Consider the following 110,730-nt stretch of genomic DNA (forward strand, 5'->3'; position numbering starts at 1 on the left):
GAACGCCGCGAAACGTCTGAAACCGAGTAGAATCAATGTCATGCGCCTTGTCCAGAAATTTAAACCGGACAGCAGTGGCACAAGGCCGAGGATGACGGAGGTGAAGGTGCGCGCCGCCGCTGTCTCCGCTCGCACATTCCCTAAAATTCTCCCCATTCTCCTAACCCGCCCTCAACCCCGTCGCATCGCAGGAGTACCCCGTTAAGCCGGCCTTAACGCCCCCGCCGCTGAATGATGGCGTGAAAAACCGGCGGCGTTGATGTCGAATTTGCGGAAGAAATATTATTTGGTCCTCACCAAGTCCCAGGAGCGGCTGGCGATGCTTGGCGGCGTGCTGCTGCTCGCGCCGATCCTGGCGCTGACCGGCCTATGGATCAACAATGCGCTGACGCTCTCGCGGCTGAGCCAGGCCATGGAGGCGCGGGCGGACGTCTGGAAGGAGGACGCCGCAGCCATCGACCGGCAGGTGACGCCGGCGAGCCTCAAGGACCCGATCAAGCGCAACGCCTATCGACTGGTCAACGGTCATGGCGAATTGCTGCCAGAGCGCCGGGTGATCGTCACGGTGCAGGTTCCCATCGGGTTGAAGAAGACCGGCGCCGACCGGCCCGGCGATCTGGCGACGCTCGCCGATGACGCCGCAGCGCGGACCCAGGAAATGGCGGAGCGAGAATGCACGCTGATGATCGGACCGCTTGCCGCCGAATGCCTTCCGGTGGCGGCCACCGGCAGACGCATCAGCGCCAACGCCTTCGAATATCAGCTGCAGCTCGCCTTTCGCGAGGCGCAGCCTTTCGGCGCGCGCGATCGTGACGGCCGCTACGATTTCACGCTGACGCGCTCCACGCCCGGCTCGGAATATATGCGCAAGCGCTTCTATTTTGCGGAAGCCGACCGGCAGCGACAAAAGATCTATGCGGCTGCGGCTGATGCCTGCAAGGAGATCCGCAAGCGCCAGGGCAATTGCAGCATCACGGCGCTGTCGGTCGCCTCGAAACTCGATCCCGGCACGCCGATGACGCGGCTCGCGGCGTCGGCGGCCTATGCGAGCCTGGTCCCGACCATGAAGTTGGCGGAAAGCAGCGCGCCCTGAGGCGTCATAGACCGTATTTCATTACCGCCCATTGCAGGAGCATGATCGTCTTGCCGTCGGCGATCTTGCCCGTTGCGATCATCTCGAACGCGTCCTTCAGGGGCACTTCGAGGATTTCGATATCCTCACCCTCTTCTTCCAATCCGCCGCCCTCGCCCTGCCTCTTGGTCACATCGATCTCGGCGGCGAAGAAGGAGACGCGTTCGGTGAGCGTGCCCGGCGACATATAGGCGTCATAGAGATAATCGGCGCGGTCGATGCGATAACCGGTTTCCTCCATCGCCTCGCGGATGATGGCGCTCAAGGGATCGTCGCCGTCGAGCAGGCCGGCGGGCGTTTCGATCAGCCAGCCGTCATCGCCGTTCAGAACCGGCGGCACGCGCAATTGACGGACCAGGATCACGCTCTTTCGGGCGGGATCGTAAAGCAGGATGGTGGCCGCATTGCCGTGATCGTGGATCTCGCGGCTCAGCGTCTGGCGTCCGCCTTTCAGCGTTTCATGCTCGACTGTGAGCCGTTGCAGATGCACGAAGCGCTTGTAGAGCGTCTCCGACGTGAGAATATCGACCTTGCGGGAAGGCTTAGCGTCCATGTCGTCTGCCCTTGTCCATCACGATCCTCCCTGAGCCCCGGTGACATGAAATAGGCTCAAGGAAAAGATCTTATTTTCTCAACCAGACCCGGTTGTCATGCAGGCCGACGCCGCCGAAGGGGGCGACATTGTCGGCGCCGGTGAGCACATTAATGCCCTCGCCGTCGAGATGCGCCTTGTTGGGCCAGAGACCCTCGACGATCAGCACGCCCGGCTTGGTGGTCTCGGTCACCCGCGCATGGATGCGGATCGAGCCTCTGTCATTGCCGATCGTGACGATGTCGCCGGCCTGGATGTCCAGCGCCAGGGCGTCTGATGGCGCAATCATCACTTCCGGACGGCCTTCCTTCTCCCGTGACGTGCGGGTTTCGGTGAAGCTCGAATTGAGGAAGTTGCGGGCCGGCGGCGTGGCGAGGCGGAAAGGATGGGCGTCATCCGCCTCCTCGACGACGGGACAATAATCGGGAAATTCCGGCAGCCGGTCATAGGGGCCGAGCAGGCCGATGGAATCAGGCGGCCGCACCGAACCCTGCTGCCCCACCCAATCCGGGCGAAAGCGGAACTTGCCGTCGGCATGGGCGAAGCCGTCGAGATAATGGGCGGTGCGGAATTCCGGCTGGCGGTCGAACCAGCGGTCATTGAGCAGGTCGTCATAGCTCGGCAGGCCGGGAACCGAGAGGATGCGCTCGATATGCGCGCGTTCGCTCATGCCGAAACCCGGCTGGTCGGCGACGCCGAGGCGCTTGGCCAGTTCCTCGATGACGAAGAGATTGGTGCGGACATCTTCCGGGGGCTCGACCAGTTTCGGCCCGAGCATGATGTGGCTCTGGCCGCCGCCGCGATAGATGTCGTCATGCTCGACGAACATGGTCGCCGGCAGCACGATATCGGCGATCTCGGCGGTCTCGGTCATGAATTGCTCATGCACGGCGACGAACAGGTCCTCACGGGCGAAACCCTGCCGCACCAGCCGCTGTTCCGGCATGACATTGGCCGGATTGGTGTTCTGGATCAGCATGGCCGTGACGGGCGGGCCGTTGCGCAAAGCGCGGGCGTCGCCGGTCAGGATGCGGCCGAGTTCGGACTGGTCGAGTTCACGGATCGAGGGATCGACCAGCGACCGCCCGGTCAGCAGCCGGTTGTCCATGCCGAAGATATGCGAATTGCTGTGGAAGGCGCCGCCGCCTTCATATTGCCAGGAGCCGAGTACGCTCGCCACAGACAGCGCCGCATGCATCGACACCGCGCCATTGCGCGAGCGGGTGAAACCGTAGCCGAGGCGGAAATAGCTCTTCTTCGTCTCGCCCACCAGGCGGGCAAACGTCTCGATCTCCTCGACCGACAGGCCAGTGATGGCGGAGGCCCATTGCGGGGTCTTTTTCGCGACATGCGCTTCGAGGCCCTGGGGATCATCGGTGTAGCGCGCCATATAATCCCGGTCGGCGTAACCGTCGCGGAAGGCGACATGCATGACGGCGCAGGCGAGTGCGGCGTCGGTGCCGGGCTTCAGGATCAGCTTCAGATCCGCCTGCTTCATGGTCGGGGTGTCGTAAATGTCGATCGCCACGACTTTCGCGCCACGCTCCTTGCGGGCGCGCATGGCGTGGGTCATCACATTAACCTGGGTCGACACGGCATTGGTGCCCCAGATGACCACGCAGTCGGATTTGGCCATTTCGCGCGGATCGGGACCGCGCAACTGGCCCGTGCCCATGACGTATCCTGTCCAGGCAGGATTGACGCAGATGGAATCGAAGAAGCCGGAATATTTCTTGGCGGCTGTCAGCCGCTCAATAGAATCGCGCTGCACCCAGCCCATCGTGCCGGCGTAGAAATAGGGCCACACAGATTCGGAGCCGTGCTTCGCCTCGGCCTTGACGAAGGCTTCTGCGATCTCGTCGAGCGCCTGCTCCCACGTGACCTGCTGCCAGGAGCCCCCGCCCTTGGCGCCCGTGCGCCGCATCGGATGCATCAGACGGTCGGGATGATAGAGGCGCTCGGCATAGCGCGCCACCTTGGCGCAGATCACGCCGGCGGTGTAGCTGTTGTCGGCGCCGCGCACCCGGCCCATCTTGCCGTCGGGCAGGATCTCGATATCGAGCGCACAGGTGGAGGGACAGTCATGCGGACAGGCCGAATGAGCGATGGCGATTTTTTCGGAGGGGCGGGTCGCAATGTTCATGCTATCGGTATAATTCAGCCGACGCCGCGCTGCTAGCCGCGCCAAAGCGCATTGACAAATATCATCCCGACTTCACCGGAAATCATGAATTACCGCCATATCTACCACGCCGGAAATTTCGCTGACGTCCTCAAGCACGCCGTGCTGGCCCGTCTCGTCGATTATCTCAAGCAGAAGGACAAGCCCTTCCGTGTGATCGACACCCATGCCGGCATCGGGATCTACGACCTCTCCAGCGAAGAGGCGCAGAAGACCGGCGAATGGCTCGATGGCGTCGGACGGCTTTTGGAAAAGGACATTCCGGCCAAACTCGCGCCGCTCCTGGCGCCCTATCTCCAGGCGGTGACATCCCTCAATCCCGACGGCGGCGTGCAATTCTATCCCGGTTCGCCCAAGATCACGCGCCATCTGCTGCGCAGCCAGGACCGGCTGTCGCTGATGGAGCTCCATCCCGACGACTATGAGACGCTGCGCGCCAATTTCGACGGCGACTTCCAGACCCGCGTCACCCATCTCGACGGCTGGCTGGCGATGAACGCCCATGTGCCGCCGAAGGAAAAGCGCGGCCTGATCCTAGTCGACCCGCCTTTCGAGAAGGACGGCGAATACAAGCGCCTCGCCGACTATCTCGGCAAGGCCTGGCGGAAATTCCCCGGTGGCGTCTATTGCCTCTGGTACCCGTTGAAGAAGGGCGCGCCGATCCCGGAGTTTCACGCCGCGCTGCATGCGCTGGAGATTCCGAAGACGCTGGCGGTGGAACTGACCGTGCGCAGCGAGCGCGACACGACGGGCCTGACCGGAACCGGCCTCATCATCGTCAATCCGCCCTTCACGCTGAAGGGGGAACTCGACATTCTGCTTCCCTTCCTCAAGGAACGCCTGGGTCAGGATCGCTCGGCGTCGGCGCGAGCGGTGTGGATCAGGGGAGAAAGCTGACCTTCAACATCAGCCGGTCAGCCTGGGCATGTTCACGACCTTGAGAAACAGCGCGTTCATGGCGTCGGCGACGCCGCTCGACGGGCTGACCTCGAAATAGAGGCCGTCGCTCGCGCAGGCTTTCATGTTGGTGGCGATTTCGCTGTGGAAGGGCTTGATCCATTTACGGTACCAGCTATCGCTGTCGACATCGAGATAAGTGGTGTAGAGAACCGCAATACGAACACCATTCGCCTTGATTTTCGTGCACACCGATGTGTCTATGGGTTGTTGGCACCGAGTGGCGCCACTGAGCGTCTTCAGGCATCCTGTGGGACGGTTTGCATCCTCGACGCCATCGCTCACCAAGAACACAACTTTCTGTCTGTTGGCGGCGCTCAACCCGCTACCGCCTGTACCGGCGGTGTCCTTCAGAGTAGTGAGGGCGGAAAGTAGATCTGTTTGCTGATAGCCGTTTTCACCCTTACCAGCTATGCTCATGAGGTCGATCGTGCCTGCGGATGTTTTGATGTCATCGAGGTTCGATGACATTGCCGCGACCTCCGTCAATCTTGCGTTGGCCGCTTTGGGCCCCAACGTATAAAGCGCCATGCGATACTGATCGTTGTAACGCCGCGTTGTTTTTGCAGTGTTGATCATCGATTGCGTAGCCGAAGCGACAACCTGAATCCGCAAAGTAGCGCCAATTGATTTAGCAAGCGCATAAGCGTCGTTCGCGTTGCCGGCAATATGGCAGGCAAAGGCGCAGCCGCCATTGTTTGCTTCCAAAAGCGAAATGTCGCTCGTCGTGGCGCCCAACCCCATCGAGGGCGAATTGTCGAGCATCAGATAGAAATCGGTATAGGTGACCGGCGAGTAGGTTCCCGTCGCCGATCCCGCCACATCGATCGAATTCTTGCCGATGATTTTCAGAAATGTCGTCGGGACGCTCGCGTGAAACTCGACACGAGACGTGAAGGTGGTACTGTTCCTTGTGACATCGAAATCGAAATTGGTGACATAGGCCAAAGTCTGGGCATCGGTGTTGGCTCGGAACCATTGCTGCGCATCGGCCTCCGCCTCAGCGATCGCGCCGGAGCTGCCCTTGGACAGAGCCGCAAGCACCCCGACTGATTGCTCAGCAATCGCGCCGACAGCAGCAGAGTCTGCCGACTGCTGTAGCTTCTGGCGCGCGTTAAGCGCAAATGTGTAATCCACAGCAGAGCCGATCGTAGTACAAAGCACGACCATCAACAAAGCCGCCATCATGGCGAAGTTGCCCGACCGATCTTTCAGCATCGAAATGAACATAGCACGTTCTCTATAGTGAGAGTGCAATCAGTACCGCTCGCGAGCTAAAATCGTGATAACTGGATTAGTTAATTCGAATCTAATTAATACAAAACCTCAACTGCCGCTTCGAGCGCGACAGCATGCGTCAAGAAATCGTTCATAGACGTGGGAGAGGTTGGCTGACCACTTGACCCCCGAGCCGCTTCCGGACAAAGCTCGCGCGGTAATTTCAGGAGATCGTTTCATGTCCGCCGCCCGGATCGCCTTGGCCTTGTCCGTCGCCCTCTCCGCCTTTTCGGCGCAGCCGTCGCTGGCTTTCGAGTTTCTGAAGATGCCGGCCCCGCAATGCGATTCCGCCAATGTGTTGGCCAGCTTGAAAGAGCGCGTCGACGGGCGGTTCCGGTCGGTGAACAAGACCAAGCTCTACATCAAGAAGGTGGTCAACGCCCGGACGACCTATGAGCGCCCCAAGGACGAATTGCATAGGGTCGGCCGCAAGTTCTGCCATGGCGTGGCGCTGATGGGTGGAGCCGGATCGAAATATGAGAAGCGCGACATCTGGTACACGCTGTCGACGCCGCAGGATCTGGCCGGCATTCCGGGCGTCGCCAAGATCGATTTCTGCATTTCCGGCCTCGATGTCTGGCGGATCTACGGCAAGGATTGCTCGACGCTCCGCACCACCATCGGCTGGTGAAGCCGATGCGCGCCGCGTGTCGCCTTCTGACCGCGCTCGCGATGGCGGCGTCCGCCGCCGGGGTTACGGGTTTTGCCGCAAAGGCCGACACTTTCGACTTTTATGTGCTGTCGCTCTCGTGGTCTCCCACCTGGTGCGCGGCGGATGCGGAGCGCGGCGATAACCGGCAATGCAAGGAAAAGCGTCGCTTCATCGTGCACGGTCTCTGGCCGCAGAACGAGCGCGGCTGGCCGCAATTCTGCAAGAGCAGCGAGCCGGACCGGGTGCCCTCGTCGATGATGCGCGAGATCGGCGATGTCATGCCCTCGATCGGACTCGCCGGCCATCAATGGCGCAAGCACGGCGCTTGCTCGGGTCTGACGCAGGAGCGCTATTTCCGGCTGCTCAAGGAAGCCTATGGGAAAATCAAGCTCCCGGCAGTGATCTTTGACGGCAAGATCGATCGCAAACTGGGCGTCGACGAGATCGAAAATCTGATGACCAGGGCCAATCCCGGTCTTGCGCGGGATGGCGTCGCAATTTCCTGCGACGGAGGCCAGCTCGAAGAAATCCGGATCTGCATGACCAAGTCGCTCAGCTTCAAGGCTTGCGATGAGGTCGACCGCAAGTCCTGCCGCGCGAAAAGCGTCAGCATACCCTCCGCACAATGAAAGCCGCGCCGATGAAGCTGTTGTATTCCTCCACCTCCCCTTATTCCGCCAAATGCCGGATGGCGTCGCGCTATCTCGGGCTGGAGATCGACTTCGTGACGGTGAAGACCGACGAGGATCCGGCGTTGCTGATCGACAACAATCCGCTCGGTAAGATCCCCTGCCTCGTACGCGAGGACGCAGCCCCGGTGTTCGACAGCGCAGCGATCATGCAGTTCTTCAATCGCGAAACCAAAGGCAAGCTCTATCCGCGCAATGCCGTCAGACGCACCGAAGCGGAAGTTCTGGAAGCGCTGTGCGACGGCGTCACCGATTGCCTGATCGCCATCATCTACGAGCGCCGCTTCCGGCCCGAAGACAAGCAACACCAGCCATGGATCGACCGGCAATGGGCGAAGGTCGAACGTGCGCTCGATCACCTCAACGCCAATCTGCCCAAAACCGGCAAGAGCCTGCATGGCGGGCATTTCGCCTTAGCGGCTCTGGTCGGCTACCTCGATCTGAGATTCGCTGGAAAATGGGAAAAGGGTCGCGGCAAGCTGAAGTCCTGGATCAAGAAGTTCGAGCGCCTCTTCCTGGATTACGAGGCGCTCAAGCCGCAGGCGTAACCCGGTCAGCCGGGATTACGGCGAGACTCCACGATGTGGCTCGATGTCGCCGGGGGCCGGCGTCGTATCGATCGTGTTCTGCGCAGGCGGCTCGGCGTCGCTGTTGGCGCTTGTCGCCGCCGGTTCCGGCTGCTGGGGCGCAATCGAAAAACCATAGATCTCCGCCACGCCCCAGGCGAGCGCCGCCAGAAGCAGGCCTGCGACAAGCACCGGTCGCCCGGTGCGGCCCTGGCGGGCTTCGGTCGCGCTGCGCTCGACCGTGCGATTGACGATGGGCGCGTCCTTCACTTTTCCGTCCGTATCCACATATCTGGTCATGATAGATCCTCTCGGCTGCAGCGACGTCAGGGGTCGCCCGGTTTGAGCGTGGCGGTGAATTCGGGATAGGCGCGAATGAAGTCGTCCTCCGAACCGCTGAAATCCTGCTCGCAGGTCAGCCGGACGGCGATGTTGTCGCCGACGTCGAGAGAGCCGTCGAAGGCGACCGGCGACTCTTCGCCGTTTTCGCGGATGAGGTTGGCGGTTTTCGTGAAGCCGTTGTGGAGCAACCAGTCCCGGGACGCCATGACGCTAACGCGCACCTTATAGGCGCCGCTGGTGTTTCGAACGGCGCGCACCTGATAGGCGGCCGGCGCATCCTGTCCTTCCAGACGGATGCGCCCCTGCCCGTCGGCCTCGCCGAGATGTTGATCGATGTCCACGGCCATGTCGTCGTCCTTGTTGAACTTCGCCGCCTTGGCGGCGGCCTCAATCAACTCAACGGCGCATCTCCGCGATGGTTCCGGACGAACGACATGCGAAAAACCCCGCCGCTCATCGCGACGGGGTCTTTCGATTAAGTCGATCCTGACGTCTGATCGGTGATCAGAAGCGCATGCCGAGGCCGACGGAGACCTGGTGCTCCTTGAAGCCGCGATCCTTCGCGCCGCTGTCGAGGTCGAAGGTCTGGGTCTGGTAGTTGGTGAAGCGATACTCGGTGCGAGCCGTGATCTGGTCGGTGATCTTGGCTTCGACGCCAGCGCCGATGGTCGCGCCGATCAGCGTCTTGGAGTCGTCCGAGGTCGCGTCTTCGGCCTTCACATTGGTGGCGGCCAGACCGGCGGCGCCGTAGACGAGAGCCGGTTGCAGGTCGTAGCCGACGCGGCCACGGATCGCGCCGTTCAGGCGCTGGGTGGTTTCAACGCCGTTCTTGACGCCGTCGACGCCGGAATAGTTGAGGTCGGCTTCACCGCCATAGACGATCTGGCCCTGCTGCATGTTGTAGCCGCCGTAAAGGCCGCCGCCGAGACCGTTGGTGTCGTAGTCGCCAGGAGCGGTCTTGGCCCACTGCTGGGTCACGCGGCCGCCGACATAGGCGCCATCCCAACCACCGGCGGGAGCGCCGATGTCCTGGGCTTCCGGAGCGATCGGAACTTCATCGATGGCGTCGGCCGCCTGGGCGGCGGACAAAGCGGACAGCATCATGGTGGAGGCTGCGAGCGTCACGAACAGATTGCGCATTTTCTTCTCCTTACATCCGGCGCCTCGGGTTACGCCCCGCACCGCCATTGAATTTAAAAATGACCCGAAAGGATCCAAATCTCTGATGCACCCTTAATGAAGCGTTTTTCATTACCAACAGGTTAATCAAAAGAGGCAATGTTGTGACATTTTTTGTCATGTCGCCCTAGTTTCTGACGTAAAGTCGAATTATTCATTCATTTACCAAACATATATTTCCGAGTTATTGATATATATTTCACTTTAACATGGTTAATGAAAGGTTTAATCTGAAACTTGGACAGAGCCGTATCATGCCTATATCTTGCGGAAGCAAGTCCGCGAGCGATTCAGAAGGCGCATCCGTTGAATAAAACGCATATCAAATCAGCACTGGTCACCGGGGGATCGACCCGGATCGGCGCGGCTATTGTGAAGGATCTTGCCGAGAATGGGTTTGCGGTGGCCATTCACGCCAATGGTTCTGTCACGCAGGCTCAGGAACTCTGCGACGCGATCCGGTCAGGCGGGGGCCGGGCCGCGGTGGTGCAGGCCGACCTCTGCGAGGCGACGTCGCGGGGCCGCATCGTCTCGGAAGCGGTCGCGGAAATCGGCCCCCTCGGCCTCGTCGTGAACAACGCATCCATTTTCGAGGACGATACCGTCGAGGACTTCGACGAAGAGGTGTTCGAGCGTCATTTCGCCGTACACGTGAAAGCGCCGGCTGCTCTGACCCGGGGGTTCGCCGCGCAACTGCCCGAGGACGCGAAGGGTCTGGTGGTGAATATGGTCGACCAGCGGGTCTGGGCGCTCAATCCACGCTTCTTCACCTATACGCTGTCCAAGGCGGCGCTGTGGACCGCGACACAGACGATGGCCCAGGCGCTTGCGCCGAAAATCCGGGTCAACGCGATCGGCCCGGGCCCGACGCTGAAAAACCAGCGCCAGACCGACGAGGACTTCGCCGCGCAGGTCCACGGGCTTATCTTGAAGGAGGGACCGTCGCTTCCCGAATTCGGCCGCACCATTCGTTTTCTCTTTGACACGCCATCGATCACGGGCCAGATGATCGCTTTGGACGGCGGGCAACACCTCGCCTGGCAGACCCCGGATGTGGCGGAGATCAAGGAATGACGGCAATGACGCCGAAGGATGGCGGCGTTCTCTATGACGAAAACCTGACGGACGACGAATTCGAAGACGCCGATGAGGCCGAGATCGTCGCCGTCAAAGGCCCCGATATCGCCTGGCGCGAAACGCCGCTGCCGGAAACGGGCCTCACCGGCATGGAGCTGATCGGCGAATTCGTCAAACAACTGCCCAACAGCCCCGGCGTCTACCGCATGCTCAACGCCGAGAACGAGGTGTTGTATGTCGGCAAGGCGCGATCGCTGAAGAAGCGCGTCAGCAATTACGCCCAGGGCCGGGTGCATTCCAACCGCACGGCGCGGATGGTGCGCGAAACGGCCAATATGGAATTCGTCATCACCCGGACGGAAACCGAGGCGTTGTTGCTCGAAGCCAACCTCATCAAGCGGCTCCGTCCCCGCTTCAACGTGCTGCTGCGCGACGACAAGTCTTTTCCCTATATCCTGATCACCGGCGGGCATCGGGCGCCGGCCATCTACAAGCATCGCGGCGCGCGCGTGCGAAAAGGCGATTATTTCGGACCTTTCGCATCGGCCACCGCCGTCGGCCGCACCATCAACTCCCTGCAGCGCGCCTTCCTCTTGCGCACCTGCACCGATTCCGTTTTCGAGAGCCGCACCCGCCCCTGCCTGCTTTATCAGATCAAGCGCTGTTCCGGGCCCTGCACGCATGAGGTCTCCGATCAGGACTATGACGTGCTGGTGCGCGAGGCGCGGGACTTCCTCTCCGGCAAGAGCCAGAATGTAAAGGCGGAAATCGCCGGACAGATGAACCAGGCCGCGGAAGACCTCGATTTCGAACGCGCGGCGGTCTATCGCGACCGTCTGGCGGCGCTCTCGCATGTTCAGAGCCATCAGGGCATCAATCTCGCCACCGTCGAGGAAGCGGACGTCTTCGCCATCCATCACGACGGCGGGCTGTCCTGCATTCAGGTGTTCTTCTATCGCACCGGCCAGAACTGGGGCAATCGCGCCTATTTCCCGAAGGCCGACCCGTCGCTGACTTCGGCGGAAGTGCTCAACGCCTTTCTGGCCCAGTTTTACGACGACAAGCCCTGCCCTCGGCAGATCCTTCTGTCGGAAACGATCGAAGAGATGGATCTCCTCTCGGACGCGCTGACCGAGCGCGCCGGCTACCGCGTCGCCATCAATGCGCCGCAGCGCGGGGAAAAACGCGAGGTCGTCGATCATGCGCTCAACAATGCGCGCGAAGCGCATGGACGCAAGATCGCCGAGACCTCGTCACAGGCGCGTCTGCTGGCCGGCATGGCGGAAACATTCGGATTGGCCCACCCGCCGCGCCGCATCGAGATCTACGACAACTCCCATATCATGGGCACGAATGCCGTGGGCGGCATGGTGGTGGCCGGCATGGACGGCTTCCTGAAGAACCACTATCGCAAGTTCAACATCAAGTCCGAGGATCTGACGCCCGGCGACGACTTCGGCATGATGCGCGAGGTGATGACGCGACGGTTCAGCCGGCTGATCAAGGAACATGGCAAGCCGGATCGCTCCAAACCGCCGGAAGACGACGACACTCTGCCCGCCTGGCCCGACGTCATCCTGATCGACGGCGGCCAGGGACAGATGACCGCCGTGCGCGCCATCCTGGCGGAGCTCGACATAACCGACTGTGTCACCGCCATCGGCGTCGCCAAGGGCGCGGATCGCGAGGCCGGTCGCGAGCGCTTCTTTCAGGAGGGCAAAGCTTCCTTCACGCTGCCGCCCCGCGATCCCGTGCTCTATTTCATCCAACGGATGCGCGACGAGGCGCACCGCTTCGCCATCGGCTCGCACCGGGCGCGCCGGAAGAAGGAACTGGTCAAGAACCCGCTGGACGAGGTCGCAGGCATCGGCCCCACCCGCAAGCGAGCGCTGCTGCAGCATTTCGGCACGGCGAAAGCGGTGTCGCGCGCAGGCATTCCGGATCTCATGGCGGTGCAGGGAATTTCAGAAGCGGTGGCGCGGCTGATCTATGCGCATTTCCACGACGCGCTGCCGGAAAAATAACCGTTGCAAGAAGAGCCGCTTCATGACAGAAGCGCCGCCTTGCTGGGCAAGGCGGCGCTCTCTAAAAGGGGGTCGGTCAGCGTAAGAGCAGAACGAGGACTCCGCGTGTTTTACAGCTGACCGACCGGCCCCACGATTCAGGAGATGCGGCGGACCTGAGCATCATGGGGTAGCTGGTAAGGTTTTGTTTCCCAACCGTTGAATCGAACATGACCGGGAATCGGAGGAAAATCAACGGCCCCTCCCGTATTATGCGGTGGAAAGAACTAGTATTTCACGTCATTCTAACGCAGCGGGACGTAATGTGCATTTGTAACAACGTCGAAATATGAGAAACAAATGAGCAAGCCTTGCACAAGTTACAGCAGGTAGACTCGAAAATGCTCATTTAAGAAGCGTTCCAGCAAATCAGGCTATCCTACTGATAACGCTACGGAATGCCAATTAGTCATATTAAGTGATGTTTTTGCAATCACCTGATTTGTACTATTGCGGTCTTCACGGCAACCCTAGGGCGCCGAATTTGCAGACGGTCCCGCAAAACGATTCCCATGGGCCGGCTGACTGTCGCAACAAAGCTGTGGATAACTTTGTCTGCACGGTCGGCGCGAGGCTTCCTCTCCAGATCCCAACGGACGCAGACCGGAGCCCGGACCGCTCTCATCGAGACTCAGCAAAAAGCCTGTTTCGCTTCATGAAACAAAATGGGAATCACGCCGCCGCGGCGACGACGCGATTGCGGCCGGCATGCTTGGCTTCGTAGAGCGCCTTGTCAGCCTGCTTGAGAAGTTGATCCGGCGTTTCGGCGCCCCAGACCGTGGAGGAAATGCCAATCGACGCGGTGATCGGCAGCGTGAGCCCTGCCCCGCGCAGCTTGAACGCTTCGATCTCGACCACGGCGCGGAGACGCTCCGCCACCGCAGCGGCCGTATCGGGCGTGGTGTCGGGCATCACCACAACGAATTCCTCGCCGCCGAAGCGGCAGGCGAGATCGGCGCCGCGCACTGTCTGGCGGACACGGTTGGCGAATTCGCGCAGCACTTCATCGCCCGCGTCATGGCCATGAGTGTCGTTGACCGACTTGAAGCGGTCGATATCGGTGATGAGCAGCGACAGCGGTCGCCCGCGAACGCGAGCCCGCTCGAACAGCGTCTTGAGATGGCGATCGAGATAACGACGATTGTTGAGGCCGGTGAGGCCGTCGGTCACCGCAAGCTCCAGCGTCTGCTCGAGACCGGCGCGCAACTGGTCGTTCGCCCGCTTGCGCCGGATCTGGGTGAGACAACGCACCAGAAGTTCGTTCGGCTCGATCGGCCGCAGGATGTAGTCGTTGACGCCGAGTTCCAGCGCCCGCACCACCATGGCTTCGCCGCCCTGATCCACCACCAGCAGAATGGGAATGAAACGCGAGCGTTCAAGCGAGCGCAGTTGCGAGCAGAGCCGCAGCGGATCGTAGTCCTCGAAATTCGAATTGACGATCACCAGATCGTAATCGCCTTCCGCCGCGTCGAAGATCGCGGCTTGCGGATCAGAAATGGCTTTGACTTCGGCGATCGGCTTCAGCGTGCGCGCGATACGCTCCTGAGAATTGCCGCGGCCATCCACCAGCAGGACATTGGCGGGTTCGCCCTGATCGCGGTCGCTGTTGAAGGAGGCCATGTCGAGGCCGACGCTGCGCGCGGTTTCCGCCCTGAGGCGCAATTCGTCATTCAGCATCTTCAGGCGGACGAGGCTCTTCACCCGCGCCATCAATTGCAGATCGTTGACCGGCTTGGTCAGGAAGTCGTCCGCCCCGGCTTTCAGCCCGCGGACGCGGTCGGAGGCCTGGTCGAGCGCCGTCACCATCACCACGGGAATATGGGCGGTGCGAGGATTGGCCTTGAGCCTCTCACAGACTTCGAAACCATCGATCCCGGGCATCATGATGTCGAGCAGAATGACGTCGACCGGCGTCCTGGCGCAGATGTCGAGGCATTTATAGCCGTCATCCGCCGTCAGCACATCGAAATATTCGGAGATCAGCCGCGCTTCGAGCAGCTTGAGATTGGCGGGAATGTCGTCGACGACAAGGATACGCGCGGTCATGACGGCTCCAGGTCAGGCGTCGCCCAAATAAGTTTTGATCGTTTCCAGGAATTTCGGGACCGAAATCGGCTTGGAAATATAAGCCTCGCAACCGCCCTGCCGAATTCGCTCCTCGTCGCCCTTCATCGCGAAGGCTGTGACGGCGATGACCGGGATGACATGCAATTCATCATCTTCCTTCAGCCATTTGGTGACTTCGAGGCCCGACACTTCCGGCAGCTGGATGTCCATCAGAATGAGGTCGGGACGATGCTGGCGAGCGAGGTCCAGCGCTTCCATGCCGTTGCGGGTCTGGATCGTCTTGTATCCGGACGCTTCGATCAGGTCTCGAAAGAGCTTCATGTTGAGCTCGTTGTCTTCGACGATCATCACCTGTTTCGGCATGGCGGTTCCAAAATACCCTTCATCTGCGCGCCTGACGTTTTTTAGTCCCATTTAGGGGCGGCATGCAGTATCTACACGGTCGGTCCGACGGACCTTACGGCGATTCAGTTTACAAAGACGTAATGAAGCCCATGAAACCAACAAGCCGCGCGCCCACCTCCATAACGCCCGAACAGGCCGAAGAGATCGCCGTCAAAATTCTCGCCTGGCTGTCCGGTCAGGCCGATCTCATGTCGCGCTTCCTCGCCATGACCGGAATCGAGGCGCGGGATATCCGCCGCGCAGCCGGCGAACCCGGTTTCTTCGGCGGCCTCACCGGCTTCCTGATGAACCATGAGCCGACGCTGATGGCCTTCAGCGCCGAGAGCGACGTTCCGGTCGAATGGATCCAGGCGGCGCATCGGCATTTCGCGGGTCCAGGTGAAGGAGTATGGCTGTGATCGAATCTGTTCTCGTCTCCCTCGCCGCGTCCACGCGTCCGCTCCTGGTTTGCGACGTCGACGAGGTCGTGCTCGAATTTCTCGATCCTTTCGACGCTTACCTGAACTCGGTCGATCACCGATTGCACCCCGATTCCTTTCGGCTCACCGGCAATGTCCGGCATTTCGGCGGTGAGGCCGCCACGGCGGAAGCCGTCGACGCCTTTCAGGAAGAGTTCTTCCGCACCCAGAACAAATGGCAGAAGCCGGCCCGCAACGCGCGGGAAACGCTGGATCGGCTCAGCGCCGGCGCCGACGTCGTGCTGCTGACCGCCATGCCGCCGCGTCATCAGGGCGTGCGCCGGACGCTGCTCGATCTGCTCGGCTTTCATTTTCCGATGATCGCAACGGAGGAACCGAAAGGTCCGGTCGTCCGCCAGCTGATCGCCGACCGCGGCGTGCCCGCCGCTTTCGTCGACGACATCTTCACCAACCTGCATTCGGTGCGCGCCCATGCGCCCGACTGCCTGCTGATCAACCTGATGGCCAACGACATCTTCCGCACGATGGCTCCCGATCCCGGCGAGCGCGTCCACAAAGCGGAAAGCTGGCTGGAGGCGGAGCGGCTGATCAGACGGCATTTCGGCCAGGACTGAGATTCCGGCGAACAAGGGCGGATAGCGCTTGAGCGCCGCCGGGCGTCTCGGTAAGGTGACTTTGTTCAACCTTTGTTCCGATGCCCATGGCCAATGCTGAAAGAGTTCCGGGTTTCTGCCGCGATTGCCTGGCGCCTGCGGGAGCCGGCGGCCGTCGTTGCGTGAAGTGCGGCAGCCCTCGCCTTCTCCAGCACCCGGAACTCTTCCAGCTCACCGTCGCTCATGTCGATTGCGACGCCTTCTATGCATCCGTGGAGAAGCGAGACAATCCGGAACTCGCAGACAAGCCGGTGATCGTCGGCGGCGGCAAACGGGGCGTGGTGTCGACCGCCTGCTATATCGCCCGCATTCGCGGCGTCAAAAGCGCCATGCCGATGTTCAAGGCGCTGGAAGCCTGCCCGGACGCCGTCGTCGTCAAACCGGACATGGAGAAATATGCCCGCGTCGGCCGTCAGATCCGTTCGATGATGCAGGATCTGACCCCGCTGGTGCAGCCGCTCTCCATCGACGAAGCCTTTCTCGATCTCGCCGGCACGGAGCGGCTGCATCACGATCCGCCGGCGCGGACGCTGGCGAAATTCGCCAAACGCGTCGAGAAGGAAGTCGGGGTTACGATTTCGGTCGGCCTGTCCTATTGCAAATTCCTGGCAAAGGTCGCTTCCGACATGAACAAGCCGCGCGGCTTTTCGGTGATCGGTGAGGCGGAGGCGCTGGAGTTTCTGAAGCCGAAGCCGGTGACGCTGATCTGGGGCGTCGGCAAGGCCTTCGCCGAGACGCTGGCGCGCGACGGGATCACGGCGATCGGCCAGTTGCAGCAGATGGAGGAGAGCGATCTCATGCGCCGCTACGGCGTCATGGGTCGCCGTCTCTATTCGCTGTCGCGCGGGATCGACGACCGGCGGGTGCATCTCAATGACGAGGCGAAGAGCGTTTCCGCCGAAACCACCTTTTTCGACGATCACGCCTCGCTCGAAGCCTTGACGCCGCCGCTCAGGGCGCTGGCGGAGCAAGTGTCCAAGCGACTGAAGAAGACGGCGACGGCGGGACGCACCGTGGTGCTGAAGCTGAAGTCGGCCGATTTCAAGCTCCGCACTCGCAACCGGCGGCTCGAATCCCCCACTCAACTCGCCGACCGCATCTTTCGCGAGGGCCTGTCTCTGCTGGACAAGGAGCTCGACGGCACGAAATTCCGCCTGATCGGCATCGGCGTCACCGATCTATGCGACGAGGATCAGGCCGATCCACCCGATCTTGTCGACCCCGACGCCGGCAGGCGCGCCGCCGCCGAGGCTGCGATGGACAAGCTGCGCGACAAGTTCGGCGTCAAAAGCATCGAGACCGGCTACACATTCGGCCGCGGCAAGCGCGGGCATGAGCCGTAGACGGCAAAGCCCGGCGGTTCAGGGCTTCACCGGGCATAAACCATGTTCTCAGTGTCTGCCCGTGTTTCCACGGAAACTGCAGCGGTTGAAAAGCTTTCGTAATTGCTCTTCACTAGCTTTCACGGCGACAGTATTGTGGAGAACGCCCATGAATTTTCGCGCCATTTTGGGACTATCACTGGCGGCGACGTTTGTATTTGGCGCAGCCGCCAGAGCAGAGAGCGACGACCCGCTGCAGATTTTCGTGTCCAAGGACACGCAGACGATGACCGTCTATGACGGCGACGCCGTTGTGGCCACCACCAATGTTTCGACGGGAAAAGCGGGCCACACCACGCCCTCCGGCATCTTCTCCGTGCTCGAAAAGCGCAAGACGCATTTTTCCAATCTTTACGACGACGCTCCGATGCCCTTCATGCAGCGGCTGACCTGGTCGGGCATTGCGCTGCATGAATCGGCGCATGTGCCGCGCTATCCGGCCTCCCATGGCTGCGTGCGTATGCCCGGCGCCTTCGCCAAGACGCTGTTCGGCATGACCCGGCGCGGCTTCCATGTGGTGATCACCGATCGCGAGATCGCCCCGCGTCCCATGCCGGAGATCGGCCTGTTCAAGCCGCGCTATCCCGCGCGGGACGGCGATCTGCTGAGCGATGCGGCGATGCGGCCCGCCATCGTCGCCGATGGCAGTTCCGTCGAGGTCGCCACCGCCGAGACCCTGCCGAAGATGGGCGCGGACGCCGTGGCGAAGCTTCCCGAACCCCAGAGACCGATCAAGATGCTGATCACGCGCGTGTCCGACCGCTACTACATGCGCGAAGCGCAGGGCATGCTCGCGCAGCTCGGCTATGACGTCGGCCCCATCACCGGCGTAATGACCGCCAAGACCAACAAGGCGATCAAGGCCTATCAGGCGCTTCACGGCCAGAAGGCCAATGGGCAGATGACGCGGCAATTGGTGTCGTCGCTCTACAAGGTCTATGGCCGCAAGCCGGCGACCGGCTGGCTCTATGCGCGACAGAATTTCAAGCCGGTCTTCGACGGCCCGGTCGACATCGCCGATCCCGAGATCGCGCTCGGCACCCACTTCTACCAGGCGGTGCGAACGAACCCTGCCCAGCGCTCCGCCGACTGGTTCGGAACCTCGCTCGACAACCAGATTCCCGGCTGGATGGCAACGCGCCTCGGCATCACCAGCGTCCCGGACGCCACGGCGCAGGAGGCTGCCGAAGACGCGTTCAAGCGCCTGAACATCCCGGTCGAAACGCGCGAGAAGATCGAAGTGCTGCTCGGCAACGGCTCGTCGCTGACCATCACAGATGTCGCGAGCGACGGCGAGACGGGCGAAGGCACCGAATTCATCACCACGACGGTCGAGCCGCCCAGGGAAGGCTGAGACGTCCTGAAGGAACATCGCGGCGCCCGGGAGACGATCCCGGGCGTTTTCTTTTGCGAGACGCGGCACGGTTTGACGGCAACATCCTGCCGGAAAACGCCAAGCCGCACCCGATCCGGGCGAACTCGGCTTGCCGTCGGAGAAAGCGAGGTCTAGGCAGGATTCGCTTTTCCTTTGTCATCTCGGACAGACGCCTCCCATGAATGCCGCGACCGCCCGCTCCGCACGGCTGATATTGCTGTCGCTTTTCGTCACCGCGCTCGGCAATTCGGCCATGATCCCGTTCATGGCCTATTTCATCATGCAGGAGCTCCATATGAGCGCGCTGCATGTGACCGGCTATTCCATCGCCGCAAGCCTCCTGACCATGCTGTGCAACCGCGTGGTCGGGGAACGCATCGACCGGGGCAGCCGAATCTTCAGTTTTGTCGCGGTCGGCAATCTCGGCCTCATGGCGGCGAGCCTCGCCGTGCTCGTCGCGCCGACCTATTGCGTGGTGGTGCTGGCGGCGGCGCCCTGCCTGGCGCTGGCGGGCGCGGGCATCTCGGCGGTCTATATCCTCGGCCGCCTGTTCGCCGAACGGAACGGCCTCGACGTGCAGCGCTACAACGCCAAGGTCAGGACCATGGTGTCGACCGGCTGGATGTTCGGCCCCGCCCTCTCCTATCTGATCGCGGCGCGCGGCGGGTCATTCTATGTGTTCCTGTTCGTGCTCGGCCTCTCCTGCGTGGCGCTGGCGACCACGATCGCCAGCCTGCCGCGCGATTTCCGCTCGGACAGACGCGAGCCGCGTTCTGCGACCGAGAGCGCCGGCTGGTTCGACAACCGCCCGCTCTGGCTCGCCGCCATCGCCTGCTTCCTGTTCAACGTCGCCCATGTGCTCTGCGCCTCGGCGCTGCCGCTGTTCTATATCCGCGAGGCACATCTGCCCGTCTACGCGCCGGGCCTGTCGCTGACCTTCAAATGTCTCGCCGAAGTCGTGGCGATCATGGGCTCGCCTTACGTGACCGACCGCATTGGACGGCGCAATGCGCTCTATCTCGCCGCCGTCGCCGGCATGGCCGCCTTTGCGGTGCTGCATGAGGCGACCAGCCTGCCGCTGATGGCGCTGGGCGCGCTGATGGAAGGCGCCTATTTCGGGCTGTTCGCCGGGGTCGCGGTGAGTTTCATGCAGGGCTTTGCACGCGGACGCATCGGCAGGGCGACGTCGCTCTATATGAACAGCCTGTTCCTGGGATCGCTGACAGCCAGCACCATGACCGGGCTGATCGCCACCGCTTTCAGCTTCCAGGCGGCGATCGCCACAGCCGGCATCGCCATGACGGCGGCGCTCGCCATGCTCTTCCTCACCCGCCGCGCCGACGCCGAAGCGGAGTCCTGAACGGCCTCACACCAGTTCGATATCGATCACCCCGGGGGTCGCGCGCATGGCGGCGGCGATCTCCGGCGAGATGCGGAACCGCTCGGGCAGCTCCACCTCGATCTCGCGCTTGCCCTCGTCCTTGATGACGATGAACGACACCACGCCCTCGCCCCTCTGGTTGAGATGCGTCGCCACCGAGCGCAGGGGCGCCGCGTCGCGCAGGAAGATGCGCATGGCCTTCTGCATCTGCACCGACTTTTCCTCGAGCGACTGCACCGACTGGATGCGCAGGCTCACGCCTTCCGGCCGCTCTTCGGCTTCGACGCCGATCACATAGGATTTGCCGGTTTCGAGCAGGTCGCGATATTGCGCCAGCGTCTCGGAGAACATCACCGCCTCGAACTGGCCGGAGGAATCCGAGAAAGCAACGATGCCCATCTTGTTGCCCGTGCGGGTCTTGCGCTCCTGCTTGGAGATCACGGTGCCCGCGAGCCGCCCCGGCGCCTTGCCCTGCTTCACCGCATTGGTGAAATTGGCGAAGGTCTGCACGCGAAGCTTCGCCAGCACGGCGTTATAGGCGTCGAGCGGATGGGCGGTCAGATAGAAGCCGAGGACCTGGAATTCCTTGAGCAGCTTTTCCGAGGCCAGCCAGGGCGCGGTCGGCTGCAGGCCGATTTTTTCGGGACCCGACGCGCCGGAGCCGAACATATCGGACTGGCCGCTGGTCTTGTTCTGCACGGCGCGCTGCGCATAGGCCATGAGCCGATCGATACCGGCGGCCAGCGTGGCGCGGTCGACGCCGAAGCAATCGAAGGCGCCGGCCGAAATCAGGCTTTCCCAGACGCGACGATTGACGAGCTTGGGATCGGTGCGCAGGCAGAAATCCTCGAGGCTTTCGAAGGGCGTGTCGCCGCGGGCCTCGACGATATGGTCGACCACCGCTTCGCCGACGCCCTTGATGGCGGCGAGCGAATAGAAGATGCAGTTGTCGCCGGTCTCGAAGCGGCGGAACGAGGTCTGCACCGAAGGCGGCACGATCTTGATGCCGAGCCGCATGGCGTCCTGGCGGAAGTCGTTGACCTTTTCGGTGTTGGCCATATCGAGCGTCATCGACGCGGCAAGGAATTCGACCGGATAATGCGCCTTCAGATAGGCGGTCTGATAGGACACCACGGCATAGGCTGCGGCGTGCGATTTGTTGAAGCCGTAATTGGCGAATTTGGCGAGCAGGTCGAAGATCAGGTTGGCCTGCGGTTTGGAGACCTTGTTGGCGATCGCGCCCTCGACGAAGCGCTCGCGCTGCTTGTCCATCTCCTCCTTGATCTTCTTACCCATGGCGCGGCGTAGAAGGTCGGCTTCGCCGAGCGAATAGCCCGACAGCACCTGCGCGATCTGCATGACCTGTTCCTGGTAGACGATGACGCCCTGCGTTTCCTTGAGCAGGTAATCGATGGTCGGATGAACCGACTCGATCTCCTCCTCGCCATGTTTGCGGGCGTTGTAGACCGGGATGTTCTCCATCGGGCCCGGACGATACAGCGCCACCAGCGCGATGATGTCCTCGATACAGTCGGGCCGCATGCCGATCAGCGCCTTGCGCATGCCCGCGCTTTCCACCTGGAACACTCCCACCGTCTCGCCGCGCGACAGCATCTCATACGTCAGTTTGTCATCGAGCGGCAAAGCCGAGAGATCGACCTCGATATTGCGCTTGGCGATGAAATCGACGGCGGTCTTCAGCACCGTCAGCGTCTTCAGGCCGAGGAAGTCGAACTTCACCAGACCCGCCTGCTCCACCCATTTCATGTTGAACTGGGTGACCGGCATGTCGGAGCGCGGGTCTCGATACAGCGGCACGAGCTGCGCGAGCGGCCGGTCGCCGATGACGATGCCGGCGGCGTGGGTGGAGGCGTGGCGATAGAGGCCTTCGATCTTCTGGGCGATGTTGAGCAGGCGGGCGACCACCGGCTCCTTCTCCGCCTCTTCCTTCAGGCGCGGCTCCTCCTCGATCGCTTTATAAAGCGGCGTCGGATTGGCCGGGTTGTTGGGCACCAGCTTGCAGATGCGGTCGACCTGGCCATAGGGCATTTCCAGCACGCGACCGACGTCGCGCAGCGCCGCGCGCGCCTGCAGCGACCCGAAGGTGATGATCTGCGCCACCTGCTCGCGGCCATATTTCTGCTGCACGTAGCGGATCACCTCTTCGCGGCGATCCTGGCAGAAGTCGATATCGAAGTCGGGCATCGACACGCGTTCCGGATTGAGGAAGCGTTCGAACAGCAGCGAGAAGCGCAAGGGGTCGATGTCGGTGATGGTGAGCGCATAGGCGACCAGCGAGCCTGCGCCCGAACCACGGCCCGGCCCGACCGGAATATCATGCTGCTTGGCCCATTTGATGAAGTCCGCCACGATCAGGAAGTAGCCTGGGAACTTCATCTTGGTGATGATCGACAGCTCGAAATCGAGCCGCTCGTTGTAATCCTTCTCGGTATAGCCGTTGGCGAGACCGATCGTGTCGAGCCGCATGCGCAGGCCCTCCCAGGCCTGGCGCGCGAGCTCGTCCGACTCGGCCTTTTCGGCGGCGGCATGGTCGTCCGAGGCGCCGGTGAAACGCGGCAGGATCGGCGCGACGCCCTTGAGCATGAAGGCGCAGCGGCGGGCGATTTCCACCGTATTCTCGATCGCCTCGGGCAGATCGGCGAAGAGCTTGGCCATTTCCGCCCGGCTCTTGAAATAATGGTCGCGGGTCAGGCGGAAGCGGCTGTCGTCGGAGACCAGCGCGCCATGCGCCACCGCCATCAGCGCGTCATGCGCCTCGAAATCGTCGACCGACGGGAAGAACGGCTCGTTGGTGGCGACGATCGGCAGCTCCAGCCGATAGGCCAGCTCCAACATGCGGTTCTCATGACGGCGGTCATAGCCGGCGTGACGCTGCAATTCGACATAGAGCCGGCCGGGGAAATAGTCCGCCAAGGTCTTGAGCCGGGCCTCGGCCAGCGACGCATGTCCCTCGCGCAACGCCATATCGACGGGGCCGGCAGAGGCGCCGGTCAGCGCTATGACACCTTCCGTCCCATGATCCAGCCAGGAGCGCTTGATGTGGATCGTGCCCGGCCCGTCGCCTTCCATATAGGCGCGGCTGACGAGATTGGAGACCACGTTATAGCCGTCGGTCGTCGCCGCGAGCAGCACGATCGCCGGCAGTTTGCGCATTTGCGGCTGGCGGCTTCGTTCATCCGCAGCCTCGTCCTCGAAATCGATAGACAGCTGGCAGCCGATGATCGGCTGCAGCCCGTCGCCAGAGGCGAGCTTGGAAAACTCCAGAGCCGCAAAGAGATTGTTGGTGTCGGTCAGGCCCAATGCCGGCTGCTGGTCGGCCACCGCTTTCGCGATGATCTTCTTGACCGGCAAGGCCCCTTCCAGAAGCGAATAGGCGGAGTGCGCCCGGAGATGCACGAATTGCGGCGTTTCAGCCAGACCCTCGAGGGGAGAAATTGCGTCCGCGTCGGCCATATCGCTTCACCTGGATTCTTTGATCCGTTGTAGCGGGTCGGACCGGCGCCAGTCCAGCCCGAGGCGAAGCGGAGCCGCCTCAACTCACAGCGCGCTCATCACCACGGCAAAGCTCGCCACGAACATAACGACTGAAGTGAATGCTGCCATGTCACGAAGGAAATCGGTCATTTACGCCTCCTGTTCGGATATGTTCTATTTATGTTCTTTTATTGTTCCGTTGTCAACGATCTCCACAGGTGGAAGGTTAACGAAAGCTTTCCGTGAATAAAGCGGCTGCAACAGCCGTTGTTGCAACAAATAACGCGTGACCGGAGATTTCACGATGCGCCTGCCCGTTTTCATCGCTCTCAGCCTGTTCGCCGTCCATCCGGCTCTCGCGGACCCTATCGACACCTCATCGATCGTCTCGGCCGTCGCCGGCGACTTCAACAAAGACGGCGAGCCGGATTTGGCGTTTCTCGTCCGCGGCGAGGAGGCCATGGACCTGCACTTTCTTCTCGGCGTCGAGGGCCGCGGCTATCTGGAGCCGACGGAGGTGGTGAAGGGCCAGGTCTGGGGCCAGGCCGGACCGGACAGTCTGGTGGGGCAGGAACCTTTCCTCGAAAAGCTTCCGAACGGGTCGCTCGCCGTCAACACGCGCAACGACGCTGTCGGACGCAGCCGATGGAACCAGAAACTGACGCTCGCCTATCGCAACAAGGCGCTGGTCGTCGCCGGCTTTTCATATTCCTGGCGCGATACGATCGATCTCGCCAATGCCGGCCAGTGCGACATCAACATTCTCACCGGCAAGGGCTTTCGCGAGACCTTTCCTGAAGACGGCGATCCGGTCAGGAGCAGCATCTCGATCGAGGCAGAGCAATCGCCTTTTGCGACCTGGAGCGACGCCGCCGCCATCGCCGCCTGCAATCCTGGTTGATGTTCACTTTTTGTTCTTGCGATTCCTCATGAGTGGAGTTAGGTTTGCCTGACAGGACGGAGGGGATCGCATGGACGAGTTGGAAGCCGTGATCATCGAGGCCAAGCGCGCCGCCTATGTCGGCGGCGCCGCGCAGGCGACGACGCCCTCACGCATGGGCGCCCATGATGTTTCGTGGAAACGCGGCGAGTGGTCCTATCTCGACAGCTATTTCGGCGGCACGGATTTTTCCGGACAGGAAGTGGTTTGGCGGCGCGGCGAGCCGGTCTGGGCCATGTCCTATTTCGGCTATATCATCCATGACGACCGCATCGACGCCTCACGCGCGGGCGCCGTGATCAAGCATGCGCTCGGAAAACTCTATGCCGAGGAAGGCCGGTTTTTGGGCGGCTACCGCTGCGCCCACGATCATGGGGTCTATGTCGACGAAAACGACGGCGATTTCAGCCGCTTCACCGGCCGCGAACGCATCGAGGTCGGCGGCGTCGAAGCCTACAATCTCGTCTATCACGGCGGACTGATCCGTCCCTAGTCTCCTGCGCTTCAGAAGCGATAGGTCAGGCCGATCTGAACAACGGGATAGACCTGATAGGCGTTCAAACGCTCCTGCTGCTTGCGGATCTCGTTCTGGATCTGCTGTTCGGTGAAGCCGTAGAGATCGGCATGCGAGACGACGTGGAGATCCGGCTGGCCTCCATAAAGCGCGCCGACATCCAGGCTGACGCTGAGCCTCTCCTTGACCTTCAGGCTATAGCCGACGCCGAGATAGGGCTGCACAGGATTTTGGGTGATCTTGTAGGTGGTGAGGGGATCGCGGATGATCACCGTGATCGCATCCTTGCCCTTGCCGTATTGGCGTTCGAGATTGGACAGGCTGCCCTTCACATAGGAGCCCGACAACCTGACGCCGGCGGACAGCCGCAGCCCGTCTTCATAGGGATAGTAATCCGCCACGGCGCCGAGGCTGAAGAGGCGCGCCCTGTTGTCGGTGTCGGATTTTTTGGCAGCGTAGGAGAAGGAGAAACTGGCGCCAGACACGTCGAAACGCGCCGCCCAGGCGTCATTCAGCCGCTTTTCGGCGCCGATGCCCACGCCGAGCGTGCTGACCTGCGGCGTCAGCGTCAGTTCGTCTGCGGCGGCGGCGCCCGTCATAGCCGCGGCGATCAGGCCTGAAAGAAATGCGATGCGCACCATGCCCCCTGACGGCGCATTTCCCCGGCGCCGCATCGTGATTACGCTTTGGAGCCTACGCCGAACTTGTTTCCCGCGGGCTAACGATCGGCCGCGGCCGAATTATTTCATCGAAAGGCGCAATTGAATTTGAACCGGCTCACCCGCTCCCTTATGTTCCGGACAGCGGCATTGGACCTGCGTTCGCCTTGACCCGGGCGCAATCGGCAGTTCCAATAGCAGAATTGGCGAGTCTCAGACGGAAATCATGGCAAAGCGCGCATACAATATACCGAATATGTTGACCTATGCACGGATCGTGGCGGTGCCGCTGATCGTCGTGTGTTTTTTCGTGAACGGCGAATTGCAGAGTTCCGATTTTGCGCGCTGGACCGCCTTCTGGCTGTTCGCCGTCGCCTCGATCACGGATTTCCTCGACGGTTATCTCGCGCGCATCTGGAAACAGACGTCCAATATCGGCCGCATGCTCGATCCCATCGCCGACAAGCTGCTGGTGTCTTCGGTGCTGCTGCTGCTCGCCGCCGACCAGACCATCGCCGGCTGGACGCTGTGGGCGGCGATCATAATTCTCTGCCGCGAAATTCTCGTCTCCGGCCTGCGCGAATATCTCGCGGCGTTGAAAGTGTCGGTGCCGGTGACCCGCATCGCCAAATGGAAGACCACCGCGCAGATGGTGGCGCTCGGCTTCCTGCTGGTGGGTCACGCCGGCGACAACATCTTCATCTACACCACGGAGACCGGCATCGGGCTGCTCTGGGTGTCGGCTCTTCTGACCATCTATACCGGCTATGACTATTTCCGCGCCGGCCTCAAGCATGTGGTGGACGAGGAATGAAAGTCGATCTCGTCTACTTCGCCTGGGTCAGGGAACGGATCGGCAAACCAGGCGAGACGCTCGATCTGCCCGAGGGTGTGACGACCGTCGGAGAATTGCTGATTCATCTCAAGGGCCTCGGCGAAGAGTATGAAACGGCGCTCGAACATGACCGCGTGATCCGCGTCGCCGTCGATCAGGAGCATGCCGAGCATGGCGAAAGCATTCTCGGGGCGCGCGAGATCGGCATTTTTCCGCCGATGACGGGCGGCTGACATGGCGTCCTGCCCCATCCATATCAGGGTGCAGGCCGAGGATTTCGATATCGCGGCCGAGATGGCGCGCCTGACCGAAGGCCGCGCCGATATCGGGGCCGTGGTGAGCTTTACCGGTCTCTGCCGCGACGAAGGTGGCCGGCTCGAGGCGCTGGAGCTCGAACATTATCCCGGCATGGCCGAAGCCCAGATTGCCAAAGCCTGCCAGGAGGCCGCAGACCGCTGGCCGCTGCAGGGCCTTTCCGCCATTCACCGTTTCGGCAAGATCGCCCCGGGCGAGCAAATCGTGCTCGTGATCGCCGCCTCGCCGCATCGGCAGGCGGCCTTCGACGGCGCCAATTTCGTGATGGATTTCCTCAAGACGGCCGCCCCTTTCTGGAAGAAGGAACATGGCCGCGACGGCCGGACCGGCGACTGGGTGAGCGCCAAAGACGCCGACGACGCGGCCTTCGCCCGCTGGCGTCGCTGATCTCTCGGGAACAAATCTACGGCGATCTCGATTTTCCGGGGAGGACGAGGAGAGAGATCATGACCAAGAGACAGGGTGGATGCCTGTGCGGCGAAGCGCGTTATGAAGTGACAGGCGACCCCTTGCGGGTGGGCATCTGCCATTGCCTGGATTGCCGCAAGGAGAGCGGCTCGGCCTTCGCCTGTTACGCAATCTATCCGGCCAAGGCTCTGACATATCAGGGCGAGATCAGAACCTATCAGGGTCGCAGCTTCTGCCCGCTTTGCGGCGGACGTCTGTTCACGGTGACGACGGAAGAGGCGGAAATCCGCTTCGGCAGCCTGGACGAGGCGCCGACCGATCTCGCGCCGAGCTACGAATTATGGATCAAGCGCCGGGAACACTGGCTGGATCCCCTGCCCGGCGCAGAACAATTCGATGGCGACCGTCCATCATAACCGGCTTTCCCGACGTAGCGTCACGGCCAGCGCCACCAGCATGCCCATCATGGCGAGATCGCGCCATTCGAAGCTGACATAGGCGCCGAAGAAAGTCTCGGCCAGGCCGAACACGACCGCGCCGAGCGCGCAGCGGCCCGGTGAGGTCTGTTCGCCGATCGCGGCGATCATCACCACTTTCAAGCCGAACATCAGCCCGGAGCCGAAATCCATCGAGCCGTAATAGGCAGTCGCCAAGAGGCCGGCGAGCCCTGCTGCAACCGCTGTCGCCAGACCGGCGAGGACGACGACGTTTCGCGCGTTCACGCCCATGAGTTCGGCCGCGAGCGGGTCGTCGGCGACGGCGCGCCAGGCGCGGCCGGCCGCGCTTCTGGAGAGATAGGCCGCCGATCCAACGAGAAGGATTGCGACCAGAGCAGGCTCGAGGCTCTGGATCAGCGTGATCGACACCGGAAAACCGCCGCCCTGCCAGAGAATGAAACGCTGATTGAGAAAAGGCGACAGCCAGAGGTCGCGGCTGTCGGCGGCGATACGGACCAGCTCCATCAGCACGATCATCAGCGCGAGCGAGGCCGGTATCACCGAGGTCGGCGCGCGCGCCTGCAGCGGCCCCGTGATCTTCCAGCCGATCAGACCTCCCGTCGTCACGCCATAAATAAGCGCGACCACCGCGCCGAAGCCGAGGGCGGCCGGATAGGTCAGCCACAGCGCCGTCCAGCCGAAGCCGGTGAAGAAGATGAAGATCTGACCCGTAAAGGCGAAAAGCGCCCCCATGGTGAAATCCGGCCGCCGCGTCAACGCGAAGCTGATCGAATAGCCGAAGGCCAGCAGCGCGTAGAGCGCCGCTATTGGGGCGGCGTTGATGAACTGTTGCAGAAAGAAGGCGAGGTCCGAGGCGGTGAGCATGGCGAAATATAACTTGTAAAAGCGATTTTACCAGTTATTATTTCGTCATGAGCTTTGAATGGACCCCTCACCGTTTTTCCGGCGGCGCGCTGGCGCTTGATGTCGCCAACAGCGTCATCCTGCGCGCCGATCCCGACGAGCGGGTCGATCGCTTCGCCGCGCCGGAACACCTCGCCGCCTTTCCAGTCGCGGCGGAAATCCTGTGCGCAGAGCGCGACGACTTCGCGCCACTTGCCCCGGTGAGCATGGAAAACCAGAGTCTTTTCCTGGAGTTGCGGGAGAAGGTGGATGCGTTTTATCGGCTCAAGGCGGACGAGCGCCGCGACGACCCCGTGCTGCTCGCCGACCTTCTCGACGCCATCGCCCGCATCCTCCGCACCCATCCAGACGCAACCTCGCCCGAACCGGTCGATCTCGCCACGGCGCGCTCGGCGCTGCGGCTCGTCGCCATGCCGGAGCCAGAGCGGCTGAAGATCTGCCCGAATTGCGGCTGGCTGTTTATCGACCGCAGCAAGAACAAGAGTCGCGCCTGGTGCGACATGGCCGTCTGCGGCAACCGCGCCAAGGCGCGGCTGCACTATCGGCGAAAAAAGGGGAAAGACGGATGAAACGCAGGCTGCTCACAGCGCTTGCCGTACTGATGCTCGCCGGCTGCCAGCGCGAGGCCAACGACTATCTGAGCATCAACGGCAAGATCTTCATCTTCAACGTGCGGCTCTCCAAGGCCTATTACACGCTCAACCTCAACCGGCTCGCCGATGTGCCGGATGGTTCGCTGGTGACGGCAGACTTCGAAAATCCCGCCGGCGGGCCGCCGCTCTCGGTCACCAGGAAGGTGTTCCCCACCATGACCCGCATCGATTTCCAGAGCCCGGATCTCGACTGCATCGTCGCCGACAAGCCCTATGCGATCACCGTCACCCTGCGCGATCCCCAGGGCAAGGAGATGCAGGTCATCAAGACCACGCTCGCCTCGACGCTCGACCAGACCGTGATGCCGGAACAGGCGCTGGTGCGCGGCAACGCCTATGACAAGAACCCATCAGCCTATGACGCCGAGGGCCATGTGAAATTCAGGAAAGCGTGCGGGCTTCAAGGGTAGCTGCGTTGAGAACATCCAAAACGTCCCTGCTCCTCGCCGTCGCGCCGAAAATCCCGCCTTCGGAGCGGATCGTCTCCAGCGCCGCCTCATGGTTGGACGCCACGGTCGCCGCGCAACAATCCTCCAGCAGCAGGCATTCATAGCCGCGTTCGGTGGCGTCGCGGATGGTCGAGTGAACGCAGATGTCGGTGGTGACGCCTGCGACGATCAGACGGCGGACGCCGCGAGCGATGAGAATTCGGTCGAGATCGGTGGCGTAGAAGGCGGAAAAGCCGGGCTTGTCGATGATGGGTTCGCCGGGCGCGGGCGCGAGTTCGGAAACGATGTCCCACCCCGCTTCGCCGCGCACCAGAAGGCGTCCGAGCGGGCCCTGGCTGCCGATTTCCGCGCCGCCATTGGCCGAGCGGAAGCGCTTCTGCGACGGTAGATCGGAAAGATCCGGCCGGTGGCCCTCGCGGGTGTGCACCACCAGCCCGCCCCAGGCCCGCACCGCCGCCAATACGGCTTGGATGTGCGGGATCAACGCGCGAGCCGGCGCGACGTCATAGCCCATGGAACTGACATAACCGCCGACCTCGCAGAAATCCCGCTGCATGTCGATGACGACGAGCGCCGTCGTCTCGGGCGCGATCACGCGGTCATGCGGCCAGGGATAGGGATTGGCTGATATGGTCCGCATGAAGGCACCTCGGCGATGGCGGCGATTTGTTGCGCCGCACAGTTCCACAGCGGGCAACGCCAGACAATCGGGCGCAAAGAAAAACCGCCCGCGAATTGCCTCGCGAGCGGTTCGAAAATTCACATCGGAGAGAGCTCCGCGTGCAGACTTCAGCCGACGATTTCGGTGTCGGAGAACCAGTACTTGATTTCCTGGGCAGCGGTTTCCGGAGCGTCGGAGCCGTGCACCGAATTTTCGCCGATCGACAAAGCGTGGGTCTTGCGGATCGTGCCTTCATCGGCGTTTGCCGGGTTGGTGGCGCCCATGATTTCGCGGTTCTTGAGGATGGCGTTTTCGCCTTCCAGCACCTGCACCACGGTCGGACCAGAGGTCATGCCTTCGACGAGTTCGCCGAAAAAGGGACGCTCCTTGTGCACGGCGTAGAAGCCTTCGGCTTCGCGGCGGCTCATCCAGACGCGCTTGGAGGCGACGACGCGCAGGCCGGCGTCTTCGAGCATCTTGGTGATGGCGCCCGTCAGGTTGCGCTTGGTGGCGTCCGGCTTGATCATCGAGAAGGTGCGTTCAATCGCCATGTCTTGATCCTCTATCGGTTGATTTCCTTGGGTGGGCGGCTCAATAGCCGCCTTCTCCCGCGAAAACAAGGGGTAGAGGCCGAGACAGACCCTCAAAGAGGGAATATCATGGCTTTGTCACATGTTTCAGGAAGCACTTACGCCGCCGCGGCGACCGCCCGTCCGGCTCCATCATGGAGATCGAGGCAGCGCTGGAACCAGTCCGCCACCGGATCGTCGTTTTGCAACAGGCTGACGGGGGAGACGACGCGGGCCCATTGCAGCGCGCCGAAGACGATATAGTCGGCGAACAAGGGTGTTTCCCCGCCGAGCCACGCCTGATGCTTGAGCGCGTGCCGCATGGGGTCGAGCTTGGCGGGAAAGGCTGCGATCTCCCGCTCGCGCTCGGCGACCACGGCTTCGAGCGATTTGCCGAGCCGGCTCTCGCGGCTGGCGCGGAAATAGGCCTGATCCTCAGGAGCCAGGCAATCGTGGATCTCGGTCAGCATGATCCGCGTCAGCGCCGGATGGATCACGAACTGGCTGTAGCCTTCGATCGTCCGGCTGAGCGCCCTGCCCGCCGCGCCGCCGAACAGCGAGGGCCGATCCGGATAGGCTTCGTCGAGATAGACGGCGATGTCGAAACTGTCGCGCACCAGCCTTTCGCCATCCTTCAGCAGCGGCACGGTCGGCGAGAAGCCATTTTCCAGCTTTGGAATGGCTGTGAACGGCGTCGGCGCCTCTTCAAAGGCCAAGCCCTTGTGATGCAAGGCCATCACCGCTTTCCAGGCGTGAGGGGAAAATCTGATGTCGCGGCTTTCGCCGCAGAGCGTGTAGAGCTTCATTCTAATCCTCGCTAAATCCTCGCGGTTCTTTCACGGCAGCATGAAACAGGATCTGCGCATCCGTCCAATTCAAACATTTCATATCAGAGGCTGCTGGAGACTGATCAATCGTCGGGTTAGCGTTTGGCGCAAAGGAGAGACGCGATGATAGAAACATTCCGCATGTTCGCAGCCTATAACCGCTGGGCCAACACTTTGCTTTACGACACCGCCGCCACGTTGAGCGAAGAGGAGCGCCGCGCCGCGACGGGCGCCTTTTTCGGCTCGCTGCACGCGACGCTTAATCACATTCTCGCCGCCGACCGCATCTGGCAGAACCGCTTCACCGGCAAAGGCGAGGCGCCGTCCCGCCTCGACGCCATCCTGTACGATGATTTCGCAGCACTGCGGCAGGCGCGCAGCGCGGAGGACGAGCGCATCATCAGCTTGATAGACAGCCTATCCGAGACCGATATCGCGGGACGGTTCACCTATACGCCGGTGAGTTCGACGGAAACGGTGACGCAGAGATTGAGCGGCGCCCTGTCCCACATGTTCAACCACCAGACCCATCATCGCGGTCAATGCCATATGATGTTGACCAGCATGGGCAAACCGAGTCTGGCGCTCGATCTGGTCTATTTCATTCGCAGCGACGGCAAAGAGTGGATGTGACGGAGAGCGCGAAGGCCATATTCCCCTCACCGGTTTTTTCCGCTAAAGCGCGGGCATGATCGCGATTTCAGGACTGACGGCCCGCATTGCCGGGCGACTTCTTCTCGACGACGCCAGCGTCACCCTGCCCGCCGGCGTCAAAGCCGGTCTGGTGGGGCGCAACGGCGCGGGCAAATCCACGCTGTTCAAGATCATCACCGGTGAGATGGCGCCAGAATCAGGCGACGTCTCGATTCCCCGGGGCGCGCGCATCGGCCAAGTGGCGCAGGAAGCGCCGGGCACCGACGATCCGCTGATCGACATCGTGCTCGCCGCCGACAAGGAGCGCGCCAGCCTGCTCGCGGAGGCCGAGACCGCCACCGATCCGCATCGCATCGCCGAGATCCAGGTGAGGCTCGCCGATATCGACGCCTATTCGGCCGAAGCCCGCGCCGCCTCCATCCTCGCCGGCCTCGGCTTCGACGAAGAGGCGCAGCACCGGCCGGCCAAGAGTTTTTCGGGCGGCTGGCGGATGCGCGTCGCGCTCGCGGCCGTGCTGTTCTCCGAGCCTGACCTGCTGCTGCTCGACGAGCCGACCAACTATCTCGATCTCGAAGGCGCGCTGTGGCTGGAGGATTATATCCGCCGCTATCCGCACACCGTCATCATCATCAGCCACGACCGCGATCTCCTGAATTCGGCCGTCAATTCCATCGTCCATCTCGACAAGCAGAAGCTGACTTTCTATCGCGGCCCCTACGACCAGTTCGAGCGGCAGAAGGCGGAAGCCGAGGAGCTTCAGACCAAGGCCAAGGCCAAGAACGAGGCGCAGCGCAAGCATCTGCAGAGCTTCATCGATCGCTTCAAGGCCAAGGCCACCAAGGCCAAGCAGGCGCAGAGCCGCATCAAGGCGCTGGAGCGGCTGGGAACGGTGGCGGCGGTCACGCATGAGCATGTGCAGGGCTTCTCCTTCCCCGACCCCAAGCGCGAGGCGGCCTCGCCGATTATCGCGGTGGAAGGCGGGCTGGCGGGATATACGCCGGGCAACGCCATTCTCAGGAATATCAACGTCCGGATCGACACGGATGACCGCATCGCGCTGCTCGGCTCGAACGGCAACGGCAAATCGACCTTCGCCAAGTTCATCTCCGGACGGCTCGCCCCGCTGGGCGGCAGGGTGACCTCGGCGCCCAATCTCAAGGTCGGCTTCTTCGCCCAGCATCAGTTGGACGACCTGATCCCGGACCAGAGCGCCGTCGATCACATTCGCCGGCTGATGCCGACGGAGCCGGAAGCCAGGGTGCGCTCCCGCGTGGCGCAGATGGGGCTCGCCACCGCCAAGATGGATACGGCGGCGAAAGATCTTTCGGGCGGCGAAAAGGCGCGTCTTCTGATGGGGATCGCCGCCTTCGAGGCGCCAAACCTGCTCATTCTCGACGAGCCGACCAACCATCTGGATATCGACAGCCGCCGCGCGCTGATCGAGGCGTTGAACGATTATTCGGGCGCCGTCATCCTGATCTCGCATGACCGATATCTCATCGAGGCCACCGTCGACCGTCTCTGGATCGTGCGCGACGGCACGGTGAAGCCGTTCGAAGGCGACATGGACGAGTATCGCGACATCGTCGTCGGCTCGAACAAAAAGCCGCGCAAGGAGAAGGAAGAAGCGCCGGCGCCGCAGGTCGCCGTCTCCGTCCAGCCCAAACGCGGCAATCCGGCGGTGTTGCGCAAGAAGGTCGATGAATTGCAGGCGATGATCGGCAAGATCGAACGGCTGATCCAAGGCATCGACACCGAACTCGCCGATCCCCAGCTTTACGCCAAGAACCCGACGCGGGCCGGCGAACTCACCAAGGCGCGCGCAAACGCCGCCAAGAAGCTCGCCGACACCGAGGAGGAATGGCTGCTCGTCTCGACCGAACTGGAAGAGCTCGGCGCCTAAGGGCGCCGTTTCTCGTCAAATCGAATGCGGCGTGTCTTCGGCACGGCTCGCCAGAGGCGACGGCGCCACTTCGCGGCGGGCCTTGTCGAAAATCTCCATCAGCCGGGCTTCCTGGCTGCGGTCGAGATTGGTGCGGATGATTCGGCCGCCATGCGCGCTCATCGCCTCGATCACGCGATCGGACGAGGCGCGTTCGGCGAGCAGGAACAGGGCTGCCTGACCCGGCTGCAACACGCCCGCGACATCCTTCATGAATTTGTCGTTGATGCCGTAATCGGTGAGCGCGCCGGCGAGAGCGCCCGACGCCGCGCCTGCGGCAACGCCCATCAACGGATTGAAGAAAAGCAAACCGGCCAGCAGGCCCCAGAAGGCGCCGCCCGAGGCGCCGAGCGCCCAGAGATTGACCATCTGGTGGAGCTTGATCTCGCCATCGGGCTCGGCGGTGGCGACCACGGCGTCATTGACGGTGACGAGATAATCGCGGGAGAGATTGAAGAGACCCTTGCGGGCTTCTTCGGCCTGGGCTTGGCTGTCATAGCCGAAGACGATGAGTTCGGACATCTGCGTTCCTTTCGGTTCAGCGCCCCCCTCTCTGATATAGGAGGCAGCCGCGCCGATTAAACCGCAGTCCCATGAATTTCCGGCGACATCGACAATCAGCCGAGCTCGAAGGTCGTGACGCCGAAGATGCGTCGGAGCGGCAGTTCGGGATAATGGCCGCGATACATGCGCGCGGTCTCGAACACCGGATGCATGCCGTAGCGCAGCGCCAGCGCCCTCGCCTCGGGATTGGGCATGGGAATGTCGAGATAGACATGGCCGCCGCCGACGCCCGCCACCAGCGCACGGAACAGTCGGTCGGCGATATCGGGCGTATCGGCGAACAGCGGGCCGATCTTATAGCCGGAGCCGCAGGCGCGGATGGCGCCGAGGCCGGTCACCGCGCCGCCGTCGCGGAAGGCGAGTGCGAAACGGCCATGCCGGGCGTCGGCTTGCGGGTCGAGCCAGGCGGCGAGAAACCGGTCGCGGGCGGCGGGATTGCAGCCGGCGTCATAGGCGAGAAGCGCCTCGATCGGCGCGCTCGCCGCCGGGACGATGCGCGGATCCATCGGATCCTCGCAAGCGAGTTGGGCGCCGTAGCGGGCATTGGCATGGGCATAGGCGAAGCCGGATTTGCGGTAGTTTTCCTGTTGCGCCACCACGCCGTCGAGCCCGACGGTCTTTGCCCGGCTCATCGCCAGAACCTGGCTCCACAGCCTGAAGCCGAGACCCTGACCGCGGAATTGGGGCGCGACGATATAGAAACCGAGAAAACCGTAATCCTGATGGTGATGCACCAGCGAAACGCCGGCGGCGATCTCGCCATCCACCTCATCCACCCAGTACCCCTCGGGATCGGCGCGCCAGAAGGCGTCGGCGTCGCCCAGCCCGGGATTCCAGCCTTCTTTCGCCGCCCAGGACACCAGCGCCTCGAGATCGGTTTTCGCAGCCCTTCTGATCATGCTTGCCACTCCCTCTCCGGCAGTGCATCACAAAAAGCGCGGATTTACCAGTTGCTTCCTTGGCTCGGCGCTTGCCCGGCGGCGGCATTCTGGTAAGAGCGGATAATAATCATACTTTTCCAGGAAACACTCAGTTCGGGAACAGACAGATGGCCCCCATCAAGCTCGCAATCGTCGGCGTCGGTAAAATCGTGCGCGACCAGCATCTTCCGGCGATCGCCGGCAACGGAGACTTCGCCCTCGTCGCCACCGCCAGCCGTCATGGGACGGTGGACGGCGTGCCGTCCTTCAAATCGATCGAGGAGATGCTCGCGGCCATGCCGGAGATCGAGGCGGTGTCGCTGTGCATGCCGCCGCAATTCCGCTACGAGGCGGCGCTGACCGCGTTGAACGCCGGCAAGCATGTCTTCCTCGAAAAGCCGCCGGGCGCGACGATTTCCGAAGTGGAAGACCTCAAGCGGATCGCCGAGGCCAAAGGCGTGTCGCTGTTCGCCAGCTGGCATTCACGCTATGCGCCGGCGGTGGAGGCCGCCAAGGACTTCCTCGCGGCGTCGCCGATGAAGTCGCTGTTCATCAACTGGAAGGAAGACGTGCGTCACTGGCATCCCGGTCAGGCCTGGATCTGGGAGCCGGGTGGCCTCGGCGTCTTCGACCCCGGCATCAACGCGCTGTCGATCCTGACCCATATCCTGCCGAAACCGGTCTTCATCACCGAAGCCGAGCTGGAATTCCCGGAAAACCGCGCCGCGCCCATCGCCGCGAGCATGCGCTTTTCCAACGCCGACAAGCCTGACGTCTCGGCCGAATTCGACTGGCGCCAGACCGGCCCGCAGAGCTGGGACATCGAAGCCGAAACGGAAGCCGGCAAGATGCGTCTGGCGGACGGCGGCGGCAAGCTGTTCATCGACGGCGTGCTCTCCTTCGAAGGCCCGATCATGGAATATCCCAATCTTTACGGGCGCTTCGCCGAAATCGTCAAAGCCGGCGTCAGCGACTGCGACATCGCGCCGCTGACCCATGTCGCCGACGCCTTCATGCTCGGCCGCCGCAAGATCGTGGACGCCTTTCACGATTGACGCCAGCCGCCCCGGATCGGCTCGATACGGGGCGTCTTAACCGAATGGCAAGGCTTGGGCGTCATGATCGCGCCGGACGAATATTTCCGGAGTGATGTTTTGAGCCCTTTGCTGACAGGCATGTTGCGCCGTTTCAGAAGCGCCGCCGCACGGACGGCGTCGCTTTTCGGCGCCGACCGCAGCGGCAATTTCGCGCTCACTTTCGCCCTCGTCTCCGTCCCCACCCTGATCGGCGTCGGCGCGTCCATCGACTATGTCCACGCCTACAACATCCGCGACCGCATGCAGGATGATCTCGATGCAGCGCTGATCGCCGCCGTGCGCGAAGTCGACACGCTGACCGAAGCAAATATCAAGGAGCGCGTAAAGGTCTGGTTCAACGCGCAGGGCAAGTCCGCCGGGATCGGCTACACGATCGACACCGATACGATCGCCATCAGCAAGTCGAACCGGACCATCCAGGCGACGGTTCAAGGCGTTGTGCCGACGACGATGATGAAGATCGCTGGCATCGACAACGTCAATGTTAAGGTCGCCGCGGCGGTCGCAGGTCCGGCGACTTCCTACCTCGAAGTATATATCGCGCTGGACAAATCCGCCTCGATGCTGCTGGCCGCGACAAGCGCCGGGCAGACGACGATGATGAACATAAAGAACACGTCTGGCTCAGCGAGCAATTGTGTTTTCGCCTGCCACGAGGTGGAGGGAGGCCCGTGGAAGGTGGGGTCGTCCAGCTATTCGACCTTATACTCTGCAGCCAAGGCCGCAAGCGTCTCCCTCAGGGCGGACGTCGCCGTCACAGCCGCCCAGGAAGTCGTCGATCTCATCAAGGCTGCGGATCCGACGGGATCGCGCATCAAGGTGGGGCTCTATACGCTCGGTGAGACAGCTACCCAAGAACTCGCCCCTACTTATTCGGCGAGCGATGCGATAACCGCACTCAAGACAGATAAAGACCTCACCAGCGCTACTTCCATTGCCTATTCATATTTCGACAAGTCTCTCGCAGCATTGTCTAAATATGTCGGAAGCGCTGGCGACGGCAGTTCCAAGGACTCTCCGTTGAAGCTGGTTCTGATCTTGACCGACGGCGTCCAATCGCAACGTAGCTGGGTCACAACGAACAACGGCACCGCAACGCAAAACGGCACATGGATTTGCGTCAAATCCAAAAACGACAAATGCGTGAAATATAACACCGCCTATTTCCCCGACCAACCGAAGGTTTCTCCGCTCAATCCGAATTGGTGCAAATCGATGAAGACCAATTCCGCAACTGTCGGGGTCCTGTACACAGAATATCTCGCCATCGACACGGACTGGGGCTATAACGGCACCGTCGGGGAAACCATGGCGACCAGCGGTTTCAAATCCATCTGGGGCGGAACGATAAAGACCGGCGTTGCCACGTCAACGACGCGGCGGGATTACATCCCTTATGCCCTCTCCGACTGCGCCAGCTCGTCAGACCTCTTCCTCGCTGCAAACGATCCCGACGAGATCGAGGCAGGGTTGGCGACGATCTTCCAGCAATATCTCGGTTCCGTCCGGCTGACGCGGTGAGGGCGGGATGAGACGATTGCGACATTATCTTCTCAACAGGAAAGGCAGCACGGCGATCGAATTCGCGATCCTCGCCCTGCCCTTCATCGTCATCATCCTAGCGATCATCGAAATCGCGCTGATGTTCTTCGTCGATTCGGCGCTCGATTCCGCCGTTCACAAAGCGGTTCGGCAGGTGCGGGTCGGAACGGCGAAGTCCGGCAACTGGAACATCAGCAATTTCAAGACGGCGATCTGCTCGGATTTGTCCTATTCCTTTTCCTGCTCGGCCAATCTTCTGGTGCGCGTCACCGTGATCACCGACATGAATTCGGTAACCAAGGTCAATCCGTCCTCGGGCGGCGTCCTGAATGTCACCGAAACCTTCAATATCGGCAGCGCCGGCGATTATGTGCTGGTCCAGGCCTTCCTGCCCTGGGATCCGACGCTCAAGCTCTACACGTTCGCCTCAGGCCGCCTGAACGACGGGCGTTACGTGCTGGGCGCCGCAGACCTCTTCAAGAACGAGCCCTTCTGATGCCGGAACCGCGAGCGAAGAGAACCATGCCCTCGATCGTCCAGCGCTTCCGCAAGGACCGCTCGGGCGTCTCGGCGATCGAATTCGTGCTGATCTTCCCGATTCTTGTGGCGCTGCTCGCCGGCACGGTGGATTTCGGCCAGGCCTTGATGGTGTCGCGCAAGATGAACCAGATCGTCTCGACGCTCGGCGACATGATCGCCCAGAAATCGAGCTGGACGACGTCGGAAGCCAACGCGATCATTACCGGCACGACCACGATCATCCTGCCGTTTTCGACCACCAACCTGAAGATCAAGCTCGCCGTGGTCGACGTCGCCTCCGACTTGTCGACCAAGGTCAATTGGGGCCTCGCCTACCAGGATACAGCCCCGTCCAAGAATGGCGCTTCGCCGGTCACGGTGCCGACCACCATCGCGCAATCGGGCGTCCAGCTCGTAACGGTTGTGGCCACCTATCAATTGACCACGCCATTTTCGAGTTTGCTGCAGCCTGTAACCGGGGTCTCGACCTATAATTACAGCAAGACCTACATCATGCGGCCGCGCGTGAAGGATACGATCACGCTCGACTGACCAGCAGAATCAGGCCTTCTTTTCCCAGCGACCATCATTGTTCTGCTGCCAGTAGGACAATTGCCCGCCGTCTGCTTTCAGCTTCTTCCACTGTGCGCGGGCATGCGCCAATTGCGCATCGTCGTGACCGTCGAACATCAGCACCAGCCGCTCATAGCCGGCGATGTCGTCCGGCGCCGCGCCGTCGACATAAAAGCGAATATGCGCGCGATTAGGATTGCCCGACGAGGAGGTGATGAGGATCGGCTGCTCCTCGGCCATCTCGTCGGCGGCCAACCCATGCGGCAGAAAGCTCTCGGCGCGATAGGTCCAGAGATGCGCATCCAGAGCCGCCTCGCGATCGGCGCTCGTCGTTTGCACGGCGACGCGCCATTTGCGCTCGAGGCTCTTTTCGAGCAGAGGCGGAAGCGCATCCTCGATCCTGGTCTCGGTGAGATGATAGAAGAGAATATCCACGCGTCCGCCCCGCTCTTGACTTGTCAGGCTTCGTAATAGGCCCGGACCAGTTCGTCCAGCAACCGCACGCCGTAGCCCGATCCCCAGGACTGGTTGATCTCGTCGGACGGCGCGCCCATGGCGGTCGAGGCGATGTCGAGATGCGCCCAGGGCGTGGAGCCGACGAAGCGCTTCAGGAACTGCGCCGCCGTGATGGCGCCGGCCTGGCGGCTGCCGCCGGTGTTTTTCATGTCGGCGAAGCGGCTGTCGATCATCTTGTCATACTCACGGCCGAGCGGCATGCGCCACAGGCGTTCGCCGGTGTTGATGCCGGAGATCAGGAGATTGGCGGCGAGCGTGTCGTCATTCGAGAACAGTCCAGCGTGATGGGCGCCGAGCGCCACCCCGATTGCGCCGGTGAGCGTGGCGAGGTTGATCATGAAGGCCGGCTTGAAGCGCTCATTGGTGTACCACAGCGCGTCGCAGAGCACGAGACGGCCTTCGGCGTCGGTGTTGATCACCTCGATCGTCTGGCCGGACATCGACTTGACGATGTCGCCGGGCCGCTGGGCGTTGCCGTCGGGCATGTTCTCCACCAGACCGATCACGCCGACCACATTGACCTTGGCCTTGCGGGCGGCGAGCGTGTGGATGAGGCCGGTGACGGCGGCGGCGCCGCCCATGTCGCCCTTCATGTCCTCCATGCCGGCGGCCGGCTTGATGGAAATGCCGCCGGTGTCGAAGACGACGCCCTTGCCGATGAAGGCGTAGGTCTTGTCTTTCGATTTCCCGCCCTTCCACTGCATCACCACGAGACGCGGCGGACGGACCGAACCCTGCGCCACGCCGAGCAGCGCGCCCATGCCGAGCTTGCGCATGTCCTTTTCGGTCAAGATCTCGATCTCGACGCCGAGCTTTTCGAGCTCTTCGGCCTTGGCGGCGAACTCTTCGGGCCCGAGCACATTGGCCGGCTCGTTGACGAGGTCGCGGGCGAGAATCACGCCGCCCGCCACCGCCTCGGTGGTTTCGAAGGCCTTCTTGGCGGCGGAATGCGATGCAGTGACCAGGGTGATCTTGGCGAGCTTGTCGCCGCCGTTGCCGTTGTCCTCGGCGTCGTCCTTCTTGGTCTTGTAGCGATCGAAGCGATAGGCGCGCAGCAGCATGCCCAGCGCAAAATCGGCGGCGTTCATGGCCGTCGTCTCATGATCCGGAACGTCGAGGAAAACGGAGGCCTTCTCCGCGCCCCCGAGCGCCGCGGCGACGACGCCGCCCGCCTTGACCCAATCCTGCTGACCGAATTCGCCTTTGGCGCCCAAGCCGATCACCAGCAGTCTGTCCACGGCGGAGCCTTCGGGGGCGAGCAGGTCGAGTTTGCCGAATTTCTTGCCCTTGAAACGCGCGGTCTTGGCGGCCTTGGCGATCACGCCTGCGGGATCGAGATCCTCTGGCGCGGATGTCGGCCCCTCATCCGAAAACCTGAGAACGACGGCGACGCCGCCCGCCACCTTGGCCGAGCGGGAGAAAGAAATATCGAGACGCGAAGACATTCGCAGCACCTTTTTCATGACGAGTATCGATTCTGATCTTGGACAAGGTCAGCCGCAATGCAAGCATAAGCCTGCTGCGTCTGTCATATTCATGTTACTAATATGGGAGACCGTCCGCCTCAAAACGCGCCAGGAAGATCATGACGCCCGAGGACCATGAAAGAAATGCCCTGTCCTACACCTTGCTCGCGCTCGTGGCGGCAGTGGTGACGCTCGGCGTCTTTCACGCCTTTCCCGGCCTCGATCTGGCGGCCGCGAAACTGTTCTGCCACGCTTACGCGCCTGGGGACGCGATGTTCGCGGGCCGCTACTGTCCGGGCTTTCCAGCTCAGGATGACTGGCGATTGAGGGCAGTTCGGAAAGTCCTGTTCTATCTGCCACCGATGGCCGCCACTCTCTTCGCAGTCGACATGCTCTATAGACGAGCGGTCACCCCTCCCTGGCTCTGTCGTGGTTATCGCCTGGAAGCGATGGCGCTCCTGGCCTATCTGGCTGTTCCGATTTGCCTCGTGAACGGCGTCTTCAAAGAATATTCCGGGCGTCCGAGACCCTATGATACGACTTTGTTCGGCGGTGATCTGAATTTCGTTTCTGTCGCTGATTTCACTGGCGCCTGCACCCGCAACTGTTCGTTCGTATCCGGCGAAGCAGCTGCGGCGGGCTGGCTGCTGGGCGTCGCCCTCATTCTCCCGTCCCGATACTCATTGCTTCGCCTTGCGTTGATCGTCGCGTCGATCGTCACCCCCGTCCTGCGGGTCGCGATGGGCGGGCACTATCTGTCCGATGCGTTGCTCGGCTGGCTGGCGGGCGCGATTTCATTGCCATTGATGATGGTCGCCTCGAGCGCCTTGAAAAGGCCTCGGATGCAAGTGATCAAAAGCCGGACTTGATCGCCACAGGCAAAAGTGCGAAATCGCTGGACCGGGGTCCGCGTGGAGCCCACGAAAACAGTCATGCGGATCCTGGATGTATCTGATCGAGACCTACATCTTCGGGCGAGTGTTTCGGATGTTCCTGTCCGCGCTTGCGCCGGTTCTGGCCATCATCTGGGCCACACAGGTGCTCGGCCGGATCAACCTGGTGACGGATAGCGGCCAGTCGATCGGCTCATTCGCGTTGCTGGCTCTCTATATCCTGCCCAACATCATCCCGGTGGTGCTGCCTTTCGCGGTGATCATTGCGGTGGCGCAGACCTTCCATGCGATGAACAATGATTCGGAATTGCCGGTGCTCGATGCCGCCGGCATGCCCAGACGCTATCTCTACCGTCCGGTTCTGGTGCTGACGTCGCTCCTCTGCATCGTCTCTTTCTCGATCGACAATTTCGTCGAACCCGTCACTCGCCTCGGCATGCGAAAGACCATAGCGGCGACCTATGCCGACCTCCTGTCCTCGGTGATCGAGGAAAAGGCCTTCCGCAAGATCGACGATGGTCTCTATGTGCAGATCTCGGAACGGGTGAAGGGCCGCGTGCTGCGCGGGCTGTTCGTGGCGGATTCGCGCGATCCCCGCTACGAAATGCTCTACTACGCCCGTGAAGGCGCGGTCGATCCGAACGGCGGCACGTTGATCATGAAAGACGGCGAGATTCACCGCAAGGCCCCGGCCGGCAGCGCGTCCATCATTCATTTCGATTCCTATTCCTTCGACCTGTCCGACCTGTCGGAATCCAAGGGCGAAGCAAAATTGAGGGCGGCCGATCGCGATCTGCCATTCCTCCTCAACCCCGACGTCAACGACGCCGACTACAAGAGCGATCCGGCGAGTTATCAGGCGGAACTGCATCGTCGGCTGACGGACTGGTTTTACCCGGTCACCTTCGCCTTGATGGCGCTGGCGTTGGCGGGCAGCGCCCATTCGCATCGCGAACGCAAGGTGCACCCGCTGCTGCCGGCGCTCATCTTCGCCTTCGCTTTCCGTTGGGGAGCATTCTATTTCGCCAACCGCATCGAAAATGGCGGCCAGCCCTGGCAACTCTATGCCTTCGCGGGCTCGATCACCGTCATCCTGATTCTCGTGATCTTCCGTTCGGGCAGACGGCTCGGCCGCCGCGGCTCAATGATCGACGGGTGCGAAACGCTCATTCGCCGGCATCTGCGCCGCGGCGATACGGAGGGAGCCTCCCCATGATGACCGGCACCCTATTCCGCTATTTTCTCAAGCGGCATCTCACCACGATCATGTGGTTCCTTCTCGGTATCGCCGCGCTGGTCTTTCTTCTCGACTTTGTGGAGAATTCGGGGCTTCGGGGCGCGGTTCCAGGCTTCACCCTCGTGGACGCCCTGTTCCTGACGCTGATCCGCGTTCCCTCGATTCTTCAGCAAACGATTCCCTTCGTCATGCTGCTGGCCGGCATGACGACGTTGGTCGCGCTCAACCGCCGCCAGGAAATGGTGGTGACCCGCGCAGCCGGCGTTTCCGTGTGGCAATTCATGACGCCTTTCGTGATGGGCGCGCTGATTACAGGTCTTCTTGCCCTGTTCGCGCTCAATCCGATTGCGGCGGCAGGCATGCGGATGGCCGAAGACATCGAATCGGCGGCCAAGGCGGCCAAACATCTCAACCGCAAGACCCAGATCATTCCCTGGCTGCGCCAGATCACCGCCGACGACGATGTAATCATCGGGGCGCAGACGGTGGAGGAGCGCGGCACGCTGCTCATCGATCCGGTGTTCATCCACTTCGGCGCCGACCGCCGAATCGTTCTTAGACAGGACGCGGCGAGCGCGAGATTGAAAGATGGTTACTGGCTGCTTAACAAGGTTTCGGAAACCAGGCCGGGGCAAATACCGGTTGTTCTCGAAACGGCGCGGGTCAGCACCAATTTGAAACAGGAATTCATCCAGCAGCGCATGGCGCGTCCGGAAACCGTTAGTTTTCTTGGCCTTCCCGGTCAGATCGCGGCCGCCAAGTCCTTCGGCGTTTCAACCAATGCGTTAGAAACCCAGTTTCATTCGCTGCTTTCGCTGCCATTTCTCATGGTGGCGATGACGCTCATTTCGGCAACAGTTTCACTGAAATTCTCTAGGTTTAACCAGAGTCAGAGCATGATTTTCGGTGGCGTGATGGCGGGCTTCGTGCTTTATGTCGTCTCCGTGCTTGTGAAGGCGTTTGGAAGCAGCGGCGTCGTGCCGCCTTTCGTGGCGGCCTGGGTTCCCGTGGTCGTCGCGCTGTTTCTAGGAACGACGCTTTTGTTGCATCAGGAGGATGGTTAGTGGCGGCAGTCGACCGCAAGGTTATGCGTTGGTTGGGAGCAGCCCTCATGTCCGGGGTGGCGAGCCTGTGCTTTGGCTTGCCCGCTGTGGCGCCCGCCTATGCGCAATCGCCGGAGGAGGACAAGAAGCCTCTTCTCTTGACCGCAAATCAACTGATTTACGACCGCGATCAGAACAAGGTGATCGCCGTCGGCGGCGTGCAGATCGATTACGGCGGCTACAAGCTGGTCGCCAAGCGCGTCGAATATAACCAGAAGACCAAGCGGGTGATGGCGATCGGCGACATCGAGATGATCGAGCCGACCGGAAACCGCGTCTATGCCGACAACCTCGACGTCACCGACGATTTCGCCAATGGCTTCATTGATACGATCCGGATCGAGACGACCGACGACACGCGCCTCGTCGCCCGCAAGGGCCGGAGAATCAACGCCGACGAACTGGTGCTGGAAAAAGGCGTCTACACGGCCTGCCAGCCCTGCAAGGATCATCCGGAAAAGCCGCCGCTCTGGCAGGTCAAGGCGGAGCGCGTCATCCAGAACGGCAAGACCCACACGGTCCGGCTCGAGAACGCCCGTTTCGAACTGTTCGGCAAGCCGATCGCCTGGGCGCCGGTGCTCGAACTGCCTGATCCCACAGTGAAGCGGAAGTCCGGCTTCCTGTTCCCGCGGATGAGCACGTCGCAGAATCTCGGCTTCGGCATGTCCATTCCCTATTACCAGACGATCACGCCGCATATGGATGCGACGCTGACGGTGACGGGGTACACGGCGCAGGGCGCCCTGGTGGACGCGGAAATTCGTAACCAGTTCAAATACGGCCTGCACACGCTGCATATCGCCGGCATCAACCAGATGGACAAGGGCCGCTTCACCGACGGCACCACCGACGCCCAGGAAGACACCCGCCTGGCCGTCTCGTCCAAGGCCGATTTCAAGATCAATCCGCGCTGGGCCTTCGGCTGGGACGCGTTGATCCAATCCGACAACAACTTCGCCCGCACCTATTCCCTGTTCGACGCGGATGAGACGACCCATACAAACCAAATCTATCTGACGGGTCTCGGTCGTCGTAATTCTTTTGACATGCGCTCGTTCTACTTCGATGTGCAGGACGCCGATCCGGAAAACAAAGAAGAGAAGAAGCAGGCCGTTGTTCATCCGGTCGTCGATTACACCTACATCAATCCCGAACCGATCCTGGGCGGGCAGCTCTCGGCTACCGTCAATTTTCAGAGCCTGACGCGGACCACCACGGATCGCGTCCGGACGCTTGACGGCATCGACGTTCCTGATCGCTATCAGGGCGTTGCCGGAAGCTCAAACCGCTTCACCACCGAGACGGAATGGAAGCGCACGTTTGTGGTTCCCGGCGGGCTTCTGCTCACGCCGCTTCTCGCTGCGCGGGGTGACGGCTTCTATCTCGACACCAACAATGTGTCGTCGAGCTATTCGGGCAATTACTATAACGGAAGCGACGCAGGCCGCGCCATGCTGACAGCTGGCCTCGAGGCGCGCTATCCGGTTCTCGTGACCACTGCGAATGCGAGCCACGTGTTCGAACCGATCGCGCAGGTCTATGCCCGTCCGGATGAACGACTGGCTGGCCGTCTCCCGAACGAAGACGCCCAGAGTTTCGTCTTCGACGCATCGAACCTGTTCGAGCGCGACAAGTTTTCGGGTTATGACCGGGTCGAAGGCGGCACGCGCGCCAATTACGGTCTGCGTTACACCGGCACATTCGACAGCGGCTATGTGCTGCGCGGCATTTTCGGCCAATCCTATCAGATCGCCGGAAAGAACTCTTTCGACTCGCATGACCTCGTCAATGTCGGCGCAAATTCGGGTCTCGAGACCAGAGCCTCCGACCTCGTCGGCTCCGTCGGCGTCGAAGCGCCAATGGGCGTGACGGCGTCGTTCAGCGGCCGGTTCGACCACAAGAGCTTCGAGATCCAGCGGACCGACTCGACCCTGGGCTACAACAGCAAGAAGCTTCAGACCGAGCTGACCTATACCCAGATCGCTGCTCAGCCGAAATACGGCTATCCGACCGAGGGACAGGAAATCCAGTCGACCACCGCCGTCAAGCTCAAGGACTTCTGGTCCGTCTACGGCTCGGCAACCTGGGACCTGAAGGCGAATGTGTTGAGCAAGCGCACCTTCGGCTTCTCCTATGACGACAGCTGCACCGTCTTCGAGGTCGGCATTAGCCAGACACGCGACCCAGACGACAAGACGGCGAACGATTGGTCGATCGGCGCTCGGCTCAGCTTCCGGACGCTCGGCGACATCAATGTCGGCGATTCCAACACTCCGAAGTTCAATTGACATTGTTTTGCCTCATGGAATGTGCAATTCCATCGTCCCGCAGGAATTGCCGCGAGAGCATGTGGCTTGAGAGGTGGAGGATGATGATGACGTTGACCCGTTTTCGTTCGCTGGTCGCGGGCGCCGTGATTTTCGCCCTGTCGGCGGCTCTGGCCCCGGAGCCGGTGATGGCTGCTGGCGACGGCGTGGCCGCAATCGTGAACGGCACCGTGATCACCGACACCGATGTCGCCAAGCGCGCCGCCTTTCTTCGGCTGCGACGCGCGCCTGGCGCCGGCACGAAAAGCGCTCGCGAAGAACTGATCAACGAAACGCTGATGCGCAATGAAATCATTCGCGTCGGCGCCTCGGTGAGCACGGATGACGTCGACGCGGCCTTCGCCCGTTTCGCCAATGGCAACAAAATGACCCCGCAGCAACTCACCCAAATCCTCAGCAAGGCGGGTGTGACGGCGGAGCATTTCAAGGCCTATATCGGCATCCAGATGAGCTGGCCGCGCACGGTCAACGCCCGCTATGGCGTCAACGGCCAGATGAGCGCCCAGGATTTCATCGGCCGCCTGCAGAAGGACAACGGCAAGAAGCCGGTGACCAACGAATATATCCTGCAACAGGTGATCTTCGTCATTCCGGCTTCCAAGAAGGGTGCTATCACAGGCAAGCGCAAATCCGAAGCCGAGGCCTCACGCAAGCAGTATCCGGGCTGCGCAGGCGGCAAGGCTTTTGCCGCGACGATGCGCGATGTGTCGATCCGGGACATCGGTCGTGTGCTGGAGCCGCAGCTGCCGGCCGCCTGGAAGGAAGATCTGCTGAAAGCCTCTGTCGGCGGCACCACTCGCCCGCAGGTCACCGATCGCGGCGTTGAATACATCGCCGTCTGCAAGAAACGGCAGGTGTCGGACGATTTCGCGGCGCAGATTGTCTATCAGGCCGAGGATCTGGAAAAGGCTGAGAAACAGGGCAAAGACCCCAACAGCGTCAAATATCTCGACGAACTCCGCAAGCGCGCGCAAATCGAGCTTCGCTGACATGACGAAAGCGGGACCGGTTCCTCTCGCCCTGACCCAGGGCGATCCCGCCGGCATCGGCCCCGACATCGCGCTCGCCGCATGGCGCGAACGCAAGAGCGCATTACTTTCCCCCTTCGTTTATATCGGCGATCCCGGCGTTCTCGCCGAACGCGCGGCTCTGCTGGGCATCGACGCGCCCATCCGTGAATGCGACGTCAAGCATGCGATCGGCTTGTTTGCCGATGTGCTTCCCGTTCTGCCGGTCGCGGCGGGCTGCACAGTCCAGGCCGGAAGGCCTGACAGCGCCAGCGCCACGGGCACGATCGGCGCAATCGAGACTGCAGTGGAGCTAACGCTCGCTGGCCGTACATCAGCCGTCGTCACCTGCCCGATCGCCAAGTCGGTGCTCTATGACGCCGGCTTCGCTTTTCCGGGCCATACCGAATTCCTCGCCGATCTCGCCGCCCGAGCCCTCGGCGACCCCGTGACGCCGGTGATGATGATCGCCGGGCCGGAATTGCGCACGGTGCCGGTGACTATCCATATCCCGCTGAAGGATGTGCCCGCCGCGCTAACGGAAGATCTGGTCTACGAGACGGCGATCATCACCGCCCGCGATCTGCAGAGCCGTTTCGGCATTGCCGCGCCCCGGCTTGCGCTGTCCGGTCTCAACCCGCATGCCGGCGAAGACGGCGCGCTCGGCGCCGAGGATGCCGCCGTCATCGCCCCGGCGATCGCCCGGCTGAGGGCCGAGGGCGTCGACGTGGTCGGACCCCTGCCTGCCGACACGATGTTCCACAAGGCGGCGCGGGACGCCTATGACGTGGCGATCTGCATGTATCACGACCAGGCGCTGATCCCGGCCAAGGCGCTCGGCTTCGACGACGGCGTCAATGTCACCCTCGGCCTGCCTTTCATCCGCACCTCGCCCGATCACGGCACGGCCTTCTCGCTGGCCGGGACGGGCAAGGCGCGGGCGTCCAGCCTGATCGCAGCCCTGCGCATGGCCGCCGACATGGCCTCCGAAGGACATGACCATGGCCGCGCTTGACGGATTGCCGCCGCTGCGCGACGTGATCGCGCGCCACGGCCTGGACGCCAAGAAGGCGCTCGGCCAGAATTTCCTGCTCGATCTCAACATCACCCAGAAGGTCGCCCGCGCCGCCGGCAAGCTCGACGACGCCGTGGTGGTGGAAATCGGCCCCGGCCCCGGCGGGCTCACCCGCGCCTTGCTCGCGCTCGGCGCCCGCAAGGTGGTCGCCGTGGAGCGTGACGAACGTTGCCTTCCGGCGCTCGCCGAGATCGCCGCGCACTATCCCGGCCGATTGACCGTGGTCTCGGGCGACGCGCTCGAAACGGACATTGCCCAGTTCGCCGAAGACGGCCTGGCGCTGAAGGTGGTGGCCAATCTACCTTACAATATCGGCACGCAATTGCTGGTGAACTGGCTGACGGCGGGATGGCCGCCGGTCTGGACGTCGCTGACGCTGATGTTCCAGAAGGAAGTCGGCGAACGCATCGTGGCGGGCCCGGATGACGATCACTATGGCCGCCTCGGCGTGCTCTGCGGCTGGCTGACCTTTTGCGAGATGATGTTCGACCTGCCGCCGCAGGTGTTTTCGCCGCCGCCCAAGGTGACCTCCACCGTGGTGCATCTGGAGCCGCGTAAGACGACCATTCCCTGCGATCTCACCAAGCTCGAGAAAGTCACCGCCGCCGCCTTCGGCCAGCGCCGCAAGATGCTGCGCCAGAGCCTCAAGCCTCTCGGCGGCGAGGCGCTGCTGCAGAAGGCGGGCATCGACGCCTCCCGTCGCGCCGAGACGCTGAGCGTCGAGGAATTCTGCGCCATCGCCAATCTGCTGTAGAACCGGCATGGCGGAAGAAGTCGTTGCTGCAACAACACCGTCTTGTCTGATGGGTTTGAAAAACGCTATGCGCGCCAGCCGCTCGCAGAACATCATGCATTTCGGGATGTAGCCTTCGGGCTTCCTACGGTCGTCAGTCTGCCATTGACAGCCGACAGGGTTCTGCGCACAATTGAAATCAGGTTGATACAGCCTGCTGCTTGCGCCCCTGCCGGGTATGGTGAATGTATCGAGCCGCTGATGGCTCCCTTTGCCCGAACGAACGGGTCAGCAATGCAAGCCCCTGACGCTCTCCGTTCGTTTCAGCAAAGGATATGTCATGCGCGATTTCCGCGATGCCAAAGCTATGGCGAAAACACTACGTGAAGCGCTTCAGACCAGATCTGTCGCCTTAACAAACAGCGAGAGCCAGGAGCTTGTTGCTCGAATTCTTGGCCTCCGAGACTGGAACGTGCTGGCCGCAAGGATTCAGGCGACCCGGTTGCCCGCTCCTTCGGCGCAGGCAAAGATGCCAAATGCCGATTGGACAGGCATACCTGTCGTTCCCCTGCGGGACATGGTGCTCTTTCCGCATATGATCTCGCGGATTTTCGTGGCCCGCGACAAAACCCGCAAGGCTGTAGAACAGGCTCTTGACGGCGATCGGCGCGTCGTCGTTGTCGCTCAGAGACGCGGCGCCGAAGATCGCCCCAACACTCTCGAAGCGCTCTATTCCACGGGCGTGATCGCGAACCTGGTCGATCGCCAGACACAGGTGGATGGCGCGCTCAAGGTTACTGTCTGCGGACTTCAGCGAACAAACATTGTTGACCTGACAGATGGCGACCACCTGGCGGCGGATGTTGCGCCTGTAGAAGAGTTGGAAGGCCGGTCGACCGACGCGACGGCTCTGTCGAGTGCGGTTCTCGACGCCTACCAGACTTATGCGGATGTCGATTTTTCAGCGCTCCCGCACGAATCCAAGGTCCGCCTCGGCCTGCCTTCGATCGGCGATCCCGGTCTGTTGGCCGACACTGTCGCGCCCTTGCTCTCGACCAGCCTCGAGGAGAAGCAGAAATTGCTGGAAACCCGTGACGTGACGGCGCGTCTCAAAAACCTGATCGAACTGATGAGCGCTGGCCGACCCAAAGCTGTCGCGTAAATCTCCTGGCAATCGACGCGACGCCGTCGCCGTCTCGCAAAGCAGTGCCGCCGCAGAACGCCCCAACGAGAGGCTCGGTTTCATGAGGGGAAACTGCGGCGGAAACGTTTTTCCGCACCATAGCGCGCTGGGTATCGCAGCCCCGGCCTTACTCCACCAATGTCTGCACGAAGTCGAAGAGACCGTGCCGGCGGTCGCGGCGGAGCCGTTCGGCTTCGACGATCGCCTTGACCGAGGTGAAGGCGCGGTCGAGGTCATCATTGACGACCACATAGTCATATTCGCGCCAATGAGCGATTTCGGCGCGGGCATTGGCGAGGCGCGTGGCGATGACTTCGGCGCTGTCTTCGGCGCGGCGGTTGAGGCGGCTCTGCAGTTCATCCATGGTCGGCGGCAGGATGAAGATGGAGACGACGTCGGCCGGCATCTTTTCCTGCAATTGCTGCGCGCCCTGCCAGTCGATGTCGAACAGCATGTCGCGGCCCTCGGCCATGGCGTTTTCGGCGGCCTCGCGTGGCGTGCCGTAGAAATTGCCATGCACCTCAGCCCATTCGAGCAGCGAGTCGCTCTGCTTCAGGCGTTCGAATTCCTTGTGGCTGATGAAGTGATAGTGCACGCCCTCGATTTCCGAGGGGCGGCGCTGACGCGTCGTCACGCTCACCGACATCGACATGGTCGGATCGGCTTCCAGCACATTGCGGGCGATGGTGGATTTACCGGCGCCGGACGGAGAAGAAATCACGAGCATCAAACCGCGTCGCGCAATATTGACGACCTTGCCGGCAGTCTTGACCATCTATCACTCCAGATTCTGGACTTGCTCGCGGAATTGATCGATCACGACTTTCAGCTCTATGCCTGCCGCCGTGACGGCCGCGCTGTTGGATTTAGAACAGATCGTGTTCGATTCGCGATTGAATTCTTGGGCGAGGAAATCGAGCTTGCGGCCGACCGGGCCGCCTTTGGCGAGAAGATCGCGCGCCGCGGCGACATGCGCCTTCAACCGGTCGATCTCCTCCCGAACATCGGCCTTCGTCGCCATCAGCGCGACTTCGGCATAGAGCCGGTCGCGATCGAAGCCCTGCGGGCTCTCGAGGAGAGCGGCGATCTGCGCCTCAAGCCGGGCGCGGATCTGGTCGGGGCTGCGCGACGGATCGAGCTCCACCACCAGCGCCAGGCGTTCGATGACGTCGATCTGACCGCCGAGCACGGCGCGCAGGGCCTCGCCTTCCCGCTCGCGCATCATCTTCATCGAGGCGGAGGCCTTGTCGAGACCGGCGAGCACGGCTTGATCCAGCGCTTCGGCGGCGCCTTCGCCTTCATCCTCTTCCTTGAAATCGACGACGCCGCGGATCGACAGAAGCGTATCGAGTTTCAGGGGCGCGGGATCGATGCGGTCGCCCAGCCGTTCACGTAATGCCATGACCGCGTCGAGCGCGGCTTCATTGATCACGGCCTCCACCTTGCCGGCGCCGGCCTGAACAGACAGCGAGGCCTGGATGTTGCCGCGCGCGAACGCCTGTCCGAGATGCCGGCGGACGTCCGCTTCAAGCCGTTCGAGGCCAGGCGGCAGGCGCAGGCGAATATCCAGCCCCTTGCCATTCACCGAGCGCAGTTCCCACGCCCATTGGTAACGACCGATCTGTCCATCCAACCGGGCGAAACCGGTCATGGATTGCAATGTCATGATGACTGCCCCTGCCCTGCTCAGTTCGCGTCCTGCGCCGCATTCGGATCGGCGTCCGCCTCGCCGCCCGCCGCCTTCTGCTTGGCCGCTTCGGCCTCGATCTGCCGCCAGCGGCGCACATTGGCATTGTGGTCGTCCAGCGTCTTGGCGAAAGCATGGCCGCCGGTGCCGTCGGCGACGAAATAGAGATAATCCGTCTTCGAAGGATTGGCGACGGCTTCGAGCGCGGCGCGGCCGGGATTGGCGATCGGCGTCGGCGGCAGGCCCTTGATCACATAGGTGTTGTAGGGCGTTTCCTTGGTCTTGTCCGACTGGGTGATCGGCTTGTCGGCCGGTTTGCCGTCGCCGCCATAGACGCCGTAGATGATCGTCGGGTCGGACTGCAGCCGCATGTTCTTGCGGAGACGGTTGAGGAAGACCGAGGCGACTTGCGGCCGCTCGTCGGCCTTGCCGGTTTCCTTCTCGACGATCGAAGCCAGAACGAGAAGCTGTTCCTTGGTCTCGATCGGCAGATCGCTGTCGCGATGTTTCCAGACCTGATCGATGAGCTTGGCCTGGCTTGCCTGCATCTGCTGCAGAATCGCCTTGCGGTCGCTGCCGCGGGTGAATTTGTAGGTGTCGGGCCTCAGGCTGCCTTCCGGCGGCAGATCGACGGGCAGTTCGCCTTCCAGAACGGGATCGGCGGCGAGGCGCTTGAAGATCTGCTTGACGGTCAGGCCTTCCGGGAAGGTGATCGAATACTGGATCGACTTGCCGGAGCGGAACAGCTCCATCACCTCTTCCATCGAGGCGCCGGCCTTGATCTCGTATTCGCCGTGTCGCATGGCTTCGCCCGCGCCCAGGAACGAGGTGACGCTCTGGAAAATACGGGCCTGCGAGATGATGTTACGGCGTTCGAGCGCGCTGGCGATTTCCTTGACGCCCGCCCCTTCGCGCACGAGGAAGGTCGTGTTGGTTTCGAGCGGACCCCGCGCCTGATATTCGTGAAAGGCGTAATAGACCAGCGCCACGGCGCCGACCGTCGCCAGCGTGATCATGCTCATGACAAAATTGAGGAAGATCACCAGCTGGCTGCGGGCCTCGCGCGACCGCTTGGGCGGCGACGGCACTTTTTCGGGCCGCAACGCCTCATTGGCCGACTGGGGAATGAAACGCCCGCCTGCCTCGCCATTGTCCTGGCGGCCAAACTGACCATTGCTCGTCTGGTTGGGTTCGGTCACCTGATGTCCTCGAATACTGATTCACGACGCAGAACCGGCTTTTCCTAAAGCGGCATTACGGCAGAAACAGGAAAGTCATGCGGCGGCCCCGCGCAAACGGAGCCGCTCGGGCGTCAGTCCGTATAGCGCTTCAGCACCAGCGAGGCGTTGGTGCCGCCAAAGCCGAAGGAGTTGGAGAGCGCAACGTCGATCTTGCGCTTGCGCGCCACCTTGGGCACCAGATCCACCGGCGTTTCCACCTCGGGATTGTCGAGGTTCAGCGTCGGCGGGGCGATATTGTCGCGGATGGAGAGCGTGGCGAAGATCGCCTCGATGGCCCCCGCTGCGCCCAGCAGATGGCCGGTGGCCGATTTGGTCGAGGACATCGACACATTGGCGGCGTGATCGCCCAGCAGGCGCTCGACGGCGCCGAGTTCGATCGTGTCGGCCATGGTCGAGGTGCCATGCGCGTTGATATAGTCGATGTCGGACGGCTGCAGGCCGGCGCGCTTCAGCGCCATGCGCATGCACCGTTCGGCGCCTTCGCCGTTTTCCGACGGAGCGGTAATGTGGAAGGCGTCGCCCGAAAGGCCGTAACCCACGACTTCAGCATAGATCTTAGCGCCGCGCGCCAGCGCATGATCGAGTTCTTCGAGAACCACGATACCGGCGCCCTCGCCCATCACGAAACCGTCGCGGTCCTTGTCATAGGGGCGCGAGGCGCGCTGGGGTTCGTCGTTATAGGCGGTCGACAGCGCCTTGCAGGCGGCGAAGCCGGCCAGCGAAATACGGCTGACGGGCGATTCCGTACCGCCGGCCACCATCACATCGGCGTCGCCGAGCGCGATCAGACGGGCCGCGTCGCCGATGGCGTGCGCGCCGGTCGAACAGGCGGTGACGACAGCGTGGTTCGGGCCGCGCAGCTTGTGGCGGATCGATACCTGTCCGGACACCAGATTGATCAGGCGACCGGGAATGAAAAAGGGAGACACGCGGCGCGGACCCTTGTCGCGCAGCGTATAGCCGGCTTCGACAATGCCTTCGACGCCGCCGATGCCGGAGCCGATAAGGACGCCGGTCTGGATCTGGTCTTCGTCGGTTTCGGGCTTCCAGCCCGCATCGGCCAGCGCCATATCGGCTGCGGCCATGCCGTAGACGATGAAGGGATCGACCTTGCGCTGCTCTTTCGGCTCCATCCACTCGTCGGGATTGTAAGCGCCGTCCTTGTAATCGCCGAGCGGAATCCGGCAGGCGATTTTGGCCGGCAGATCCTCGACTTCGAATTCAGTGACCTTGCGCGCGCCGTTCTTGCTAGCGAGCAGGTTCGCCCAGGTGGCGTCGACGCCACAACCGAGCGGGGTCACCATGCCGAGACCCGTAATCACGACACGTCTCATGGTTTGCCCTCCACCCTATGCGTTATTTCATTAGACAATACGAAAACGCTTGCCGTGCGGTCCGAACCGCGACGGCAAGCGTTCAACTCGATAAGGCTTAAGCCTGAGCCTTTTCGATGAACTTCACGGCGTCGCCGACCGTGAGGATCGAATCGGCGGCGTCGTCGGGGATTTCCACGCCGAATTCTTCTTCGAAGGCCATGACGAGTTCGACGGTGTCGAGCGAGTCGGCGCCCAGGTCGTCGATGAAGCTGGCGGCTTCGGTGACCTTTTCGGCTTCGACGCCGAGATGGTCAATCACAATTTTCTTCACGCGTTCAGCGATATCGCTCATGTCGGATTCCTCGACCTTCGTTCATTTCGTGCGCCGTTATGACGCCGTTAACCATTTTAGAACCGCGCGCCCTTGTCGGGTCTTTAGCGGTTCCGTTCAGCCGTCCGCGTCCAAATCCGGTCTAAACCGATTTTATCGCGGACTTGGCAAACAAGGACTGCACTCAGTCTCTTGCGGCTTAACACGGTTTAATTCCCGCGCAAAGCCAGAAAATGAGCCGCCCGCGCCTGTTCAACACCCAATATCAAGGGCTTGCGAAAGGGCCTGCGGCGCATCCCCATTCTCAGATCATCGCCATGCCGCCATTGACGTGAATGGTCTGGCCGGTGACGTAGGAGGCCTCGGAAGAGGCCAGGAAAACCACGGCCGCAGCGATCTCCGCGCCTTTGCCCATGCGCTTCATCGGGATCTTGGCGGAGATGACTTCCTGCTGCTTTTCATTCAGCTTTTCGGTCATGGCGCTTTCGATGAAGCCGGGCGAGATGCAGTTGGCGGTGATGTTGCGTGTGGCCACTTCGGCGGCGAATGACTTGGTGAAGCCTTCGAGACCGGCCTTCGATGCACAGTAATTGGCCTGACCGGGATTGCCGGTCGTCCCGACCACCGAGCTGATATTGATGACGCGGCCATAGCGGCGCTTCAGCATCGGGCTCGTGAGCTCGCGCGTCAGCGTGAAGGCGGCTGTCAGGTTGACGGCGATCACCGCGTCCCAGTCGTCGTCGCTCATGCGCATCATCAGACCGTCGCGGGTGATGCCGGCATTGTTGACCAGGATGTCGACGCCGCCGAGACCCGTTTCGACTTCGGCCGCGAACGGCTTGATCGAGGCGCGGTCGCTGAGGTTGGCCGTGAAGATATGCGCGCGGTCGCCGAGCTCGGCGGCCAGCGCCTCGAGCTTTTCGCGGCGGGTGCCGTGCAGGCCGACGATTGCGCCCTGAGCGTAGAGCGCGCGGGCGATTTCCTCACCGATGCCGCCCGAAGCGCCGGTCACCAACGCCTTGCGGCCGGAAAGATCGAACATGAGACTTCCTCTCTTCTGTTGGCGCCGGATCAGCCGTTGAGGGCGGACAGGGCGGCTTCGATATCCTGCGGGCCGTTGACGGCCACGCCGGTCACGGTCTTGTCGATGCGGCGGGCGAGCCCGGTGAGCACCTTGCCCGCGCCGATTTCATAAAGTGTGGTCACGCCATTGGCGGCGAACCATTCCACCGTCTCGCGCCAGCGCACCTGGCCGGTCACCTGCTTGACGAGCAGGGACGCGATTTCGGCGGGGTCGGTCACCGGGGCGACCGCGACATTGGCGATTACGGGAACGATGGGGCTGTTGACCGTGACCTTGGAAAGCGCTTCCGCCATCGCGTCGGCGGCAGGCGACATCAAGGAAGAATGGAACGGCGCAGACACCGGCAAAAGAATGGCGCGCTTGGCGCCTTTTGCCGTGGCGAGCGCGCAGGCGCGATCGACCGCGCCCTTCTCGCCCGAGATCACCAGCTGGCCGCCGCCATTGTCATTGGCGATTTGGCAACCGCCGTCAGCCTCGGAGGCCTCAGTGCAGACGGCTTCGACATCGGCCTGCTCCAGCCCGATGATCGCGGCCATGGCGCCCTTGCCGGCGGGGACTGCCGCCTGCATGGCGTTGCCGCGAATGCGCAGCAGCCGGGCGGCGTCGCCGATCGAAAATGCGCCTGCGGCGGCGAGCGCCGAATATTCGCCGAGCGAATGGCCGGCGACATAAGCGATCTTGTTCTTGAGATCGAGGCCGCGCGCTTCGAGCACGCGGATGGCGGCGAGCGACACGGCCATGAGCGCCGGTTGGGCATTGGCCGTCAGCGTCAGCCTGTCCTCGGGGCCGTCCCACATCGTCGATGTCAGCTTTTCGCCGAGCGCCTCGTCGACTTCATCGAACACCGCGCGGGCTTCCGGGAAAGCCTCGGCGAGGTCCTTGCCCATGCCGACGGCCTGGCTGCCTTGGCCAGGAAAGGTGAATGCGACCGCCATTGGGTGTCTCCCTTTATGGTTTTTGTCTTCCAATTCACACAATGTTGCAGCCTGTCAAGCTTCGCGCTCCGAGATAATCAGGCTTTTCCCGCCTAATTCTCCGGCTTCCCCATCTTGCAGCGCAACAAAATCGGCCTACATTTCGCCGGATTTTCACATCGGAGCCATTTCCCATGAAATTCCATTCTCTTGGCCGGACAGGCATTTCCGTGTCCGAAATCTGCCTGGGCACCATGACCTGGGGCGGCGACCAGAACGACCAGGCCGACGGTTTCGAACAGATGGACTATGCAGTCGAGGCCGGTGTCAATTTCTTCGACACCGCCGAACTCTATCCGGTCACGCCGCTGTCGGCCGAAACCCAGGGTGCGACCGAATCCATCATCGGCGAATGGATGAAGGCGCGCGGCAATCGCGACAAGATCGTGGTGGCGACCAAGATCTCCGGCCCTGGCCGTCCCTATATCCGCGGCGGTGCCGCGATCAACCGCAAGGAAATCGAGGACGCTCTCGCGCAATCCCTGAAGCGCCTCAAGACCGATTACATCGATCTCTATCAATTGCATTGGCCCAATCGCGGTCACTATCACTTCCGGCAGATCTGGAACTACCATCCGGAAAAGCAGCCGCCGAAGGCCGAGATCCTCGACAATATGCTGGAATGCCTGGAGACGCTCGATGAAGCGGTGAAGGCCGGCAAGATCCGCGCGGTCGGTCTCTCCAACGAGACCGCCTGGGGCACGATGCAGTTCCTCGACCTCGCCGAAAAGCACGGGCTGCCGCGCATGGCTTCGGTGCAGAACGAATATAACCTTCTCTATCGCGCCCATGATTTCGACTATTCCGAACTCTCCCATCACGAGCAGGTCGGGCTTCTCTCCTATTCGCCGCTGGCCGCCGGCCTGTTGAGCGGCAAGTATCTCAACGGACAGAAGCCAGCCGGCAGCCGCGCCGCCATCAACGGCGATCTCGGCGGCCGCTTCCAGCCGCTGCAGGAGCCTGCGGTCGCCGCCTATGTCGATATCGCCCGCCGGCATGGGCTCGACCCCTCGGCGATGGCCCTCGCCTGGTGTCTGACCCGTCCTTTCATGGCGTCGGTGATCATCGGCGCGACGACGATGGAGCAGCTGAAGATCAATCTCTCCGCCGCAGACCTGACCTTGTCGACAGAAGTTCAGTCGGAAATCGCGGCGACGATCCGGCGTTATCCGATGCCGATCTGAGGCCTTTAAAATATTAGGAAAATCTTAGGAGCGCGATAAACGTGATCTTCAATCATGTTCCGCTAAGATACAGATAAGGCGTTTATCTGGAGCTGGCGGCATGCAATATTTACCAGCGCTCGGAAATATCCGGGCGTTTTTTTCCGACACGAAGGGCAATATCGCCATGGTCGCGGCCTTGGCGATACCGGTGGTCTTGGCGGGCGTGGGTGCAGCCATCGATTACGGCATGGCGGCCGATCAAAGGCAGTTCATGCAGTCTTCGCTCGACGCCGGCGTACTGGCCGCGGTTCGCGAAACCACCGATGACGCGCGCCGCGGCGTCGTGGAAAAATACATCTCTGCGAATTTCCTCGGCGCGAGGATGGCTCCGGACGGCACGGAGCGAGAGCTCGAAACCATCGATTATTCGACGCAGCTCGCCCTCAAGACCAATGCCGACAATTCGCTGACGGCGACCTTCACACGCTCCTACAAGACCAGCTTCATGGGCCTGTTCGGCTACACGACCCTCAATCTTCGGGTCAAGTCGACCGCGATCAAGTCGCAATCGGGTCCCTGCATCACCGTGCTCGGAAGTTCGGGGCAGGACGTGCTGGTCAATTCGGGCGCGAATGTCACCTCAAGCGACTGCAAGATGCATGTGCGCTCGACCGCGAACCCCGCCTTCATCATGAACAGCGGCTCGACCATCAATCTCCCCGAATTCTGCGTGAAGGGCACGAACTACATCAAGAACGGCGGCACGCTGACCAACCTCAAGACCGGCTGCGCGGCGCAATCCGACCCCTATGCCAACGCCTTTACCGAACCCACGGTGTCGTCGACCTGCACGAGCAGCGGCTATTTCAACAGCACCACCGTCACCCTAGAACCCGGCGTGCATTGCGACACCGGCTTCAACGGCAGCCCGACCATCACCTTCAAGCCGGGGCTCCATATCATCAAGGGAAGAATGATCATCAATTCGGGCGCGACCGTGAACGCGACGGGCGTGACCTTCTATTTCCCCGACGTGAACAGTGAAATCCGCGCCAATGGCGGCCTCAAATTCACCGCCTCCGCCCCGACCAGCGGAACCTACAAAGGCGTGCTGATGTTCGAAAAGACATCGAATGCCAACAACAACGCCAACAAGACCCAATATATCTTCAACGGATCGAACGGCGAAAACCTCGAGGGCATCATCTATCTGCCCAACCGCAACGTGACCTACAACTCCACCACCAATGTCACGGAAAAGATCTCCATGGTCGTCAATCAGATGATCATCAACTCCGCAAACTGGAAGGTCTCCGCCTATGGCGGCTCCTCCGGCAGCGCGGGGGCGCGGCTCAAGGAGTGATGCGGTCGAACGTCTCGCTGTCGGCGCCGATCGTGGGCCAAGTCGAAGACAACGTCTCTGGCGTCCGCTGGTTTTCATGACGGCGCTCGCCCTCGTCGAGCCAGAGCGCATGGACTGCCGACCATTCAGGACGATCCACGGCTTCGAAGCCAAAGGCGTAGCCCGTCCCTATCGACGGGAACGCTACCATGGCGCGTCGATGGGCGCCGGCACGAAGATAGGCCAGCATCACCGACCGGTCCGTCCAGACGGTGAGCGTGTGGTGCACGCCGTGGATTTTTCTGGCGTCGGCGAAAAGGTTGCCGTCAGCGCTCCTCGCCTGGATCATGCTTCGGGCGGCGTGGAAGACGAAGCGCGAATAATGCCAGAGGCGACGAACCCGCAAGCCGGTGATGCTGACATAGAGCATGAACCGTCCCTCCTCAGGGATTGAGCAATACGAGCGAGACGTTCAGAAGCGTGGCGAAGCTGACCCAGGCAAGATAAGGCGCAAACAGCAGCGCCGACACGCGATCGCGTCGCCAGTTCATCGCGATGAAGCCGGCAATGGTCGCCCAGAGCGCAATGATGATCGCCACCGATCCCCAGCGCCAATGCAGAGTGAACCAGGCCGGCGACCAGGCCCAGTTGAGCGCCATCTGCGCCACCCACAACCGCATGACCGGTCCTTTCCGGTCGCGCTCGAACACCCGCCATCCGGCTATGGCGATCAGGATATAGAGAAAGGTCCAGGCCGGCGCGAAAACCCAGTTCGGGGGATTGAAGGACGGCTTATCGAGGCCCGCATACCATTCGCCGGGCGGATTTGAGACGCCCATCGTGATGCCGACGCCGAGCACGACGACGATGAAGATCAGAAGGGTCGCGACGGAGCGAAGGGTGCGGGGCATGGAATCATCCTGTCTTGCAACGTTTTTGGCAGCACTGTCTATCATGTATACGTTGCGAACCGAGCCGCCGGTCGGCGCATCGACGCTTTTGGTTCTGCTTGGCAAACCGGTTGTGAGGCGGTCGACTTTCCGGTAATCCAGCGAGCGATTGATCTTACCGGTATGCTCATGACCCTCCGCGCCAGCCTCATCATCATTGTCGTCGTCACTATCTGGCGCATCGTCTGGCTCGCTTTCGACCGCACCGATTTGTTCGTCGACGAGGCGCAATACTGGCTCTGGTCGCAGCATCTCGATTTCGGCTATTACTCCAAGCCCCCGATGATCGCCTGGGTCATCGCGGCCGTGACCGGCGCGGCCGGATCGAGCGACATTTTCTGGATCAGGCTGTGCGGCCCGCTCCTGCACGCCGCCAATGCGCTGATGCTGATGGCGGCGGCGCGGCGGGTGGCGACGCCGGAAAACGCCGCCTGGGTGGGCGCGAGCTATATCGCCATCCCGGCGGTGACGCTGTCGGCCTATATGTTCTCGACCGACGTTCCGCTGATCTTCTTCGTCGCGCTGACGCTATGGGCCTATCTGGGCCTCACCGAGCGGCGCTCCGTCCCTCTCGCCGTCGTCATGGGCCTCGGCGTCGGCTGCGCCTTCCTGTCCAAATATGCGCTGCTATTCCTGCTGCCGGGCGGCGCGGTTGCGCTTCTCCTCATCCCGCAGGCGCGCATCGCCATCCGCGATTTTGCGATCTCGGTGGTCGTCGCGGCCCTCGTCGCCGCGCCCAATCTCATCTGGAACCTCACTCATGGCGGCGCAACGGTGAAACACACCGAAGACATCGCCAAATGGGATCAGATGGCGCTCAAGCCGCTGAAGGCGCTGGAATTCTTCGGCGCGCAGTTCGGCGTCATGGGACCGGTGCTGTTCGCCGCCCTGCTCTATGCCGGCTTCCGGGCGATCCGCGGCAAGGCGGAGCCGCGCGAACGCATCCTGCTCTGGCTGTCCTTGCCGGTAGTGGGACTGATCACGCTGCAGGCGTTGATCGCCAAGGCGGAAGCCAATTGGGCGGCGTCCGCCTATGCCGCCGGCGCCATTGTCGCCGTCATGCTGCTCGCCCGGCTCTGGCCGCGCGGGCTGACGCTGTCGCTAGCGCTGACCGGGGCGATTGCGCTGGCCTTCCCGATCCTGCCCGCTTGTCCCGATGCGATCCCCTTCGGCCTGGTCAAGCGCAATACCGGCCGCTCCGAAGTGAGTCTCAAGGCGGAAGAACTGGTGCGGAGCGCCGGACTTAAAGTGATCGTCTCCGACAACAGGGACATGCTCGCAGATCTGTTCCATACGCTGCGCGAATCGCAACTGACGCTGAGGGCGCGCGCGCCGGCGGGCTTCCCGGAAAACTATTATGAGCAGACGTTTCCCTATCCGCCGCCGGAGAACAGTTATGCCCGCTCCATGGATTTCGACATGGCCGAGCGTGTCCTGTTCCTTACACGGAAACCTTTCGCCTGTGAGGTCGCACAGCCGACATTGCTCGCCACATGGACGCCCGACAACGGCTATTATCGCGGCCGGACGATCTATGCCTATGAAACGCAAGCCGGGTGTCTGGAGCCGCGCGACTGAGGGGTTGCAATCCCAAGCTTTCCGTGTATAAGCCCGCACATCAAACATCCGGTCTTATTGGCTGGTGGCTGTACGGAAGGCCGGTTTCGAGAATGAAACCGCTTGGAGCCAGAGGGTTCCGGCTTCCCGTGTCTCCGCTCTCGACCGTGAACCGTAAAGACGCTTTTCTTGCCCGCGAGGTTCGCCTCGCATCCTGAGATCAGTCGTTGAGGCTTGGCGCCAAACCGGATGGGATTGATGAAACGCAAGAAAGGCAAAGAGTTTCATGGCTCTCTATGAACACATTTTCCTTGCCCGCCAGGATCTCGCGGCTCCGCAGGTCGACGCTATCGTCGAAACCTACAAGGGCGTGATCGAAGCTGCCGGCGGCAAGGTTGGTCGCATTGAAAACTGGGGTCTCAAGGGCCTCACCTACCGCATCAAGAAGAACCGCAAGGCCTTCTACGTGCTCATGGACGTCGACGCCCCGGCTGCTGCGATCCAGGAAGTCGAGCGCCAGGAGCGCTACAACGAAGACATCCTCCGCTTCATGACCGTCAAGGTCGAAGCTCATGAGGAAGGCCCCTCCGCCATGATGCAGAAGCGCGACCGCGACGACCGTCCGCGCCGCGAAGATGGCGACCGTCCGTTCCGTCCGCGCCGCGAAGACGGCGATCGTCCGCCGCGTCGCGATGGCGACCGTCCGTTCCGTCCGCGCGAATCCTAAGGAGATCCTGCAATGGCTGACACTTCTTCCGCTCCGGCGCGCCGCCCCTTCCATCGTCGTCGCAAGACCTGCCCGTTCTCGGGCGCCAATGCGCCGCGCATCGACTACAAGGACGTCAAGCTCCTGTCCCGCTACATTTCCGAGCGCGGCAAGATCGTTCCGTCCCGCATCACGGCCGTTTCCCAGAAGAAGCAGCGCGAACTGGCCCAAGCCATCAAGCGCGCCCGCTTCCTCGGCCTGCTGCCCTACGTCGTCGCCTGATCGGCTGACTCGAGGGTAAGACGCAGCGTCAGCAGACTCTGCGTCATGACTTCGGGGGATGGCGGTTTCGCCCTCCCCTTTCCCTTCCGCGATGGGCGCGGATCGGAACCTTGAAATCCCATGTTGGGGAGTTCGCGGAAACGCCTCCCCTAACTGCGCCTGGCGCGCAGGACAGCGAGAGCTTGATGACGAAAACCAAGAACCCGATCCTGATCGGCGTGATCGCCGGATTGGCCGCCGCCGTTTTGATGGCTGCGGGCGGGTATTTCGTCGCGCTGTCGATTATCCTGATCTTCCTGTCGATGGCGGCGATCTTCGCCGCAGGCCTCGGCTTCGGCCTTCTCTCCTGCATCGTGGCGATCGGCACGGCCGCGCTCGCCAACGCCGTTCTCCTGAATTCTCCGCTCGCCTTCCTGATGACGGCCGCACCGCTGGTGCCGGCAGCGGTGATGAGCCATCTCGCCAATATGTCTCGGCCGGCGGGCGAGATCGGCGGCCCCGAGACCGCCACCGCCTGGTATCCGCTCTCCGACGTGCTGTTCGCCGGCGCGGTGCTCACGGCGATCGCCTCTGTCTACACCACGCTCGCCTCGCCGCAGATCGAAGCGCTCTATGGCGCGCTCGCCGACGCCATGCAGCAGATGATGGCCGACATGAGCGGCGCCGGCGCCCAGATGGAAACGCTGCCGCGCGACGAGATGGTCGCCATGATCCGGGTGATCTGGCCTTTCGCGCAGTCGATGCAGATGATGATCGCACTGTTTGCCGGCTTCTACTTCGCCATGCGCTTTCTCTCCGCCGCCGGCCGCAACATCCGCCCGCGCGAGGACATCGCATCGAGCCTGCGCATGAACCGCGTGGCGATCATCGTGCTCCTCACCGGCATCGCCGGCATGTTTATCGGCGGCAGGATCGGCATGGTCGGCTCCAGCCTGGCGGGCGCCTGCGCCGGCGGCTTCCTGCTCGCGGGCTTTGCGGTGATCCACGCCTTCCTGCGCGGCAAGAGCTGGGGGATCCCCGGTCTCGTGCTCGTCTATCTTCTGACGTTCTTCTTCCTGCCCGTGATCGGCTTTCTGCTGGTGATCGCCGGCGGGCTCGCCAATCCGCGTCGCGCCATACCGCTGACGCAGACCAATCCCGAAAACGACGCCAACACCAAACTCTGAAAGGACAAGACAATGCAAGTTATCCTGCTCGAACGCGTCAACAAGCTCGGCCAGATGGGCGAAACCGTGAAGGTTCGCGACGGCTACGCCCGTAACTTCCTGCTGCCGCTCGGCAAGGCGCTCCGCGCCAACGCCGCCAACAAGGCTCGCTTCGAATCCGAGCGCGCCACGCTCGAAGCCCGCAACCTCGAGCGCCGCTCCGAAGCCCAGAAGGTCGCCGACCAGCTCGCCGGCAAGTCCTTCGTCGTGGTTCGCTCCGCCGGCGAAACCGGCCAGCTCTACGGTTCGGTCGCCGCACGTGACATCGTCGACGTTCTGGCCGCCGAAGGCTTCAACATCGGCCGCAACCAGGTCGACCTGAACACCCCGATCAAGGCGATCGGCCTGCACAAGGTCGTGCTTCACCTGCATGCCGAAGTCGAGCTCGAAATCGAACTCAACGTCGCCCGTTCGGCCGACGAAGCCGCTCGCCAGGCCAAGGGTGAAGACCTCACCTCCGCCGAAGCCATCTATGGCGTCGACGAAGACGCGCTGCGTCCGGAAGACTTCTTCGACCCGAATTCGGTCGATGGCGACGACGAAATCTGATCCGGCTGTTTGGAAACTTTCCAAACGCGCCTCATCAAGAGCGCCCTCGGTGACAACCGGGGGCGCTTCTTTTTGAAATTAACCATAATTGCCGAATTTTTCATCGCAGGGCGGCGGCTGCATCGAGGCATACAAATTTTCTGTTGAAAACACACCTTTTTTTGATAAGTTAACAAAAAATTAACGTTTCGTAAGGTGCTGCACCCGTCGCGTTATCGTTACCGCCCCGGCCGCAGTCTGATTCTGTCGCGTGGTGACACCCATGTTGCATTCTCTTCTGCATAAATTCATTTCGACCATCATCCGCCGTGGCAATCTCACGGTTGCTTTCGCAAACGGCAGGACCCGCCACTATGGCGGCGGACACGGCAAACCCGTTCATATCCGCTTCAACACAAAGCGCGCCGAACGCGGCGTGCTCGGCAATCCAGAATACTATCTCGGCCACTACTACGCCGAGGGCGAGATCGACATCATCCAGGGTGATATGTATGATTTCCTGGAGGCGGTGTTCACCGGCGATCCCGACGGCGAGTTCCAGCAGCGCCCCTGGATGAAGGCCATCGCGGCGCTTCGCTACAAGCTCCGTCATTTCAAGGAATTCAACGTCGCGCATCGGTCGCGCAAGAATGTCCAGCATCATTATGATCTGACCGGCGCGCTTTACGACCTGTTCCTCGACAAGGACAGGCAATATTCCTGCGCCTATTTCGAGACCAAGGAGACCGATCTCGAAGAGGCGCAACTCGCCAAGAAGCGGCACATCGCAGCCAAGATGGCGATAACCCGACCGGGCCTGTCGGTGCTCGACATCGGTTGCGGCTGGGGCGGCATGGCGCTTTATCTCGCCCGCTTCCTCGGAGCCTCGGTCAAGGGCGTGACGCTGTCCGACGAGCAGCTGGCCATCGCCCGCAAGCGGGCGGAGGATGGCGGCTTTGCGGAGCGGGTGCGTTTCGAACTGGAAGACTACCGGCATGTCGACGAGCAATTCGACCGGCTGGTCTCCGTCGGCATGTTCGAGCATGTCGGCCGCCCCTTCTACGACCAGTATTTCCAGCAATGCGCCAAGCTTCTGAAGAAGGATGGCGTCATGCTGCTGCACACGATCGGGCGCACCGACGTGCCCGCCACCACCAACGCCTTCATCGAGAAATACATCTTCCCCGGCGGCTATATCCCGGCGCTGTCGGAAGTGATGCCGGCGATCGAGCGTTCCAGCCTGAAGATCACCGACATCGAAATCCTGCGGCTGCATTACGCCGAGACGCTGAAAGCCTGGCGGGAGCGCTTTATGGCCCGGCGCGACGAGGCCAAGGCGCTGTATGACGAGCGCTTCTGCCGCATGTGGGAATTCTATCTCGCCGGCTCCGAAAGCGCCTTCCGCTGGCAGAATCTGGTGATCTTCCAGATCCAACTCGCCCATGACCAGGAAGCGGTGCCGTTGACGCGCGATTACATCCACGAGGCGGAAGCCTGCTTGCGGTCGATCGAACAGCGGCAGGGAGAAGGCGTCGCCCGCTTTCCGCAGGAGGCGGCGGAATAGCCGCTCATTTTCGATTCTCTTTTGAAATTCAAAAGCCTGATCTATAATTGTTCAGGCCTTTTCCGATTCGGCCCGGTCAATTGCCGACGGACTTCAAGGAAAAAGTTATCCACCATGCCCGGCGTCCTGTGGACATCGGACAAAAGAATCGGAAAAAGCGGCGGCAATCGACTCCGAGGGGGCTTTGCCCCCTATAGATGGCCGACAACACATTCATGACAGGCAGATGACCATGAAGGACGCCGCGCGCAGACTGAGCGCCATCAGCAATACCGAAGCGACGCCGCATCACCGCGAGGCTCCTAACAATATCGAAGCCGAACAGGCGCTGCTCGGCGCGATCCTGGTCAACAACGACGCCTATTATCGTGTGTCGGACTTCCTGAAGCCGGTGCATTTCTACGAGCCGCTGCATCGCCGCATCTATGAGGTCGCCGCCGACATCATCCGCATGGGCAAGACCGCCCATCCGGTGACGATCAAGACCTTCCTGCCGGCCGAAGAAAAAGTCGGCGATATGACGGTGGCGCAATATCTCGCCCAGCTTGCCGCCAACGCCGTCACCATCATCAACGCCGAAGACTATGGCCGCGCCATCTACGACCTCGCGCTCCGGCGTTCGCTGATCACCATCGGCGAGGACATGGTCAACATCGCCTATGACGCGCCGCTCGACATGCCGCCGCAGACCCAGATCGAGGACACCGAGCGCCGTCTGTTCGAACTGGCCGAGACGGGCCGCTACGATGGTGGCTTCCAGTCCTTCGCCGACGCCGTGTCGCAGGCGATCGACATGGCCGGCGCCGCCTTCGAGCGCGACGGCAGCCTGTCAGGCATTTCTACCGGCATCCATTCGCTCGACGCCCGCATGGGCGGGTTGCAGCGTTCGGACTTGATCGTGCTCGCCGGACGTCCCGGCATGGGCAAGACCTCGCTCGCCACAAACATCGCCTACAACATCGCCGCATCCTATGAGCCGGAAGTGTTGCCTGACGGTTCGTTCAAGGCGCGCAACGGCGGCGTCGTCGCCTTCTATTCGCTCGAAATGTCGGCCGAACAGCTCGCCACCCGCATCATCTCGGAGCAGACGGAAGTCTCTTCCTCCAAGATCCGCCGCGGCGACATCACCGAAGCCGATTTCGAAAAGCTGGTCGCCTGCTCGCAGATGATGCAGAAGATCCCGCTGTTCATCGACCAGACCGGCGGCATCTCGATCGCCCAGCTCTCGGCCCGCGCCCGCCGTCTCAAGCGCCAGCGCGGCCTCGATTGCATGGTGGTCGACTATATCCAGCTGATGACCGGCTCCGGCAAGTCGGGCGAGAACCGCGTGCAGGAAATCACCCAGATCACCACGGGTCTCAAAGCGCTCGGCAAGGAGCTCAACGTTCCCATCATCGCGCTGTCGCAGCTGTCGCGTCAGGTGGAAAGCCGCGAAGACAAGCGCCCGCAGCTGTCGGACCTTCGTGAATCCGGCTCGATCGAACAGGACGCCGACGTGGTGCTGTTCGTGTTCCGCGAGGAATATTACGTCAAGAATCTCGAGCCGCGCGATCCCGACGATCCGAAATACGCAGAATGGGAACAGCTGTTCGACAAGGTCAAGGGCACGGCCGACGTCATCATCGCCAAGCAGCGTCACGGACCGACCGGCACCGTCAAGCTCGCCTTCCAGTCGGAATTCACGCGTTTTGCGGATCTGGCGGACCCGAGCTTCGCCCAATATGAAGAACATTGAGATGAGGGTCGGGCGAAAGCCCGGCCTTTATTCATTGTTCCAAGGGTTAATCAGGTCGACAGACATGCCGCTGAAATCGGCAACATTGCGGGTAACCAGCGTCAGATCGTGATGCCGGGCGATTGCTGCGATAAGCGAGTCCGGCTGACTGTAAGTTCGACCTGTTTTCCGGCCCTGCTCGACCATCAGTCGCCATCGAAGCAACACGTCCTCCGTCACTTCCAGAAGACGCCCTTCGAATTGTGGTCGCACCGACTGCTCCAACCAATCAAGCAGATCCTGGCGCCGCACGGGATCCGCAAGAAGCTGAATGCCGAAGCGAATCTCCGCAATTGTGACTGTGCTGAGGAAAAGCTCGTCAGGTCGACAGCTTCGGAAAAATTCTGCAACCCTCGGCTCCGCCCGTCTCCGACGGGCCTAGGATATGACATTGGTGTCGAGCAGAAACCCGTTCACAAATCGACATCTCTGACAGGCATAGGAATCCGTGGCGGCTCGATATCCTCATCAGGCCATGGCGACGCCTGAAGCGCCGCCCAAACGTCAGCCCCCGTCCGGGGCTGCTTCAAGCGTCCGTATTCTTCCGCGCTGATAACGACGGCTTCATCGCGACCTTGCACTGTCACAGTCTGCGGGCCTTCGGTCTTGGCGCGACGCACGACTTCACCGAACTGCGCCTTGGCGACCTCAAGTCCCCAGCGTGCGTCCCTTGCTTCCGACATAGGCTTGCTCATTGCGCGTCTCCGTGACTGGAACGTGCAAACAATCTACCGGAGGGCCGCGCCAACTTCAATTAAAGTCGTCACAACCCCACCCGCCTCAGCACGAACACCGCCGCCACGCCAATCGCGATGCTCGCCAGCAGAGGCAGCCGGCGGGCGGAGAAAGCGGTGAGCGCGCAGGCGGTGGTTTCGGCCCAGCCGGTGGCGAAGGCGGTGGGCGCGATCACGGCCATCAGCACGGCGGGCGGGATCGCGTCGAGCGCCTGGCGGGCGACCGGGCCGATCGGCACGATGCGGATGAGCACGGGGCCGGCGAGCCGGGTGAGGATGGTGGCGGCGGCCATGGCGATGATGGCGTAAAGCGTTGCTGGATCGAGGCTCATGCGTCGTCTCCCCGAACCGCGAGCGCAGTGGCGGCGACAAGGCCGGCGAGTGCGCCCGCAACGATGTGCCAGGCGCCGCCGAGGGTCTGGTGGGTGAGAACCGCCGCAGCCCCGCTGGCCATAAGCACGAGCGCCGTGGCGCGCCCCTTCCAGAAACCCATCACCAGCACGATGAACAAAGCCGGAAAGGCGAAATCGAGACCGGTCACAACGGGATCGCCGAGAAGCGCGCCGAGGCCGGCGCCGATCAGGCTCGAAACGATCCAGTTGAGATAGAAGGGCGCGGCCATGCCGAAATAGTAAGCGGGCGTCAGCGGCGCAGCGCGGGCGCGCGCTTCGGCAAGCGCCCAGTTCTCATCGGCCATCACCATCAGCGCCAACGGCTTCTGCGGCCCGCGAAAGGCTGAAAGCGCGCGGTCGAGCGACGCGCCCATCAGCACATGCCGCATATTCACCAGCAGCGCCGCAAAACCCAGCGCGCTCCAGGACGCAGGATGCGTCCAGAGATCCATGGCGACGAATTGCGAGCCGCCGGCGAAAACCAGCGCGCTCATCAGGCCGACTTCGAGCGGCGACAGGCCCTTGCCGGTGGCGACGGCGCCGAAGACGAGGCCGATGGGAAATGCGGCGATGATGATGGGGAAGATGGTGCGGGCTCCGAGGAGCATGTCGGATCGAATGTTCGTCATGGGGTTTCCTTCACTCGTCTGCGGGGTAGCGCGAGGAAGGCGGAAACGTCTTGAAGGAAATTGATCAGCCGGCCCGGAAAACGGCGGGCGTCACCCCGGTGCGCGCTTTGAAGTGCCGCGTCAGATGTGCCTGGTCGGCGAAGCCGCAGGCCATCGCCGTCTCGGAGGGCGCCGCGCCCTTGCGCAGCAGACGTCTGGCCTCGCGAATGCGCAAATCGGTCTGATAGGCGTGCGGCGTGATGAAGTAATGTTTGCGGAAGGCGCGGATGAGATGGGCGCGGCTGAGGCCGGCGATGCGCGCGAGCAGCTCCAGCGAAATCTCTTCGTCGAAATGGGCGTCGATATAGTCGCGCGCGCGTCGCACGCCCAAGGGCTCGGCATGATCGGGCGGGGCGACGATTTCGGCGCCGTGGCGGGAGAACATCGCGAGCAGCACTGAATACATGCTCTCTTCGCCCTCAAGCGCGCTTGCGCCCTCCTCGATGGCGCGATGGGCGCGGCAGAAGCGGGCCGCCAGTTCCGGATCGGAGATGAGCTGGCGCGAAAAGCTCGGCGCGCCGTGAATGCTCTTGCCGCTGACATCCTCCAAAATATCGGTGAACACCCGCATATCGGGATAGATCATCCGGTAGCGGTAGCCCTCCTCGACGCCGGGCTGGCCGTCATGGGTCTCGCCGGGATTGATCAGATAGAGCGCGCCCGGTCCGGTCATTTCGCGCTCGCCGCGGATCATCGCCATCTGACAGCCCGCCTCGATCGCGCCGATCGAAAACGTGTCGTGCGAATGCGGGGCGAATTCATGGGTGATGAAGGTGGCGCGCATGCATTCCATGTCCCGGAAGCGGGCGTCCCGCCAGAACCGCGCATGTTCGGACTTGTCGGTCGGCATGGCTTCGGTGGCCTGCCGCTGGGAGATGTTATGCATGGCTGCTTCTACCAAACCTGGTCCGTGGGGTCTTGAACAAAATGCGCAGGGCTCCCCGCGCCGCCGTTGCCCCGCGCGGCGTTTGCGCTTATGCAGCGGGCATGCGTCATGATCCCCTCCCGCCCCCCGATTTTGCCGTCGCGGCCTGTCGTCTCACCATCGATGTCGGCGCTTGCGTCGCCAATTGGCGCGCGATCGCGGCCCGCTCGAAGGGGGCAACGGGCGCGGCGGTGAAGGCCGACGCCTATGGTCTCGGCGCAGAAATCATCGCGCCGGCGCTGGCGCGCGCCGGCTGCCGCGATTTCTTTGTCGCCACCATCGAGGAAGGCGCGAGCCTGCGGCGTCTCGTCCCTGACGCGCGCATCTTCTCGGTGTCGGGTCTATGGGCTGGCCAGGAGGCTCTGGCGATCAGTCGGCGGATCATTCCCGTCGCCGCCTCCCCTGAACAACTGGAGCTGATCGCCGGCTTGGGCGGCGCGCTGGAGCACGCCGTCTTCATCGACACCGGCATGAACCGGCTCGGTCTGACGGCCGAACAGGCGGCCGCCTATGCGCAATCGGGCGGCAAGCCTGTGATGGTCATGAGCCATCTCGCCTGCGCGGACGAGCCGGATCACGCTCTGAATGCGCGGCAAAACGAGTCTTTTCAGCCGCTTGCGGCGCTTTTTGCAGAGGCTGAATCAAGCCTTTCGAGTTCCGCAGGAATTCTGCTGGGACCTGACTATCACTATGATCTCACCCGACCCGGAATCGCGCTTTATGGCGGCATGACGCTGGGCGGCTTTGCGCCGCGGCCGGTCGCGACGGCCGAGGCGCGGGTGATCCAGATCCGCCATGCGAAGGCCGGCGAGACGGTGAGCTATGGCGCGCGGGAACGGCTTTCGCGCGACAGCCGCATCGCCATCATTGGCGCGGGTTATGCGGATGGCTGGCACAGGGCGGCCTCCGGTGCCGGAGTTCCCCTGCGGAATGCGGGCGCCGCGGGCGGAGCGATAAGCCTGGCGGGCCACACGGCCCCCATCCTCGGAAGGATCACCATGGATCTGACCATGGTGGATGTCACCGACATTCCCGAACATCTCGTCCGAGATGGTGATTACGCAGAATTCTTCGGCCCGAACCTGCCGATCGAGGACGTCGCCCGCGCCGCCGGCACAATCAGCTACGAATTGCTGACCAGCCTGGGCAAACGCTATGTCAGGCGGATCGTCTGACACTCCGCCCTCAAGGGCCTTCAAAATGCTCTTGCTTCCGGCTCACGACGCGAACTATCCCCACCCGCATCTTGAACATGGTTGAAGGGGCGCCCATTTCGCGCTAGGCCAAAGCCTGACGAAAACAGGAGTTTTTTCCACCATGAGCCTGGTCGACACGATCAAGAGCACCCTTGTTCCCATTCACCGCGAGGGACACAAGTTCATCCTGGCCTTCTTCGTGGCCTCCGTGGTGCTCGGCCTCATCTGGTATCCGCTGTTCTGGGTCGGCATGGTGCTGACCGCATGGTGCGCCTATTTCTTCCGCGATCCCGAGCGCTCGGTGCCGCAGGATGAGGACTGGGTCATCAGCCCAGCCGACGGCAAGGTGTCGCTGATCTCGGTCTGCCCGCCGCCGGCGGAACTCGGCCTCGGCGACGAGCCGATGCTGAAGATCTCGGTGTTCATGAATGTGTTCAATTGCCATGTGAACCGTGCGCCCGTGCGCGGCACGATCAGCCAGATCGCCTATCGCGAAGGCAAGTTCCTCAACGCCGATCTCGACAAGGCCAGCGACGAGAATGAACGCAACGGCCTGGTGATCGACACGGTGCGCGGCAAGATCGGGGTCGTGCAGGTGGCCGGCCTCGTGGCACGCCGTATCGTCTGCTGGTCGCATGCCGGCCAATCCATCGACGCTGGCGAACGTTTCGGCCTGATCCGCTTCGGCTCGCGCCTCGACGTCTACCTGCCCGATGGCTTCACGCCGCGCGTGTCGATCGGCCAGACGGCGATCGCCGGTGAAACCTTGCTGGCTGAATTCGGTTCCGACAAGGGCCCGGTGCTGACGCGCCGCATCTGACGGAGAGAGACATGGACAACGCAGCCTTGCCGCCCGACGGCGCCGAAGTCGAAGAAGACGGCGGGCGCGGACCACGCCTCCGCGAGATCCCTCTGCGGATGATGGTGCCCAACCTCATCACGGTTCTGGCGATCTGCGCCGGTCTCACCGGCATCCGCCTCGCCTTCGAAAACCGCTTCGAACTGGCGGTCAGCATGGTGCTGCTGGCGGCGTTCCTGGACGGCATCGACGGACGCGTCGCGCGGATGATGCGGGCGACGTCCAATTTCGGCGTGCAGATGGATTCGCTCGCCGACATCATCAATTTCGGCGTCGCGCCGGCGCTGGTGCTCTATGTCTATGTGCTCGACGACGCCCGCTCGATCGGCTGGATCGCGGCGCTGATCTACGCCATCTCAGCCGGATTGCGGCTGGCGCGGTTCAACGTCATGGTCGATCGGCCGAACAAGCCGAAATGGCTGTCGGAATACTTCGTGGGCGTGCCTGCGCCGGCCGGCGCGCTCCTGGTGCTGACGCCGGTCTATATCGGCTTTCTCGGCTTCGACGTCGCCTCCTATATCGACGCCGACATCCGGCGCTATCTGGCCTATGCGACGGCGGCTTATACGGTGCTGATCGGCTATCTGCTGGTCTCGCGCGTGCCGGTCTGGTCGGGCAAGGCGCAGGGCATGATCCGCCGCGAGAATGCGCTGCCGTTCATTCTCGTCGTCGTGCTCTATGTCGCGCTTCTGATGAGCTTCACCTGGCAGGTTTTGGCCGTGACCTCGATCGCCTATCTCTGCACCCTGCCCTTCGGCGCGCGCGCTTGGCAGAAGAAATATGGCGGCCTGCCCCCGCATGAGACCGCTTTGGAAGAGGGCGTTGTGCCCGACGACAAGACGATCCAGGCGGCGCAGGCGGCCGACACCTCACGCTGAGGCGTCGCCGCGCTCCTTCAACGCCAGCCGGTGGAGTTCGGGATAATCCGTCTTCCCGGACCCCAGCCGTGGTATGGCGTCGATTTCCATGATGCCGTCCGGGATCAGCAATTCGGAAGCGCCGAGGTTTTTGGCGCCGGAGATCAACGCGCTTTTCTGCGGCGATGAATGGGTGGTGAGCAACACCAGCTTTTCGCCGCGCCTGGGATCCGCGAGCGCCACGGCTGCGTGATCGGCGTCCGGCCAGACATGATTGGCGAGTTTCTCGAGCGCGCCGAGCGACACCATCTCCCCAGCGATCTTGGCGAAGCGCTTGGCGCGGCCGCGGATGGTGATGAAGCCGCGCGCGTCGATCTCCACGATATCGCCGGTGTCGTGCCATTTGCCTTGCAGCGGGCTGAGCACGCCCGGGGTCTCCGGCAGATAATAGCCCATCATCACATTCGGACCGGAGATGGAGAGGCGTTTGCCGTCCACCATGCCCTCCACAGGCTCGAGCGTCATCTCCATGCCCGGCAGCAGCCGTCCGACAGATCCATCCTTCGAATGACTGCTCGAATTGACCGCCACCACCGGCGAGGCCTCGGTCATGCCGTAGCCTTCGAGAACCCTCACACCAAAGCGGTCGAGGAAGATTCGTCGCGTTTCCGGCCTGACCGGCTCGGCGCCGGCGACGATCATGCGCAGACTTTCGAAGTCGCCTTCCTTGGCGGAGCGGCCATAGCCCGAAAGGAAAGTGTCGGTGCCGAACATGATGGTGGGGCGCACCTTGCGGGCGACGCCGGGGATGATCTTGTAATGCAGCGGCGATGGATAAAGCGACAGCCTGACGCCATAGGCCAGCGGCAGCACCATGCCGCCCAGGAGACCGAAGGAATGGAAAAGCGGCAAGACATTGAACAGCGTGTCTTCCTGCGAAATATCGATGCGACAATCGGCCTGAGCGGCATTGGCGAGGAGATTGATCGACGACAGCGCCACGCCTTTGGGCGCGCCTTCGGACCCCGACGTGAACAGTACGATGGCTGCGTCGGTGGGCTCTGAGCGTCGAACCGGCCAACGCCAGAAGGCCACGCCCAGCACTTTTTCCCACCAGCCGATCTCTTTCTGGATATCTTCGAGATAGACCAGACGCACGCCGCCTTCGTTCAGGCGCTCCACCAGTTTTTCCAGTTCGGCCCGCTCAATGAAGGCGCGGGAGGTCAGGACGACATTGATCGCGGCCGTCTGCGCGGCGCTGGCGATGGCCGCCGCCCCCGCCGTATAGTTGAGCATGGCCGCTGGCGCGCCGCCCGAGGCGAGCGCCAGCACAGTCAGCACGGCGCCGTTCGAGTTGGGCAGCATGACGCCGACAGGCTTGCCGCGCGGCGAAAGTTCCACGAAACGGCGCGCGAGAACGCGGACGCCGATCAGGGCCTGCCGATAGGTCAGCCGGCCGCCGAGCGAATCTTCGAGGATCTCGCGTGACGGGCCATAGAGCCTAGCCGCCTCCACCATCGCCTGAAACAGGGTGCGATCGAGTTCGGCGGCGCGCAATTTGGCGGCGGCGAGGCCGTCGGCAAGCTGATCCGCGAGCGCGGCGCCGGTCGCCTCACTCACCGAGAAGGGCGGCGCGGCGACCACGGTGATCTGCGGCCAGGCCCTGCGGGGCGCCTTTTCACGCGGCCAGTAGGACAGGACGCTGTGGCGCACGCCGGAAACATGGATGGGCACGATGCGCGCCGTGGCCTGTTTGGCCGCTTCGCCGATCTCCGCAAGCCGCGCCATCGTGTCCTCGGAAAGCTCGACTTCTTTGGGAGCATAGAGGCAGAGCCGTCCCTGACCCGCCAGCACCGAACGCAGCAGCGGCAGGTAAATCGAGGCGTCGCCTTCGAGCCTGACATGGAAAACGCCGACCGGCAGAAACGCCTTGAACAACAGCCGATCCAGCCGGCTCTGTTCGGCGACCAGATAGATCACAGGTCCGACGAGTTCAGCGGAGCCTCTGAAGCCTCGATAACGCGCGCCCGCCGCGAATTTCAAAAAGGTCAGCGACAGGGCCTGACCATAGGTGAGAGCGGAGCCGGATTTTTCCCGCCATGCCGTCACCAGCCAGGTCACCAAGGCGCCGCCCAACACGGCGATGATAGCGTTTACGAGATTCACGGGGCCTCCCCATCATGCGCAAAACGACAGAATGTGCGGGACCGCGATCAGGTTCACGGCCCCAAGAGCCGCTAGGCGAAAAGATTATGGCAATTTGTAATCCGCGAACCGCTTTTCCCGCACCAGATAGAGTTTTCCGGTTTCGGTGACGTCGGGTCCGGTGAGATCCGCGATGACTTTGGCCACCTCGCTTGGATGCGGCAGCGTCGCCGGATCTTCGCCCGGATAGGCCTGGGCGCGCATCGCGGTGCGCGTGCCGCCGGGATCGACGGAATTCACCGTCAACGGCAGGCGTTCGCTTTCGGCCGCCCATGTGCGGGCCAAGGCTTCGACAGCCGCCTTGGACGCCGAATAGGGGCCCCAGAACGGCTTGCATTTATGCGCGAGGCTCGAGGACAGGATCAGCGCCCTGCCCTGATCGGATTTCTGCATCAGGGGATCGACCGAACGGATCAGACGCCAGGTGGCGGTGACATTGACCGTCATCACCTTCTCGAACACCTTGGCCTCGACATGGCCGATCGGGGAGATCACGCCGAGCAGGCCGGCATTGGCGACGAGAATGTCCAGCTTGCCCCAGCGCTCGAAGATCGCGCCGCCGAGCGCGTCGATAGCGGCCATGTCGGAGAGGTCGAAGGGAACGAGCGTGGCGCTGCCGCCTTCGGCCTTGATCGCGTCATCGAGCTCTTCCAGACCGCCGACGGTGCGGGCGCAGGCCACGACATGCGCGCCCCGGCGGGCGAGTTCCAATGCGGTGAAGTAACCGATGCCGCGCGAGGCGCCGGTGACCAGGGCGACGCGGCCGTTCAGATCGAAACTCATGCTCTCTCCCAATATGCTTTCGGGAGAGCGCCCGGCCCTCCCGTCCTCATGCGTCCCGATCAGACCTTGCCGGCGCGCGCCGCCGTGCGGGTGGCGAAATTCTCGGCCTCGCGGTCGAGAAGCCGGGTCGGATAGTCGCCGGTGAAGTAGTGATCGGTAAATTGCGGATTGGCCGCATTGCGCGGTTCGCCGCCGACGGCGCGGTAAAGACCGTCGATCGACAGGAATGCGAGCGAATCCGCGCCGATATATTTCGCCATCGCCTTTTCATCGGCATATTGGTTGGCGAGCAGCTTGTCGGCGTCGGGCGTGTCGATGCCGTAGAAATCCGGATGAAAAATCATCGGGCTTGCGACGCGGATATGCACTTCCTTGGCGCCGGCGTCGCGGATCATCTGCACGATCTTGAGCGAGGTCGTGCCGCGCACGATGGAATCGTCCACGAGAACGACGCGCTTGCCCTCGATCATGGCGCGATTGGCGGAATGCTTGAGCTTGACGCCGAAAGCGCGGATCTGCTGCGTCGGCTCGATGAAGGTGCGGCCGACATAATGGTTGCGGATGATGCCGTATTCGAAGGGAATGCCGCTCGCCTGGGCGTAGCCCAGCGCAGCCGGCGTGCCGCCATCCGGCACCGGCACCACGACATCGCCATCGCAGGGCGCTTCGGCGGCGAGGTTGGCGCCGGCGGCCTTGCGGGTCTGATAGACGTTGCGACCACCGACGACCGAATCCGGACGGGCGAAATAGACATATTCGAACATGCACAGCCGCTCCGGCTGCGGGCGCGCCGGCGGGCGGGCGTCGATCGAAATCGAGCCGTCAGGCTGCAATTCACAGATGATCACTTCGCCATTCCTGACGTCGCGGATATATTTCGCGCCGATAATGTCGAGAGCGCAGGTTTCCGAGCAGAAGATCGGCTTGCCATCGAGTTCGCCCATCACCAGCGGACGGATGCCGATCGGGTCGCGGGCGGCAATGAGCTTGGTGCGCGTCATCGCCAGCATGGAATAGCCGCCTTCCATCTGCCTGATCGCGTCGATGAAGCGATCGGTGGTGGAGGCATGGCGCGAGCGGGCGATGAGATGCAGCACGACTTCGGTGTCGGACGTCGACTGACAGATGGCGCCGGTTGCGATGATCTGGCGGCGGAGCGTCAGGCCATTGGTGAAGTTGCCATTGTGCGCAATGGCGATGCCGCCCTCTTCCAGTTCGGCGAACAGCGGCTGCACATTGCGCAGCGCCACTTCGCCGGTGGTCGAATAGCGCGTATGGCCAATGGCGATGGTTCCCGGAAGTTTCGCGAGCGTGGCGGGATTGGTGTAGTGATCGCCCACCAGGCCCATATGCTTTTCGGTATGGAACTGCTTGCCGTCGAAGGAGACGATGCCCGCCGCTTCCTGGCCGCGATGCTGCAGAGCATGCAAGCCGAGCGCCGTCAGCGTCGCCGCGTCCGGATGGCCCAGAATGCCGAACACCCCGCACTCTTCGTGAAGGGTGTCACCGTCGAGAAAATCCATGTCCATGGCAGAAGCGTGTGCGTTCATCGGTTTTGCAGCCTTTGGCTTTTTCCAGTCTCACTAGCGCCGATCGCGGATGCGAGAAAGCCGGTATATGTGCGAGGACGCGATCTTTTTCAATCGCGCCGGCGCATGCCCAAAGGTTTCTCTGCGTTCGATCTATGAAGACACTCATTCGGTCCTGGCACGGCCGCCACGGCCGGCCCTCGCCCGGCCGGCGTCTTCAGACCGGCTGGGGTCGATGACGAAATCTGTTACTGCGCGGGCGCGGCCGGGGCTGTTCCGCTTGCGTCGTCGGCGGGCGCGGCTTCCTGCGCGCCTTCGACGGGGGCTGCGCCGTCCTGGCCCTGCTTGTTCATCTTTTCCTCGATCTTCTTGCGCAGGAGGGCGGCCACGTCTTCCGGCAGCGCCTCCTTGAGCTTCTCGCCGAGACCGTCGAGGAAGGGCTTGGACTTCGCGTCGCGGATCCAGGCAGGGTGCTTTTCGACCGGCACCCATTCATTGAAGAACTGCACCGCGACCACGATGATCAGGATGCCGCGCGCCGCGCCGAAGATGAAGCCGAGCGTGCGATCGAGCGCGCCGATGCGGCTGTCGATGATCATGTCGGCGATGCGCATGGTGATGAAGGAAATGACGATCAGCGCGATGAGGAAAATCGCCGCCGCCGAGGCGATGATCGCGAACTTGTCTTCGGCGATGAAATTCTTGGCGTAGGGCAGACCCAGCGGGTAGAGCTTGTAGGCCGCATAGGCCGAACCGACCCAGCTGACCACCGACAGGACTTCGCGCGAAAAGCCGCGGACCATGGCGAGCACGGCGGAAAACAGCGCAACGCCGAGAACGATACCGTCAAAACCAGTAATAGGCATAAATACTCTCCGATACGGCGGTCCGTTCACCGCTCATCGCCAGACGGCGGCAGCTATAGCATTGCAAGACTTTAAAACAAAAGCCTCATTCCTCATCCGGATCGGTCGGACCCACATGTTTCGAACCCGCGATCCGCACCACGAGGTCCATCAGGCTTTCGATGCTGTTCCATGAACCATTGGAGGATTTCGGAATCTCCGCGGAACCCGAGGGCAGCACCGCGGCCTGAAAACCCAATTTCTCGGCTTCTTTAAGGCGAAGACCGGTATGGCTGACAGGTCGGATGGCCCCCGACAGGCTGATTTCGCCGAAATAGACGCATTCCTTCGGCAGCGCCTGCCCCGCAAGCGAAGACACGAGCGCTGCGGCCACGGCCACATCGGCGGCCGGCTCAGAAATGCGATATCCGCCCGCGACATTGAGATAGACATCGTAATTGCCGAGCCTGACCCGGCAATGCGCCTCGAGGACGGCGAGAATCATCGCGAGCCGCGACGAATCCCAGCCGACCACGGCGCGGCGCGGCGTGCCGAGCGAGGTCGGCGCGACTAGCGCCTGCACTTCGACCAGCACGGGCCGCGTTCCCTCGATGCCCGCGAAGACGGCCGCGCCCGGGGCCTTCTCGTTGCGCTCGCCGAGAAAGAGTTCGGAGGGGTTGGCGACTTCGCGCAGGCCGCGATCGGACATTTCGAAGACGCCGATCTCGTCGGTCGGTCCGAAGCGGTTCTTGACCGTGCGCATGATGCGGTAGTGATGGCCGCGATCGCCTTCGAAATACATGACCGCATCGACCATATGCTCGACCACGCGGGGGCCCGCAATCTGACCATCCTTCGTCACATGGCCCACCAGCACCACGGTCGCGCCGGTCTGCTTGGCGAATCGGATCATGGCTTGCGCGCCGACGCGGACCTGGGTCACCGTCCCCGGCGCAGCCTCGGCAACATCGCTCCACAGCGTCTGGATGGAATCGATGATCACCAGATCGGGCCGCTTGTCCTCCGACAGCGTCGCCAGGATGTCCTCGACATTGGTTTCTGCCGCGAGCAGCACGCCGGCGTCGGCCGCGTTCAGGCGCTGGGCGCGCAGACGCACCTGCGCCACAGCCTCTTCGCCCGAGACATAGATGACGCGATTGCCGCGCCGCGCCAGGGCCGCCGCCGCCTGCATGAGGAGCGTCGACTTGCCGATGCCGGGATCGCCGCCGATCAGCACCGCCGAGCCGCGCACGAAGCCGCCGCCGGTCACGCGGTCCAGTTCGGAAATGCCGCTTTCGATGCGCGGCGCTTCCTCGATTTCACCCGAGAGCGTCGTCAGCGTCACAGGCCGGCCCTTCTTGGGCGCCTTGCCGGGACCGCCGCCGATGCCGGCCGTCGGGTCTTCCTCGATGATCGTGTTCCAGGCGCCGCAACCGTCGCATTTGCCGACCCAACGGGAATGCACGGCGCCGCAATTCTGGCAGATGAAGTGGGAACGGGTTTTGGCCATTAGTCCTCAGCGTTGGGTGCAAACATGTCCGGTGTCACATTTTGCCGACCATGGAGGACGCGAATGACGCGGATCTGATGATGTTGGGCAATGAAATAGATGCAGCGCTCTTTGTAGGGAAAAACGCGAAGGCCCTGGTGCAGCCAATCACGCGGCGCGCCCCTGACCTTGTTGTGCGCCAGAGCGGAAATCTTATGATCAATGTCGACGATAAAGCGGCTCGCCGCATCAGGATTCTGTTCCGCAATGTAGCGGTAGATAGATGCCAAGCCCCGAAGAGCCGTCTCCGAATAGGAGAATGTCCAGCCGTCTTTCACTTGAGCGCATCGGCATTGTCGATGACGTACCGCGCCATGTCGCCCGACTCATTGAACGTCTGGTAGCGACCTGCCGAGAAGTCATCCAACCCCTTTTGGACATCACGGCGCAACGCGTTCACCTTCGTATCATGCTCAAGCCGTGCGATCGCAACGCGAACCACCTCGCTTTCGTTGGCGAAATTGCCATTGGCAATTTCGCGCTCCAGAAAGGCTTGCTCCTCGTCTGAGATCGTTACCGAGATCGTTCTGTCGCTCATCGGCTCAGCCGCTCCATCACAATTGGGACGACCCTAGCAAAACGAGAACAAAATAGCAACTACTCCGCTGCCGGCTTGCCGCGCACGATCACGCCGAGATCGTCGGTTTCGCGAACCTTTTTGAGCTGTTCCTCGACCTGGGTGGCTTCGAGCTGGCGGCTCCACATCTGGGCGTAGAGGCCGTTCTGCGCCAGGAGATCGCCGTGGCGACCGCGCTCGGCGATGCCGCCATCCTTCAGCACGATGATCTCGTCGGCGTTGACGACCGTGGAGAGACGGTGGGCGATGACAAGCGTCGTCCTGTTCTTGGAGACGATGTCGAGCGCCGCCTGGATTTCCTGTTCAGTGCGGGTGTCGAGCGCCGAAGTCGCTTCGTCGAGGATGAGGATCGGCGGCGATTTCAGGATGGTGCGGGCGATCGCCACGCGCTGCTTCTCGCCGCCCGAGAGCTTCAGGCCGCGTTCGCCCACCATCGACTTGTAGCCGTCCGGCAGCGAGCGGATGAACTGATCGATCTGGGCGATTTCGGCGGCCTGGGTCACCTCTTCCTCACGAGCCGAGGGGCGACCATAGCGAATATTATAGGCGATGGTGTCGTTGAACAGCACGGTGTCCTGCGGCACCATGCCGATGGCGGCGCGCAGCGACTTCTGCGTCACGCCGCGCACGTCCTGGCCGTCAATGGTCACAGCGCCCTGCTGCACGTCGTAGAAGCGGTAAAGAAGGCGCGAAATGGTCGACTTGCCGGCCCCCGACGGCCCGACGATGGCGACCGTCTTGCCGGCCGGCACCTCGAAGGACACGCCCTTGAGGATAGGCCGGGCCGCATCATAGGCAAAATGCACGTCCTTGAAGGAAATCGCGCCCTGGGCGATCGCCAGAGGCTTGGCGTCAGGCGCATCCTCGATTTCGGCGTCGACTTCGAGCAGGTCGAACATCTGTTCGATGTCGGTGAGACCCTGGCGGATTTCGCGATAGACGAAGCCGATGAAATTGAGCGGGATCGACAGCTGCATCAGCATGGTGTTGATGAAGACGAAGTCGCCGATCGTCTGCTCGCCGCGCTGCACGGCCATCGCCGACATCACCATCATCACCAGAGTGCCGACGCCGAATATCACGCCCTGGCCGAAGTTCAGCCAGCCGAGCGAAGTCCAGACCTGGGTGGCGGACTTTTCGTAGCGCTCCATCGAAGCGTCGAAGCGCTTGGCCTCCATCTCCTCATTGCCGAAATATTTGACGGTTTCGAAATTGAGGAGCGAGTCGATCGCCTTGGTGTTGGCGTCGGTGTCGGAGTCGTTCATCGTCCGGCGGATGTTCATGCGCCAGTCGCTGGCGCGCACCGTAAACCAGATATAGAGCCAGACGGTGACGGCGGTCACGAACAGGTAGGAGAAGCCGTAGCCCCACCAGAAGATCGCCGCCGTCAGGATGAATTCTATCAGCGTCGGGAATGTGTTGAGGATGGTGAAACGGACGATCGTTTCGATGCCCTTGGTGCCGCGCTCGATGACGCGGGACAGGCCGCCGGTGCGCCGCTCCAGATGGAAGCGCAGCGACAGGCGGTGCAAATGCACGAAGGTCTTGAAGGCCAACTGGCGGACGGCGTATTGGCCGACGCTCGCAAACATCGCGTCGCGCAGCTGATTGAGCGCGAGCTGCACCAGACGGGCGATGTTGTAAGCGACGACCAGCGTCACCGCGCCGAGCATGAACAGCGGCAGAATGCCGACCGCGTCCATCTTGCCGTTCAGCGCGTCGGTGGACCATTTGAAGAAATAAGGCACCAGCAGCAGCACGACCTTGGCGACCAGCAGGATCGCAGTGGCCCAGACCACCCGCATCTTGAGATCGGGACGATCGGCGGGCCACATATAGGGCCAGAGATTGACGATCGTCTGCAGCGTCTTGCCCGATTCCGCCGATACCGTTTTTGTCTTGCCAGCCATGCACCACCAGTATTCCGAAAGGAACAGAACGGCGGCCCGAACCAGGACCGCCGTCTCATGCGTCAGATAGGGTCGCGCCGCGAGATCTGCAACGACGCGACGGCGATTTTATTTCAGGCCCAACCGCTTGCGATGAAGTTCCTCGGCATTGTCGAGCGGCTTGTCGGGCACGCCGAAGATCTGGCCGGGAAGGATCCGATCGGGGTCTTCGATCTGTGCCTCGTTGGCGAGATAGATGGTGGTGTAGCGAACACCCTGTCCATAGACGCGCCGCGAGATCTGCCACAGCGTGTCGCCGCGGCGGATGATCACGGAACTCGCGCTATGCTGCAGCGGCGCCTGCTGGATGACCTTCGGCTCGCCGTCTGCGGCGGCGGTCTTGGTTTCCGTCGACGCTACAGGCTGCGCGGGCGCCGCTTCGGCGGTTGCCGGCTGCGCGGCCGCCGTCTCTGCGGCAGCCGGCTGGACGGGCTTTGCGGGCTTTGCGGGCTCGGCAGCGGCTTCAGCCTTGGTTTCCGCAGGCTCTGCGACCTCGGAACCCTGCTCAGCCGGTGTAATCGGCTGCTTGGGATCGGCGGAGGCGGCTTCGACAGCGGGCGCGGTCTTGGTTTCGACGGCCTTGGCCGGCTGGGCGGCGGCGGCGGTCTGGATCGCCGGGCCGGTGGCGGAGGTCACCGCATCGTCGATCTTGTCGAGCGCGGCCTGAACATCGGCAGCGCTCTGCGGCAGCGCCTTCAGCAGCGCGAGCGCCTTGGCGGCCTCGCCGGCGGTCTTTGCCGCCATTTCCTGGGCGACGGGATCGACATTGTCGGGCGCCTTGATCTCGGCGAGCGACTTGAGCGCGATTTCGGTCGAGGAACGGGCGGCGGCCAGTTCCTCGGCAGTCGGGGTGCGGCCATTGGCGAACAGGCCCTTCAGGAGATCGATCGCCTTCCCGGCCTCTTCACGCGCCTTGTCATAAGCGCCGAAGGCGAGCGGCTGCATCGGGCTCGTCGCCGCGCCGCCAGCCTCGCCGGCGACGGCGGCCATCTGCGCGCCTTCGGGACGGAAAAAGGGAACCGAAGCGCGGAATTCGACGCGGGCGCCATCGGCGCTCAGCACATCGGCGCGGATCGTATGATCGCCCACCGTCAGCGGCATGGTGTTGTCGGCCACGAAGCGGCCCTTTTCATTGACCTTCACCTCGGCCACCAGCTTGTCGTCGGCGTAAACGCGGACGGAGCGGCCCTTGGGCGCCTTGCCGGCCACGAACAGCTTGTCGCCTTCGATTTCGACGGCTGAGACCTGCACTTCCGGATCGAGGGCGGGCGAGGACGAATTCGACGCATTGGATTGAACGATCACGGCGGACGGCGTCTCGGCAGCGGCGGTCTGGGTCTCCTGAGCCGGCTTGGCGTCCGGGGCGGCGGCGGCTTCAGTCTTGGCGGCCGCCGCTTCCGGCATGGTCACGATGCGCGAGGCTTCGCCGGGCTTGGAGACCATGGCCAGCAATTCGCCCTTCTTGTCCTTCGGCACGGAAATGGTGGCGACTTCTTCCGAGTTCACAGACTGGCCATTGGTTCCCTTGGCCTGCAGCACCAACTGATGGTCGCCGGCGGGCAGCGGCTGGTCGAGCACCACGGCGAAATCGCCGGTGGCGCCGGCCTTGACGGTGGAGATGATCTTCTGGCCGTCGGAGACTGCCACGTCGGCATTGGGGGCGGCGCGGCCGGCGATCACCGTCGAGCCGTCGGGTTCGACGCGCAACACGTCGAAGGACGGGGCGTCCGGATTTTGCGGCGCGGCCTCGGCGGCCGGGGTTGCGGCGGCCTCGGTCGTCGCGGCCGGGGTGGGCTCGGTCTTGGCGGCGCCGCTCGTCACGTCGGTGATGCCGGTCTGCGCCGAAGCCACGACCTGCTCGGCCGCGTTCTTCGCAGTCTCCGCGAGTTGTTCTGCGTCCTTCTTGGCCGATGTGTTCGGCAAGACGACGAGGAACATCAACAGGCTGGCGACCACCAGAACGATCAGTGCGACCAAAACGGCGCGGCTTCTTTTCATCACTCTTTCTCCAGACGGCGCGAGCATTTTTCGCAGCCTTGAAAATTGCTAGCCGGTTCCCTCAGTATTCTCAAGCGGTTCGGCTGAAGGGGCGGCTCCAGCGGAGCCGTTTTCCTTCATTTTTCTTGACGCCAAGCGCCCTGCATAGTCTTTTCCGGGATCATGATAGCAGAAAATGTCCCGATTCGATCCATTTGTGTTTATTGCGGTTCGCAGCCCGGCCGCGACCCCTCCTACATGGAAGCCGGCCGCGCGCTGGGCAAATCCATCGCCGAACACGGCATGCGCCTCGTCTATGGCGGCGGCACCCGCGGCATCATGGGGGCGGTCGCCTCAGGCGTTCTGTCGCATGGCGGCAAGGTGATCGGCATCATCCCCGAATTCCTGATGGACAAGGAAGCCTCGCGCCATTCGCTGGGATCGCTGACCGAACTCGTGGTGACCGAGGACATGCATCAGCGCAAGCACCGCATGTTCGAGGAGGCCGATGCCTTCGTGACGCTGCCCGGCGGCATCGGCACGCTGGAGGAAATCGTCGAGATCATGACCTGGGGTCAGCTCGGTCGTCACCGCAAGCCGATGGTCTTCGCCAATATCAACAAGTTCTGGGAGCCGATGCTGGAGCTCCTGAACCACATGTCCGGCCAGGGCTTCATCCACACGTCGCATCTGGTCAAGCCGCTGGTCATCGACAAGATCGAGGACATCATCCCGTCGATCGTGTCCGCGGCGCAGACGCATTCCGAGGGCGACCAGGCGCTTCTGTCGCGGATGTGACCGCAGGGCTGCCGGAACCATCGAGGGCTCTTCGCTGCAGATCCGCGGAAAGGCGTTCTTGAATGAAGATCATCAGCCTGAACGCCTGGGGCGGCGTGTTGTATGACGAACTCGTCGCCTTTCTCGCCGATGCCGAGCCGGATGTCCTCTGTCTGCAGGAAGTGATCCGAACGCCCGGCGCCGCGCGCGACTGGCTCGTCTATCGCGACGGCGCCCATATCCTCGATCAACGCGCCAACATCTTTGAAGACATATCCCGCGCCTTGCCGGGCCACGCGGCCTATTTTTGTCCTGCGGCGCGCGGCGCCCTGTGGGATGCAGAGACGGAAGTCGCGTCATTCTGGGGTCTGGCGACATTCGTCCGCACATCGCTGACCGTGATCGGCCAGGCTCAGGGCTTCGTGCACAAGGATTTTTCGCCGCATGGCTATGGCGACCACCCTCGCCCGCGCAACGCGCATGCCGTGAGGATCTACGACGCGGCGGAGGACCGGACGGTCAGTATCGCCCATATGCATGGCTTACGGGATCTAAGCGGCAAAATGGATACGCCGGAGCGGCTGGATCAGGCGCGGCGGTTTCTGGCGCTATCGAATCAGGTCTCGCGGCCGGGCGACATCAGGGTGCTGTGCGGCGATTTCAACGTCGAACCCGACAGTGAAACCCTCGCCCTGATGCGTGGGCGCGGCTTCACCGAACTCGTGACGCAGCATGCCCCGGAGGGCACGCGAACCTCGCTCTACCGGAAACCGGGCCGCTTCGCCGACTACCTTCTGATCGACCGGGCCGAGACCGTGCGGCGTTTCGAGGTCGTACGCCGCCCCGAAGTCTCAGATCATTGCCCGTTGGCGGTCGAGATCTGAGCCGGGCTGTCAGCCGGCCTTCTTCATCATGCCGCGCAGCATCGGCCAGGAATAGACGACAAGCGCCGACCAGATGAAGCAGAAGGCGACCAGCTTCTCGGTGGAGAAATGCTCCTTGAACACGAAGACGGCGGTGAGGAAGATCATCGTCGGCGCGATATATTGCATGATGCCGATGGTCGAGAGCCTGAGCAGCTTGGCGCCGTTGGCGTAGAGCATCAGCGGCACGGCGGTGACGACGCCGGAGGCCATCAGCAGCAGCATGTCGGTGGTCCCGCTAGGGCCGAAATGACCGGTCCCCTCTTGCGACGCATAGACGAGATAAGCGATCGCCGGGACGGAGAGAATGAGAACTTCGAGGAAGAAGCCCTGGTTCGGGCCGACAGGCAGCGTCTTGCGGCAATAGGCGTAGAAGCCCCAGGTGATGGCGAGGCCCAGGGAAACCCAGGGAAGACCGCCCGCTTCATGGGTGAGGATGCCGACGGCGATAACCGCAAGTCCGATCGCCACATATTGCGGCTTGTTCATGCGTTCCTTGAGCAGGATCGCGCCGAGGGCCACGCTGATCAGAGGATTGATGTAATAGCCGAGTGCGGATTCGAGCGCCCTGCCCGCGCCGATCGACCAGACATAGATGAGCCAGTTGATGGTGATGAACGTGGCGGTGACGCAGGCCATGCCGAGCATGCGCGGCGTACGCAGGGCGATCTTGAGATCTTCGGTCCGCCCGCGCAACAGGAGAACCAATCCCGCCACCGGCAGCGACCAGAGCACGCGATGCGCCACCACCTCGAGCGGCGGAATATGCGACACCGCTTTCATGTAAAGAGGCAGAAAGCCCCAGAGAAGATAGGCCGACAGCGCATACCCGAAACCGGCCAGCGTGTCGCCGCCCCGGGCGGCTTTGTCTTCATTGCTCATGGTCACGTTTTCCCGATCTGTCACATGCAGCTAACCGAAGGCGCCGACATCGACCAATTCATAAAGTTGATGAAAGGATCAGCGTTGGGAAAGACTTGTCGACCTCAGGCCCGTGACGGGAGCAGGATGATCGCTGCGCCGACGAGACAGATCGCTGCGCCCATGACATCCCAGCGATCCGGGCGCTGCGCCTCGACCAGCCATAGCCAGAGAAGCGAAGCGGCGATGTAGACGCCGCCATAGGCGGCATAGGCGCGGCCCGCGGCGTCGGACGGAATGAGCGTCAGAAGCCAGGCGAACAGAGCCAGAGAGAGCATTCCGGGGCCCAGCCAGAGCACGGAACGGCCGAGCTTCAGCCAGGCCCAGAAGGAAAAGCAGCCGGCGATCTCGGCAAAAGCGGCGGCGACGTAAACGGAATAGATCATCGGCTGAGAATGCCATGCGCAGCGCCTTGCCGAAAGACCAAACAGGCGGCGGAAAAAAACTTCGAAAAAATCTTCATGGGTCCGGAATAGGATGAAATCGGGCGGCGTATACTGGGCATGATGGGAAAGAAGCACGGCTTCAATGTTGTGGATCAGCTCGCGGCGCTCCGGCGTTACGCGCGCTCCTTGTCGCGCAATGGCGACGAGGCCGAGGATCTCGTGCAGGATGCGCTGGTGCGCGCCTATGAGAAACAGGCCACGTTCCGCACCGACGGCAATATCCGCAACTGGCTGATGTCGATCCTGCACAACACGCATATCGACCGGCTGCGCCGCAAGCGCAGCGTCGAGCGCAAGCATGACAGCGCGGCCGAAATGGCCGAGCAATCAGCGCCGGCGTCGCAGGAGCTCTCGGTCAGGCTCGCACAGATCCAGGCAGCGTTCCAGGACCTGCCGGAAGACCAGCGCGAGGCGCTGCATCTCGTGGCGATCGAGGAGCTCTCCTACCAGGAAGCCGCCGATGTGCTGAACATTCCCATGGGCACGCTGATGTCGCGCATTTCGCGCGCGCGGGCCCGACTGAGAAACCTCGAAGACGGGGCGGAGGGCGACCGCAAGCCGCGTCTGAGATTGATAGGAGGCGCAGATGACTGACCCGATCGTTGACGCCGATCTCAACGCCTATGTCGACGACCAGCTCGACGTCGGCAGGCGCATCCAGGTCGAAGCCTATCTGTCGGAAAATCCGGCGGTGGCGGCGCAGGTCATGGCCGATCTCCGGGTGAAGGACGAATTGCGGCTGGCGCTGGCCGGCGCCGACAGCGCCCCGCGCCCTGGAACACGGGAAGCCGCGCGCCGCCTCGAAGGCGCGCTCGCCCGGCGTCGCGTCTACGCCTTCTTTCAGCGGGCTGCAGTGGTGACGCTGTTCATCGGCGCCGGCTGGTTCGCCCATGAGCGGATCGGTCCGCTCGGCGCCACGCAGGTGGCCGCCTCGACGCAGGCTCCTGCCTATGTGTCCGAAGCGATCGCCGCGCATGAGACGGCGCAGTTGCGCCAGACTGCGGCCTGGCAGGCGCCGAGCCGGCAATTCGACGCTGCGGCGCTGCGCGCGGCGACCGCGATCACCCTGCCCGAACTGCCCAGGGGCTGGCGGGTGATGGATGCGCAGATTTTCCCCTCGGCCAATGGCCCGAGCGTGGAAGTGGCGCTCGCCACGGAGAAAGGGGGGATGCTGTCCCTCTTCGCCGAGCGCCCCGGAAATTTCGCCGTCGAGCCGGTGCAGGAAACGCATACGGCAGGGGCGCGCGCCGCCTACTGGCAGATCGGCGACGTCGCTTACGCGCTCGTCGCCGACAAGTCGGATGCGGGCTCGCTCGAGGCGACCGCCCGCAAGCTGGCGGAAACTCTCTACTGATCATCAAACGAGGAGACCCGATGATGAACCCGATGAATGAAAGATATGGCTATGCGAGCCAGGCGCAGTCTGGCGCCTTGTTCGACGAAGGCCTGCGCCAGCACATGCTGCGCGTCTACAACTATATGGGCCTGGGCCTGGTGATCACCGGCATCGTGGCCTATGTCGTCGGCACCACGCCGGCGCTCTATGTGCCGATCTTCCAGACGCCGCTCAAATGGGTGGTGATGCTGGCCCCGCTCGCCTTCGTCTTCTTCTTCTCCTTCCGCATCCAGTCGATGTCGGCGGGCACGGCGCAGACGATGTTCTGGGCGTTCTCGGCGGTGATGGGCCTGTCGCTCGCCTCGATCTTCCTGGTGTTCACCGGCGCGTCGATCGCCCAGACCTTCTTCATCGCCGCCACCATGTTCGGCGCGACCAGCCTTTACGGCTACACGACCAAGCGCAACCTCGCCAATTTCGGCTCCTTCCTGATGATGGGCCTGATCGGCGTGGTGATCGCCTCGATCGTCAACATCTTCCTCGGCTCGTCCGCCTTGCAGTTCGCGATTTCCGTGATCGGCATCGTCGTGTTCGTCGGCCTCACCGCCTGGGACACGCAGAACATCAAGGAACAGTATGCCGAGAATTTCGACCAGGAATCCCAGCAGAAGCTGGCGGTGTTCGGCGCGCTCTCGCTCTACCTGAACTTCGTCAACATCTTCCAGCTGCTGCTGAACTTCACCGGCGAGCGCGAGTAATCGCGTCGCCAAGGACGTCAATCCAAAGGAGTGCATGACATCATGGACCAGAATGACCGTTACGCCATAGAGGGCCTTTTCGGCAAACTTGCCGAGGTCGAACGCCAGGCGCCGCAACGCGACGCGGGAGCCGACGCCTTCATCCGCGAGCGGATCTCGGCCCAGCCGGCCGCGCCCTATTTCATGGCGCAGACCATCGTGGTGCAAGAGCAGGCGCTGAACGCCGCGCAGCAGCGGATCGAGGAGCTCGAATATCAGCTCGCCTCCCGCCCCGCGCAGGGCGGCGGAGGATTCTTCTCCTCGCTGTTCGGCTCATCGTCGGCTCCCCGCGCCATGCCGCCCCGCCAGCCTGCTTCGCCGATGGGCCAGCCCTACGGCCAGCCGCAGCAGGCCGGTCCCTGGGGCCAACAATCCGCTTATGGTCGTCCGGCCGGCGGCGGCTTCCTCGCCGGCGCGGCGCAGACCGCGATGGGCGTAGCCGGCGGCGTGCTGCTCGGCAACGCCATCGCCGGCATGCTGGGCGGCGATGAAGCCCAGGCTGCCGAAAGCGACGACAGCAGCCAGGATGACGGCGGCGACGACGGCGGAGACGACAGCTTCTTCTGAGGCGCCCGCTGAAGTTCTACCCAAGACTTCGGCGACTTGGCCCGGCCCGCGAAAGCGGCCGGGCTTTTTCATTGCGATGCGGCCGTGCTCGCCGAGAAAATCCAGCAGCAGTCAGTAGCCGCTAAGGAATGAGAGATTTCACTCCGCCGCCGCCTGCCCCGCCTGTTCGCGGTTCTTCATCAGCTTGTAGACGATGGAATCCATCAGCGCCTGGAAAGAGGCGTCGATGATGTTGTCGGAGACCCCGACGGTCCACCAGCGGGCGCCGGTTCCATCGGCGGATTCGATCAGCACGCGGGTGATGGCTTCGGTGCCGCCATTGAGGATGCGGACCTTGTAATCCACCAGTTCGAGATCGGTGATCTCGGATTGGTATTTGCCGAGATCCTTGCGCAGCGCGATGTCGAGCGCGTTGACCGGGCCGTGGCCCTCGGCCACCGACATGCGGTCCTCGCCATCGATCGCGAGTTTCACCACCGCTTCGGACACGGTCTTCAGCTTGCCATTGGCGTCGAAGCGACGCTCGACCATCACCCGGAAGCTCTCGACCTCGAAGAAGCTCGGCACCGAGCCGAGGATTCGTCGGGCGAGCAGTTCGAAGCTGGCGTCGGCGCCTTCATAGGCATAGCCGGAGGCTTCGCGTTCCTTCACCTCCGTGATCAGATGATCGAGCCGCGGATCATCCTTGGGCACCACGATGCCGCGACGCTTCAGGGCGTTGAGGAAGTTGGACTTGCCGCCCTGGTCCGAGACCATGACCTTGCGCAGATTGCCGACGCTTTCCGGCGGCACATGTTCATAGGTGCGCGGATCTTTCAGCAGCGCCGAGGCGTGGATGCCGGCCTTGGTGGCGAAGGCGGAGGCGCCGACATAGGGGGCCTGGTGATCGGGCGAGCGGTTGAGCATCTCGTCGAAAGCGTGACTGAGGCTGGTGAGCCCCTGCAGCTTCTCGGCATCGACACCCGTATCGAAGCGATCGGCATAAGCCGGCTTCAGCACGAGGGTCGGCAGGATGGTGACGAGATTGGCGTTGCCGCAGCGTTCACCGACGCCGTTGAGCGTGCCCTGAACCTGGCGCACGCCGGCTTCGATGGCGGCAAGAGAATTGGCGACCGCCTGTCCGGTGTCGTTGTGCGCATGGATGCCGAGCCGGTCGCCCGGCACGCCGGCTGCGATGACGGCAGCGACGATCTCGCGGATTTCCGACGGCTGCGTCCCGCCATTGGTGTCGCACAGCACCACCCAGCGCGCGCCGGCCTCATAGGCGGTCGTGGCGCAGGCGAGAGCATAGGCGGGATTGGCCTTGTAGCCGTCGAAGAAATGTTCGCAATCGATCATCGCTTCCTTGCCGGCGCCGATGACCGCCTCGACGGACTGGGCGATGCATTCGAGATTCTCGTCATTCGTACAGCCGAGCGCGACCTTGACGTGATAGTCCCAGCTCTTGGCCACGAGACAGATCGCATCCGATTTGGCCTGCAGAAGCAGCGACATGCCGGGATCGTTTGACACGGAGATTCCGGCGCGCTTGGTCATGCCGAAGGCGACGAATTTCGAGCGCGCGGTGCGCTTCTTCTCAAAGAACTTGGTGTCGGTCGGGTTGGCGCCCGGATAGCCGCCCTCGACGTAATCGAAGCCGAAATTGTCGAGCATCGTGGCGATGGCGATCTTATCCTCGACGGAAAAATCCACGCCCGGCGTCTGCTGGCCGTCGCGGAGCGTGGTGTCGAAGAGATAGATGCGGTCCCTGGTCATGCATATCCTCCCGCCAGTCGTCTGGCGCGTGTTCTGTGGCCACCCCCCTCTGCCCTGCCGGGCATCTCCCCCTCAAGGGGGGAGATTGGATGGCGGCTCGCGCTCGCCTCAACCGCAACGCCAGAGAGTGGGGCTGGCGTTCTCCTCCTTCGATCTCCCCCCTTGAGGGGGAGATGGCCGGCAGGCCAGAGGGGGGTGACGCAGAATGCGACTTCCATGTTCACTTCCCCGCAAACCTATCGGTCGCCCGGATCAGCTGGTCGAGAATTCCGGGTTCCGAATAGGCGTGTCCTGCCCCTTCGATCAAGTGGAATTCCGCCCGCGGCCAGGCTTTGTGCAGCGCCCAGGCATATTTGGCCGGGCACGGCATGTCGTAGCGACCGTGCACGATCACGCCCTCGATATCGGCGAGCTTGTGCGCATCGCGCAACAACTGCCCCTCGTCCATCCATCCCGCATGGACGAAATAATGGTTTTCGATGCGGGCGAAGGCGAGCGCGAATTCATCCTCGCCGAATTTGTCGCTGGTTTCGGGCTCGGGCAGAAGCGTGATCGTCTGGCCTTCCCACTGGCTCCAGGCTAGCGCCGCCTCGATTTGGGCCGCCTTGTCCTCGCCCACCAGCCGTTTGCGATAGGCGCCCATCATGTCATAACGTTCAGCCTCTGGGATGGGGGCCACGAACTTCTCCCATTTGTCCGGAAACATTTCGGAGACGCCGAACTGGTAGTACCAGGACAATTCCGCCTTGGTGAGCGTGTAGATGCCGCGCACCACCAGTTCGGACACGCGGTCCGGATGCGTCTCGGCGTAAGCAAGCGCCAAGGTCGAACCCCAGGAGCCGCCGAACACCAGCCACTTTTCCACGCCGATCATCTCGCGCAGCTTTTCGATGTCGGAGACGAGATGCCAGGTCGTGTTGTTCTCCAGGCTGGCATAGGGCGTGGATTTGCCGCAACCGCGCTGGTCGAACAGGATCACGTCATAGAGCGCGGGATCGAACAGCCGCCGATGGCTCGGCGAAAACCCGCCGCCCGGACCGCCATGCAGGAAGACAGCGGGCTTGGCGCCCTTGGTTCCCACCCGCTCCCAATAGACGGAGTGCCCGTCGCCGGTGTCGAGGGTGCCGGACTCGAAGGGGGGGATTTCGGGGTAGAGGGTGCGGAATTCAGTCATGCATTTCGCTTTCATACATCAAATCGGAATCTTCCATCATCAATCGCCGTCCCAACCGATCAGGCGATGCCGAAGCGCGGCTACGATTTCCAGATAGACAGCTTCTTCGGCATTGAGGACATCGTCATTATCGAACCGCAGGACTGTGAAGCCTTGGCTACGCATAAAAGCGTCTCGTCGCGCATCATGACGGATAGCGTCTTCATAGCCATGACTGTGACCATCAACCTCGATGATGAGGCGGGCTGACAACCAAGCGAAATCGGCAATGTAGGGACCGAGAGGCGTTTCGCGGCGGAAGCGAGCGCCGAAAGGACGAAGTTCTCTCAACAGGTTCCACATCACCTGCTCGGCTTTGGTCCGGTCTCGACGCAATGATTGGGCGCGGCGTCTGGTTTTCGGATCAACATTGGAATGGGGCATGAACTTCGCCTCCGAGAGCGAAGAAAAATACCCCTCCCCAACCCCTCCCCACAAGGGGGAGGGGCTAGGATGCGGCACCCTCGTCTTCACCCAAAACCGATCCACCAGACGCAAGGTCGCGATCTTGCCGGGAAGGCTCCGCCGGTTAAGCCCCTCCCCCTTGTGGGGAGGGGTTGGGGAGGGGAAAGCCAAAACCACCGACCCGGGAAACTGTCTCACACCCCCTCCTCCGTCGGCCGCCAGTGATCGGCGGGCTCGGAGCGAGGGGACCATTCGCATGTGTCGTGGTCGGGGTGCTGATAATTCACGATATGCGCAAGGAAGGGCGCGGCGGCGAGATCGTCCTCGGTCACCCGCTCCGGCAGTTCGTGGAGATGATCCACATAGGCGACCTTGCCTTCGACGCCGAATTGTACGGTGGGCGCAATACGCGTGGGCTCGTCGAATGCGCCGATGGCGAGGCCGACGCCATCGGGCGCTTCATAGCAGAGCGGCGTGCCGCAGTCGCCGCAGAAGCCGCGGCGGACGTAGTTGGAGGAGCGGAAATATTTGGGCTTGCCGCGCGTCCAGGCGAGCTGAGCCTCGCCGACCGAGACCAGCGGCGCAAAGTAATTGCCGAACGCCTTCTGGCACATGCGGCAATGACAGACGGAGGCGTCCTGATAGCGGCCTTCAAGCCGGAAGCGGATGGCGCCGCATTGGCAGCCGCCGGTATAGACATCGGTCATTTGAACGCTCCCACGAAATAGAGGACCACCGCCACGACCACCACCAGCGCCACGGCCTTGCCGACCAGCGCGTAGATCAACCATTTCGGCATCTGCGTGTTCGGATTGCCCGCCATGCTCAATCCTCCGGCCATTTGTCGGTGTCGTGATCGGGATGCTGCCAGCTTTCGATGGCCGCAAACATCGCGTCGACCTCGGGATCGTCGAGCACCGGCTGTTCGAACAGATGATCGATCCAGGGCAGTCGCTTCTTGTGATTGACCTGGATCTGCGGCTCGAGTTTTTCGGGATGATCGAAGGCGCCGATGGCGAGTTCGACGCCGTCGCCATGATGATAGGTCAAGGGCGTGCCACATTTGTTGCAGAAGCCGCGCCGGACCTTCTTGGAGGAGCGATAGAGCGACGGCTGACCGCGCGTCCATTCGAGATGAGCGTGATCGGCTGTCACCAGCGGTCCGAAAAAGCCGCCGAACGCTTTCTGGCACATGCGGCAATGGCAGATCGAGGGACGGCCGAGATGGCTGGCGCGAAAGCGCACCGCGCCGCATTGGCAACCGCCGGAGAGGATTTCGCTGGTGGTCATTCGGCGGGCCTTTCAATCCAGTTTTCGAGCTTCAGCCCGTCGATACGGGAGAATTCGCGGATATTGTCGGTGACGAGGGTGAGATCGAGGGATTTGGCGTGGGCGGCGATCAGGAGGTCGTTGGGGCCGATTGGCTTGCCACGACGTTCTAGATCGAGCCGCAAAAGGGCATAGATCTCATCAACCTCGGGCTTGAGAGCGAGAATAGAAATGTCCTTGAGGAATACTGAGATGCGCGATTTCAGCGCCTGCGACGCTCTCTTATAGATCCCGTATTTGAGTTCGCAGGCGGTTATCACGCTCAGGCAGAGCGCGCTTTTTCCCTCGGCCTCGCCTCGTTGCACTGCATGTCCTTGCGGATTGCGGAGCATGTCCGAAACGATGTTTGTGTCCAGCATGAAGCGAAAGTCTGTCATAGATCGACGTCTTCCACCGGCAAGAGCCCTTCATCAACATCTGGAAACTCTTCGTCCAGTGGCTCAAGCGATCGAAGCCATTCAAATAAGTCGCGATCCTCGCGCTTCGGCTCAAGAATGATCCGGTCGCCCTCCTTGCGCATGGTGATCTCGTCCCCGGGGAAATCGAATTCCTCGGGGATTTCCACGGCGCGATGGCCGTCTTTCAGGACGATTTTCACATGCCGGATCTCGTTCATGCTCGGCGCCTCCGATGGCCTTGCGGCAAGCATAGGCCAGACCGCTGAAAACTCCAATTCCTACCGCTTGATCTCCCAGGTCGTGATGCGCTCGCCGGTGGCGGGATCCTTGCCGTCCTTCAACTGGATGCCCTTGGCGAGCAGGTCGTCGCGGATCTTGTCGGCTTCAGCCTCGTTACCGCTCTTCAGCATTTCAAGCCGCATGTCGACTACGGCTTGAATGGCGTCCGAGAGATCGTCGCTCACCGCTTGATCTCCCACGTTGTGACGCGTTCGCCAGTGGCTGGATCTTTGCCGTCCTTTAGCTGGATGCCTTTGGCGAGCAACTCGTCGCGAATCTTATCGGCTTCGGTGAAGTTCTTGGTCTTGAGGAGTTCAAGGCGATGAGCGACGCGCTTGTGATCCTCGCTGCTCAACGCTTGTTTCTCACCGAATACTCTCTGGCCTATGAATTCGAAAGCAGAGCGGAAATCATTCCGAGAAAACGCTCCGCGTCTTTGAGAGAATAACCAGTTAAGGGCAGCCGGCGTATTGAGGTCGTCAGACAGGAGTTCGAGGAACTCAGCCGGAAGCCTGCCAGCAGGGCAACCGTCCATAAACTCATGAGCCTTGACGATCAAATTTTCTGCTTCTTTCAACCTCTTTGAGCTGAAATCGATCGGTTCGCGATAATGCGTCATCAGCATGGCCAGACGCAGCACATCTCCGCCCCATTTGCGGCCGCCGAAATTCTCCGTCGTCATCAGTTCGTTGATGGTGAAGAAGTTGCCCTCGGACTTGGACATCTTCTTGCCTTCGACCTGCAGGAAGCCGTTGTGCATCCAGACATTGGCCATGGCGTGCGTGCCATGGGCGCAGCGCGACTGGGCGATTTCGTTTTCATGATGCGGGAAGATGAGATCGAGCCCGCCGCCGTGGATGTCGAAGACGTCGCCGAGATAGCGGCCGGACATGGCCGAGCATTCGATATGCCAGCCGGGACGGCCATAGATGTCGATGCCGGCGCCATCCACAGTGAAATGAGCCGGCCAGCCGGGCTGGTCGGCGTCGGAATGTTTCCACAGCACGAAATCGGCGGGATTGCGCTTATGCGCCTCCACCGCCACCCGGGCGCCGGCCTGCTGGTCCTCCAGCTTGCGCTTGGAGAGTTGACCGTAATCAGCCATCGAGCCGGTGGCGAACAGCACCTCGCGCCCCTCCGCGCCATCGGCCACATAAGCGTGGCCGCGGCCGAGAAGCTTCTGGATCAGGTCGATCATCTGGGCAATGTTGTCGGTGGCGCGCGGCTCGACGTCGGGCGGCAGGCAGCCGAGCGCCTTCACATCCTCATGGAACTGCGTTTCGGTCTTTTCCGTCACCAGGCGGATGGCGGCGTTGAGTTCCATGCCGGGATAATCGCGCAGCGCCCGCGCGTTGATCTTGTCGTCGACATCGGTGATGTTGCGGACATAGGTGACTTTCGTCTCGCCCTTGCCGCCGTCCCAGGCGCCCTCGCCCGCCAGATGCTTTAGCAGCCGATAGAGCACATCGAAGACGATGACCGGGCGGGCATTGCCGATATGGGCGAAGTCATAGACGGTTGGGCCGCAGACATACATCCTGACATGGCTGGGATCGATGGGCTGAAACGGCGCCTTTTCGCGCGTCAGCGTGTTGTAGAGCCTGAGTTCCGGCGTGTCGGCCATGCGTGTCCCCATAGACTGTTTGCCCGGCTGGCCGGGGCGTTTTGCTCTTGGGGTGTCAGGAGACGAAAACGGCCGGGCCAGCGCTTGCGCTAGCGAATAATGATCCGGCAGATGATGCAGTTCATCGTTTTCATGGGGGCTATATCGCGCAGTCAAGCGGTGCGGTCAAGGTCGGCGCAATTTTTCCGATGCATACATTTTGAAGAAATATGGTACTGAAGCATTGGAAATGTTCGCGGGGAGGAAAACCGCCATGCTTTTGTCCCAATCGACACGGCATAAGCAAGACACGAAACATTTCCCATATGGGATGAGGAACACCATGCAACGCATTGAAACTGGTAAACAAAACATTAACGATCTTCTGACCAAATACGGTCCGGTCGGCCCGCGTCACCTGCTCGCCGCAGCGCTGATGATGCAGCGTCCGCGCGAAGAGGAAAAGACCGACGCAGCCAAGAAGGATGTGCGGGCGGCTTGAAGGCGTCGCGCGGGTTCTCTGCGCAGGCCGCGACCACATGCTACCACGTTTTAGGATCGCTTCGTCCATCGACGATGCTGATGACCAGAATGCCTGCGGCTGTTGGTTCGTATAGAGCGATGTAGTTGCCGTAGATGATGATCCTGGCTCGATCAGCGATCTCTGGTCGCGCGGGACCACTTAGCGGATAGAGTGAGGCTCGGTTGAGCTTCATCATAAGGCCGGCATAGGTTCGGTCGGCGGCGGGGACATTGTGAAGCGCGATGGACCGCCAGATCCGGCGCAATTCTCGTTTGGCTCTGTTGGTGAAAACGAGTTTATCGATTGTCGTTCGCCTTCTCGCGTTTCAATTCAGCGAGAAAATCGTCCGCTGCGAACGGTTCGGCCAGACCGCTTTCAAGCCCGTTCTTGTAGACACGCCGCAAATGCTCGATCTGCGCGCCATCGAATTTAATGTGTCCCTGAGCCGTCTCGACACCCAGCATCACAACCTCTTCCCGCGACCCGTAGCCGCCTTCGCGCACGGCCAGATCCAGCCGCTCGATATCCTCGGGCGTCAGCGAAAGCGTGATAGTTGTGCGCGCGTGTTCGTTCATAGGCTCAATCTACCACTCGGGCCCGAAGGCGACAACCGCGCTCAGAACAGGCTCATCTGCCCGCCGCCGCCATCCGCCTTTGGTTTGGCGGCTTTCGGCTTGGGTTTTGCCACGACGACAGAGGGATCGGCGGGCGTCTGAACCTCGGGGCCGACATTGGCGACCTTGTTGACCAGATCGGAGACCGGGATCGCCTCGAACAGATCCTCGGGCGGCGAGCGCAGGAGATTGGCGACATGACGCGGCTCCTGGGTCTTGCAATCGAGCCAGCGGTCGAAATCCTCGGGCGCGATCACCACCGGCATGCGATCATGGATCGGCGCGAAAGCAGGATTGGCGGCGGCCGTCAGGATCGCGCCGGTATCGACTTCCGATCCATCCGCCGAGGCCCAGGTCTCCATCAGCCCGGCGAAGGCGACGATGCGGCCATGGCGCGGCCGCACCCAAAAGGCCTGGCTCTTCTCGCCGCTCTCCTTGGGCGGGCGACGCCATTCGTAGAAACCGGAGGCGGGAATGAGAATGCGGCGATGGCGCATGGCGGCGCGAAACGACGACTTCTCCGCCGCAGTTTCGGCGCGCGCATTGACGAGCAGCGGAAACTCGCGCGGATCCTTGACCCAGCCCGGCGTCAGCCCCCAGCGGATCAGCAGCGCGCGCCGCTGAGGCAGGTTGGAGCCGGGCGCGCCCTGCTCGCCGGCGATGACGGCGAGAATGGGCTGGGTCGGCGCGATATTGTAGCGCGCCGGGAAATCCTCGAGCTCCAGAAGGGCGAGGAATTCGCGCACCTCTTCGGGCGTCGCCGTCAGTGAAAATCGTCCGCACATGGGAAATCATTTGGCATCGCGCACCCATCAGGTCAATGTCGGGGCGATCGATAAAACAGGCCCACTGATGAAGACCGAACTCGCCTCCTCCGCCATCCTGATCCGGAATGGCCGCATGCTGCTGATCCGACGAAAGAATCCGCCCTCGCTCGACATGTTCGCATTTCCCGGCGGCCGCGCGGAAACAGGCGAATCGCCGGAGGAAACGGCGCTTCGGGAATTCGAGGAGGAAACCGGCATCCAGGCCCGCGATCCCGTGCTGTTCGCGACCTACGATCTCCAATCGGAGAATCCCGGGCGTCATTTTCACCTGAGCGTCTTCCTCGTCGAGGCCGACGCTGAGGCCATCGCCGAGGCGCGCGATGACGCCGCCGACGCCGGTTGGTTCACCCCGGCCGAGATCAGGGCGCTCAATTGTCCGGCATCGGTTGTCGACTGCGTCGACAGGTTGGAACGTGAATTCGCGCTTGCGTGATTTGCCGCCAGCCCCCTCTTCTGATAGGAACAGGTATGCCGTTTTTCCGTCTCGCCATCGTCTGCGCGCTCGCTGCGACACCGTCCTTCGCCCTCTCCGCGGCAGAAGCCGAACCGCCCGCCGCGCCTGCGGCGCCCGTCGAGAAGCCTGCGCCCTATGATGGCAAGCTGCAGCGTTTCGCCGAAATCCTGGGGTCGGTGCATTATCTGCGCAATCTCTGCGCTGCGCATGATCCATCCTGGCGGCAGACCATGGCGGCGCTGCTGGAGGATGAGACCAAGGGCGAACCGAAACGGGCGGCGCAGTTGACGGCGGCGTTCAATCGCGGCTACCGCTCCTTCGCTGCGACCTATGCCCGATGCACGCCGCAAGCGGTGGAAGCGGAAAGCCGATACCGTGCCGAAGGGGCAACACTCGCGGCAGAAATTACCGCCCGTTTCGGAAATTAAGCATAAGTTAACCTCTTTTCATTGCGCACGATGCCGTTTTGGGAAAACCTTGCTATGAGTTTTAACGGATCGGTAATGATCGCCGCCGTCAGGGAAGTATGAGTATGGAAGCCAGCGCCAAAGACCTCGACGACATGATCGTCCATGAAAAGATGCAGGCCGCCTGGGAAAGCCAGGGGGAGGCTTGGGCTGAAGGCCGCGCGGACGGTATCGAGCCCGAGATCATCGCGGAAGCCGCGATCGCTTTCGCCATGCAGGAGACTATCCGTCTTCACGGCGAAGAAGGCGCCGAGGCCTTGCTCGAATCGCTGAAGGAGCGCATCGCTTCGGGGGAGTTTTCGCCGAACCGCACGATCCAGTAAGGACTGTCGCAATGCCCGACCCGAGGTCCGCAACACCACTCCGCCGTACGGCCTTTGTCCTCATGGGACTCGCTGCTGTAACGGCCTGGACCTCCCTTCCCGCTCTGGCGCTCACCGCGCGCTCCGACCAGCTTGCGCTGCAGGACGAACCATCGAACGACGCTGCGGTCGAAGACCCCGAAGAAACCACGAAGCCGGGCATGCCCATGCCGGACGGGCTGATCGACAAGAATGCCGTCCGACCGCAAGCAGCGACCGACGACAAGAACGACGTTTCGCCGCCGCCTGAAATGATCATGGACTCCAAGCTGCTGCCGGAACCGGTCAAGCGCATGCGCGTGGCGCTGGTGGAAGCGGCGGCGAGCGGCGACATCGAACGGTTGCGTCCGCTTCTGAGCACCGGGGAAAACGGCACGCAGGTGGCGGTGGGCGACAGCCCGGAAGATCCCATCGTCGCGCTGAAAAGCGTCTCGGGCGATCCCGACGGACGCGAAGTCCTGGCGATCATTCTCGACATCCTGTCGACTGGTGCGGCGCTGGTCGACAAGGGCACGCCGGAAGCTCAGTATGTCTGGCCCTATTTCGCGGAAAAATCGCTCGACACGCTGTCGCCGCCCGAACAGGTGGAGCTCTACCGCATCGTCACCGCTTCCGACGTCTCCGACATGAAGGAATTCGGCGGCTATAACTTCTACCGCATCGGCATTACGCCGGACGGAAAGTGGAAGTTCTTCGTGGCCGGCGACTGAGGTCACGACCTTGCCTTGGACCACGCTTGCGACTACCTGAGCGTGATCAGAAGGGACTCAATCGCCATGCCAGCCGTTTCACTTTCCGATCGCGCCTTCATCTCGATTTCGGGGGATGACGCCGAAGATTTCCTGCAAAGCATCATCACCACGGATCTGAAGGCCTTGCCGGAGGGAGAATTCCGGGCGGGCGCGCTTCTCACTTCGCAAGGCAAGATCCTGTTCGATTTTCTGGTCGCGAGAACCGCGGACGGCTTGCTGCTGGAAACCTCCGCCGAGCAGGCCGATCCCTTCATCAAGCGGCTGACCCTTTATCGCCTGCGCGCCAAGGCCGTGTTCGCGCGCCTGCCGGAAAACCATGCGCTGATTTCCTGGGAGCCTGCGGCAGACGGATCGCGCGACCATCGCTTCGCCAAAGCGGGCGTCGCGCTGAGCCGCCGCCCGAGCGACGAGGCGGCTCCGGATACGCCGGACGTCTATCACGCGCTGCGGCTGTCGCTGGGGATCACCGGCGGCGGCGAAGACAAGGGTCTTGGCGACTATTTCCCCCATGACCTGATGATGGACAGGAATGACGGTCTGTCTTTCAAGAAAGGCTGCTATGTCGGCCAGGAAGTGGTGTCGCGCATGCAGCATCGCTCCACCGCGCGCCGACGCGTGGTGACCGTGACGGGGCAGGCTCCGCTCGTGGAAGCGGGCGCGCCTCTGATCGTCGGCGATCGTGAGGTGGGAACGCTGCTTTCGGTTTCGGGCTCGACCGGGCTTGCCGTCGCGCGGATCGACAAACTCGGCTCCGCCCTCAATACCGGCGCGACGCCGTCGGTCGGCGGGCAGAACGTGACTGTCACGCTGCCCGGCTGGAGCGGCCTGGACTGGCCTGTAGACGCCGAAAACGCCCAGTGATGATCGACGCCCTGCCCCCTTCGCAACGCGCCTGGCAGCGCATGTTGTCGGGCCGGAGGCTCGACCTCCTCGACCCCTCGCCGCTTGATGTCGAGATCGTCGATATCGCCCATGGTTTGGCCCGCGTCGCCCGCTGGAACGGCCAGACGCATGGCGACCACGCCTTCTCGGTGGCGCAGCACAGTCTGATGGTGGAAATCATCTACCGTCACGCCCATCCCGACGCCAAGCCCTGGGAACTCCTGATGGTGCTTTTGCATGACGCGCCGGAATATGTGATCGGCGACATGATCTCGCCCTTCAAGGCGGTGGTCGGAGGCGGCTACAAGACCGTGGAGAAGCGGCTGGAAGCGGCCGTTCACATCCGCTTCGGCCTGCCGCCGCATCCCACCGCCACGCTGAAGGCCGAGATCAAGAAGGCGGACAAGATCTCCGCCTATTTCGAGGCCACGGAACTGGCGGGCTTCACTCCCGCGGAGGCGCGAAAATTCTTCGGTCAACCGCGCGGGCTCAGCCGTGACATGCTGCCGATTGCGCCCCTGCCCGCCTTCGAGGCGCAGGCCGCCTTCCTGGCGCGCTTCGCCGATATCGATTCCCAAAGGACCTGACCATGCCCTCCATCATCGTCTCCCCGCTCAAGACGATCGGCGAAATGGCTGCACGGCACCAGGCCACGGAAATGATCAGCCTGATCGCCGAGAAGCAGGATTTTCATCGACCGGGCATCGTGCAGGCCTCGCGGCACCTGAAGCTCGCGATGAACGACATTGCATTTGCCGGCAAGGATGGGCTGGTCGCGCCGCAGGAGAGCCATGTCGAAGAGATCATCGCCTTCGCCCGCGCCTGGGATCAATCGGCGCCGCTTCTCGTCCACTGCTGGATGGGCGTATCGCGCTCGCCGGCGGCGGCGTTGATCGCGGCCCTCGCCGTGTCGCCGGACCTCGACGACGCTGCTCTGGCTCAAAAACTGAGAAAGGCGTCACCCCAGGCCACGCCCAATTCGCGGCTCATCGAAATCGGCGATGCGGCGCTTGGTCGCCATGGCCGACTGGTGTCGGCGGTCAAGGAGATCGGACGGGGAGCCGATTATCAAGGGGACGCTCCGTTCGCCTTATCTTGGCGTCACAATTGAATTGTAAACTTTTTTGCAGTAAATGAGCGGAAATCTCGTAGTGAGTGTTCATGATGCATCCCTATAAAAACCTACCAGACAAAGCATTTTGGCGGCCTTCGGTTGCCGATCTCAATGCTTTCGAGATCAAAAATCTGTGGTCCCCGAAGTTTAAGATCAAGCCTACAAGCAAAGTCGCTACGTACGGCTCATGTTTTGCTCAGCACATCGGCAATGCGTTGCAGGACAGGGGATTCAACTGGTTCATCACGGAAAAACCGATTCAGGGTTTGCCTCCGCAATTTACGAAAAAGTTCAACTACAACATTTTCACATCTAGAACCGGCAATATCTATACGACCTCGATCTTGAAACAGTGGGTCTCATGGGCGAGCGGAGAAACGACCCCGCCGGATGAATACTGGGAAGCCAATGGACAAATCTTTGATCCGTTCCGCCCCACAGTTGAGCCCGACGGCTTCGAATCTGTGCAGGAAATGCGCAAGGCTCGTCAGGAGACCATCAACCGGTTCAGAGAATCGATTGTGGAGTCGGACTTCTTCGTCTTTACGCTTGGTTTGACAGAAAGCTGGGTAAATCAGGACGGCGGCTACGAATATCCGCTTTGTCCGGGCACCGTCCAAGGCGAGTTCGAGCCGGCGAAGCACGTATTTGTCAACCAGGACTTCCCAACGGTTCGAAATAACCTCCAGCAGGCGATCCTGGCGATGCGGTCGATGAATCCGCGGCTCCGTTTCATCCTCACCGTATCCCCCGTGCCGTTGACGGCGACCGCGTCCGGCGAACATGTCGTTCTCGCGACAATGTATTCCAAATCCGTCCTGCGGGCAGTCGCAGGCCAGATGGCGCAAACGCGAAAGTTCGTCGATTATTTTCCGTCCTATGAAATCATCAACAGCCCGGTTTTCAAAGGCGCGTTCTTTGAGCCCAATATGCGCAGCGTCAGCGCCTACGGGGTTCGGTTTGTCATGGACACCTTCTTCCAGTCGCTTACGGAAAAATTCGGCGATCTGATCGGCGACGTCAGCAAACACGAGGCGGCGCAGACATCTGCAGACGTGGTCTGCGAAGAGGAATTGTTGGGCGCCTTCGGAGGCGAAAAATGAAGATTGCGATCATCGGCAACAGCCACATTGCCGCGCTTAAACTGGCGTGGACTGAAATAGCTCCCGATTTTCCGCAGCATCAGATCGTCTTTTTCGGTCATCGCGGCAACAAGATCGCAAATCTGATCGAAAAGGAAGAGCGGTTGGTCGGGAAAGACCCGGGCCTCCGCAAAGCCATGAAATTCACCTCCGGGGGTGTGGGAGCGATCAATCCTAAAGACTATGATCTTTTCCTGGTGCACGGGGTCGGGTTGGATGCGCTTTTCCTGCCCGAGGGGCGCTTCTTCACCAGCAAATTCATCGCTGGCGCTGCGCATGAAATCGGCACCAGGGCGCCGGCCATGAAAATCATCAACCTCATTCGATCGCTCTCGAAGAAGCCCGTTTATGTGGGACATATGCCGCTTCCGGTCGCTTCAGAGGTAAGGGGGGATCAGAGCACCGCAGCCTTCGTCAATGGCATGGCGTTCCTCGAAGAAAAAATGTTCGCTCCCCTCGACGCCAAGCTGGTGCTGCAACCTTTGGAAACGATCGTCAACGGCGAGAGCACCGAAAGACGTTTCAAGCAGAACTCCACGAGCCTTGCGATTGGCGACTCCTGGGACAACCACAATCATCGCGATACGGATCGGCGGCATATGAATGCCGAATTCGGAAAGCTCTGGCTCAATCAGTTTTTCGGCCGGATCTAACGTGCGACGCGCATCAACCAGCTGCTGCTTCCGCGACTTCGACCGGAAGCAGCCTGGGGCCGGCCGAGAGGAGTTGCTGGACGACGCGGCCATGATCGATCAACATCACATGAATGTGGCGCTCGATCATCCGTAGCGCCGCCTCTGGACCTATCACGACATCGTCGTTCATATCCTCGAAAGCGAGTTGCGAGACGCTGACCAGACGAAGATGTTCAACTGGCAAGCGCTCGACCCTTTTCAAAAGGGCAAGCCGCAAAAAGTCATGGATGAATTTGTCGCCATAGGCTGTATCGCCTTTCAACAACCCATAGCAGTAGTAGTCCCAGGCGCTCACTTGCCGTTCTCCGGCATGGATTGTCATGCGCGAAAAGCGCTTGCGCCCCATCTTTATGACTTTGCACGCGATCGCCTTGACGGACTGCTGGGCGAAATCTTCCACCAGGCCTTTGTAGACACAAGCAGCGAACTCCACATCCTTCATGAGGAAGGTCGACAAGTGATCACTCCTTTCGCCTTTCGAATCGCAACTGACTGCATGCGACGTGACAACTGTATGACATTGCGTGACTTTGATTAACAATCATCGATCAACCCTGCGCCAAACCTATGCCCGTTTTTTTCAAAATACCCATTTGCATCTCGAAGCATAAATTAAGTCACACTAAATAATAACAAGAAAATTTAACTATAGAGCCTCAGGATATTCTGAGGCTGCTCATTGGCTATTGAAAGGGAGGACTGGCCCAATTCCTGCTGGCTCTGCAAGGCGCGAAGGCGGGCCGAAACCGCATTCATATCGGCGTCGACGAGCTTGCCGACGCCGCGCTCCATGGCCTGTCCGATATCGTGGTTGAACTCCTTCTGCAGGTCGATGCGTTGCTGCAGAGCCCCCAGCGTTGCGGCGCGTCCGATCATTTTCTGCGTCATTGCATCGACGACCGAGATCATTTCCTCAATATCGCTGTCCGCCGTGTCGTTGGAAATCTCGATTTCCGTATATCCGCTGCTGTTTTGGCCGTTGAACAGCACCCAGTCGGTGGTCAGTCCGAGGCTGTCTGCGAAAGCGGAGTTGGTGACGATGCCGTTGTCGCCCGTCACATCGTCGACGATATAGAATACCTGCTCGGTGTCCGGAACCGAGGTCATGTCATAGTCGATGGTGCGAACGGCGGCGCCTATGTCGAGGCTGCGTGTCAGCGAGGCGATCACCTCTTGGGGGCCACCCTGCCCCGCCTGGGTCATATGCAGCCAGTTTTCGCCGGCAAAGGACGACGCCTCGGCGATGGAACGCACCTGAGCGCGAAGTTCCGTGAGCTCCGCATTGACCTTGTCGCGATCGACGCCGGGCTCTCGCGCCGCCACGAGCTTCTGCTTGATAATCCCCATGACGTCGATCACCTCGGAGAAGCCGATCTCCGCCGTGTCGATGACCGCCGCGCCGAAGCCCAAACCATCCTGCACCGCGTGAAGCGCCTTGTTGTCGGATTTGATTGTCGTGGCGATTGACCAATAGGCGGCGTTGTCGGCGGAGGTCGAGATCCGCAAGCCGCTGCTCGTCTGGGATTGCGCCCTGGAGAGGTCCACTTCATTGGAACGCAGCATCCTCTGCGCACCGATGGCCGCAGTATTTGTATGTAAGCTGTACATGTTTTACTCAGATACCGGGGACGAAATACATTGACCGCATGCTAAATTTGTATCGTGAACGCCGACTTAACGATCAGGGGCGATTAATCACATGCATTTACCACAATGCGCGCGCCAATCCTGTATTGTGGGTATTTCGCCCCGACGCTTCCATTTTGTCCGTTCATCATTATGGTCCGCCCATCCCAAATCAGGACGAGAACACGCCATGCCCGCAGATATGAACCGCTTAGCCGCCACGATCGCTTCCGAGATCAACGCCCGGCCGCAGCAAGTGCAGGCGGCGGTCGGTCTGATCGACGAAGGCGCGACCATTCCGTTCATCGCCCGCTACCGCAAGGAAGTGACCGGCGGTCTGGACGACACCCAGCTTCGTCTGCTCGCGGAACGTCTCGTCTATCTGCGCGAGATGGAGGCGCGGCGCGACACGATCCTCGATTCGATCCAGACACAGGGCAAGATGACCGACGAGCTCCGGCTCAAGATCCTGCAGGCCGACACCAAGGCGGTGCTTGAGGACATCTACCTGCCCTACAAGCCCAAGCGCCGCACCCGCGCCCAGATCGCTCGCGAGCGTGGCCTCGGCGCGCTGGCGGAGGCCATCCTCGCCAATCGCTCGGCGGTTCCAGCCAGCCTCGCCGAAGCCTTCGTCAAGGACGAGGTGGCCGATGTGAAGGCGGCGCTCGAAGGCGCGCGCGACATCATCGCCGAAGACCTTTCCGAAAACGCCGAGCTCATCGGCCGGCTCAGAGGTCACATGCAGGCCCGCGCCGTGCTCGTGTCCAAAGTAGCCGACGCCAAAAAAGACAATGCGGAAAAATTCTCCGACTATTTCGACCACAAGGAGCCCTGGGCAAAGGCGCCGAGCCATCGCGTGCTCGCCATGCTGCGCGGCTGGAACGAGGAAGTGCTGTCGGTGACGCTGGAGGTCGACGCCGACGACCTGTCGCCGATCAAGCCGGCTGAAGCAATCGTGGCCGCCGCGCTTGACACGCGCGGCAATGGCCCTGGCGATCAATGGCTGCGCGACGCCGCAGGCTGGACCTGGCGCGTGAAGCTGTTCTCCTCGCTCTCGCTCGAACTGATCCGCGACATGCGCGAGCGCGCCGAAGAAGAGGCGATCCACGTCTTCGCCCGAAACCTCAAGGATCTGCTGCTGGCCGCCCCTGCCGGCATGCGCCGCGCCATCGGGCTTGATCCCGGCATCCGCACGGGCGTGAAGGTGGCGGTTGTCGACGAGACGGGCAAGCTGCTCGAGACGTCCACCGTTTATCCTTTCCAGCCGAAGAACGACCTCATGGGAGCCCAGGCGGAGATCGCCAGCCTGATCCGCAAGCACAAGGTCGACCTCATCGCCATCGGCAACGGCACGGCGAGCCGCGAAACGGAAAAGCTCGTCGCCGACCTGCTGGCCAAGCTGCCTGCGCCGAAGCCGACGAAGGTGATCGTCTCCGAAGCGGGAGCCTCGGTCTACTCGGCCTCCGAACTCGCGGCCCAGGAATTCCCCAAGCTCGACGTGTCGCTGCGCGGCGCCGTCTCCATCGCCCGCCGTCTGCAGGATCCGCTCGCCGAACTCGTCAAGATCGAGCCGAAATCGATCGGCGTCGGCCAGTATCAGCACGACGTCGATCAGGGCAAGCTCGGCCGTTCGCTGGATGGCGTGGTTGAGGATGCGGTGAACGCCGTCGGCGTCGATCTCAACACGGCCTCGGCGCCGCTTCTGTCGCGCGTTTCCGGTCTCAACCAGACGCTCGCCACACAGATCGTGACCTATCGCAACGAAAACGGCGCTTTCAAGAGCCGCAAGGAACTCATGAAGGTGCCGCGGCTCGGCGCCCGCACCTTCGAGCAATGCGCGGGCTTCCTGCGCATTCCGAATGGAACGGAGCCGCTCGACGCTTCTTCGGTCCACCCGGAAGCTTATGAGGTGGCGCGCCGCATCGTCTCCGCTTGCGGCCGCGATCTGCGCAGCATCATGGGCGATAGCGCCACACTGAAGAAGCTCGACCCGCGCCAGTTCATCGACGACAAGTTCGGCCTGCCCACCGTCAAGGACATCATCGCCGAGCTCGAAAAGCCCGGTCGCGACCCGCGCCCGGAATTCAAAACCGCCACGTTCGCGGAAGGCGTCAACGAGATCTCCGACCTTCGTCCGGGCATGATGCTCGAAGGCACGGTGACCAATGTCGCCGCCTTCGGCGCCTTCGTCGATATCGGCGTGCATCAGGACGGGCTCGTGCATGTGTCCGAGCTCGCCGACCGCTTCATCAAGGACCCGCACGAGGTCGTCAAAGCCGGCGACATCGTCAAGGTGCGGGTGGTGGAAGTCGACCCCAAGCGCAAGCGCATTGCGCTATCGAT

Annotated in this window: 118 protein-coding genes and 1 pseudogene (1 of these 119 only partly in view); 63 read left to right on the forward strand and 56 right to left on the reverse strand. The window is 62.1% G+C overall.

The features are described from left to right. Positions 1-286 precede the first annotated feature (286 nt). On the forward strand, positions 287-1,093 hold the full coding sequence (locus E8Q41_RS02560; protein ID WP_137153945.1) for a hypothetical protein: 807 nt from the start codon (positions 287-289) through the stop codon (positions 1,091-1,093). 4 nt (positions 1,094-1,097) lie between these two features. On the opposite strand, the gene E8Q41_RS02565 is transcribed toward E8Q41_RS02560, so the two are convergent. Both E8Q41_RS02565 and E8Q41_RS02570 read right to left on the reverse strand, forming a co-directional pair. Then, positions 1,098-1,685 carry an NUDIX domain-containing protein gene (locus E8Q41_RS02565; RefSeq protein WP_137153946.1) on the reverse strand — a complete coding sequence of 196 codons (588 nt, stop codon included), beginning with the start codon at positions 1,683-1,685 and terminating at the stop codon, positions 1,098-1,100. A 70-nt stretch (positions 1,686-1,755) separates the two neighbouring features. Then, positions 1,756-3,867, reverse strand: a complete 2,112-nt coding sequence (locus tag E8Q41_RS02570) for a molybdopterin oxidoreductase family protein (RefSeq protein ID WP_137153947.1) — start codon at positions 3,865-3,867, stop codon at positions 1,756-1,758. An 84-nt stretch (positions 3,868-3,951) separates the two neighbouring features. Here E8Q41_RS02570 and E8Q41_RS02575 point away from each other — a divergent pair, with 84 nt between their 5' ends. Then, positions 3,952-4,803 (forward strand): 23S rRNA (adenine(2030)-N(6))-methyltransferase RlmJ, encoded by an 852-nt coding sequence (locus E8Q41_RS02575; protein WP_137153948.1) that lies wholly within the window; start codon positions 3,952-3,954, stop codon positions 4,801-4,803. Between the two features lie 9 nt (positions 4,804-4,812). On the opposite strand, the gene E8Q41_RS02580 is transcribed toward E8Q41_RS02575, so the two are convergent. Next, positions 4,813-6,093, reverse strand: coding sequence for a TadE/TadG family type IV pilus assembly protein (locus E8Q41_RS02580; RefSeq protein ID WP_137153949.1), 1,281 nt, complete (start codon positions 6,091-6,093; stop codon positions 4,813-4,815). A gap of 226 nt (positions 6,094-6,319) precedes the next feature. On the opposite strand from E8Q41_RS02580, the gene E8Q41_RS02585 reads away from it, so the two are divergent. Genes E8Q41_RS02585 through E8Q41_RS02595 form a run of 3 tightly spaced genes read left to right on the forward strand, consistent with a single transcriptional unit; the run spans position 6,320 to position 8,030 of the window. Beyond that, positions 6,320-6,772 (forward strand): hypothetical protein, encoded by a 453-nt coding sequence (locus E8Q41_RS02585; RefSeq protein ID WP_137153950.1) that lies wholly within the window; start codon positions 6,320-6,322, stop codon positions 6,770-6,772. A gap of 5 nt (positions 6,773-6,777) precedes the next feature. After that, positions 6,778-7,422 carry a ribonuclease gene (locus E8Q41_RS02590; protein WP_137153951.1) on the forward strand — a complete coding sequence of 215 codons (645 nt, stop codon included), beginning with the start codon at positions 6,778-6,780 and terminating at the stop codon, positions 7,420-7,422. An 11-nt stretch (positions 7,423-7,433) separates the two neighbouring features. Next, a complete protein-coding gene (locus E8Q41_RS02595; RefSeq protein ID WP_137153952.1) occupies positions 7,434-8,030 on the forward strand; it encodes a glutathione S-transferase in 597 nt (198 codons plus the stop codon). A 15-nt stretch (positions 8,031-8,045) separates the two neighbouring features. Here the strand turns inward: E8Q41_RS02595 and E8Q41_RS02600 are convergent, their stop codons facing one another. From E8Q41_RS02600 to E8Q41_RS02610, 3 genes are all read right to left on the reverse strand, one after another. Continuing rightward, positions 8,046-8,348, reverse strand: coding sequence for a hypothetical protein (locus tag E8Q41_RS02600; RefSeq protein ID WP_137153953.1), 303 nt, complete (start codon positions 8,346-8,348; stop codon positions 8,046-8,048). 26 nt (positions 8,349-8,374) lie between these two features. Then, on the reverse strand, positions 8,375-8,785 hold the full coding sequence (locus E8Q41_RS02605) for a hypothetical protein (protein WP_137153954.1): 411 nt from the start codon (positions 8,783-8,785) through the stop codon (positions 8,375-8,377). A gap of 109 nt (positions 8,786-8,894) precedes the next feature. Beyond that, positions 8,895-9,530 carry an outer membrane protein gene (locus E8Q41_RS02610; RefSeq protein WP_137153955.1) on the reverse strand — a complete coding sequence of 212 codons (636 nt, stop codon included), beginning with the start codon at positions 9,528-9,530 and terminating at the stop codon, positions 8,895-8,897. 345 nt (positions 9,531-9,875) lie between these two features. Between E8Q41_RS02610 and E8Q41_RS02615 the strand changes: the two genes are divergently transcribed. Together E8Q41_RS02615 and uvrC are read left to right on the forward strand one after the other, a co-directional pair. After that, positions 9,876-10,643 carry an SDR family oxidoreductase gene (locus E8Q41_RS02615; RefSeq protein WP_137153956.1) on the forward strand — a complete coding sequence of 256 codons (768 nt, stop codon included), beginning with the start codon at positions 9,876-9,878 and terminating at the stop codon, positions 10,641-10,643. Then, the gene (gene uvrC, locus E8Q41_RS02620) at positions 10,640-12,670 is read left to right on the forward strand and encodes an excinuclease ABC subunit UvrC (RefSeq protein WP_137153957.1); all 2,031 of its coding nucleotides are present in this window, start codon (positions 10,640-10,642) and stop codon (positions 12,668-12,670) included. Before E8Q41_RS02615 ends, uvrC begins: the two co-directional genes overlap by 4 nt. A 711-nt stretch (positions 12,671-13,381) precedes the next feature. On the opposite strand, the gene E8Q41_RS02625 is transcribed toward uvrC, so the two are convergent. Beyond that, positions 13,382-14,755: a PleD family two-component system response regulator gene (locus E8Q41_RS02625; protein ID WP_137153958.1), complete on the reverse strand. Its 1,374-nt coding sequence runs from the start codon at positions 14,753-14,755 to the stop codon at positions 13,382-13,384. Positions 14,756-14,767: 12 nt separating this feature from the next. Further along, positions 14,768-15,139, reverse strand: a complete 372-nt coding sequence (locus E8Q41_RS02630) for a response regulator (RefSeq protein ID WP_137153959.1) — start codon at positions 15,137-15,139, stop codon at positions 14,768-14,770. A gap of 131 nt (positions 15,140-15,270) precedes the next feature. Here E8Q41_RS02630 and E8Q41_RS02635 point away from each other — a divergent pair, with 131 nt between their 5' ends. The 5 genes from E8Q41_RS02635 (at position 15,271) to E8Q41_RS02655 (ending at position 20,370) form a co-directional block, all read left to right on the forward strand. Next, the gene (locus E8Q41_RS02635) at positions 15,271-15,579 is read left to right on the forward strand and encodes a DUF3572 domain-containing protein (RefSeq protein WP_137153960.1); all 309 of its coding nucleotides are present in this window, start codon (positions 15,271-15,273) and stop codon (positions 15,577-15,579) included. Beyond that, on the forward strand, positions 15,570-16,214 hold the full coding sequence (locus tag E8Q41_RS02640; protein WP_137153961.1) for a hypothetical protein: 645 nt from the start codon (positions 15,570-15,572) through the stop codon (positions 16,212-16,214). The genes E8Q41_RS02635 and E8Q41_RS02640 overlap by 10 nt, the downstream gene beginning before the upstream one ends. 86 nt (positions 16,215-16,300) lie before the next feature. After that, on the forward strand, positions 16,301-17,596 hold the full coding sequence (locus E8Q41_RS02645; RefSeq protein WP_137153962.1) for a DNA polymerase IV: 1,296 nt from the start codon (positions 16,301-16,303) through the stop codon (positions 17,594-17,596). A gap of 148 nt (positions 17,597-17,744) precedes the next feature. After that, the gene (locus tag E8Q41_RS02650; protein WP_137153963.1) at positions 17,745-18,989 is read left to right on the forward strand and encodes a L,D-transpeptidase family protein; all 1,245 of its coding nucleotides are present in this window, start codon (positions 17,745-17,747) and stop codon (positions 18,987-18,989) included. A gap of 199 nt (positions 18,990-19,188) precedes the next feature. Further along, positions 19,189-20,370: an MFS transporter gene (locus E8Q41_RS02655; protein ID WP_137153964.1), complete on the forward strand. Its 1,182-nt coding sequence runs from the start codon at positions 19,189-19,191 to the stop codon at positions 20,368-20,370. Between the two features lie 6 nt (positions 20,371-20,376). Here E8Q41_RS02655 and dnaE read toward each other — a convergent pair whose 3' ends face one another. Further along, positions 20,377-23,865, reverse strand: a complete 3,489-nt coding sequence (gene dnaE / locus E8Q41_RS02660; protein ID WP_137153965.1) for a DNA polymerase III subunit alpha — start codon at positions 23,863-23,865, stop codon at positions 20,377-20,379. A gap of 325 nt (positions 23,866-24,190) precedes the next feature. Here dnaE and E8Q41_RS02665 point away from each other — a divergent pair, with 325 nt between their 5' ends. Beyond that, a complete protein-coding gene (locus E8Q41_RS02665) occupies positions 24,191-24,787 on the forward strand; it encodes a hypothetical protein (protein ID WP_137153966.1) in 597 nt (198 codons plus the stop codon). 70 nt (positions 24,788-24,857) lie between these two features. Beyond that, positions 24,858-25,319, forward strand: coding sequence for a DUF5680 domain-containing protein (locus tag E8Q41_RS02670; protein WP_137153967.1), 462 nt, complete (start codon positions 24,858-24,860; stop codon positions 25,317-25,319). A gap of 11 nt (positions 25,320-25,330) precedes the next feature. Here the strand turns inward: E8Q41_RS02670 and E8Q41_RS02675 are convergent, their stop codons facing one another. Beyond that, a complete protein-coding gene (locus tag E8Q41_RS02675) occupies positions 25,331-25,978 on the reverse strand; it encodes a hypothetical protein (RefSeq protein ID WP_137153968.1) in 648 nt (215 codons plus the stop codon). Between the two features lie 247 nt (positions 25,979-26,225). On the opposite strand from E8Q41_RS02675, the gene pgsA reads away from it, so the two are divergent. Genes pgsA through E8Q41_RS02695 form a run of 4 tightly spaced genes read left to right on the forward strand, consistent with a single transcriptional unit; the run spans position 26,226 to position 27,973 of the window. Then, positions 26,226-26,813, forward strand: a complete 588-nt coding sequence (gene pgsA, locus E8Q41_RS02680) for a CDP-diacylglycerol--glycerol-3-phosphate 3-phosphatidyltransferase (RefSeq protein WP_137153969.1) — start codon at positions 26,226-26,228, stop codon at positions 26,811-26,813. Then, a complete protein-coding gene (moaD, locus tag E8Q41_RS02685) occupies positions 26,810-27,067 on the forward strand; it encodes a molybdopterin converting factor subunit 1 (RefSeq protein WP_137153970.1) in 258 nt (85 codons plus the stop codon). The genes pgsA and moaD overlap by 4 nt, the downstream gene beginning before the upstream one ends. Before the next feature lies 1 nt (position 27,068). Beyond that, a complete protein-coding gene (locus tag E8Q41_RS02690; protein WP_137153971.1) occupies positions 27,069-27,536 on the forward strand; it encodes a molybdenum cofactor biosynthesis protein MoaE in 468 nt (155 codons plus the stop codon). A 59-nt stretch (positions 27,537-27,595) separates the two neighbouring features. Next, positions 27,596-27,973 (forward strand): GFA family protein, encoded by a 378-nt coding sequence (locus tag E8Q41_RS02695; protein WP_137153972.1) that lies wholly within the window; start codon positions 27,596-27,598, stop codon positions 27,971-27,973. Here E8Q41_RS02695 and E8Q41_RS02700 read toward each other — a convergent pair. Then, the gene (locus E8Q41_RS02700; RefSeq protein ID WP_137153973.1) at positions 27,968-28,879 is read right to left on the reverse strand and encodes a branched-chain amino acid ABC transporter permease; all 912 of its coding nucleotides are present in this window, start codon (positions 28,877-28,879) and stop codon (positions 27,968-27,970) included. The two genes, E8Q41_RS02695 and E8Q41_RS02700, sit on opposite strands and share 6 nt — an antisense overlap. Positions 28,880-28,926: 47 nt before the next feature. Here E8Q41_RS02700 and E8Q41_RS02705 point away from each other — a divergent pair, with 47 nt between their 5' ends. Together E8Q41_RS02705 and E8Q41_RS02710 are read left to right on the forward strand one after the other, a co-directional pair. After that, entirely contained in the window at positions 28,927-29,487 is a 561-nt protein-coding gene (locus E8Q41_RS02705; protein ID WP_137153974.1) for a CGNR zinc finger domain-containing protein, read from the forward strand. Next, positions 29,484-29,981, forward strand: coding sequence for a lipoprotein (locus E8Q41_RS02710; protein ID WP_137153975.1), 498 nt, complete (start codon positions 29,484-29,486; stop codon positions 29,979-29,981). The genes E8Q41_RS02705 and E8Q41_RS02710 overlap by 4 nt, the downstream gene beginning before the upstream one ends. Here E8Q41_RS02710 and E8Q41_RS02715 read toward each other — a convergent pair. From E8Q41_RS02715 to E8Q41_RS02725, 3 genes are all read right to left on the reverse strand, one after another. Next, positions 29,953-30,660: an isochorismatase family cysteine hydrolase gene (locus tag E8Q41_RS02715; RefSeq protein WP_137153976.1), complete on the reverse strand. Its 708-nt coding sequence runs from the start codon at positions 30,658-30,660 to the stop codon at positions 29,953-29,955. The two genes, E8Q41_RS02710 and E8Q41_RS02715, sit on opposite strands and share 29 nt — an antisense overlap. A gap of 149 nt (positions 30,661-30,809) precedes the next feature. Then, complete coding sequence (gene ndk, locus E8Q41_RS02720; RefSeq protein ID WP_137153977.1) at positions 30,810-31,232, reverse strand: nucleoside-diphosphate kinase; 423 nt, start codon at positions 31,230-31,232, stop codon at positions 30,810-30,812. Positions 31,233-31,369: 137 nt separating this feature from the next. Then, positions 31,370-32,062 carry a glutathione S-transferase family protein gene (locus E8Q41_RS02725; protein ID WP_137153978.1) on the reverse strand — a complete coding sequence of 231 codons (693 nt, stop codon included), beginning with the start codon at positions 32,060-32,062 and terminating at the stop codon, positions 31,370-31,372. Positions 32,063-32,200: 138 nt separating this feature from the next. On the opposite strand from E8Q41_RS02725, the gene E8Q41_RS02730 reads away from it, so the two are divergent. Continuing rightward, on the forward strand, positions 32,201-32,710 hold the full coding sequence (locus tag E8Q41_RS02730; RefSeq protein WP_137153979.1) for a DinB family protein: 510 nt from the start codon (positions 32,201-32,203) through the stop codon (positions 32,708-32,710). Positions 32,711-32,765: 55 nt separating this feature from the next. Then, the gene (locus E8Q41_RS02735; protein WP_137153980.1) at positions 32,766-34,634 is read left to right on the forward strand and encodes an ABC-F family ATP-binding cassette domain-containing protein; all 1,869 of its coding nucleotides are present in this window, start codon (positions 32,766-32,768) and stop codon (positions 34,632-34,634) included. Between the two features lie 15 nt (positions 34,635-34,649). Here the strand turns inward: E8Q41_RS02735 and E8Q41_RS02740 are convergent, their stop codons facing one another. Further along, positions 34,650-35,195, reverse strand: a complete 546-nt coding sequence (locus E8Q41_RS02740; RefSeq protein WP_137153981.1) for a DUF1269 domain-containing protein — start codon at positions 35,193-35,195, stop codon at positions 34,650-34,652. A gap of 95 nt (positions 35,196-35,290) precedes the next feature. Then, positions 35,291-36,136 (reverse strand): GNAT family N-acetyltransferase, encoded by an 846-nt coding sequence (locus tag E8Q41_RS02745; RefSeq protein ID WP_137153982.1) that lies wholly within the window; start codon positions 36,134-36,136, stop codon positions 35,291-35,293. 149 nt (positions 36,137-36,285) lie between these two features. Between E8Q41_RS02745 and E8Q41_RS02750 the strand changes: the two genes are divergently transcribed. From E8Q41_RS02750 to E8Q41_RS02765, 4 genes are all read left to right on the forward strand, one after another. Further along, a complete protein-coding gene (locus E8Q41_RS02750; protein WP_137153983.1) occupies positions 36,286-37,212 on the forward strand; it encodes a Gfo/Idh/MocA family oxidoreductase in 927 nt (308 codons plus the stop codon). A gap of 120 nt (positions 37,213-37,332) precedes the next feature. Next, the gene (locus E8Q41_RS02755; RefSeq protein ID WP_137154152.1) at positions 37,333-38,775 is read left to right on the forward strand and encodes a TadE/TadG family type IV pilus assembly protein; all 1,443 of its coding nucleotides are present in this window, start codon (positions 37,333-37,335) and stop codon (positions 38,773-38,775) included. A gap of 7 nt (positions 38,776-38,782) precedes the next feature. After that, positions 38,783-39,292, forward strand: coding sequence for a TadE/TadG family type IV pilus assembly protein (locus tag E8Q41_RS02760; RefSeq protein ID WP_137153984.1), 510 nt, complete (start codon positions 38,783-38,785; stop codon positions 39,290-39,292). A 26-nt stretch (positions 39,293-39,318) separates the two neighbouring features. Continuing rightward, positions 39,319-39,867, forward strand: coding sequence for a TadE/TadG family type IV pilus assembly protein (locus E8Q41_RS02765; protein WP_170976338.1), 549 nt, complete (start codon positions 39,319-39,321; stop codon positions 39,865-39,867). A 9-nt stretch (positions 39,868-39,876) separates the two neighbouring features. Here E8Q41_RS02765 and E8Q41_RS02770 read toward each other — a convergent pair whose 3' ends face one another. Then, positions 39,877-40,323, reverse strand: a complete 447-nt coding sequence (locus tag E8Q41_RS02770; protein WP_137153986.1) for a DNA polymerase III subunit chi — start codon at positions 40,321-40,323, stop codon at positions 39,877-39,879. Positions 40,324-40,346: 23 nt separating this feature from the next. Then, positions 40,347-41,849, reverse strand: a complete 1,503-nt coding sequence (locus tag E8Q41_RS02775) for a leucyl aminopeptidase (protein ID WP_137153987.1) — start codon at positions 41,847-41,849, stop codon at positions 40,347-40,349. 140 nt (positions 41,850-41,989) lie between these two features. Here E8Q41_RS02775 and E8Q41_RS02780 point away from each other — a divergent pair, with 140 nt between their 5' ends. The 8 genes from E8Q41_RS02780 to E8Q41_RS02815 all read left to right on the forward strand — a co-directional run bounded on the left by E8Q41_RS02780 (position 41,990) and on the right by E8Q41_RS02815 (position 51,407). Next, a complete protein-coding gene (locus E8Q41_RS02780; protein WP_137153988.1) occupies positions 41,990-42,739 on the forward strand; it encodes a phosphatase PAP2 family protein in 750 nt (249 codons plus the stop codon). A 76-nt stretch (positions 42,740-42,815) separates the two neighbouring features. Beyond that, positions 42,816-43,979 (forward strand): LptF/LptG family permease, encoded by a 1,164-nt coding sequence (locus tag E8Q41_RS02785; RefSeq protein WP_137153989.1) that lies wholly within the window; start codon positions 42,816-42,818, stop codon positions 43,977-43,979. Further along, a complete protein-coding gene (gene lptG, locus E8Q41_RS02790) occupies positions 43,976-45,064 on the forward strand; it encodes an LPS export ABC transporter permease LptG (protein ID WP_137153990.1) in 1,089 nt (362 codons plus the stop codon). Before E8Q41_RS02785 ends, lptG begins: the two co-directional genes overlap by 4 nt. A 47-nt stretch (positions 45,065-45,111) precedes the next feature. Next, positions 45,112-47,391, forward strand: a complete 2,280-nt coding sequence (locus E8Q41_RS02795) for an LPS-assembly protein LptD (RefSeq protein ID WP_246660055.1) — start codon at positions 45,112-45,114, stop codon at positions 47,389-47,391. 86 nt (positions 47,392-47,477) lie between these two features. After that, positions 47,478-48,419 (forward strand): peptidylprolyl isomerase, encoded by a 942-nt coding sequence (locus E8Q41_RS02800; RefSeq protein ID WP_246660056.1) that lies wholly within the window; start codon positions 47,478-47,480, stop codon positions 48,417-48,419. A gap of 1 nt (position 48,420) precedes the next feature. Further along, positions 48,421-49,452: a 4-hydroxythreonine-4-phosphate dehydrogenase PdxA gene (gene pdxA, locus E8Q41_RS02805; protein ID WP_137153992.1), complete on the forward strand. Its 1,032-nt coding sequence runs from the start codon at positions 48,421-48,423 to the stop codon at positions 49,450-49,452. Beyond that, on the forward strand, positions 49,439-50,266 hold the full coding sequence (gene rsmA / locus E8Q41_RS02810) for a 16S rRNA (adenine(1518)-N(6)/adenine(1519)-N(6))-dimethyltransferase RsmA (RefSeq protein WP_137153993.1): 828 nt from the start codon (positions 49,439-49,441) through the stop codon (positions 50,264-50,266). Before pdxA ends, rsmA begins: the two co-directional genes overlap by 14 nt. Before the next feature lie 319 nt (positions 50,267-50,585). Further along, positions 50,586-51,407 carry an LON peptidase substrate-binding domain-containing protein gene (locus E8Q41_RS02815; protein ID WP_137153994.1) on the forward strand — a complete coding sequence of 274 codons (822 nt, stop codon included), beginning with the start codon at positions 50,586-50,588 and terminating at the stop codon, positions 51,405-51,407. Positions 51,408-51,555: 148 nt separating this feature from the next. Here the strand turns inward: E8Q41_RS02815 and gmk are convergent, their stop codons facing one another. From gmk to fabD, 7 genes are all read right to left on the reverse strand, one after another. Continuing rightward, positions 51,556-52,203 carry a guanylate kinase gene (gene gmk / locus E8Q41_RS02820; RefSeq protein ID WP_137153995.1) on the reverse strand — a complete coding sequence of 216 codons (648 nt, stop codon included), beginning with the start codon at positions 52,201-52,203 and terminating at the stop codon, positions 51,556-51,558. A 3-nt stretch (positions 52,204-52,206) separates the two neighbouring features. After that, positions 52,207-53,094: a YicC/YloC family endoribonuclease gene (locus E8Q41_RS02825; RefSeq protein ID WP_137153996.1), complete on the reverse strand. Its 888-nt coding sequence runs from the start codon at positions 53,092-53,094 to the stop codon at positions 52,207-52,209. Between the two features lie 20 nt (positions 53,095-53,114). After that, a complete protein-coding gene (gene mltG / locus E8Q41_RS02830) occupies positions 53,115-54,314 on the reverse strand; it encodes an endolytic transglycosylase MltG (RefSeq protein WP_137153997.1) in 1,200 nt (399 codons plus the stop codon). Between the two features lie 113 nt (positions 54,315-54,427). Further along, positions 54,428-55,690 (reverse strand): beta-ketoacyl-ACP synthase II, encoded by a 1,263-nt coding sequence (gene fabF, locus E8Q41_RS02835; RefSeq protein ID WP_137153998.1) that lies wholly within the window; start codon positions 55,688-55,690, stop codon positions 54,428-54,430. 97 nt (positions 55,691-55,787) lie between these two features. Beyond that, positions 55,788-56,024, reverse strand: a complete 237-nt coding sequence (locus E8Q41_RS02840; RefSeq protein WP_137153999.1) for an acyl carrier protein — start codon at positions 56,022-56,024, stop codon at positions 55,788-55,790. A gap of 283 nt (positions 56,025-56,307) precedes the next feature. Beyond that, positions 56,308-57,045 (reverse strand): 3-oxoacyl-[acyl-carrier-protein] reductase, encoded by a 738-nt coding sequence (gene fabG / locus E8Q41_RS02845; RefSeq protein WP_137154000.1) that lies wholly within the window; start codon positions 57,043-57,045, stop codon positions 56,308-56,310. A gap of 29 nt (positions 57,046-57,074) precedes the next feature. Continuing rightward, positions 57,075-58,022, reverse strand: a complete 948-nt coding sequence (gene fabD / locus E8Q41_RS02850) for an ACP S-malonyltransferase (protein WP_137154001.1) — start codon at positions 58,020-58,022, stop codon at positions 57,075-57,077. A 173-nt stretch (positions 58,023-58,195) separates the two neighbouring features. Between fabD and E8Q41_RS02855 the strand changes: the two genes are divergently transcribed. Further along, entirely contained in the window at positions 58,196-59,245 is a 1,050-nt protein-coding gene (locus E8Q41_RS02855) for an aldo/keto reductase (RefSeq protein WP_137154002.1), read from the forward strand. A gap of 100 nt (positions 59,246-59,345) precedes the next feature. Beyond that, positions 59,346-60,590: a TadE/TadG family type IV pilus assembly protein gene (locus tag E8Q41_RS02860; RefSeq protein ID WP_137154003.1), complete on the forward strand. Its 1,245-nt coding sequence runs from the start codon at positions 59,346-59,348 to the stop codon at positions 60,588-60,590. On the opposite strand, the gene E8Q41_RS02865 is transcribed toward E8Q41_RS02860, so the two are convergent. Continuing rightward, a complete protein-coding gene (locus E8Q41_RS02865) occupies positions 60,580-60,999 on the reverse strand; it encodes a hypothetical protein (RefSeq protein ID WP_205910354.1) in 420 nt (139 codons plus the stop codon). The two genes, E8Q41_RS02860 and E8Q41_RS02865, sit on opposite strands and share 11 nt — an antisense overlap. A gap of 13 nt (positions 61,000-61,012) precedes the next feature. Continuing rightward, positions 61,013-61,480, reverse strand: a complete 468-nt coding sequence (locus E8Q41_RS02870; protein ID WP_137154004.1) for a TspO/MBR family protein — start codon at positions 61,478-61,480, stop codon at positions 61,013-61,015. 168 nt (positions 61,481-61,648) lie between these two features. On the opposite strand from E8Q41_RS02870, the gene E8Q41_RS02875 reads away from it, so the two are divergent. From E8Q41_RS02875 to E8Q41_RS02905, 7 genes are all read left to right on the forward strand, one after another. Next, positions 61,649-63,097, forward strand: a complete 1,449-nt coding sequence (locus E8Q41_RS02875) for a glycosyltransferase family 39 protein (RefSeq protein ID WP_137154154.1) — start codon at positions 61,649-61,651, stop codon at positions 63,095-63,097. Between the two features lie 265 nt (positions 63,098-63,362). Further along, positions 63,363-63,803, forward strand: a complete 441-nt coding sequence (rpsF, locus tag E8Q41_RS02880) for a 30S ribosomal protein S6 (protein WP_137154005.1) — start codon at positions 63,363-63,365, stop codon at positions 63,801-63,803. A gap of 12 nt (positions 63,804-63,815) precedes the next feature. Further along, positions 63,816-64,064 carry a 30S ribosomal protein S18 gene (gene rpsR, locus E8Q41_RS02885; RefSeq protein ID WP_137154006.1) on the forward strand — a complete coding sequence of 83 codons (249 nt, stop codon included), beginning with the start codon at positions 63,816-63,818 and terminating at the stop codon, positions 64,062-64,064. Positions 64,065-64,249: 185 nt separating this feature from the next. Then, the gene (locus E8Q41_RS02890) at positions 64,250-65,230 is read left to right on the forward strand and encodes a DUF2232 domain-containing protein (protein ID WP_137154007.1); all 981 of its coding nucleotides are present in this window, start codon (positions 64,250-64,252) and stop codon (positions 65,228-65,230) included. 12 nt (positions 65,231-65,242) lie between these two features. Beyond that, a complete protein-coding gene (gene rplI, locus E8Q41_RS02895) occupies positions 65,243-65,818 on the forward strand; it encodes a 50S ribosomal protein L9 (RefSeq protein ID WP_137154008.1) in 576 nt (191 codons plus the stop codon). A 265-nt stretch (positions 65,819-66,083) separates the two neighbouring features. Next, positions 66,084-67,361, forward strand: coding sequence for a cyclopropane-fatty-acyl-phospholipid synthase family protein (locus E8Q41_RS02900; protein ID WP_137154155.1), 1,278 nt, complete (start codon positions 66,084-66,086; stop codon positions 67,359-67,361). Positions 67,362-67,593: 232 nt separating this feature from the next. Continuing rightward, positions 67,594-69,096, forward strand: a complete 1,503-nt coding sequence (locus E8Q41_RS02905; protein ID WP_137154156.1) for a replicative DNA helicase — start codon at positions 67,594-67,596, stop codon at positions 69,094-69,096. A gap of 27 nt (positions 69,097-69,123) precedes the next feature. On the opposite strand, the pseudogene E8Q41_RS02910 reads toward E8Q41_RS02905, so the two are convergent. The 5 genes and pseudogenes from E8Q41_RS02910 to E8Q41_RS02930 all read right to left on the reverse strand — a co-directional run. Further along, positions 69,124-69,453, reverse strand: a pseudogene (locus tag E8Q41_RS02910) (type II toxin-antitoxin system VapC family toxin); the annotation flags it as partial. Between the two features lie 95 nt (positions 69,454-69,548). After that, positions 69,549-69,830: a type II toxin-antitoxin system Phd/YefM family antitoxin gene (locus E8Q41_RS02915; RefSeq protein WP_170976339.1), complete on the reverse strand. Its 282-nt coding sequence runs from the start codon at positions 69,828-69,830 to the stop codon at positions 69,549-69,551. Positions 69,831-69,898: 68 nt separating this feature from the next. After that, complete coding sequence (locus tag E8Q41_RS02920; protein WP_137154009.1) at positions 69,899-70,201, reverse strand: AzlD domain-containing protein; 303 nt, start codon at positions 70,199-70,201, stop codon at positions 69,899-69,901. Then, positions 70,198-70,890, reverse strand: coding sequence for an AzlC family ABC transporter permease (locus E8Q41_RS02925; RefSeq protein WP_137154010.1), 693 nt, complete (start codon positions 70,888-70,890; stop codon positions 70,198-70,200). Before E8Q41_RS02925 ends, E8Q41_RS02920 begins: the two co-directional genes overlap by 4 nt. A 64-nt stretch (positions 70,891-70,954) precedes the next feature. Continuing rightward, entirely contained in the window at positions 70,955-71,815 is an 861-nt protein-coding gene (locus E8Q41_RS02930) for an AraC family transcriptional regulator (RefSeq protein ID WP_137154011.1), read from the reverse strand. A gap of 101 nt (positions 71,816-71,916) precedes the next feature. Between E8Q41_RS02930 and alr the strand changes: the two genes are divergently transcribed. The 3 genes from alr to pssA all read left to right on the forward strand — a co-directional run bounded on the left by alr (position 71,917) and on the right by pssA (position 74,787). Next, the gene (alr, locus tag E8Q41_RS02935; protein ID WP_137154012.1) at positions 71,917-73,029 is read left to right on the forward strand and encodes an alanine racemase; all 1,113 of its coding nucleotides are present in this window, start codon (positions 71,917-71,919) and stop codon (positions 73,027-73,029) included. 142 nt (positions 73,030-73,171) lie between these two features. Then, positions 73,172-73,870, forward strand: coding sequence for a phosphatidylserine decarboxylase (locus E8Q41_RS02940; protein WP_137154013.1), 699 nt, complete (start codon positions 73,172-73,174; stop codon positions 73,868-73,870). An 11-nt stretch (positions 73,871-73,881) separates the two neighbouring features. Continuing rightward, positions 73,882-74,787, forward strand: a complete 906-nt coding sequence (pssA, locus tag E8Q41_RS02945) for a CDP-diacylglycerol--serine O-phosphatidyltransferase (protein WP_137154014.1) — start codon at positions 73,882-73,884, stop codon at positions 74,785-74,787. Here the strand turns inward: pssA and E8Q41_RS02950 are convergent. The 9 genes from E8Q41_RS02950 to E8Q41_RS02990 form a co-directional block, all read right to left on the reverse strand. Beyond that, on the reverse strand, positions 74,779-76,932 hold the full coding sequence (locus E8Q41_RS02950; protein WP_137154015.1) for an AMP-binding protein: 2,154 nt from the start codon (positions 76,930-76,932) through the stop codon (positions 74,779-74,781). The genes pssA and E8Q41_RS02950 overlap by 9 nt on opposite strands. 84 nt (positions 76,933-77,016) lie before the next feature. Further along, entirely contained in the window at positions 77,017-77,754 is a 738-nt protein-coding gene (locus E8Q41_RS02955) for an SDR family NAD(P)-dependent oxidoreductase (RefSeq protein ID WP_137154016.1), read from the reverse strand. Positions 77,755-77,813: 59 nt separating this feature from the next. Further along, positions 77,814-79,304: an amidophosphoribosyltransferase gene (gene purF / locus E8Q41_RS02960; RefSeq protein WP_137154017.1), complete on the reverse strand. Its 1,491-nt coding sequence runs from the start codon at positions 79,302-79,304 to the stop codon at positions 77,814-77,816. Positions 79,305-79,531: 227 nt separating this feature from the next. Then, positions 79,532-80,149 carry a CvpA family protein gene (locus E8Q41_RS02965; protein WP_137154018.1) on the reverse strand — a complete coding sequence of 206 codons (618 nt, stop codon included), beginning with the start codon at positions 80,147-80,149 and terminating at the stop codon, positions 79,532-79,534. 85 nt (positions 80,150-80,234) lie between these two features. Next, a complete protein-coding gene (radA, locus tag E8Q41_RS02970) occupies positions 80,235-81,638 on the reverse strand; it encodes a DNA repair protein RadA (protein WP_137154019.1) in 1,404 nt (467 codons plus the stop codon). After that, complete coding sequence (locus E8Q41_RS02975) at positions 81,638-81,955, reverse strand: type II toxin-antitoxin system RelE/ParE family toxin (RefSeq protein WP_137154020.1); 318 nt, start codon at positions 81,953-81,955, stop codon at positions 81,638-81,640. The genes radA and E8Q41_RS02975 overlap by 1 nt, the downstream gene beginning before the upstream one ends. Continuing rightward, the gene (locus E8Q41_RS02980) at positions 81,952-82,215 is read right to left on the reverse strand and encodes a type II toxin-antitoxin system ParD family antitoxin (RefSeq protein WP_137154021.1); all 264 of its coding nucleotides are present in this window, start codon (positions 82,213-82,215) and stop codon (positions 81,952-81,954) included. The genes E8Q41_RS02975 and E8Q41_RS02980 overlap by 4 nt, the downstream gene beginning before the upstream one ends. A gap of 59 nt (positions 82,216-82,274) precedes the next feature. Beyond that, positions 82,275-84,164 (reverse strand): ABC transporter ATP-binding protein/permease, encoded by a 1,890-nt coding sequence (locus tag E8Q41_RS02985; RefSeq protein WP_137154022.1) that lies wholly within the window; start codon positions 84,162-84,164, stop codon positions 82,275-82,277. A 108-nt stretch (positions 84,165-84,272) separates the two neighbouring features. After that, positions 84,273-86,201 carry a LysM peptidoglycan-binding domain-containing protein gene (locus E8Q41_RS02990; RefSeq protein WP_137154023.1) on the reverse strand — a complete coding sequence of 643 codons (1,929 nt, stop codon included), beginning with the start codon at positions 86,199-86,201 and terminating at the stop codon, positions 84,273-84,275. A 162-nt stretch (positions 86,202-86,363) separates the two neighbouring features. Between E8Q41_RS02990 and E8Q41_RS02995 the strand changes: the two genes are divergently transcribed. Then, positions 86,364-86,978, forward strand: a complete 615-nt coding sequence (locus E8Q41_RS02995; protein WP_137154024.1) for a TIGR00730 family Rossman fold protein — start codon at positions 86,364-86,366, stop codon at positions 86,976-86,978. 62 nt (positions 86,979-87,040) lie between these two features. Further along, entirely contained in the window at positions 87,041-87,841 is an 801-nt protein-coding gene (locus E8Q41_RS03000; RefSeq protein ID WP_137154025.1) for an endonuclease/exonuclease/phosphatase family protein, read from the forward strand. A 9-nt stretch (positions 87,842-87,850) separates the two neighbouring features. Here the strand turns inward: E8Q41_RS03000 and rarD are convergent, their stop codons facing one another. Together rarD and E8Q41_RS03010 are read right to left on the reverse strand one after the other, a co-directional pair. After that, entirely contained in the window at positions 87,851-88,762 is a 912-nt protein-coding gene (rarD, locus tag E8Q41_RS03005) for an EamA family transporter RarD (protein ID WP_137154026.1), read from the reverse strand. 104 nt (positions 88,763-88,866) lie between these two features. Then, the gene (locus E8Q41_RS03010; RefSeq protein ID WP_137154027.1) at positions 88,867-89,187 is read right to left on the reverse strand and encodes a YnfA family protein; all 321 of its coding nucleotides are present in this window, start codon (positions 89,185-89,187) and stop codon (positions 88,867-88,869) included. 117 nt (positions 89,188-89,304) lie between these two features. On the opposite strand from E8Q41_RS03010, the gene E8Q41_RS03015 reads away from it, so the two are divergent. From E8Q41_RS03015 to E8Q41_RS03030, 4 genes are read left to right on the forward strand one after another with little or no spacing between them, the layout of a single operon-like run. Continuing rightward, positions 89,305-89,841, forward strand: coding sequence for a sigma-70 family RNA polymerase sigma factor (locus tag E8Q41_RS03015; RefSeq protein ID WP_137154028.1), 537 nt, complete (start codon positions 89,305-89,307; stop codon positions 89,839-89,841). Further along, positions 89,834-90,601, forward strand: coding sequence for an anti-sigma factor (locus tag E8Q41_RS03020; RefSeq protein WP_137154029.1), 768 nt, complete (start codon positions 89,834-89,836; stop codon positions 90,599-90,601). Before E8Q41_RS03015 ends, E8Q41_RS03020 begins: the two co-directional genes overlap by 8 nt. A 23-nt stretch (positions 90,602-90,624) precedes the next feature. Then, positions 90,625-91,341, forward strand: a complete 717-nt coding sequence (locus E8Q41_RS03025) for a Bax inhibitor-1/YccA family protein (RefSeq protein ID WP_137154030.1) — start codon at positions 90,625-90,627, stop codon at positions 91,339-91,341. A 42-nt stretch (positions 91,342-91,383) separates the two neighbouring features. Beyond that, entirely contained in the window at positions 91,384-91,947 is a 564-nt protein-coding gene (locus E8Q41_RS03030) for a DUF2076 domain-containing protein (RefSeq protein WP_137154031.1), read from the forward strand. A gap of 138 nt (positions 91,948-92,085) precedes the next feature. Here the strand turns inward: E8Q41_RS03030 and cimA are convergent, their stop codons facing one another. The 9 genes from cimA to cysS all read right to left on the reverse strand — a co-directional run bounded on the left by cimA (position 92,086) and on the right by cysS (position 98,950). Then, positions 92,086-93,702, reverse strand: a complete 1,617-nt coding sequence (cimA, locus tag E8Q41_RS03035; protein ID WP_137154032.1) for a citramalate synthase — start codon at positions 93,700-93,702, stop codon at positions 92,086-92,088. Positions 93,703-93,922: 220 nt separating this feature from the next. Beyond that, the gene (gene pip / locus E8Q41_RS03045; RefSeq protein WP_137154033.1) at positions 93,923-94,876 is read right to left on the reverse strand and encodes a prolyl aminopeptidase; all 954 of its coding nucleotides are present in this window, start codon (positions 94,874-94,876) and stop codon (positions 93,923-93,925) included. Positions 94,877-94,915: 39 nt separating this feature from the next. Continuing rightward, the gene (locus E8Q41_RS03050) at positions 94,916-95,299 is read right to left on the reverse strand and encodes a DUF559 domain-containing protein (RefSeq protein WP_137154034.1); all 384 of its coding nucleotides are present in this window, start codon (positions 95,297-95,299) and stop codon (positions 94,916-94,918) included. A 215-nt stretch (positions 95,300-95,514) separates the two neighbouring features. Next, positions 95,515-96,027, reverse strand: a complete 513-nt coding sequence (locus E8Q41_RS03055; RefSeq protein ID WP_137154035.1) for a GFA family protein — start codon at positions 96,025-96,027, stop codon at positions 95,515-95,517. Positions 96,028-96,145: 118 nt separating this feature from the next. Next, entirely contained in the window at positions 96,146-96,610 is a 465-nt protein-coding gene (locus E8Q41_RS03060) for a GFA family protein (RefSeq protein ID WP_137154036.1), read from the reverse strand. Continuing rightward, positions 96,607-97,026 (reverse strand): type II toxin-antitoxin system VapC family toxin, encoded by a 420-nt coding sequence (locus E8Q41_RS03065; RefSeq protein WP_137154037.1) that lies wholly within the window; start codon positions 97,024-97,026, stop codon positions 96,607-96,609. Before E8Q41_RS03065 ends, E8Q41_RS03060 begins: the two co-directional genes overlap by 4 nt. Continuing rightward, positions 97,023-97,265 carry an AbrB/MazE/SpoVT family DNA-binding domain-containing protein gene (locus E8Q41_RS03070; protein WP_137154038.1) on the reverse strand — a complete coding sequence of 81 codons (243 nt, stop codon included), beginning with the start codon at positions 97,263-97,265 and terminating at the stop codon, positions 97,023-97,025. The genes E8Q41_RS03065 and E8Q41_RS03070 overlap by 4 nt, the downstream gene beginning before the upstream one ends. A gap of 60 nt (positions 97,266-97,325) precedes the next feature. Next, complete coding sequence (locus tag E8Q41_RS03075) at positions 97,326-97,511, reverse strand: hypothetical protein (protein ID WP_205910355.1); 186 nt, start codon at positions 97,509-97,511, stop codon at positions 97,326-97,328. Then, complete coding sequence (gene cysS / locus E8Q41_RS03080; protein ID WP_137154039.1) at positions 97,508-98,950, reverse strand: cysteine--tRNA ligase; 1,443 nt, start codon at positions 98,948-98,950, stop codon at positions 97,508-97,510. The genes E8Q41_RS03075 and cysS overlap by 4 nt, the downstream gene beginning before the upstream one ends. Positions 98,951-99,272: 322 nt before the next feature. Between cysS and E8Q41_RS25460 the strand changes: the two genes are divergently transcribed. Beyond that, the gene (locus tag E8Q41_RS25460) at positions 99,273-99,431 is read left to right on the forward strand and encodes a hypothetical protein (RefSeq protein WP_170976340.1); all 159 of its coding nucleotides are present in this window, start codon (positions 99,273-99,275) and stop codon (positions 99,429-99,431) included. A gap of 317 nt (positions 99,432-99,748) precedes the next feature. Here the strand turns inward: E8Q41_RS25460 and E8Q41_RS03090 are convergent, their stop codons facing one another. Further along, positions 99,749-100,027: a type II toxin-antitoxin system ParD family antitoxin gene (locus E8Q41_RS03090; protein ID WP_137154040.1), complete on the reverse strand. Its 279-nt coding sequence runs from the start codon at positions 100,025-100,027 to the stop codon at positions 99,749-99,751. Positions 100,028-100,068: 41 nt separating this feature from the next. Next, a complete protein-coding gene (locus E8Q41_RS03095; protein ID WP_137154041.1) occupies positions 100,069-100,851 on the reverse strand; it encodes an SOS response-associated peptidase in 783 nt (260 codons plus the stop codon). A gap of 67 nt (positions 100,852-100,918) precedes the next feature. Between E8Q41_RS03095 and E8Q41_RS03100 the strand changes: the two genes are divergently transcribed. From E8Q41_RS03100 to E8Q41_RS03140, 9 genes are all read left to right on the forward strand, one after another. Then, positions 100,919-101,326, forward strand: coding sequence for an NUDIX hydrolase (locus E8Q41_RS03100; protein ID WP_137154159.1), 408 nt, complete (start codon positions 100,919-100,921; stop codon positions 101,324-101,326). A 35-nt stretch (positions 101,327-101,361) separates the two neighbouring features. Continuing rightward, on the forward strand, positions 101,362-101,775 hold the full coding sequence (locus tag E8Q41_RS03105) for a TIGR02301 family protein (RefSeq protein WP_137154042.1): 414 nt from the start codon (positions 101,362-101,364) through the stop codon (positions 101,773-101,775). 104 nt (positions 101,776-101,879) lie between these two features. Further along, positions 101,880-102,137: a hypothetical protein gene (locus tag E8Q41_RS03110; RefSeq protein WP_170976342.1), complete on the forward strand. Its 258-nt coding sequence runs from the start codon at positions 101,880-101,882 to the stop codon at positions 102,135-102,137. 62 nt (positions 102,138-102,199) lie between these two features. Further along, positions 102,200-102,886 (forward strand): hypothetical protein, encoded by a 687-nt coding sequence (locus tag E8Q41_RS03115; RefSeq protein ID WP_246660057.1) that lies wholly within the window; start codon positions 102,200-102,202, stop codon positions 102,884-102,886. Between the two features lie 66 nt (positions 102,887-102,952). Then, complete coding sequence (locus E8Q41_RS03120) at positions 102,953-103,789, forward strand: folate-binding protein YgfZ (RefSeq protein ID WP_137154045.1); 837 nt, start codon at positions 102,953-102,955, stop codon at positions 103,787-103,789. Continuing rightward, positions 103,789-104,397, forward strand: a complete 609-nt coding sequence (locus tag E8Q41_RS03125; RefSeq protein WP_137154046.1) for an HD family hydrolase — start codon at positions 103,789-103,791, stop codon at positions 104,395-104,397. The genes E8Q41_RS03120 and E8Q41_RS03125 overlap by 1 nt, the downstream gene beginning before the upstream one ends. Before the next feature lie 2 nt (positions 104,398-104,399). After that, complete coding sequence (locus tag E8Q41_RS03130; RefSeq protein WP_137154047.1) at positions 104,400-104,921, forward strand: tyrosine phosphatase family protein; 522 nt, start codon at positions 104,400-104,402, stop codon at positions 104,919-104,921. Between the two features lie 50 nt (positions 104,922-104,971). Further along, positions 104,972-106,027, forward strand: coding sequence for a GSCFA domain-containing protein (locus tag E8Q41_RS03135; RefSeq protein WP_137154048.1), 1,056 nt, complete (start codon positions 104,972-104,974; stop codon positions 106,025-106,027). Beyond that, complete coding sequence (locus E8Q41_RS03140; protein WP_137154049.1) at positions 106,024-106,719, forward strand: hypothetical protein; 696 nt, start codon at positions 106,024-106,026, stop codon at positions 106,717-106,719. Before E8Q41_RS03135 ends, E8Q41_RS03140 begins: the two co-directional genes overlap by 4 nt. Positions 106,720-106,732: 13 nt before the next feature. On the opposite strand, the gene E8Q41_RS03145 is transcribed toward E8Q41_RS03140, so the two are convergent. Next, on the reverse strand, positions 106,733-107,218 hold the full coding sequence (locus E8Q41_RS03145) for a hypothetical protein (RefSeq protein ID WP_137154050.1): 486 nt from the start codon (positions 107,216-107,218) through the stop codon (positions 106,733-106,735). A gap of 185 nt (positions 107,219-107,403) precedes the next feature. Then, complete coding sequence (locus E8Q41_RS03150; protein ID WP_137154051.1) at positions 107,404-108,369, reverse strand: flagellin; 966 nt, start codon at positions 108,367-108,369, stop codon at positions 107,404-107,406. A 208-nt stretch (positions 108,370-108,577) separates the two neighbouring features. Here E8Q41_RS03150 and E8Q41_RS03155 point away from each other — a divergent pair, with 208 nt between their 5' ends. Beyond that, positions 108,578-110,730, forward strand: the 5' portion of a protein-coding gene (locus tag E8Q41_RS03155) for a Tex family protein (RefSeq protein WP_137154052.1). Its footprint extends 154 nt past the window's final position; the window shows 2,153 of its 2,307 coding nt (coding positions 1-2,153); its start codon is at positions 108,578-108,580; the stop codon falls past the right edge of the window.

This window comes from Rhizobium sp. FKL33 (assembly GCF_005222915.1).
Taxonomy (GTDB): Bacteria; Pseudomonadota; Alphaproteobacteria; order Rhizobiales; family Rhizobiaceae; genus Rhizobium_E.

Excerpts from the sequence above, each read along its gene's own strand:
- E8Q41_RS02785 (WP_137153989.1), top strand. The coding sequence starts at position 42,816 with ATGTATCTGATCGAGACCTACATCTTCGGGCGAGTGTTTCGGATGTTC.
- E8Q41_RS03125 (WP_137154046.1), top strand. The coding sequence starts at position 103,789 with ATGATCGACGCCCTGCCCCCTTCGCAACGCGCCTGGCAGCGCATGTTG.
- E8Q41_RS03100 (WP_137154159.1), top strand. The coding sequence starts at position 100,919 with ATGAAGACCGAACTCGCCTCCTCCGCCATCCTGATCCGGAATGGCCGC.
- E8Q41_RS02980 (WP_137154021.1), bottom strand. The coding sequence starts at position 82,215 with ATGAGCGACAGAACGATCTCGGTAACGATCTCAGACGAGGAGCAAGCC.
- rsmA (WP_137153993.1), top strand. The coding sequence starts at position 49,439 with ATGGCCGCGCTTGACGGATTGCCGCCGCTGCGCGACGTGATCGCGCGC.
- E8Q41_RS02865 (WP_205910354.1), bottom strand. The coding sequence starts at position 60,999 with ATGCTCTATGTCAGCATCACCGGCTTGCGGGTTCGTCGCCTCTGGCAT.
- E8Q41_RS02985 (WP_137154022.1), bottom strand. The coding sequence starts at position 84,164 with ATGGCTGGCAAGACAAAAACGGTATCGGCGGAATCGGGCAAGACGCTG.
- E8Q41_RS02705 (WP_137153974.1), top strand. The coding sequence starts at position 28,927 with ATGAGCTTTGAATGGACCCCTCACCGTTTTTCCGGCGGCGCGCTGGCG.
- E8Q41_RS03030 (WP_137154031.1), top strand. The coding sequence starts at position 91,384 with ATGGACCAGAATGACCGTTACGCCATAGAGGGCCTTTTCGGCAAACTT.
- E8Q41_RS02580 (WP_137153949.1), bottom strand. The coding sequence starts at position 6,093 with ATGTTCATTTCGATGCTGAAAGATCGGTCGGGCAACTTCGCCATGATG.
- E8Q41_RS03105 (WP_137154042.1), top strand. The coding sequence starts at position 101,362 with ATGCCGTTTTTCCGTCTCGCCATCGTCTGCGCGCTCGCTGCGACACCG.
- uvrC (WP_137153957.1), top strand. The coding sequence starts at position 10,640 with ATGACGGCAATGACGCCGAAGGATGGCGGCGTTCTCTATGACGAAAAC.
- E8Q41_RS03110 (WP_170976342.1), top strand. The coding sequence starts at position 101,880 with ATGGAAGCCAGCGCCAAAGACCTCGACGACATGATCGTCCATGAAAAG.
- E8Q41_RS02875 (WP_137154154.1), top strand. The coding sequence starts at position 61,649 with ATGACCCTCCGCGCCAGCCTCATCATCATTGTCGTCGTCACTATCTGG.
- E8Q41_RS03025 (WP_137154030.1), top strand. The coding sequence starts at position 90,625 with ATGAACCCGATGAATGAAAGATATGGCTATGCGAGCCAGGCGCAGTCT.
- E8Q41_RS02690 (WP_137153971.1), top strand. The coding sequence starts at position 27,069 with ATGGCGTCCTGCCCCATCCATATCAGGGTGCAGGCCGAGGATTTCGAT.
- E8Q41_RS03055 (WP_137154035.1), bottom strand. The coding sequence starts at position 96,027 with ATGACCGATGTCTATACCGGCGGCTGCCAATGCGGCGCCATCCGCTTC.
- E8Q41_RS03015 (WP_137154028.1), top strand. The coding sequence starts at position 89,305 with ATGATGGGAAAGAAGCACGGCTTCAATGTTGTGGATCAGCTCGCGGCG.
- E8Q41_RS03010 (WP_137154027.1), bottom strand. The coding sequence starts at position 89,187 with ATGATCTATTCCGTTTACGTCGCCGCCGCTTTTGCCGAGATCGCCGGC.
- E8Q41_RS02590 (WP_137153951.1), top strand. The coding sequence starts at position 6,778 with ATGCGCGCCGCGTGTCGCCTTCTGACCGCGCTCGCGATGGCGGCGTCC.
- E8Q41_RS03020 (WP_137154029.1), top strand. The coding sequence starts at position 89,834 with ATGACTGACCCGATCGTTGACGCCGATCTCAACGCCTATGTCGACGAC.
- fabD (WP_137154001.1), bottom strand. The coding sequence starts at position 58,022 with ATGGCGGTCGCATTCACCTTTCCTGGCCAAGGCAGCCAGGCCGTCGGC.
- rarD (WP_137154026.1), bottom strand. The coding sequence starts at position 88,762 with ATGAGCAATGAAGACAAAGCCGCCCGGGGCGGCGACACGCTGGCCGGT.
- E8Q41_RS02955 (WP_137154016.1), bottom strand. The coding sequence starts at position 77,754 with ATGAGTTTCGATCTGAACGGCCGCGTCGCCCTGGTCACCGGCGCCTCG.
- E8Q41_RS02965 (WP_137154018.1), bottom strand. The coding sequence starts at position 80,149 with ATGCCTATTACTGGTTTTGACGGTATCGTTCTCGGCGTTGCGCTGTTT.
- E8Q41_RS02600 (WP_137153953.1), bottom strand. The coding sequence starts at position 8,348 with ATGACCAGATATGTGGATACGGACGGAAAAGTGAAGGACGCGCCCATC.
- E8Q41_RS02815 (WP_137153994.1), top strand. The coding sequence starts at position 50,586 with ATGCGCGATTTCCGCGATGCCAAAGCTATGGCGAAAACACTACGTGAA.
- E8Q41_RS02890 (WP_137154007.1), top strand. The coding sequence starts at position 64,250 with ATGACGAAAACCAAGAACCCGATCCTGATCGGCGTGATCGCCGGATTG.
- E8Q41_RS02840 (WP_137153999.1), bottom strand. The coding sequence starts at position 56,024 with ATGAGCGATATCGCTGAACGCGTGAAGAAAATTGTGATTGACCATCTC.
- E8Q41_RS03120 (WP_137154045.1), top strand. The coding sequence starts at position 102,953 with ATGCCAGCCGTTTCACTTTCCGATCGCGCCTTCATCTCGATTTCGGGG.
- E8Q41_RS03140 (WP_137154049.1), top strand. The coding sequence starts at position 106,024 with ATGAAGATTGCGATCATCGGCAACAGCCACATTGCCGCGCTTAAACTG.
- E8Q41_RS02760 (WP_137153984.1), top strand. The coding sequence starts at position 38,783 with ATGAGACGATTGCGACATTATCTTCTCAACAGGAAAGGCAGCACGGCG.
- E8Q41_RS02930 (WP_137154011.1), bottom strand. The coding sequence starts at position 71,815 with ATGCATAACATCTCCCAGCGGCAGGCCACCGAAGCCATGCCGACCGAC.
- cimA (WP_137154032.1), bottom strand. The coding sequence starts at position 93,702 with ATGACCAGGGACCGCATCTATCTCTTCGACACCACGCTCCGCGACGGC.
- moaD (WP_137153970.1), top strand. The coding sequence starts at position 26,810 with ATGAAAGTCGATCTCGTCTACTTCGCCTGGGTCAGGGAACGGATCGGC.
- E8Q41_RS03000 (WP_137154025.1), top strand. The coding sequence starts at position 87,041 with ATGAAGATCATCAGCCTGAACGCCTGGGGCGGCGTGTTGTATGACGAA.
- E8Q41_RS03130 (WP_137154047.1), top strand. The coding sequence starts at position 104,400 with ATGCCCTCCATCATCGTCTCCCCGCTCAAGACGATCGGCGAAATGGCT.
- E8Q41_RS03065 (WP_137154037.1), bottom strand. The coding sequence starts at position 97,026 with ATGACAGACTTTCGCTTCATGCTGGACACAAACATCGTTTCGGACATG.
- E8Q41_RS03090 (WP_137154040.1), bottom strand. The coding sequence starts at position 100,027 with ATGAACGAACACGCGCGCACAACTATCACGCTTTCGCTGACGCCCGAG.
- E8Q41_RS02645 (WP_137153962.1), top strand. The coding sequence starts at position 16,301 with ATGGCCAATGCTGAAAGAGTTCCGGGTTTCTGCCGCGATTGCCTGGCG.
- pdxA (WP_137153992.1), top strand. The coding sequence starts at position 48,421 with ATGACGAAAGCGGGACCGGTTCCTCTCGCCCTGACCCAGGGCGATCCC.
- E8Q41_RS03095 (WP_137154041.1), bottom strand. The coding sequence starts at position 100,851 with ATGTGCGGACGATTTTCACTGACGGCGACGCCCGAAGAGGTGCGCGAA.
- E8Q41_RS02740 (WP_137153981.1), bottom strand. The coding sequence starts at position 35,195 with ATGTCCGAACTCATCGTCTTCGGCTATGACAGCCAAGCCCAGGCCGAA.
- E8Q41_RS02575 (WP_137153948.1), top strand. The coding sequence starts at position 3,952 with ATGAATTACCGCCATATCTACCACGCCGGAAATTTCGCTGACGTCCTC.
- E8Q41_RS02825 (WP_137153996.1), bottom strand. The coding sequence starts at position 53,094 with ATGACATTGCAATCCATGACCGGTTTCGCCCGGTTGGATGGACAGATC.
- E8Q41_RS02735 (WP_137153980.1), top strand. The coding sequence starts at position 32,766 with ATGATCGCGATTTCAGGACTGACGGCCCGCATTGCCGGGCGACTTCTT.
- E8Q41_RS03115 (WP_246660057.1), top strand. The coding sequence starts at position 102,200 with ATGGGACTCGCTGCTGTAACGGCCTGGACCTCCCTTCCCGCTCTGGCG.
- E8Q41_RS02665 (WP_137153966.1), top strand. The coding sequence starts at position 24,191 with ATGCGCCTGCCCGTTTTCATCGCTCTCAGCCTGTTCGCCGTCCATCCG.
- purF (WP_137154017.1), bottom strand. The coding sequence starts at position 79,304 with ATGAACGCACACGCTTCTGCCATGGACATGGATTTTCTCGACGGTGAC.
- E8Q41_RS02670 (WP_137153967.1), top strand. The coding sequence starts at position 24,858 with ATGGACGAGTTGGAAGCCGTGATCATCGAGGCCAAGCGCGCCGCCTAT.
- E8Q41_RS02925 (WP_137154010.1), bottom strand. The coding sequence starts at position 70,890 with ATGACGAACATTCGATCCGACATGCTCCTCGGAGCCCGCACCATCTTC.
- E8Q41_RS02585 (WP_137153950.1), top strand. The coding sequence starts at position 6,320 with ATGTCCGCCGCCCGGATCGCCTTGGCCTTGTCCGTCGCCCTCTCCGCC.
- E8Q41_RS02800 (WP_246660056.1), top strand. The coding sequence starts at position 47,478 with ATGACGTTGACCCGTTTTCGTTCGCTGGTCGCGGGCGCCGTGATTTTC.
- E8Q41_RS02755 (WP_137154152.1), top strand. The coding sequence starts at position 37,333 with ATGTTGCGCCGTTTCAGAAGCGCCGCCGCACGGACGGCGTCGCTTTTC.
- E8Q41_RS02635 (WP_137153960.1), top strand. The coding sequence starts at position 15,271 with ATGAAACCAACAAGCCGCGCGCCCACCTCCATAACGCCCGAACAGGCC.
- E8Q41_RS02745 (WP_137153982.1), bottom strand. The coding sequence starts at position 36,136 with ATGATCAGAAGGGCTGCGAAAACCGATCTCGAGGCGCTGGTGTCCTGG.
- E8Q41_RS02610 (WP_137153955.1), bottom strand. The coding sequence starts at position 9,530 with ATGCGCAATCTGTTCGTGACGCTCGCAGCCTCCACCATGATGCTGTCC.
- pgsA (WP_137153969.1), top strand. The coding sequence starts at position 26,226 with ATGGCAAAGCGCGCATACAATATACCGAATATGTTGACCTATGCACGG.
- E8Q41_RS03060 (WP_137154036.1), bottom strand. The coding sequence starts at position 96,610 with ATGACCACCAGCGAAATCCTCTCCGGCGGTTGCCAATGCGGCGCGGTG.
- E8Q41_RS02855 (WP_137154002.1), top strand. The coding sequence starts at position 58,196 with ATGAAATTCCATTCTCTTGGCCGGACAGGCATTTCCGTGTCCGAAATC.
- rplI (WP_137154008.1), top strand. The coding sequence starts at position 65,243 with ATGCAAGTTATCCTGCTCGAACGCGTCAACAAGCTCGGCCAGATGGGC.
- dnaE (WP_137153965.1), bottom strand. The coding sequence starts at position 23,865 with ATGGCCGACGCGGACGCAATTTCTCCCCTCGAGGGTCTGGCTGAAACG.
- E8Q41_RS02595 (WP_137153952.1), top strand. The coding sequence starts at position 7,434 with ATGAAGCTGTTGTATTCCTCCACCTCCCCTTATTCCGCCAAATGCCGG.
- radA (WP_137154019.1), bottom strand. The coding sequence starts at position 81,638 with ATGGCCAAAACCCGTTCCCACTTCATCTGCCAGAATTGCGGCGCCGTG.
- pssA (WP_137154014.1), top strand. The coding sequence starts at position 73,882 with ATGGACAACGCAGCCTTGCCGCCCGACGGCGCCGAAGTCGAAGAAGAC.
- rpsR (WP_137154006.1), top strand. The coding sequence starts at position 63,816 with ATGGCTGACACTTCTTCCGCTCCGGCGCGCCGCCCCTTCCATCGTCGT.
- E8Q41_RS02905 (WP_137154156.1), top strand. The coding sequence starts at position 67,594 with ATGAAGGACGCCGCGCGCAGACTGAGCGCCATCAGCAATACCGAAGCG.
- E8Q41_RS02860 (WP_137154003.1), top strand. The coding sequence starts at position 59,346 with ATGCAATATTTACCAGCGCTCGGAAATATCCGGGCGTTTTTTTCCGAC.
- E8Q41_RS03150 (WP_137154051.1), bottom strand. The coding sequence starts at position 108,369 with ATGTACAGCTTACATACAAATACTGCGGCCATCGGTGCGCAGAGGATG.
- E8Q41_RS02990 (WP_137154023.1), bottom strand. The coding sequence starts at position 86,201 with ATGAAAAGAAGCCGCGCCGTTTTGGTCGCACTGATCGTTCTGGTGGTC.
- E8Q41_RS02650 (WP_137153963.1), top strand. The coding sequence starts at position 17,745 with ATGAATTTTCGCGCCATTTTGGGACTATCACTGGCGGCGACGTTTGTA.
- E8Q41_RS02730 (WP_137153979.1), top strand. The coding sequence starts at position 32,201 with ATGATAGAAACATTCCGCATGTTCGCAGCCTATAACCGCTGGGCCAAC.
- E8Q41_RS02655 (WP_137153964.1), top strand. The coding sequence starts at position 19,189 with ATGAATGCCGCGACCGCCCGCTCCGCACGGCTGATATTGCTGTCGCTT.
- rpsF (WP_137154005.1), top strand. The coding sequence starts at position 63,363 with ATGGCTCTCTATGAACACATTTTCCTTGCCCGCCAGGATCTCGCGGCT.
- E8Q41_RS02710 (WP_137153975.1), top strand. The coding sequence starts at position 29,484 with ATGAAACGCAGGCTGCTCACAGCGCTTGCCGTACTGATGCTCGCCGGC.
- E8Q41_RS02775 (WP_137153987.1), bottom strand. The coding sequence starts at position 41,849 with ATGTCTTCGCGTCTCGATATTTCTTTCTCCCGCTCGGCCAAGGTGGCG.
- E8Q41_RS02700 (WP_137153973.1), bottom strand. The coding sequence starts at position 28,879 with ATGCTCACCGCCTCGGACCTCGCCTTCTTTCTGCAACAGTTCATCAAC.
- cysS (WP_137154039.1), bottom strand. The coding sequence starts at position 98,950 with ATGGCCGACACGCCGGAACTCAGGCTCTACAACACGCTGACGCGCGAA.
- E8Q41_RS02625 (WP_137153958.1), bottom strand. The coding sequence starts at position 14,755 with ATGACCGCGCGTATCCTTGTCGTCGACGACATTCCCGCCAATCTCAAG.
- E8Q41_RS02780 (WP_137153988.1), top strand. The coding sequence starts at position 41,990 with ATGACGCCCGAGGACCATGAAAGAAATGCCCTGTCCTACACCTTGCTC.
- E8Q41_RS03070 (WP_137154038.1), bottom strand. The coding sequence starts at position 97,265 with ATGAACGAGATCCGGCATGTGAAAATCGTCCTGAAAGACGGCCATCGC.
- E8Q41_RS02920 (WP_137154009.1), bottom strand. The coding sequence starts at position 70,201 with ATGAGCCTCGATCCAGCAACGCTTTACGCCATCATCGCCATGGCCGCC.
- E8Q41_RS25460 (WP_170976340.1), top strand. The coding sequence starts at position 99,273 with ATGCAACGCATTGAAACTGGTAAACAAAACATTAACGATCTTCTGACC.
- E8Q41_RS02750 (WP_137153983.1), top strand. The coding sequence starts at position 36,286 with ATGGCCCCCATCAAGCTCGCAATCGTCGGCGTCGGTAAAATCGTGCGC.
- E8Q41_RS02630 (WP_137153959.1), bottom strand. The coding sequence starts at position 15,139 with ATGCCGAAACAGGTGATGATCGTCGAAGACAACGAGCTCAACATGAAG.
- E8Q41_RS03135 (WP_137154048.1), top strand. The coding sequence starts at position 104,972 with ATGATGCATCCCTATAAAAACCTACCAGACAAAGCATTTTGGCGGCCT.
- gmk (WP_137153995.1), bottom strand. The coding sequence starts at position 52,203 with ATGGTCAAGACTGCCGGCAAGGTCGTCAATATTGCGCGACGCGGTTTG.
- E8Q41_RS02695 (WP_137153972.1), top strand. The coding sequence starts at position 27,596 with ATGACCAAGAGACAGGGTGGATGCCTGTGCGGCGAAGCGCGTTATGAA.
- E8Q41_RS02940 (WP_137154013.1), top strand. The coding sequence starts at position 73,172 with ATGAGCCTGGTCGACACGATCAAGAGCACCCTTGTTCCCATTCACCGC.
- E8Q41_RS02915 (WP_170976339.1), bottom strand. The coding sequence starts at position 69,830 with ATGAGCAAGCCTATGTCGGAAGCAAGGGACGCACGCTGGGGACTTGAG.
- fabF (WP_137153998.1), bottom strand. The coding sequence starts at position 55,690 with ATGAGACGTGTCGTGATTACGGGTCTCGGCATGGTGACCCCGCTCGGT.
- E8Q41_RS02570 (WP_137153947.1), bottom strand. The coding sequence starts at position 3,867 with ATGAACATTGCGACCCGCCCCTCCGAAAAAATCGCCATCGCTCATTCG.
- E8Q41_RS02765 (WP_170976338.1), top strand. The coding sequence starts at position 39,319 with ATGCCCTCGATCGTCCAGCGCTTCCGCAAGGACCGCTCGGGCGTCTCG.
- E8Q41_RS02795 (WP_246660055.1), top strand. The coding sequence starts at position 45,112 with ATGTCCGGGGTGGCGAGCCTGTGCTTTGGCTTGCCCGCTGTGGCGCCC.
- E8Q41_RS02870 (WP_137154004.1), bottom strand. The coding sequence starts at position 61,480 with ATGCCCCGCACCCTTCGCTCCGTCGCGACCCTTCTGATCTTCATCGTC.
- E8Q41_RS02565 (WP_137153946.1), bottom strand. The coding sequence starts at position 1,685 with ATGGACGCTAAGCCTTCCCGCAAGGTCGATATTCTCACGTCGGAGACG.
- ndk (WP_137153977.1), bottom strand. The coding sequence starts at position 31,232 with ATGGCGATTGAACGCACCTTCTCGATGATCAAGCCGGACGCCACCAAG.
- E8Q41_RS02995 (WP_137154024.1), top strand. The coding sequence starts at position 86,364 with ATGATAGCAGAAAATGTCCCGATTCGATCCATTTGTGTTTATTGCGGT.
- pip (WP_137154033.1), bottom strand. The coding sequence starts at position 94,876 with ATGACTGAATTCCGCACCCTCTACCCCGAAATCCCCCCCTTCGAGTCC.
- lptG (WP_137153990.1), top strand. The coding sequence starts at position 43,976 with ATGATGACCGGCACCCTATTCCGCTATTTTCTCAAGCGGCATCTCACC.
- fabG (WP_137154000.1), bottom strand. The coding sequence starts at position 57,045 with ATGTTCGATCTTTCCGGCCGCAAGGCGTTGGTGACCGGCGCTTCGGGC.
- E8Q41_RS02715 (WP_137153976.1), bottom strand. The coding sequence starts at position 30,660 with ATGCGGACCATATCAGCCAATCCCTATCCCTGGCCGCATGACCGCGTG.
- E8Q41_RS02640 (WP_137153961.1), top strand. The coding sequence starts at position 15,570 with ATGGCTGTGATCGAATCTGTTCTCGTCTCCCTCGCCGCGTCCACGCGT.
- alr (WP_137154012.1), top strand. The coding sequence starts at position 71,917 with ATGCGTCATGATCCCCTCCCGCCCCCCGATTTTGCCGTCGCGGCCTGT.
- E8Q41_RS03050 (WP_137154034.1), bottom strand. The coding sequence starts at position 95,299 with ATGCCCCATTCCAATGTTGATCCGAAAACCAGACGCCGCGCCCAATCA.